The 115,343-nt window shown below is 43.7% G+C and carries 99 protein-coding genes (2 of these 99 cut by a window edge); 64 read left to right on the top strand and 35 right to left on the bottom strand.

The genetic code is table 11. The annotated features are described in order from the left end of the window. The 4 genes in view from artP to artM are tightly spaced (at most 58 nt apart) and all read left to right on the top strand, a layout consistent with a single transcriptional unit that may run on beyond the window. A protein-coding gene (artP, locus tag OCU28_RS06630; RefSeq protein WP_261815431.1) for an arginine ABC transporter ATP-binding protein ArtP crosses the window boundary here: on the top strand, positions 1-596 show its 3' portion. 133 nt of this gene lie to the left of the window's left edge; the window shows 596 of its 729 coding nt (coding positions 134-729); its start codon lies off the left edge, out of view; its stop codon occupies positions 594-596. Between the two features lie 58 nt (positions 597-654). Continuing rightward, the gene (locus tag OCU28_RS06625; protein ID WP_261815430.1) at positions 655-1,389 is read left to right on the top strand and encodes an arginine ABC transporter substrate-binding protein; all 735 of its coding nucleotides are present in this window, start codon (positions 655-657) and stop codon (positions 1,387-1,389) included. A gap of 1 nt (position 1,390) precedes the next feature. Beyond that, a complete protein-coding gene (gene artQ, locus OCU28_RS06620; RefSeq protein ID WP_261815429.1) occupies positions 1,391-2,080 on the top strand; it encodes an arginine ABC transporter permease ArtQ in 690 nt (229 codons plus the stop codon). After that, positions 2,077-2,748: an arginine ABC transporter permease ArtM gene (artM, locus tag OCU28_RS06615; protein ID WP_261815428.1), complete on the top strand. Its 672-nt coding sequence runs from the start codon at positions 2,077-2,079 to the stop codon at positions 2,746-2,748. Before artQ ends, artM begins: the two co-directional genes overlap by 4 nt. Before the next feature lie 156 nt (positions 2,749-2,904). Here artM and OCU28_RS06610 read toward each other — a convergent pair whose 3' ends face one another. Next, positions 2,905-3,552: an SDR family oxidoreductase gene (locus OCU28_RS06610; protein WP_261815427.1), complete on the bottom strand. Its 648-nt coding sequence runs from the start codon at positions 3,550-3,552 to the stop codon at positions 2,905-2,907. A gap of 112 nt (positions 3,553-3,664) precedes the next feature. On the opposite strand from OCU28_RS06610, the gene OCU28_RS06605 reads away from it, so the two are divergent. The 3 genes from OCU28_RS06605 (at position 3,665) to OCU28_RS06595 (ending at position 7,632) form a co-directional block, all read left to right on the top strand. Beyond that, the gene (locus OCU28_RS06605) at positions 3,665-4,585 is read left to right on the top strand and encodes a LysR family transcriptional regulator (RefSeq protein WP_261815426.1); all 921 of its coding nucleotides are present in this window, start codon (positions 3,665-3,667) and stop codon (positions 4,583-4,585) included. Positions 4,586-4,733: 148 nt separating this feature from the next. Then, a complete protein-coding gene (locus OCU28_RS06600; protein WP_261815425.1) occupies positions 4,734-5,660 on the top strand; it encodes a TAXI family TRAP transporter solute-binding subunit in 927 nt (308 codons plus the stop codon). Positions 5,661-5,736: 76 nt separating this feature from the next. After that, entirely contained in the window at positions 5,737-7,632 is a 1,896-nt protein-coding gene (locus OCU28_RS06595; protein WP_261815424.1) for a TRAP transporter permease, read from the top strand. 92 nt (positions 7,633-7,724) lie between these two features. Here OCU28_RS06595 and OCU28_RS06590 read toward each other — a convergent pair whose 3' ends face one another. Together OCU28_RS06590 and OCU28_RS06585 are read right to left on the bottom strand one after the other, a co-directional pair. Further along, the gene (locus OCU28_RS06590; protein WP_261815423.1) at positions 7,725-8,693 is read right to left on the bottom strand and encodes an AEC family transporter; all 969 of its coding nucleotides are present in this window, start codon (positions 8,691-8,693) and stop codon (positions 7,725-7,727) included. A 137-nt stretch (positions 8,694-8,830) separates the two neighbouring features. Then, positions 8,831-10,096 (bottom strand): NRAMP family divalent metal transporter, encoded by a 1,266-nt coding sequence (locus tag OCU28_RS06585; protein ID WP_261815422.1) that lies wholly within the window; start codon positions 10,094-10,096, stop codon positions 8,831-8,833. A gap of 204 nt (positions 10,097-10,300) precedes the next feature. Between OCU28_RS06585 and OCU28_RS06580 the strand changes: the two genes are divergently transcribed. From OCU28_RS06580 to OCU28_RS06565, 4 genes are all read left to right on the top strand, one after another. Continuing rightward, a complete protein-coding gene (locus OCU28_RS06580) occupies positions 10,301-10,714 on the top strand; it encodes a MerR family transcriptional regulator (RefSeq protein WP_261815421.1) in 414 nt (137 codons plus the stop codon). Continuing rightward, a complete protein-coding gene (locus OCU28_RS06575; protein ID WP_261815420.1) occupies positions 10,714-13,203 on the top strand; it encodes a heavy metal translocating P-type ATPase in 2,490 nt (829 codons plus the stop codon). The genes OCU28_RS06580 and OCU28_RS06575 overlap by 1 nt, the downstream gene beginning before the upstream one ends. Before the next feature lie 192 nt (positions 13,204-13,395). After that, complete coding sequence (locus OCU28_RS06570) at positions 13,396-14,733, top strand: hypothetical protein (RefSeq protein ID WP_261815419.1); 1,338 nt, start codon at positions 13,396-13,398, stop codon at positions 14,731-14,733. Further along, positions 14,734-15,153, top strand: coding sequence for a hypothetical protein (locus OCU28_RS06565; protein ID WP_261815418.1), 420 nt, complete (start codon positions 14,734-14,736; stop codon positions 15,151-15,153). Here the strand turns inward: OCU28_RS06565 and OCU28_RS06560 are convergent. After that, positions 15,141-16,463 (bottom strand): outer membrane protein assembly factor, encoded by a 1,323-nt coding sequence (locus OCU28_RS06560; RefSeq protein WP_261815417.1) that lies wholly within the window; start codon positions 16,461-16,463, stop codon positions 15,141-15,143. The two genes, OCU28_RS06565 and OCU28_RS06560, sit on opposite strands and share 13 nt — an antisense overlap. Positions 16,464-16,695: 232 nt before the next feature. Then, positions 16,696-18,105, bottom strand: coding sequence for a PTS glucose transporter subunit IIBC (ptsG, locus tag OCU28_RS06555; protein WP_261815416.1), 1,410 nt, complete (start codon positions 18,103-18,105; stop codon positions 16,696-16,698). Positions 18,106-18,446: 341 nt separating this feature from the next. On the opposite strand from ptsG, the gene OCU28_RS06550 reads away from it, so the two are divergent. The 13 genes from OCU28_RS06550 to OCU28_RS06490 all read left to right on the top strand — a co-directional run bounded on the left by OCU28_RS06550 (position 18,447) and on the right by OCU28_RS06490 (position 32,438). Then, on the top strand, positions 18,447-19,445 hold the full coding sequence (locus tag OCU28_RS06550) for a succinylglutamate desuccinylase/aspartoacylase family protein (RefSeq protein WP_261815415.1): 999 nt from the start codon (positions 18,447-18,449) through the stop codon (positions 19,443-19,445). A 179-nt stretch (positions 19,446-19,624) separates the two neighbouring features. Continuing rightward, positions 19,625-20,563 carry a phosphate/phosphite/phosphonate ABC transporter substrate-binding protein gene (gene phnD, locus OCU28_RS06545; protein ID WP_261815414.1) on the top strand — a complete coding sequence of 313 codons (939 nt, stop codon included), beginning with the start codon at positions 19,625-19,627 and terminating at the stop codon, positions 20,561-20,563. 8 nt (positions 20,564-20,571) lie between these two features. Further along, positions 20,572-21,372 carry a phosphonate ABC transporter ATP-binding protein gene (gene phnC / locus OCU28_RS06540; protein ID WP_261815413.1) on the top strand — a complete coding sequence of 267 codons (801 nt, stop codon included), beginning with the start codon at positions 20,572-20,574 and terminating at the stop codon, positions 21,370-21,372. Further along, a complete protein-coding gene (gene phnE / locus OCU28_RS06535; protein WP_261815412.1) occupies positions 21,369-22,169 on the top strand; it encodes a phosphonate ABC transporter, permease protein PhnE in 801 nt (266 codons plus the stop codon). Before phnC ends, phnE (OCU28_RS06535) begins: the two co-directional genes overlap by 4 nt. A 9-nt stretch (positions 22,170-22,178) precedes the next feature. Beyond that, positions 22,179-22,979 carry a phosphonate ABC transporter, permease protein PhnE gene (phnE, locus tag OCU28_RS06530; RefSeq protein ID WP_261815411.1) on the top strand — a complete coding sequence of 267 codons (801 nt, stop codon included), beginning with the start codon at positions 22,179-22,181 and terminating at the stop codon, positions 22,977-22,979. A gap of 147 nt (positions 22,980-23,126) precedes the next feature. Further along, positions 23,127-24,332, top strand: a complete 1,206-nt coding sequence (locus OCU28_RS06525; protein ID WP_261815410.1) for a TadE/TadG family type IV pilus assembly protein — start codon at positions 23,127-23,129, stop codon at positions 24,330-24,332. A gap of 1 nt (position 24,333) precedes the next feature. Further along, complete coding sequence (locus tag OCU28_RS06520) at positions 24,334-24,777, top strand: TadE/TadG family type IV pilus assembly protein (protein ID WP_261815409.1); 444 nt, start codon at positions 24,334-24,336, stop codon at positions 24,775-24,777. Then, positions 24,774-25,295, top strand: a complete 522-nt coding sequence (locus tag OCU28_RS06515) for a TadE/TadG family type IV pilus assembly protein (protein WP_261815408.1) — start codon at positions 24,774-24,776, stop codon at positions 25,293-25,295. The genes OCU28_RS06520 and OCU28_RS06515 overlap by 4 nt, the downstream gene beginning before the upstream one ends. Positions 25,296-25,536: 241 nt before the next feature. After that, positions 25,537-25,695, top strand: a complete 159-nt coding sequence (locus OCU28_RS06510) for a hypothetical protein (protein ID WP_261815407.1) — start codon at positions 25,537-25,539, stop codon at positions 25,693-25,695. A gap of 107 nt (positions 25,696-25,802) precedes the next feature. Continuing rightward, positions 25,803-26,486, top strand: coding sequence for a PAQR family membrane homeostasis protein TrhA (trhA, locus tag OCU28_RS06505; protein WP_261815406.1), 684 nt, complete (start codon positions 25,803-25,805; stop codon positions 26,484-26,486). Positions 26,487-26,839: 353 nt separating this feature from the next. Continuing rightward, complete coding sequence (locus tag OCU28_RS06500; RefSeq protein ID WP_261815405.1) at positions 26,840-29,533, top strand: polysaccharide lyase 6 family protein; 2,694 nt, start codon at positions 26,840-26,842, stop codon at positions 29,531-29,533. A gap of 141 nt (positions 29,534-29,674) precedes the next feature. Next, a complete protein-coding gene (locus tag OCU28_RS06495; protein ID WP_261815404.1) occupies positions 29,675-31,894 on the top strand; it encodes a chondroitinase-B domain-containing protein in 2,220 nt (739 codons plus the stop codon). A gap of 139 nt (positions 31,895-32,033) precedes the next feature. Continuing rightward, on the top strand, positions 32,034-32,438 hold the full coding sequence (locus OCU28_RS06490; RefSeq protein WP_261815403.1) for a VF530 family protein: 405 nt from the start codon (positions 32,034-32,036) through the stop codon (positions 32,436-32,438). A 28-nt stretch (positions 32,439-32,466) separates the two neighbouring features. On the opposite strand, the gene arfB is transcribed toward OCU28_RS06490, so the two are convergent. The 5 genes from arfB to OCU28_RS06465 form a co-directional block, all read right to left on the bottom strand. Continuing rightward, positions 32,467-32,877 (bottom strand): alternative ribosome rescue aminoacyl-tRNA hydrolase ArfB, encoded by a 411-nt coding sequence (arfB, locus tag OCU28_RS06485; RefSeq protein WP_261815402.1) that lies wholly within the window; start codon positions 32,875-32,877, stop codon positions 32,467-32,469. A gap of 172 nt (positions 32,878-33,049) precedes the next feature. Then, a complete protein-coding gene (locus OCU28_RS06480; RefSeq protein WP_261815401.1) occupies positions 33,050-33,571 on the bottom strand; it encodes a DUF4823 domain-containing protein in 522 nt (173 codons plus the stop codon). Between the two features lie 147 nt (positions 33,572-33,718). Then, positions 33,719-34,159 (bottom strand): hypothetical protein, encoded by a 441-nt coding sequence (locus tag OCU28_RS06475; RefSeq protein ID WP_261815400.1) that lies wholly within the window; start codon positions 34,157-34,159, stop codon positions 33,719-33,721. Between the two features lie 378 nt (positions 34,160-34,537). Continuing rightward, a complete protein-coding gene (pepT, locus tag OCU28_RS06470) occupies positions 34,538-35,770 on the bottom strand; it encodes a peptidase T (protein ID WP_261815399.1) in 1,233 nt (410 codons plus the stop codon). Between the two features lie 319 nt (positions 35,771-36,089). After that, positions 36,090-36,980, bottom strand: a complete 891-nt coding sequence (locus OCU28_RS06465) for a 1-aminocyclopropane-1-carboxylate deaminase/D-cysteine desulfhydrase (protein WP_261815398.1) — start codon at positions 36,978-36,980, stop codon at positions 36,090-36,092. Between the two features lie 61 nt (positions 36,981-37,041). Between OCU28_RS06465 and OCU28_RS06460 the strand changes: the two genes are divergently transcribed. Beyond that, positions 37,042-37,440, top strand: a complete 399-nt coding sequence (locus OCU28_RS06460; protein WP_261815397.1) for a GtrA family protein — start codon at positions 37,042-37,044, stop codon at positions 37,438-37,440. Between the two features lie 11 nt (positions 37,441-37,451). Here OCU28_RS06460 and OCU28_RS06455 read toward each other — a convergent pair whose 3' ends face one another. The 4 genes from OCU28_RS06455 to OCU28_RS06440 all read right to left on the bottom strand — a co-directional run bounded on the left by OCU28_RS06455 (position 37,452) and on the right by OCU28_RS06440 (position 44,642). Next, entirely contained in the window at positions 37,452-38,831 is a 1,380-nt protein-coding gene (locus OCU28_RS06455) for a peptide MFS transporter (protein WP_261815396.1), read from the bottom strand. Between the two features lie 274 nt (positions 38,832-39,105). Further along, on the bottom strand, positions 39,106-40,320 hold the full coding sequence (sstT, locus tag OCU28_RS06450; RefSeq protein ID WP_261815395.1) for a serine/threonine transporter SstT: 1,215 nt from the start codon (positions 40,318-40,320) through the stop codon (positions 39,106-39,108). Positions 40,321-40,515: 195 nt separating this feature from the next. Continuing rightward, on the bottom strand, positions 40,516-43,593 hold the full coding sequence (locus OCU28_RS06445) for an efflux RND transporter permease subunit (protein WP_261815394.1): 3,078 nt from the start codon (positions 43,591-43,593) through the stop codon (positions 40,516-40,518). After that, positions 43,590-44,642, bottom strand: a complete 1,053-nt coding sequence (locus tag OCU28_RS06440) for an efflux RND transporter periplasmic adaptor subunit (protein WP_261817452.1) — start codon at positions 44,640-44,642, stop codon at positions 43,590-43,592. Before OCU28_RS06440 ends, OCU28_RS06445 begins: the two co-directional genes overlap by 4 nt. Before the next feature lie 157 nt (positions 44,643-44,799). Here OCU28_RS06440 and OCU28_RS06435 point away from each other — a divergent pair, with 157 nt between their 5' ends. From OCU28_RS06435 to OCU28_RS06425, 3 genes are all read left to right on the top strand, one after another. Continuing rightward, entirely contained in the window at positions 44,800-45,402 is a 603-nt protein-coding gene (locus OCU28_RS06435) for a TetR/AcrR family transcriptional regulator (RefSeq protein ID WP_261815393.1), read from the top strand. Between the two features lie 138 nt (positions 45,403-45,540). Further along, positions 45,541-47,103 (top strand): peptide ABC transporter substrate-binding protein, encoded by a 1,563-nt coding sequence (locus OCU28_RS06430; protein WP_261815392.1) that lies wholly within the window; start codon positions 45,541-45,543, stop codon positions 47,101-47,103. Positions 47,104-47,209: 106 nt separating this feature from the next. Further along, positions 47,210-49,651, top strand: a complete 2,442-nt coding sequence (locus OCU28_RS06425) for an MMPL family transporter (protein WP_261815391.1) — start codon at positions 47,210-47,212, stop codon at positions 49,649-49,651. A gap of 68 nt (positions 49,652-49,719) precedes the next feature. On the opposite strand, the gene OCU28_RS06420 is transcribed toward OCU28_RS06425, so the two are convergent. Beyond that, the gene (locus OCU28_RS06420) at positions 49,720-52,005 is read right to left on the bottom strand and encodes a YgiQ family radical SAM protein (protein ID WP_261815390.1); all 2,286 of its coding nucleotides are present in this window, start codon (positions 52,003-52,005) and stop codon (positions 49,720-49,722) included. A 221-nt stretch (positions 52,006-52,226) separates the two neighbouring features. On the opposite strand from OCU28_RS06420, the gene OCU28_RS06415 reads away from it, so the two are divergent. The 4 genes from OCU28_RS06415 (at position 52,227) to OCU28_RS06400 (ending at position 56,215) form a co-directional block, all read left to right on the top strand. After that, positions 52,227-52,922, top strand: coding sequence for a hypothetical protein (locus OCU28_RS06415; RefSeq protein ID WP_261815389.1), 696 nt, complete (start codon positions 52,227-52,229; stop codon positions 52,920-52,922). 191 nt (positions 52,923-53,113) lie between these two features. Further along, entirely contained in the window at positions 53,114-54,289 is a 1,176-nt protein-coding gene (locus tag OCU28_RS06410) for a BamA/TamA family outer membrane protein (protein ID WP_261815388.1), read from the top strand. A gap of 77 nt (positions 54,290-54,366) precedes the next feature. After that, positions 54,367-55,056: a hypothetical protein gene (locus OCU28_RS06405; protein ID WP_261815387.1), complete on the top strand. Its 690-nt coding sequence runs from the start codon at positions 54,367-54,369 to the stop codon at positions 55,054-55,056. Between the two features lie 958 nt (positions 55,057-56,014). Beyond that, entirely contained in the window at positions 56,015-56,215 is a 201-nt protein-coding gene (locus OCU28_RS06400; RefSeq protein ID WP_261815386.1) for a DUF4250 domain-containing protein, read from the top strand. A gap of 73 nt (positions 56,216-56,288) precedes the next feature. Here OCU28_RS06400 and OCU28_RS06395 read toward each other — a convergent pair whose 3' ends face one another. From OCU28_RS06395 to OCU28_RS06385, 3 genes are all read right to left on the bottom strand, one after another. Then, positions 56,289-56,828 carry a hypothetical protein gene (locus OCU28_RS06395; RefSeq protein ID WP_261815385.1) on the bottom strand — a complete coding sequence of 180 codons (540 nt, stop codon included), beginning with the start codon at positions 56,826-56,828 and terminating at the stop codon, positions 56,289-56,291. A gap of 136 nt (positions 56,829-56,964) precedes the next feature. Further along, the gene (locus OCU28_RS06390) at positions 56,965-57,462 is read right to left on the bottom strand and encodes a response regulator (RefSeq protein ID WP_261815384.1); all 498 of its coding nucleotides are present in this window, start codon (positions 57,460-57,462) and stop codon (positions 56,965-56,967) included. Between the two features lie 14 nt (positions 57,463-57,476). Beyond that, positions 57,477-59,378 (bottom strand): ATP-binding protein, encoded by a 1,902-nt coding sequence (locus tag OCU28_RS06385; RefSeq protein WP_261815383.1) that lies wholly within the window; start codon positions 59,376-59,378, stop codon positions 57,477-57,479. A gap of 254 nt (positions 59,379-59,632) precedes the next feature. Here OCU28_RS06385 and OCU28_RS06380 point away from each other — a divergent pair, with 254 nt between their 5' ends. Together OCU28_RS06380 and serC are read left to right on the top strand one after the other, a co-directional pair. Next, the gene (locus tag OCU28_RS06380; RefSeq protein ID WP_261815382.1) at positions 59,633-60,895 is read left to right on the top strand and encodes a YdgA family protein; all 1,263 of its coding nucleotides are present in this window, start codon (positions 59,633-59,635) and stop codon (positions 60,893-60,895) included. Positions 60,896-61,031: 136 nt separating this feature from the next. Further along, on the top strand, positions 61,032-62,114 hold the full coding sequence (gene serC / locus OCU28_RS06375; protein ID WP_261815381.1) for a 3-phosphoserine/phosphohydroxythreonine transaminase: 1,083 nt from the start codon (positions 61,032-61,034) through the stop codon (positions 62,112-62,114). Between the two features lie 27 nt (positions 62,115-62,141). Here the strand turns inward: serC and OCU28_RS06370 are convergent, their stop codons facing one another. Further along, positions 62,142-63,062, bottom strand: a complete 921-nt coding sequence (locus OCU28_RS06370; protein ID WP_261815380.1) for a LysR family transcriptional regulator — start codon at positions 63,060-63,062, stop codon at positions 62,142-62,144. A 117-nt stretch (positions 63,063-63,179) separates the two neighbouring features. On the opposite strand from OCU28_RS06370, the gene OCU28_RS06365 reads away from it, so the two are divergent. Then, positions 63,180-64,169, top strand: coding sequence for a zinc-binding alcohol dehydrogenase family protein (locus tag OCU28_RS06365; protein ID WP_261815379.1), 990 nt, complete (start codon positions 63,180-63,182; stop codon positions 64,167-64,169). A 73-nt stretch (positions 64,170-64,242) separates the two neighbouring features. Here the strand turns inward: OCU28_RS06365 and OCU28_RS06360 are convergent, their stop codons facing one another. From OCU28_RS06360 to OCU28_RS06330, 7 genes are all read right to left on the bottom strand, one after another. Beyond that, on the bottom strand, positions 64,243-64,698 hold the full coding sequence (locus OCU28_RS06360; RefSeq protein ID WP_261815378.1) for a DUF302 domain-containing protein: 456 nt from the start codon (positions 64,696-64,698) through the stop codon (positions 64,243-64,245). Between the two features lie 150 nt (positions 64,699-64,848). Further along, positions 64,849-66,576 (bottom strand): heme ABC transporter ATP-binding protein/permease CydC, encoded by a 1,728-nt coding sequence (cydC, locus tag OCU28_RS06355; protein ID WP_261815377.1) that lies wholly within the window; start codon positions 66,574-66,576, stop codon positions 64,849-64,851. Beyond that, positions 66,569-68,350, bottom strand: a complete 1,782-nt coding sequence (gene cydD / locus OCU28_RS06350; RefSeq protein ID WP_261815376.1) for a heme ABC transporter permease/ATP-binding protein CydD — start codon at positions 68,348-68,350, stop codon at positions 66,569-66,571. Before cydD ends, cydC begins: the two co-directional genes overlap by 8 nt. 79 nt (positions 68,351-68,429) lie before the next feature. Further along, a complete protein-coding gene (gene trxB / locus OCU28_RS06345; protein ID WP_261815375.1) occupies positions 68,430-69,386 on the bottom strand; it encodes a thioredoxin-disulfide reductase in 957 nt (318 codons plus the stop codon). 951 nt (positions 69,387-70,337) lie between these two features. Next, positions 70,338-70,994 (bottom strand): SanA/YdcF family protein, encoded by a 657-nt coding sequence (locus tag OCU28_RS06340; RefSeq protein WP_390623809.1) that lies wholly within the window; start codon positions 70,992-70,994, stop codon positions 70,338-70,340. 136 nt (positions 70,995-71,130) lie between these two features. Continuing rightward, positions 71,131-72,819: an NAD-dependent malic enzyme gene (locus OCU28_RS06335; RefSeq protein ID WP_261815374.1), complete on the bottom strand. Its 1,689-nt coding sequence runs from the start codon at positions 72,817-72,819 to the stop codon at positions 71,131-71,133. Between the two features lie 254 nt (positions 72,820-73,073). Beyond that, positions 73,074-73,544 carry an META domain-containing protein gene (locus tag OCU28_RS06330; RefSeq protein ID WP_261815373.1) on the bottom strand — a complete coding sequence of 157 codons (471 nt, stop codon included), beginning with the start codon at positions 73,542-73,544 and terminating at the stop codon, positions 73,074-73,076. 194 nt (positions 73,545-73,738) lie between these two features. On the opposite strand from OCU28_RS06330, the gene OCU28_RS06325 reads away from it, so the two are divergent. The 13 genes from OCU28_RS06325 to OCU28_RS06265 all read left to right on the top strand — a co-directional run bounded on the left by OCU28_RS06325 (position 73,739) and on the right by OCU28_RS06265 (position 84,213). Beyond that, on the top strand, positions 73,739-73,990 hold the full coding sequence (locus OCU28_RS06325; RefSeq protein WP_261815372.1) for a DUF1289 domain-containing protein: 252 nt from the start codon (positions 73,739-73,741) through the stop codon (positions 73,988-73,990). A gap of 164 nt (positions 73,991-74,154) precedes the next feature. Then, complete coding sequence (locus OCU28_RS06320; protein ID WP_261815371.1) at positions 74,155-75,993, top strand: ABC transporter ATP-binding protein; 1,839 nt, start codon at positions 74,155-74,157, stop codon at positions 75,991-75,993. Between the two features lie 13 nt (positions 75,994-76,006). Further along, entirely contained in the window at positions 76,007-77,512 is a 1,506-nt protein-coding gene (locus OCU28_RS06315; protein ID WP_261815370.1) for an ABC transporter substrate-binding protein, read from the top strand. Between the two features lie 6 nt (positions 77,513-77,518). Then, on the top strand, positions 77,519-78,436 hold the full coding sequence (locus tag OCU28_RS06310) for an ABC transporter permease (RefSeq protein WP_261815369.1): 918 nt from the start codon (positions 77,519-77,521) through the stop codon (positions 78,434-78,436). A 5-nt stretch (positions 78,437-78,441) separates the two neighbouring features. Further along, positions 78,442-79,296, top strand: a complete 855-nt coding sequence (locus tag OCU28_RS06305) for an ABC transporter permease (RefSeq protein WP_261815368.1) — start codon at positions 78,442-78,444, stop codon at positions 79,294-79,296. Positions 79,297-79,305: 9 nt separating this feature from the next. Next, on the top strand, positions 79,306-80,478 hold the full coding sequence (iadA, locus tag OCU28_RS06300) for a beta-aspartyl-peptidase (protein WP_261815367.1): 1,173 nt from the start codon (positions 79,306-79,308) through the stop codon (positions 80,476-80,478). Positions 80,479-80,680: 202 nt separating this feature from the next. Further along, positions 80,681-81,124 carry a YtoQ family protein gene (locus tag OCU28_RS06295; protein WP_261815366.1) on the top strand — a complete coding sequence of 148 codons (444 nt, stop codon included), beginning with the start codon at positions 80,681-80,683 and terminating at the stop codon, positions 81,122-81,124. Between the two features lie 74 nt (positions 81,125-81,198). After that, the gene (locus tag OCU28_RS06290) at positions 81,199-81,630 is read left to right on the top strand and encodes a hypothetical protein (RefSeq protein ID WP_261815365.1); all 432 of its coding nucleotides are present in this window, start codon (positions 81,199-81,201) and stop codon (positions 81,628-81,630) included. After that, positions 81,617-82,099, top strand: coding sequence for a GNAT family N-acetyltransferase (locus tag OCU28_RS06285; protein ID WP_261815364.1), 483 nt, complete (start codon positions 81,617-81,619; stop codon positions 82,097-82,099). The genes OCU28_RS06290 and OCU28_RS06285 overlap by 14 nt, the downstream gene beginning before the upstream one ends. Before the next feature lie 70 nt (positions 82,100-82,169). Continuing rightward, positions 82,170-82,439, top strand: coding sequence for a hypothetical protein (locus OCU28_RS06280; protein ID WP_261815363.1), 270 nt, complete (start codon positions 82,170-82,172; stop codon positions 82,437-82,439). A 62-nt stretch (positions 82,440-82,501) separates the two neighbouring features. Continuing rightward, positions 82,502-82,768, top strand: coding sequence for a dihydrofolate reductase family protein (locus OCU28_RS06275; protein WP_261815362.1), 267 nt, complete (start codon positions 82,502-82,504; stop codon positions 82,766-82,768). Between the two features lie 151 nt (positions 82,769-82,919). Beyond that, positions 82,920-83,168, top strand: a complete 249-nt coding sequence (locus OCU28_RS06270; protein WP_261815361.1) for a DUF3297 family protein — start codon at positions 82,920-82,922, stop codon at positions 83,166-83,168. Positions 83,169-83,445: 277 nt separating this feature from the next. Next, the gene (locus tag OCU28_RS06265) at positions 83,446-84,213 is read left to right on the top strand and encodes a ribonuclease H family protein (protein ID WP_261815360.1); all 768 of its coding nucleotides are present in this window, start codon (positions 83,446-83,448) and stop codon (positions 84,211-84,213) included. Between the two features lie 153 nt (positions 84,214-84,366). Here OCU28_RS06265 and rplY read toward each other — a convergent pair whose 3' ends face one another. Continuing rightward, positions 84,367-84,645 carry a 50S ribosomal protein L25 gene (gene rplY / locus OCU28_RS06260; protein WP_261815359.1) on the bottom strand — a complete coding sequence of 93 codons (279 nt, stop codon included), beginning with the start codon at positions 84,643-84,645 and terminating at the stop codon, positions 84,367-84,369. A gap of 222 nt (positions 84,646-84,867) precedes the next feature. Next, the gene (locus OCU28_RS06255) at positions 84,868-86,616 is read right to left on the bottom strand and encodes a DEAD/DEAH box helicase (protein WP_261815358.1); all 1,749 of its coding nucleotides are present in this window, start codon (positions 86,614-86,616) and stop codon (positions 84,868-84,870) included. A gap of 71 nt (positions 86,617-86,687) precedes the next feature. Between OCU28_RS06255 and rsuA the strand changes: the two genes are divergently transcribed. From rsuA to OCU28_RS06240, 3 genes are read left to right on the top strand one after another with little or no spacing between them, the layout of a single operon-like run. Then, positions 86,688-87,386 (top strand): 16S rRNA pseudouridine(516) synthase RsuA, encoded by a 699-nt coding sequence (gene rsuA / locus OCU28_RS06250; protein ID WP_261815357.1) that lies wholly within the window; start codon positions 86,688-86,690, stop codon positions 87,384-87,386. 12 nt (positions 87,387-87,398) lie between these two features. Further along, complete coding sequence (locus tag OCU28_RS06245; RefSeq protein WP_261815356.1) at positions 87,399-88,604, top strand: Bcr/CflA family multidrug efflux MFS transporter; 1,206 nt, start codon at positions 87,399-87,401, stop codon at positions 88,602-88,604. Next, the gene (locus OCU28_RS06240) at positions 88,588-89,289 is read left to right on the top strand and encodes a DUF2913 family protein (RefSeq protein WP_261815355.1); all 702 of its coding nucleotides are present in this window, start codon (positions 88,588-88,590) and stop codon (positions 89,287-89,289) included. The genes OCU28_RS06245 and OCU28_RS06240 overlap by 17 nt, the downstream gene beginning before the upstream one ends. Here the strand turns inward: OCU28_RS06240 and OCU28_RS06235 are convergent. After that, positions 89,258-90,712: an SDR family oxidoreductase gene (locus OCU28_RS06235; RefSeq protein WP_261817450.1), complete on the bottom strand. Its 1,455-nt coding sequence runs from the start codon at positions 90,710-90,712 to the stop codon at positions 89,258-89,260. The two genes, OCU28_RS06240 and OCU28_RS06235, sit on opposite strands and share 32 nt — an antisense overlap. 160 nt (positions 90,713-90,872) lie before the next feature. Here OCU28_RS06235 and OCU28_RS06230 point away from each other — a divergent pair, with 160 nt between their 5' ends. The 6 genes from OCU28_RS06230 to OCU28_RS06205 all read left to right on the top strand — a co-directional run bounded on the left by OCU28_RS06230 (position 90,873) and on the right by OCU28_RS06205 (position 99,997). Continuing rightward, positions 90,873-91,544, top strand: a complete 672-nt coding sequence (locus tag OCU28_RS06230; RefSeq protein ID WP_261815354.1) for an ABC transporter ATP-binding protein — start codon at positions 90,873-90,875, stop codon at positions 91,542-91,544. After that, entirely contained in the window at positions 91,525-93,978 is a 2,454-nt protein-coding gene (locus OCU28_RS06225; RefSeq protein ID WP_261815353.1) for an ABC transporter permease, read from the top strand. The genes OCU28_RS06230 and OCU28_RS06225 overlap by 20 nt, the downstream gene beginning before the upstream one ends. A 3-nt stretch (positions 93,979-93,981) precedes the next feature. After that, positions 93,982-95,088 (top strand): lipocalin-like domain-containing protein, encoded by a 1,107-nt coding sequence (locus OCU28_RS06220; protein WP_261815352.1) that lies wholly within the window; start codon positions 93,982-93,984, stop codon positions 95,086-95,088. A 357-nt stretch (positions 95,089-95,445) separates the two neighbouring features. Then, on the top strand, positions 95,446-96,618 hold the full coding sequence (nhaA, locus tag OCU28_RS06215; protein ID WP_261815351.1) for a Na+/H+ antiporter NhaA: 1,173 nt from the start codon (positions 95,446-95,448) through the stop codon (positions 96,616-96,618). A gap of 434 nt (positions 96,619-97,052) precedes the next feature. Then, positions 97,053-97,700, top strand: a complete 648-nt coding sequence (locus OCU28_RS06210; protein WP_261815350.1) for a TetR/AcrR family transcriptional regulator — start codon at positions 97,053-97,055, stop codon at positions 97,698-97,700. Positions 97,701-97,705: 5 nt separating this feature from the next. After that, positions 97,706-99,997 carry an acyl-CoA dehydrogenase gene (locus tag OCU28_RS06205; protein ID WP_261817449.1) on the top strand — a complete coding sequence of 764 codons (2,292 nt, stop codon included), beginning with the start codon at positions 97,706-97,708 and terminating at the stop codon, positions 99,995-99,997. Positions 99,998-100,056: 59 nt separating this feature from the next. Here OCU28_RS06205 and OCU28_RS06200 read toward each other — a convergent pair whose 3' ends face one another. Continuing rightward, the gene (locus OCU28_RS06200) at positions 100,057-100,914 is read right to left on the bottom strand and encodes a DUF3943 domain-containing protein (protein ID WP_261817448.1); all 858 of its coding nucleotides are present in this window, start codon (positions 100,912-100,914) and stop codon (positions 100,057-100,059) included. A gap of 191 nt (positions 100,915-101,105) precedes the next feature. Here OCU28_RS06200 and OCU28_RS06195 point away from each other — a divergent pair, with 191 nt between their 5' ends. Beyond that, positions 101,106-102,338 carry a molybdopterin-binding protein gene (locus tag OCU28_RS06195; protein WP_261815349.1) on the top strand — a complete coding sequence of 411 codons (1,233 nt, stop codon included), beginning with the start codon at positions 101,106-101,108 and terminating at the stop codon, positions 102,336-102,338. Between the two features lie 225 nt (positions 102,339-102,563). Continuing rightward, on the top strand, positions 102,564-102,875 hold the full coding sequence (locus OCU28_RS06190; RefSeq protein ID WP_261815348.1) for a hypothetical protein: 312 nt from the start codon (positions 102,564-102,566) through the stop codon (positions 102,873-102,875). A 51-nt stretch (positions 102,876-102,926) separates the two neighbouring features. Here OCU28_RS06190 and yfaE read toward each other — a convergent pair whose 3' ends face one another. From yfaE to ubiG, 4 genes are all read right to left on the bottom strand, one after another. After that, positions 102,927-103,208 carry a class I ribonucleotide reductase maintenance protein YfaE gene (yfaE, locus tag OCU28_RS06185; protein ID WP_261815347.1) on the bottom strand — a complete coding sequence of 94 codons (282 nt, stop codon included), beginning with the start codon at positions 103,206-103,208 and terminating at the stop codon, positions 102,927-102,929. 2 nt (positions 103,209-103,210) lie between these two features. Further along, positions 103,211-104,344, bottom strand: a complete 1,134-nt coding sequence (gene nrdB / locus OCU28_RS06180; protein WP_261815346.1) for a class Ia ribonucleoside-diphosphate reductase subunit beta — start codon at positions 104,342-104,344, stop codon at positions 103,211-103,213. Between the two features lie 65 nt (positions 104,345-104,409). Then, the gene (gene nrdA, locus OCU28_RS06175; protein WP_261815345.1) at positions 104,410-106,689 is read right to left on the bottom strand and encodes a class 1a ribonucleoside-diphosphate reductase subunit alpha; all 2,280 of its coding nucleotides are present in this window, start codon (positions 106,687-106,689) and stop codon (positions 104,410-104,412) included. A gap of 418 nt (positions 106,690-107,107) precedes the next feature. Beyond that, positions 107,108-107,818, bottom strand: coding sequence for a bifunctional 2-polyprenyl-6-hydroxyphenol methylase/3-demethylubiquinol 3-O-methyltransferase UbiG (gene ubiG / locus OCU28_RS06170; RefSeq protein WP_261815344.1), 711 nt, complete (start codon positions 107,816-107,818; stop codon positions 107,108-107,110). A gap of 311 nt (positions 107,819-108,129) precedes the next feature. Here ubiG and gyrA point away from each other — a divergent pair, with 311 nt between their 5' ends. The 5 genes from gyrA (at position 108,130) to OCU28_RS06145 (ending at position 114,714) form a co-directional block, all read left to right on the top strand. Continuing rightward, on the top strand, positions 108,130-110,745 hold the full coding sequence (gene gyrA, locus OCU28_RS06165; RefSeq protein WP_261815343.1) for a DNA topoisomerase (ATP-hydrolyzing) subunit A: 2,616 nt from the start codon (positions 108,130-108,132) through the stop codon (positions 110,743-110,745). A gap of 129 nt (positions 110,746-110,874) precedes the next feature. Further along, the gene (locus tag OCU28_RS06160; RefSeq protein ID WP_261815342.1) at positions 110,875-111,471 is read left to right on the top strand and encodes a GTP cyclohydrolase II; all 597 of its coding nucleotides are present in this window, start codon (positions 110,875-110,877) and stop codon (positions 111,469-111,471) included. A 262-nt stretch (positions 111,472-111,733) separates the two neighbouring features. After that, a complete protein-coding gene (locus OCU28_RS06155; RefSeq protein ID WP_261815341.1) occupies positions 111,734-113,311 on the top strand; it encodes a L,D-transpeptidase family protein in 1,578 nt (525 codons plus the stop codon). Between the two features lie 193 nt (positions 113,312-113,504). Beyond that, a complete protein-coding gene (locus OCU28_RS06150) occupies positions 113,505-113,996 on the top strand; it encodes a DUF882 domain-containing protein (RefSeq protein ID WP_261817447.1) in 492 nt (163 codons plus the stop codon). 64 nt (positions 113,997-114,060) lie between these two features. Then, the gene (locus OCU28_RS06145; RefSeq protein ID WP_261815340.1) at positions 114,061-114,714 is read left to right on the top strand and encodes an MBL fold metallo-hydrolase; all 654 of its coding nucleotides are present in this window, start codon (positions 114,061-114,063) and stop codon (positions 114,712-114,714) included. On the opposite strand, the gene OCU28_RS06140 is transcribed toward OCU28_RS06145, so the two are convergent. Next, positions 114,711-115,343, bottom strand: the 3' portion of a protein-coding gene (locus OCU28_RS06140) for a DUF2982 domain-containing protein (RefSeq protein WP_261815339.1). Its footprint extends 39 nt past the window's final position; only the last 633 of its 672 coding nucleotides appear in the window; its start codon lies beyond the right edge, outside the window — the gene reads right to left on this strand; it ends in the stop codon at positions 114,711-114,713. The genes OCU28_RS06145 and OCU28_RS06140 overlap by 4 nt on opposite strands.

The raw sequence follows: 115,343 nt of genomic DNA, 5'->3' as shown, positions 1-115,343 counted from the left end.
TGAGAATCCTGAATCTTTTAGAAACAGCTGAAGATGGCAATCTCAATGTTGCTGATATGTCGTTTGATTTTTCCAAAGGGTTGACTGAAAAAGAAGGCTTACTTCTGCGTAAGAAAGTCGGGATGGTATTTCAGCAATACAACCTATGGCCACATATGACGGTTATGGAAAATTTAATTGAAGCACCAGTGCGAGTTGCGGGCATGTCTAAGGCATCTGCAAAGCAAGAAGCGATTAAGATCCTTGAGATGTTACAGCTGGCTGATAAAACGGATGCGTGGCCATTGCAACTGTCGGGTGGCCAGCAACAACGCGTGGCCATTGCTCGTGCATTGATGATGAAGCCCGACGTACTGTTGTTTGATGAACCAACAGCTGCGCTAGACCCTGAGATAACCTCTCAAGTAGTGAAGGTTATAAATGATCTTAGCGATACTGGCATCACTCAAGTTGTTGTGACTCACGAAGTCGATTTTGCTCGTAAAATCGCAAGCCATGTTTTGTATCTTGAGCAGGGTAAGGTGGTTGAAAATGGCACTAATGAAGTGTTTACCAAGCCCACGACTCAAGCCTTTGCTGACTATCTTACTCACTAATTTTTACGCCTAAAGACGCTGACATATTTTTAGGCAGCGCAGTTTTGGAGATATACTAATGAAAAAAATCCTATTAGCATCACTTATCGGTCTAACCTCAGCCCACGCTATGGCAGCCCAACAAGAGATTAAATTTGCAATGGAAGCGACTTACGCTCCGTTTGAATATGTTGACGCAAACAATGAAATCCAAGGTTTTGATGTTGATCTAGCGAATGCATTATGTAAGCAAATTGATGCAAAATGTACTTTCCATAATCAGTCATTTGATAGCCTGATTCCTGCACTTAAATTCAAGCGCTATGACGCGGCTATTTCTGGTATCGATATTACTGAATCTCGTCAAGAGCAAGTAAGTTTTACCAATCCTTACTATGATAACTCAGCGGCCTTTGTAGCTATCAAAGGTAAAGTAGCTGATCAAGCTGCGCTTAAAGGCAAACGTGTAGGCGTTCAAAATGGGTCTACTCACCAAGCATATCTATTAGAGCAACTTCCGGGTGTGACTGCTGTACCTTATTCTAGCTACCAAGATGCATTTATTGACATGCAAAATGGTCGTATTGACTCAGTATTTGGTGATACAGCAGTTGTAGCTGAATGGTTCAAGAAGAACGACAAGCTTAGCTATGTTGGTGACGCTGTGACTAACAAAAAATATTTTGGCAATGGCTTCGGTATCGCGGTAAATAAAGACAACCAAGCTCTTGTTGAACAGCTTAATGCTGCTCTAAAAACAGTGAAAGAGAACGGCGAATACAAAGCCATTTTTGAAAAGTACTTTGGTAAGTAATATGGGATTAACGGGTTACTCCGCTTCTCTTGCACAAGCAAGCTGGACTACTGTCCAGCTTGCTTTTGTTAGTTTATGTGTCGGTTTAATTTTAGCAGTATTGTTTGCGTGCGGTGAAATGTCTCGCCAAAAGTGGCTAGCATGGCCAACGGTGTTGTTTGTTACAATCATCCGTGGCTTACCTGAATTATTAGTTGTTCTATTCATCTTCTTTGGGTCTACCCAAGTTATTTTTATGATAACTGGGGACTTTGTAGACATCAGTCCATTTATATCAGGTGTTATAGCGCTAGGCCTTATATTTGCTTCTTATGCTTCGCAAACAATTAGGGGAGCACTCAAAGCTGTACCTAATGGTCAAAGAGAGGCGGCGAACGCCCTTGGTTTGAGTAAAACGCGTACCTTCGTCAGAATTGTATTACCTCAAGCTGTGCGCCATGCAATGCCGGGGTTGATGAATCAGTGGCTGGTATTATTAAAAGATACCGCTTTGGTGTCGTTGATCGGGGTAACGGATTTGATGAAGCAGGCGCAATTGACTTCAGCAAGTACTCACCAAGCCTTTACTTGGTATGCCACTGCCGCTGTTATTTATCTAGTTATTACTATTTTGACCCAAAAGTTAGTAAAAGTGATTGAACGTCGCTTCTCAGTTCAAGAAGCCTCTATGAGTGCAGGAGCGAAAGCATGACCTCACAACATTTTTGGCAGATGTTAGATGGCTTAGGGACAAGCTTACACTTAACGTTTGTCGCCCTTATCGTGGGCTGTATTCTTGCCTTGTTGATGACCTTGACCTTGATCTTAAGAACGCCAATATTGCATTGGGTTAGCCGGGGTGTGATTACGCTTTTCACTGGAACGCCTTTATTAGTCCAGATTTTTTTGATCTATTATGGGCCTGGTCAGTTTGAATCTATACATTCTAGCTTTGTATGGCAATGGTTGAGCCAGCCATGGTTTTGCGCAATGTTAGCCTTAGCGCTTAATACTGCCGCTTATAGTACCCAGCTATTTAAAGGCGCATTTAATGCCATCCCGTCAGGGCAGTGGCAGGCGTGCCGAGCATTAGGCATGAATATGACGGCAAGCCTAAGGGTGTTGCTTCCATTTGCTATTCGTCGTGCTATACCCGCATATTCCAATGAGGTGATCCTAGTATTTAAAGGTACCTCTTTGGCTAGTACCATTACGATTATGGATGTTATGGGCTATGCCCAGCGAATTAATGCACAAACCTATGACACATTGACGGTGTTTGGGGTTGCTGGATTGTTTTATTTGGCGGTCAATGGTTTGTTAACCATATTATTCCGCTACATAGAGCGCAGGGCTTTGGCGTTTGAAAATGCTCGTTAATGCAATGCCAATAGCAGTAAGTAACGAATCATTTACTTAGTGTGATAGGTATAAACTAACAAAGGCCAGCAGATTTAAATGCTGGCCTTTTTTTGCCTAAAATGTCGCAACAGTGTATAGCCAGTCGCGTTGAATAGGGCCATCTTGCTTGTTGGGTTACAGCAGTGCACCACCGTTAATATCAATAACCGAACCGGTAATGACAGGGTTTTCGATTGCGAGAAGGTAACCGGCAACTAAATCCTGCGGCGTTGCAACGCGTCCGACAGGCAGGCTTTTTCCAGCCACAATAAACATATCGCTACGCGCTTGTTCATCCATAGTAGAATACGCCTCTGTTGCAGTTAGCCCCGGACTTACTACGTTGACACGAATAGGAGCAAGTTCTTTGGCAAGTATCTTAGCACTCGCCTCTAGAGCGGCGTTTGCGGCGGTTTTTACTAAGGTACTGGCGACCACCTTTCTTGAGAGCATTCCTGAGGTTAGGGTGATTGACCCCTTAAGGTATGGGACAGCTTGCTGTACCAATCGAATGCTCCCCCAAAACTTAGTATCAAAGGCGTCACTAGCAGCACTAAGATCAAGGTCTTCAACTTTTCCGCTAGGAGCAAATGAGCCCGCGGTTATAACTAGATGGTCAAAGTTACCTACAGTTTTAAAGAATTGAGAGATTGACTGCGGGTCTTGGATATTAAGCCCAGTACGACGACTCGCAACATGAACGGTGTGACCTTGGGTTAATAAGGTGTCTGCTAGTGATTTACCAATGCCTGATGTGCCGCCAACGATTACGAATGTATTCATAGTAAAGATCTTTTCATTATTAAGGTATGCAGTAATTATATTGCTTGAACTAATTTTAATAATTACTCAAAATATTAATTAACTGTTTGGTTTTTACAAATAATGAGAGTTTATGGATAAGCTTCAGGATATGCAGCTGTTTATTTCTATCGTAGACAACCGCTCTTTAGCGGGGGCAGCAAAAGAAATGAGCTTGTCAGCGGCGACCGTAACCATGCGCTTAAAAGCGATAGAAGAACGTTATGGCGTAAAACTGCTACAGCGTACAACCCGCCATATATCTTTAACCGATTCTGGTGCTGAGTACTACCGTCAGTGTCAGCATATACTTGATCAAGTAGTGGAGCTGGAAAACGTATTAACTCATCAATCGGATGAGGTAAGTGGCATCATCAAAATCAGTGCACCTAAGGATGTAGCCAAGCAAATCTTACTGCCCATGTTGTCTGAATTTTGTAATCGCTATCCAAATATTACCCCGCAACTTAATTTTCACGACCACCTGTTTAATGTTACTGAAGCGGGAATGGACCTGATAATTCGTTACGGAGACTTGCCAGACAGTTCACTAATTAGTCGTCGCTTAGCTAAAAACCATCGTTTATTGGTAGCATCCCCTAGCTACTTGAGTAAACACGCTACATTACAAAGCCCTGTAGAATTGTCCGAACATCGCTGTTTGGTGATGATGCGTAATAATGAAGCCCTTAAACATTGGTATTTTCGCAGTACTCAACAACAGCATTCAATAACCGTTGAGCCTGCGATGTTGTCTGATGATGGTGAGGTTATTCGGTATTGGGCGGTTAATGGACAAGGAATCGCTCTTAAATCTAGCCTTGATGTTGCCCACGACTTAAAAGTGGGCAACTTAGTACCGGTACTTGCTGACCACAAGGTGAACTTTAATCACCTAAATCTAGATAGTGCTGACTTAAATCTTATCTACGCCAGTCGACTCCATCAACCAAAGCGTATCAGCTTACTGATTGATTTCTTTGTTTCTGCGTTTGAACACCGCGAAGTACTATAAGGGGAAATGGTCGCGTAGTGCGTTGCATTTCACATATGTGGCTCATTTGTTACAGCTCGTTCACATTTATGATTGAGTGAAATGGACGAATAGTAGTAGAGCAGTATCCTTAACTTGAATAATCATAACTGTGTATATCAAGGAGAAGATGATGCTCAAACGTAAACTACTAGGCGCCATACTGGCTATGCTGCCATTTGTTGCTGGTGCGGCGAATTACTCAATTGGTACTGGTGGCCAAAGTGGTATCTACTATCCATTTGGTGGCGCGTTGGCGAAGGTATGGAGTGAACATGTACCTGATGTTAATGCTAAAGCTGAGGTAACTGCGGCTTCGGTTGAAAATACAATCAAGGTTGTACGTGGTGATATGATTGCGGGTATCGCAATGGGCAATGTAGTGCTTGATGCCTACAAAGGTGAAGGTAAATTCCCGAAGAAAATGCCAGTGAATACCTTGTTTGCCTTATACCCAAACCTTGTTCATACCTTAACTCTTGAGAAGTCGGGAATTAATAGCCTAGATGATCTAAAAGGTAAGCGCATCTCTTTGGGAGCTCCGGGCAGTGGAACAGCGGTAACGTCTGCGGCTTTACTTGAGTCTATTGGTCTGGATGTTAAAAAAGACATTACTGCCGTGTACCTCAATTATTCAGAGACAACCAATGCACTTGCTAACGGTCAGATAGACGCTGGTTTTATTGTTGGCGGCCAGGGGGTTGGCGCGGTGACGCAGGTCGCGTTAACTCATAAAATTAAGGTGCTCTCGATTAGTGATGCACAGAGCCAAGCTTTTATAAAGCAACACCCAGCTTATAGCGCTTTTGATATTCCAGCAGGTGTTTATAACAATGTAGGTGAGGTCTCAACCTTAAGTGTGTGGAATGTATTGGTAGTCAACGCCAGCATGTCCGAGGATATGGCGTACAACTTAACGAAGGCGGCGTATGAAAATATGCCTGAAGTTCGCAAAGTCGTTAAGATGGCTGAAATGACAACGCCAGAGAATGCACAGCGCCTACAAGGCGTTCCTTTGCATCCTGGAGCTAAAAAATATCTAGATTCAATCAAGTAATCTATTAAACCAAGAGCAAGCTACTGATGACGTGGCTTGCTCTTTTGCTTTCTAGGCCCAAAATCAGAGTATCTTTATGGATGTTGTCACTGAAAATAATTCAAACCTGCCTTTTCAAAGGTTAACCAAGCTATTGGGGTATATCGTGCTGATTGTTGCTGTTGCACTGTCGGTATTCCAGATTTGGCAGGGTATCACCTCTACAATCTCCGCTACCTATTTTCGCCCGGTTCATTTGTGTTGGGTTCTAGTGCTGATTTTCATGCATTATCCGTTGGTCAGTAACCTTCATAGCCGATTTTATATAGCAGGTAGAGTTTTTGATTTACTGCTGTGCGTTTTAGTTGTATTGGCTGGGTATCGTATGACGGTATTTGACTACAACGATATTAATTACCTTTTTTATGGCTTATCTAGTTTAGATATGGCGGCAGGAATCGCGCTACTTGTATTGCTTTTGGAAGGATGCCGTCGCACCGTAGGTTTGGTGATGGTGTTAATCGCATTGTTGTTTCTTAGCTATTCAATGTTTGGTGATTTACTACCAAGTGCGTTCGCAATCAAAGCATATAGTTTGCAAGAACTGATTCAATTTCAGATATTTTCCGCCAATGGTGTATTTGGCTCGGCATTGGGAATTGCAGCTACTACGGTATTTATATTTGTGCTGTTTGGCGCCTTTTTAGAGGTGACAGGGGCAGGAAAGTTCTTCATCGATCTTGCATTTTCGATCGCGGGGAAATATCGAGGCGGGCCGGCGAAAGCGGCGGTGCTTGCATCCGCTGGATTAGGATCAATCTCGGGTTCTGCAATCGCAAATACGGTGACTACTGGCTCGATTACAATCCCTATGATGAAAAAGTTGGGCTATAAACCCGAGCAAGCGGCAGGCATAGAAGCTGCGGCGTCAACAGGTGGACAGATAATGCCGCCTATTATGGGGGCAGGCGCGTTTGTTATGGCGCAGTTCACCGGAGTACCCTATAGCGACATCATGTTTGCTTCGATTGCGCCGGCAATCCTTTATTTTTTCTGCACCCTTTTTTATGTCCATCTGATGGCATGTAAGCTTAACTTGCAAGCAGTAAGCCGCACCGAAGCAGTCATTGAGGTGATGAAGCACGGCGCGCATCACCTCATCCCTTTGGTGCTAATTACGACCTTATTGATGATGGCATACTCTCCATTACTGGTTGGCGTTGCAGGTTGCGCCGCCATCTTGGTGGTGGCTATGATGCGTAAACATAGCCGAATCAATTTTTCCCAGTTTTTATTAGGGATGAAGAACGGTGCGCTTTTGGCTCTACCCATTTCAGCTGCTTGTGGCGCGGCGGGGATTATTGTTGGCGTAGTAGGGCAAACAGGGATCGGACTGCAGTTTACTCAGTTTGTCATGGACTTTTCTGGTGGACACATGCTTATCGCATTAGGGCTGATAAGTGTTGTAGCATTAATTCTAGGCATGGGACTTCCGGTTACGGCGGCGTATATCGTATTAGCGGTAATGGCGGTGCCTATGCTCAGTGACTTTGGTTTACCTATCCTTACCGCACACCTGATTGTGTTTTGGTTGTCGCAAACCTCGAATGTGACCCCGCCTATCGCTTTGGCCGCATTTGCTGGGGCTGGCGTGGCGAATGCCAACCCGATGCGCTCGTCTGTTGAGGCATTTAAATTGGCGGGTGGACTGTTTATTATCCCGATTATGATGGCTTATACCAATATAGTGAATAATCAAGATGGGATACTGCTGGTGCTGATCTCTGTTTTGCAGACACTCGCTATCATCATTGCAATAGCAATTGCGATTGAAGGGTACTTTATTAAGGCTTTAAATCGTGTAGAGCGGATAATTGCCTGTATATCAATTCCATTATTACTGCTTAATCCATTTAATCTCGGTTTACTGGGCGGGGCATTGGTACTGGGAATATTTTTGCTGCAATTACGTTCACAAAGAGTGGTGGCTTAACTCATAAAGCAGGCTTAACGCGTTGATATATACGCGCAGTGCTCCTTTAAGCTATCTAGCTATAAGGCATTACTGCGCGTAGTTTTTAGGGGTTAATAAAGCAGGTTTAGGCTGTTTAATATAATCAAACCAATGGTTGTGGTCACAACCGAGGCGAGGGTAGTCAAGGCAATAATATTTGCCGCTAAGGTGGCATTGCCGCCCATCGCTCTTGCCATGATATAGCTTGCGGCTGCGGCAGGTGCACCGCTCATAAAAAAGATTATCCCTAAAGATTGTCCCTTGAATCCTAACAAATACGCGAAAAATACACATATTACTGGCATTAAAACAAGCTTCAAGGTGCTGGCAAGTACGGTTGGAGTGGTATCTTTTCGTAGAGATTTCAAATCAAGGGAGCCGCCGGTGCACAGTAGTGCTAACGGCAGTGTCATATTGGCAAAGTAATGCCCCGCATCAGAGGCGACTTTCGGAATAGGAAGTCCTAGCTTGGAATAAAGGATACCCGCAATAATTGAGATGATAAGCGGGTTCTTGGTAATGCTTTTGGTCATCGATTTTAGTGCACTCGGCGCTTTGCCATTGGGTGAGGCGCCGTTTTTCGGAGTCAGGCAGATAACCGATAGTACGTTATAAAGCAGGGTTGAGGCTGCAACATAGATTGCCGCAGTCGCCAAGCCTTGTGTACCGTACAAGTTTGCTACATAAGCTAATGCAATAATGCCAGTGTTAGAACGAAACCCACCTTGTATAACCACACCCTTATCGGCGTGGTGTTTCATTATTAGCCCTACAACCACAACGCAGAATAGGTAATATAAAATATTACTGGCTACGGCAAAGCTGACGAGTGACAGGCTGGTGGATAAGTCATGCTTAGATTCTACTAGGCTAAGAAACAGCATCGCTGGCAAAGTTACTTTGAATACAAGGTTTGAAGCACTTTGAATAAAGTTATCATTGATAACACCAGTGCGCATTAGAACGACACCCATTATCAGGATCAAGCAAATTGGGCCGGTGACTGATATAGAAAATAACAGTTGATTAAGAAGTTCCATAGTGATCCAGGTTAAGTAATACAATTGGGCGCGGCAATTTTGCCACGACTGGCATTACTTGGCAAAAAAATGTCCATAAAAAGCAAAAGCTCCGCTAATGCGGAGCTAGATATAGGTGTTGTGCTTTTTAGGAGAGGTTACATAAACCATTTCCACCAGATGAATACTGCAAGGAAGCCAAACAAGTAAATCAAACCCACAATAGATAGGGCTTTCAATTTAGGACCAACAGCGAGCTCTTTAGGCAATGATGCCTTGCTGACCAAAATGTAATTTAACAATGCGAAGAACGGCGTGGTAATAAACGCCAGTGTCATTGCGAAATTAAGCATAGGTAGCAATGATTTAGCTAAAAATAGAATAATACCTAGTGCCGCAATCGAAATACCTGCCATCCAAATTCGGGTAGTGGTAGCAGAGGTGGTTTTTTTATGGCTCAGTAGACGTTGAGATTCACTTAACACGCGGGCATAACCATCGATCACTGTGATAGTGCTGCCAAAGATGCAGAAGAATGCGATAACCGCGATTAGGTAGCGAGACCACTCACCGATAGTGCTTGCGTAGAGGTTTACTAATTGATGGGAGAAACCCACCCCAGATGTCTGCAATTTGATCCCAGTTCCATGCATTAGTAACGCGCCCAGAGATAAGAACACAATCGCAAGCAACGCCGTTCCAATATAGCCCACATTAAAGTCAAATAGTGCAGATTTCGCCGTCACTTTTTGGTCTTTACATTGACTCTTTAGCCACATAGAGCTAAAGCTAGATATCTCAATTGGAGCTGGCATCCAGCCCATAGTCACAACAATAAAGCCAATACCAGCAAGCGTCCAAGGAGAGGTGGATACAAAATCCGGTTGCACAGGAGCAGGTTTGCCAATGGCTATTGCAAGTGCGATTAACGTCGCAACTGTTAGCACAGCCATAATGGCTTTCGATAAGTTATTGAGTGCTTTGTAGTGTCCCACAAATAGAATTGCTAAACAGGTGACAAGTACAATAATACTTAACGTGATCATCGAAAGATCGAACGGAATAAAGTATTTGAGTAGGCTTGCACTGAACATTAATAGTGCAGCCGTGCTCACCACTGAGGCGATAACGCTTAAGCCGGTAAATAATCCAAGATATGGTCGACCTAATTTGGCGTAACCTTCAACTAAGCTAGTCTTGGTTCCCATCGTATATTGCACGCCAGCTCTAAAAAATGGATATTTAAAAAGGTTTACTAGCAAGATAAGCACGACCAATTGCCAACCGTAAATCGCACCCGCTTTAGTCGAGGCGACTAAATGAGAGCCACCAACCGCTGCCGCAGCAGATGTTATACCGGGACCCAATGAGTGTAATAAATTCTTTACGCGTGATTGTTGTTGAGGTTCTAAGGTCTGTTCCATGTCTTGCTTATCCATGACTTTTAGTAAGAATATACAAATATCACATATCTCACGCATGTCAACTTAGATGTACATGTTCTGAATGCTTTGTAAAAATTATTCTCTGATTGCTGATTTATGCACCTGATTTTAGATTATGCTTTACCTGTGAGTAGCTCACAGGTTTTATAATGAGTATATTAGTTAGAACATAAGGCTAAATTTATGATCACCTCAGCAGTTGCTAAAAGAGCAGGGGTTAGTGTGGATACCGTACGTTATTACACTAAGCGTGGGCTATTAACCCCGACCCGAAATCCAGATAACGGCTACAAGCAATACAACCTTTCACATCTGCAACGATTGCGTTTTATTCATCAGGCGCGTGAGATCGGCTTTAGTTTAAAAGAGATCGAAGAGATTCTATTGTCTGCGCAAGATGGGGACTCACCTTGTCCTAAAGTTCGCTCTATGATGGTTGAAAAAATAGCAGAATCTGAAGCGCAATTAGTACGTCTGCAAAATCATCTGACTATGCTCAAGAATACCTTTGATACTTGGCAAACCTTACCCGATAGTGAGCCAACGGGAGAGTCAGTCTGTTGTTTGATTGAGTCGTGGACTCAGGAGTGCGACTAATGAACGAGTTTAATTTGCCTGTATCCGGTGTCTCATGCCAAGGGTGTGTGAGTAAGATCCGAAAAGCGGTATGCAGTATTGATGCGCAGTGCCAGCTAGATGTCGATATCGAGTCTCAAAGCATGCAGTATCGCGGTGTATTGTCTCCTGATGAAGTAAGCGCTGTAGTTGATAATCTAGGTTACCTTGAACAAGCTTCAACAGCTGAGGAAAATCTAACCCCTTGCATATCGCCAACGATGGCGTCAATTGAGACCGTGCATCTAAGTTTGGAAGGGGTCAGCTGTGCGGGCTGTGTTAATACCATTCAAAAAGCGGTTGAAAGTGTGGATGGTGTCGACTCTGTATTGATCAATTTTGCTAATCGCACCGCTGAGGTGACAACAACGACGACTGCCCATGAACTCATTTCGGCGATTGAGGGCGCAGGTTATGGCGCACTTGAGATTAATGACCAAGGCATTGCCGAACAAGATCGTCAACGTAAAGAGAGCCAGCAATACCGTTACAAAATGCGTCAATCCTATCTTGGATTAGCGGTTGGCGTTCCGTTAATGCTGTATGGCATGTTGGGTGGCTCAATGAGTGTTGAATCCTCTTTACAGCAATGGATATGGCTGGCTGTTGGTGCTGTGACCCTTATGGTACTGATAGGCTGTGGTAGGCAGTATTTCGTTGGTGCGAGCAAAGCATTTGTGAATCGTAATGCGAATATGGATACCTTGATTGCCTTAGGTACTGGTAGTGCGTGGCTATATTCGATGGCGGTCGTGGTTATGCCTGATTTGTTTCCACAGTCAGCACGACATCTCTATTTTGAGGCCAGCGCTATGATCATAGGCCTAATCAATCTAGGGCAAGCATTAGAGTTAAAGGCGCGTGGCAAAACCTCACAAGCGATTCGTCGCTTGTTGGATCTGCGAGCCAAAACAGCGTTAGTGATCCGAGATGGAAGCACTGTATCGGTTCCAGTCGAACGGGTTCAGGTTGGGGATCATATAGTGATTCGAGCTGGAGAGAGTGTGCCGGTTGATGCCGTAATCATACAAGGCAGCTCTGTGGTGGATGAATCGATGCTCACTGGTGAACCGGTTCCGGTAGAAAAGCAGACTGGAGAAAACGTTAGCGCTGGGACAGTGAACGGCAATTCGAGTATTACGGTAGTGGCAACTAAAGTGGGTAAAGAGACCGCATTGTCACAGATTATAGATATGGTGGTTCGAGCACAAAACTCTAAACCCTCTATCGCGCGCCTTGCTGATACTGTTTCTGGTGTTTTTGTACCAAGCGTGATGATAATTTCGGTGCTAACTGCATTGGCATGGTACAACTTTGGCACCGATCCGGTTTGGGTGCATATGTTGGTTGCAGCGACCTCAGTGCTAATTATCGCATGCCCGTGTGCATTAGGTTTAGCCACTCCTATTTCAACCATGATAGGCATAGGTAAAGCGGCTCAGTTTGGTGGCCTAATCCGTAATGGTGACGCCTTGCAACGTGCCTCTGACATTGACGTAGTCGTATTGGATAAAACGGGAACCATTACCCAAGGGAATCCAAGTGTTGTGGATAGTGAGTTGCTACAAGGTGAGGCAGAAAAAGACGTTCTACCTATTCTAAAGGCATTGGAGTTGGGCTCAACGCATCCTTTGGCAGAGGCGATACTTAGATTTTGTGACCGCTCGGGACATGTAGAACCCTTACGACTAGACCAGGTTGATTCGTTGGCGGGACAGGGCGTAACGGGACGCGACGCCACGCAGCAATATTTGTTAGGTAATGAGCGCTTGATGCACAAGCAGGGCATTTGTTTGGACGCCATTCGTAGCAAAGCAATGTTGTGGGAGCGCGAAGCGAACACTGTGGTGTATCTTTCTGATCACAAGCAGTTATTAGCGGCATTTGCAATTCAAGATCCGATCAAGGCTGAATCCGCTACTGCAATCAACTCGATGCAGAGGTTAGGGCTACAGGTGGTGATGCTTACTGGAGATAATCACGCCACGGCAACAGCGGTAGCACATGCGGCAGGGGTAGAGCAGTATCATGCCCAATTAAGCCCACAAGATAAGCTTGATTGGATTGAAAGATTGCAACAACAAGGCAAGGTGGTTGCTATGGTAGGAGATGGCATCAACGATGCGCCAGCCCTTGCTCGGTCGGATGTTGGCTTTGCCATTGGACAAGGTACTGATGTTGCGATTGAAAGTGCCGATATTACCCTGATGAGTGGTTCATTGTTTGGCGTATCTCAGGTCATTGAAACCAGTAAAGCGACCATGAGAAATATTAAGCAAAACCTGTGGGGTGCCTTTATATACAACGCACTCGGCATTCCGATTGCCGCAGGTATCTTATTCCCTATAACGGGCTGGCTACTTAGTCCGATTATTGCGGGTATTGCGATGTCGTTGTCATCCATTACGGTGGTCAGTAATGCAAACCGTTTGCGCCTATTCACCCCTCGTTCTACAAGGGAGCAACTATGATAGTTAACCTTATTGGCATCACCTTGATTGCCGCGATAATTTGGTGGTTTTGGTTGAAATAACAACAGCTTAAAGCCATTGTTTATGCCGTTAATGAAAAGCCATTCGATCACACATTTATATTTTTGCTAATAATGTTACAATCGTTAGGTTACAAAGTTGTCACATAAATAAAGGAAGCAGTATCAACCTATGTTGGATCTAAAAATAACCGCAAAGAAAAGTATAGAAATCCAACAAACCTTGGCAGCTAACTCCCAATCAGAGACTAAAGTTGAATTCGTGATCCCAAGTAGTATTGATCTTGGTGAAAGCTTTACTGCGGGGGAGTTTTTCGATAAATCCTTTATGCAAACTCATAGGTTTCATAAGGGAAAAAGTATCAGCTTGATGCTGCTATACATCAAGATACTAGAAAAAGAACACCTGCCGTATGAGTCGTATAAGACCTCAATCAGTCTTTTTTCCTATTTATTTATCAATGAGATACGCTCATTTAAAACCAATTTAGAGAAAGAAGAGCAAGCATTAGAAGAGATAGTTGATAAGGCCAAGGGACATTCCAATATTCTGGACTCTTTTCGACGATTTTCGTTAGAAGATGAGCAGAAGTTTGAGCGTTTTCGTAAGGTAGATGCAATTTTATCTTATGAGTTTGAGCAGTATCTATTGCGTCAAACGGCGCACCTTCAGCCAATAAAGGGCTCACAACAAGCCCGTGATTATCTGGCGCAGCTCTCTATGGCTGAGGATGAATATCGCATTTCTCAAATGTATGAGACAACCTATTCAGTTAAGAGCATTGCCTCAGATGATGAAGAAAAACTAACTCGAATATTTAACCAAACTGATCTGCAGAAGAAGCTGCTTGAGCTACCTCTAAAGGTAACCAGTAATAGTACTCGAGTAGGAGAGAAGGAGCGCTATCTTGCGTTAGCCATCGCCACTGGGTTGATTATGTTGGGCTTTACTGTGGTTCTTTTTCAATTCCGATTAATGGGGCTCGATACCGATATGCAGTTTGTATTGGCTTTCGCCGCCCTATATGTTGTACGAGATGTGTTTAAAGAGAGCATTAAGTCCTGGGTGTTTGAAAAGATAATTCGTAAGAAGCCCCGTGTGTTATCGCAATTTAGTATGCCGGATAAAAAAACCATTATTGGCAGTGGAGAAACCTGGTTTAATTCTCAGCCTAACTCCAAGCATGCGATTGCCAATCGAGAAAGTGTATCGCTATTTTTCCGGGAAATTATCAGCCTAAAGAACTTTGAATATAATGGTTTTAAAAAGATAAAAACCAATACTGCAATAGATCTAACCCCTTTAATGCGCTGTTTTCCAAGTGAGAATCGTGACATGTATGTTTATTCATCAACCAATAAACCTCGCAAGGTTAGTATCTCACGCCGTGGACGTATTGAATTGAAAATACATGAAAAGAAAACTGAGCCTAGCGGTGTGAAGGAGCGTACCAAGCGTTATCGTGTCACTTTTGATAGAAGCAAAATCATCAAATTAGAAGTGGTTTGATTGACCTTACAATACTCAACTTGGGCATTTATCGCTGATCTTTATACTCCGCTATTTTTGATAGTGGCCGTATTCCTGTTACGTAAATATTCGCAGGGTCGTGGTGTTCGCCTATGGCGCTGTGCGAGCGCGCTGTTGCTTTCAACCCTATATCTGTATATCGTCCGGTTTGTTGATCTCGGCTTGGGGATTTGGCCATCGTTTAATGCGGATTACAGTACCCATACTGCAGTTGCATTAGTGCTGGTGGTGCAAATTTATACCCTTAATAAAAAGTTGGGAGTGTATTGCGCGTTGCTGTTGGTGAGCTATATGCAGCTCATGAAGTATTTGGGTTATCACACCTATCTCGATATGATAACCACCAGTCTCTTTTTATTGCCCGTTTTTCTGCTTATTTGGAAAAATCAGAAAGGCTGATTGATCATAAACCACATATGGCTACCTTCTTCTGATACGGCATAATCGGCGCGTACCACTAAACCTGCGGTGAGAGCGCGTAATGATACCCCGCCATCGATTTTCATATCAGAGGTAAGCTGTTTTAGGTCATAGCTACTGGCGACTTGCCCAGCTTCTACAAATCCAACCAGCTGAAACCAATCCAAGTTTAAAAACCGTAACCAATCGATGTCTTGAATAGGGTTGTGTTTCAAGGTGTAGCGATATTCCGCGCTGGCGTAAAGGCTTGCTTTGTCGTGAAAGCGGTTGGAATCATACCCGCGCATCCGCTTATATCCGCCAAGGGTTGCCCCCTCGTTGTATGGGGCGGCGTCTTCGACTATGCGCTGGTTATCAGCCAGCTGCTTTACATTCCATGAGGGGGAGTAGGCACTCCATAGATTGAAGGCAAAGATACGCTGTGATGCCCAGTCACTGGCACCAATATTGGTATATTTACTCATATCCAGTTGCCATACGTCCCAATTGTCTTCGGGGGTTAGCCACTTTCCTTCATATGTATAACTTAGGTATTGGCGGCTTCCCATTGAAGGGTTAGGGGCAAAATCCGTGTTGTCGTATTGAATACCTAATTCAAAGGCATTGATATCACCGCTATTTTCGCCCGTTAGCGATTCGTAGGATTGATAGCGATTGAATTGGCGCAAGATAAGTATAGTGGTGCCGTTTTCAAGGGGGTTCCAATAGGTTTGTGGCGCAGGTTCGGTTAGCAATCCGCCGCGCAGGTTGTAATTGATAATGGCGTTATTACGGCGAGAGCCGATAGCAAGTACATATTCCATCTTTAAGTCGAGCCAGTTGTTGAATCCATCCCCTTCAATATATTGCTCTTGGGATGAATCAGAACTGCCTGGTAACGGCTGATCGTTGGGCGTTGGAGTTAGCTTTCCGCCCGCATAGGCGCGCTGTTGCGGGAAGTACGCATACATCCCAGCAATGGAGAGGAAGGTTCGCTTTGAAAAGCTTGGTCGATAGTTCCAGATCCCGGCAGACGTACCGTAGCTTTCAGCTCCGCCCCATGCTGTGGCTCCCATAGCCAACTGCTCTTGTCCTACGCCTTGCACCACGCCACCAATCCCTAGGTTAAAGCCCATGGTTTCAGATGAGAAGAAGTAGGGTAGCACGACAGTGTTACTCTTGTGTTGGGTGTTTTCAGCACGATTAATGGTGTATTTGATACTGACAGGTGTGGCTGCGTGGCACACCCCGGAGGCTAATACCAAGGCAATGCACGCCCGCTTGGTGTGGCGATAAAGTGAATTTTTCATCAAACTACTGTATGCATCCTTGCGTAGAGTTGTTATGCATCATGATACTAAGCTTTTGGTTGCTTAACAGCATGTTTTTTAAAGAAAAGGAATGATTGTGCGCAATGACTGCCTGTAGAGGCAAAGTAGGGTGGGAAGATATGTGAAACCGCAATTAAATTGGGAACAATGGGTACCTTAGAAACAAAAAAAGGAGCCGATTAGGCTCCTTAGGGATTAATAACTCAATGCATTAATTATTTTTCATATAATCGAGCATTTGAGTCTTATATACATCACTATTGCCACCGAAGATAGCTTGAACGCCAGTACCGACTCGTACAACGCCCGCAGCACCAAGTGCTTTTAGCTTAGCTTCGTCAACTTTGTCTTGGTCTTCAATCTGAATACGTAGACGCGTGATACAGGCATCAGTAGATTTGATGTTCGTTTTACCACCAAATGCGGCAACCAATTCTTTGGTGAATTCATCACCCGTAAGCTCAGGTGCTTGCTCTTCTGTAGTGTCTTCACGGCCTGGCGTTTTTAGGTCGAATTTGCGGATTACTACTGAGAAAATCACGTAGTAAAGGGCAGCATATACCAAACCTAAAGGAATGATCATCCATCCTTTGGTAGAAATACCGTAGAAGGTAACATAGTCAATCAGACCAGCACTGAAGCTGTAGCCATGTTTCACACCTAGGATGATACATAGCGGATATGCAAGACCTGCAATGATTGCATGTAACGCATATAACGCAGGAGAGATAAACAAGAATGCAAACTCTACTGGTTCAGTGATACCGGTTAGGAATGAGGTTAGCGCAGCAGAAGCCATGATACCCATTACCTTAACGCGGTTTTCTGGCTTAGAAGCACGACCAATAGCAATGGCAGCGGCTGGTAGACCAAACATCTTAAATAGATAGCCACCTGCTAGGTTTCCAGAGTTTGGGTCACCTGCAAAGAAACGAGGGATCTCGCCGTGGAATACTTGACCCGCAGCGTTAGTGAAATCACCCGCTTGCAGCTGCATGATAACGTTAATTACATGGTGTAGGCCGAATGGAATTAACGCACGCTCAGCGGTGCCATATGCCCAGAACGCAATGACCGGATTTTGCTCTGTTGCCCAGTGACCAAATGCGTCGATAGCGCCACCGATTGGTTGCCAGATGAACGCTAACGCAATACCAAGGAAAAGCATTGCAAAAGACGTCACGATAGGAACAAATCGCTTACCAGCAAAGAAGCCAAGATATGCTGGCATCTTAATGGTATAGAAGCGGTTGAACATATACGCACCAACCGCACCAGAAATGATACCGCCAAGTACGCCCATATCGATATGGTCAACGCCCAATACGCCCGCCATAACTTTCAGCGTCGCAACCAGAACGTAATAACCGATACCTGCGGCAACAGCACCTACACCATCATTTTCAGTAAATGAAATGGCAACGCCAAGTGCAAAGATGAGTGGAAGATTACCAAAAACAGCCCCACCTGCTTCTGCCATCAATTGTGATACTACTGGAGGTATAATAGCGAAATTGGCTGAACCAATACCCAATAAAATACCCGCAGCTGGCATAGATGCTATTGGCAGCATTAATGCCTTGCCAACCTTAGAAAGGCTAGCGAAGAACTTACTAAACATGTGATTACCCCGTATTACATATATTATTTTTATAGCTTCGGCAAGCTACATGTTTAGCTGATATTGTTCAAAGCCTAAAAATGGTATGTAATTGTTTATAAAATATGAGCAATCAAATGCATAGCTCAGTGTAAAGTGGAAATTTCCCTACTAAAATTAATAGCTAAAAGTTGCTTTCTAATTATTATGACAAGTATTTTGCGTCGACTGTTATTTTGAACCATCATATATGTCCACTGTTTATTAATCGCAATTACAGCGCTTTCAAAGCCAATTACATGATGCGGCAATGTCTGCGTGGTACAAGTCAGACGCAACAATTTTGGTTGGAACCATAAAGCATGAATACAGAAATACTAAAAGACATCATTGATGGATACCCGGTGATATCTCAGCTCAATGTTGATGACCTGAAATCAGGCAAGCATACCTTCTGGTTTCGAGTTAGCACCAATGCATTGGGTCAGTGGCATCATTTACCTGTTATTGTATTTAAAGGCCACAAAGCAGGTAAGCGGTTCGTGATTACCGCAGGAGTTCACGGCGATGAATACAATGGCATGCTTGCATCACATCAAATCGCAAACGCCCTAAGTGACCTCAAGATATCGGGTAGCGTGGTGATCGTGCCGACCGTCAATTTATCGGGCACCTTAAACCACAATCGTGATTACATATCAAATGATCCGGACCATTCAACTGCCAACTTAAATCGTTTTTTCCCCGGAGACGAGCAGGGTAATGAAGCGCAACGCTATGTCTACCATGTGTGGGAGCATCTACTAAAACCGAATGCCGATCTGGCGATAGATCTCCATACTCAAACAACGGGCACGACTTATCCACTGTATGCGTTTGCTGATTATCGTCTTCCAGATTGCATCAAAATGGCGAGGCTTATTGGGCCTGATGTTATCTTGAATGACCCTGGTGACCCGGGAATTTTAGAGACAGTGTGGAATCGAAATGGTATTCCATCGACCACATTGGAGATTGGTATGGGACGCTACAGTGACTACCCATTGGTTGAGCGCGCCGTTAGTGGAGTGTTAAATGTGTTGACCGACTATGGCGTTATGGAGTCGCATGGTGCATCTATAAACACAAACATATATGAGGGTAAGGATGTGGTCTCTATCCGCGCGCTAACAGGTGGGTTTTATCAGCCTCAAGTCTCGCTTTTGCAATCGGTGAAAGAAGGCGACCTGCTTTCTATTGGGCAGGATATTTTTGGTGCGGAAGTACGTCGCTATTATGCGCCTCGTGATGGGGTAGTGCTTAGCTTAAACGTCGAACCGATGCGCGCCACGGGGGCGTTAATTGTACGTTTAATCTACTAATTACATGAATTGCTACTGCTAGATTATTGTAAATGTTTCAATAAAATTAATAACTTACAAATATGAGATATGCCTCATCCTTGGTGTGAGGTACATATTTGTGTCACAAAGCTTCAACCTTTTTGAAATAAAAGTTCCTTATCCTGCGTCTCGAACTTAACTTATTGAAAGGTATACAAATGAAGCTTATCAAAACTGCAGTTGCGGCTGCTTTAATGTTCTCTGCTGCGGCGTCAGCGATGGATGCACGTTATCAAGACCGCTCTGGCAATTTGGTGGCAGATTTACCGCAAAATGAAGCCGAGTGGTCAAACCCTGGTACTCTTATTTTTGCTTACACTCCAGTAGAAGACCCAGCCGTTTATGCGGATGTGTGGAGTGAGTTTCTAGCGCACATGGAGCAATCGACAGGTAAAAAAGTTCGCTTTTTCCCAGTACAGAATAACGCAGCTCAAATAGAAGCTATGCGCTCTGGTCGATTACATGTAGCTGGATTTAATACCGGTTCAACCCCGTTAGCGGTTAACTGTGCCGGCTTTAAGCCATTTACTATGATGGCAGCTGAAGATGGCTCATTTGGCTATGAGATGGAGATCATTACTTATCCTGGTTCAGGCATTGAAAAGGTAGAGGATCTTAAGGGCAAAAGCTTAGCATTCACCTCTCAAACGTCTAACTCTGGCTTTAAGGCGCCTTCTGCTATTCTAGCCGCAGAATATAACCTAGCACCAAATCAAGACTTCAAACCCGCTTTCTCTGGTGCTCACGACAACTCAATCTTGGGTGTTGCGCATAAAGATTATGACGCGGCAGCTATTGCCAACTCAGTATTAAATCGCATGTATTCACGTGATGTGATTAAACAAGATCAGATAAAAACTATCTATAAGTCTCAAACCTTCCCAACTACATCATATGGTGTAGCACATAACCTGCATCCAGAATTACAAGATAAGATCAAACAAGCATTTTTTAGCTTCAACTGGGAAGGCACAAAGTTACAGCAAGAGTTTGGACGCAATGGCGAAGCGCAGTTTGTACCGATTACTTATCAAGAGCATTGGGAAGTGATCCGTACTATCGATAACGCCAATAACGTCTCTTACACTTGTAGCTAAGGAAACCCATGTCAGCACTTACTCTAAATAAGCTCACTAAGCATTATTCCGCAGATGATAAAGCACTAACGGATGTGAGCTTCTCAGTCGAATCTGGGGAAGTTGTTGGACTTATCGGCCCTTCTGGGGCCGGTAAATCGACACTGATTCGCTGTATTAACCGCTTAACAGAGCCGACACGTGGTGAGGTGATGTTCTGTGAGCAAGATCTGGTTTCCCTTTCTAAAGGTAAGCTTGGTGCTGCGCGTCGTGAAATTGGGATGATCTTCCAAGAGTATGCGCTTATCGAGCGGCTAACCGTAATGGAAAATGTATTGTCGGGTCGTCTTGGCTATGTAGGATTCTGGCGCAGTTTTACTCGTCGTTATAGTGCCCAAGATATTCAAACAGCCTATGCATTGTTAGACCGCGTTGGATTATTGGAGCACGCCAACAAGCGAGCAGATGCATTATCCGGTGGTCAACGTCAGCGCGTAGGTATTGCCAGAGCACTGGCTCAAAATCCAAAGCTGCTGCTTATTGATGAACCTACTGCGGCCCTTGATCCGCGTACTGCGCGTCAAATTATGCGTTTGATTAGCGAGATTTGCGCCGAGAAGGGACTGCCTGCGATCATTAATATTCATGATGTCCAGTTAGCTAAGCAGTTTGTTGATCGAATTGTAGGCTTGAAGGCGGGAGAAGTGGTGTTTGATGGTAAACCGCAACAATTGGATGAATCGGTATTAACCACAATTTATGGAGAAGAAGACTGGAGCCTTGCGGAGCAAGAGCCTCAGTCTTTGACGTTAGTTGAGGCAGTAGCATGAATGGCGAGTATTCAAGCAGTTGGAAAAAGCCACCTCTGATTGCCAGTGCCCCTGTAAGGTGGGGCATAGTGGCCTTTGCTTTGATTTATCTAACCTTTGCATTTCAGTCGGTAGAGATCAATTGGGCACGAATCTATGAAGGCTCAGAGCGCGGGCTGACCTTTATCCTTGCATTCATGTCACCGGATTTTAGTGGTCGCTGGGATAATATCTATCAAGGCTTGATAGAAAGCTTAACCATGACGGTGACATCGACAGTGGCAGGAGTATTGCTTTCCATACCGTTTGGACTAGGAGCTGCGAAGAATATTGCACCTAAACCTGTGTACATGTTCTGCCGTGGGTTTGTGGCAATAGCGCGCAGCTTTCAAGAGATCATCATCGCGATATTATGCGTTGCACTATTTGGCTTTGGCACCTTTGCTGGCTTTGTAACCTTGACCTTTGCCACTATCGGCTTTTTGGCAAAGCTGTTTGCAGATGAAATTGAAGCGATTGATCCGGCGCCGCTAACGGCCATGCGCTCCACAGGTGCCAGCTGGCTACAGCAGGTGAACTATGCAATACAAGCACAGGTAATGCCGCGTTTTATTGGCCTTTCTATGTATCGACTAGATATCAACTTTAGAGAGTCAGCAGTGATAGGCATTGTTGGGGCTGGAGGCATTGGAGCAACACTAAATACCGCAATGGATAGGTACGAATACAGTACCGCTGCCGGCATATTGCTGATCATTATAGGGATAGTAATGGCGTGTGAATATGTATCTACCTTAATTCGTCAGCGTGTACAGTAGGTAAAATAAATGACAGATTTAACGAGTTGGCATCGATATAGTCAAAAAGAGAGTATGGTGCGTTGGCTGGTATGGTTTACCTTTATTAGCCTGTGTGTGTTTTGTTGGCAGGTCATGAACCGCGAGACTATCTGGTTTTTTGTGACCGATGCACCCAACCAAATGGCGGATATCTCTTCGCGCATGTGGCCGCCAAGATGGAGCTATCTAGAGCAGTTATGGCAACCGCTGTGGGACACAATTAATATCGCGACGCTCGGCACTTTGCTTGGCATTGTACTTGCGCTTCCAGTGGCATTTTTAGCCGCTAACAATACTACTCCAAGTACCGTATTTGTAAGACCTGTAGCGCTGTTTATTATCGCGGCGAGTCGCTCAATTAACTCTCTGATTTGGGCACTGTTATTAGTTGCTATCTTAGGGCCGGGTTTATTAGCGGGTATTATAGCGATTGCACTGCGCTCTATTGGTTTTGTCGCTAAGCTTATGTATGAAGCGATTGAAGAAGTGAACAAGACTCAGGTCTCTGCGATTAAGGCGACAGGGGCTTCACCACTACAGGTTTTAGATTACGGCATTGTGCCACAGGTGATGCCAAGCTTTGTAGGAACCAGTCTATTTCGTTGGGATATTAATATTCGTGAGTCGACGGTTCTGGGATTGGTTGGCGCAGGAGGTATTGGTCTTAAGCTTCAAGAATCAATGTCGATATTGGCATGGCCTCAGGTCACGGTTATCTTCTTGTCTATTCTAATGACAGTGGTTATTTCTGAGTGGATCTCCGCCAAGGCACGACATGCACTTATTTAATAGGCATCGAGTCTGCTATTAGTTAACGACCCTAAGCTCTGTAATATTATGCGCCGATACGCATAATATTAAGATAATCCTCTCTGACTTGCTATACTTAAACACGAGTGTAATTTAGACACTTGATAGCTGTTAAGAGAGGGAATTATGAGAGTTATCAGAGTGGGACGCCGCGGTGCAAGGAAGCAAAGCGGTTTGGTGGTGATTCTATTTACCGTCAGTTTATTGGTGCTTATCGGTTTTGCAGCCCTTGCAATCGATATTAACCATATGATTTTAAATAAATCACGCGTGCAAAATGCTGTGGATTCAGCCGCGCTATCAGCCTCTATGGCTATCGAAAATGGCGCAGGTGTGTCTCAAGCAGCCGATGCTGCAATTGAGACTATTAAAGCCATGGCATCTGGGGCTGGAAATGACGAACTGGATTTTGCCGTAGTAGGCGTTACTGAAAACTCGACTGCTACTAAAGAGTATAAATTTCAATCCAATGACGGTACGCAAGTTACCATTCAATTTAGTAATAATCCTATTACATTTCCCGCTGTAAATTCATTAAGTACCGCTCGTGATATCTATACACGGGTTTCGGTCGATAGCCATGATTTAGACAGTTTTCTAGTGCAGGTGTTCGGTCTTAGTAAGGCCGTTGCTGCAAGCGCGGTATCTGGACGCAGCTCTGGCATTGAAAATAGCTCAGTGATCGCTCCAATTGGTGTCTGCGAACAAGGCAGCACTAATTATGGCTATGACGTTGGAACCGAATATCAATTGGCAGGTAAAACAACAGGTAATAGCAATTGTACGGAAAATTGCTATGACCCGAGCTCGGGTGATATTGGGTCTGGGAACTACAATTACCTGCGCCTAGATGGTTATGGTAATGGTGCCGATGGGTTAGGAGATGCGATTGGCGGAAAAGCGCCGGGCGATTTTTCCGATGGTGAGTCTGGCATTTATTTTATCGATGGTTCGGTGGACACCAAGCCTGGGGTAAATAATGGACCTGTTACGGGCTTTAATTCTCGCTGGGTTCAAGAAGACGGCTTTCCTGAGCCTGATACTGATACTATGTCGGAGCGTTATGCTGATTATAATGGTAATGGACGACGAACCTTTGTGGTTCCGGTTGTGGATTGCTCGGGCGGAACCAATGGTGCATCAGCGGTAACAATTGAAGGTTTTGCCTGCTTCTTCTTAACTCAGCAATACGACAAACAAGATAAAATAATATATGGCGAGTTTTATACCAGTGGATGCACTGTGCCAAATGGGGGCGGGGGACAAACGCCTACCGATACTGGTCCGTATAAGATCCAGCTTTATCGAGATCTGACTACAGGGGAGTCTTAACATGGATGTACATAATCGAAAGCAAAAGGGAATTGCTGCGGTAGAAATGCTATTTGTTCTACCAATATTACTTATATTAATGGTGGGTATCTTTGAAATTAGCCGTATCTTCATTCAATACACAACCTTAAATAAAGCGGTACAAGCTGGTGCGCGTTACGCGTTACTCGACATTTATGGCGCGCAACCACAAGGGACTATTGCTCCTGAATCGCAAATCAAAAATGTAGTGGTGTACGGTATGAGAGGCTCAGGAACTGAATCACAAAAGGTCTTAACAGGGATCTCAACTGCAAATATATCCATAGATACCTCAAGCTCAGAGCATATAACGGTATCAGCGGTTTACCCATATAGTCCGGTATTTTCCAAGATCCCATTTACCAACACGTCGTTATCTATGAACTTATCCGCATCTGCTTCAATGCGTAGGAGCGGCATATGAGGTCAACCAAAACACGCAAACAGGGTGGTTTGGCGATTGTTGAGTTTACTATTGTAAGTTCTGTGTTGTTACTACTGCTATTTGGGATTATCGAAATAGGGCGTTTTCTGTTTTCATTACAAATGCTCAATGAAGTAACGCGCAAGGCCGCACGCTTGGCGACAGTGTGTTATATCGTTGATGATAGTAAGCTCAATACCAGTGATTTTGGCTCGACCTATAACTCACCCATTGATTTGAGTACCTTAACCCTAGAGATAGACTATCTCGACGAAGCGGGGAGTAAGATTGCGAGTCCAACATCAAGCACAGGATTTGGCTCTATCCGTTATGTCACTGCTCGCATCTCAGGTTTTAGCTATTCATTCTCAATATTAGGGGGGATATTTGGCACTCTAACCAATATAGATGCATTTGAAACAACCTTACCTTCCGAAAGTCTGGGTGTATATCGTCCATATTATGATGATTTGGGAGTATATGAAGCCTCACCTACCAGTGTAGATTGTCAGAGTTAAGGGGGCGGTGAGTTGGTGTATCTATGTAGCGGTGAATCGATGTTACCTCCCTAGCAAACCTCGACATGCCGGTAGTGTTTTAAGCGGCATCTGTGGGCACCCAAGATTTGCTATGCTGTTAGGCTCTAGTTCCCAGTTCCCAACACCTCTTCACCATTAAACCTATGTTTTCATAGTCCATGGGTTGGTTTTCCTGGTCTATGCTTAGTGAATCACTCGAATGTAACTTAGAGAGCAAAATATGAACAAACTGGTAATTGCGGTAATCGTCGTTTTAGGTGCGGTTTTCATCTGGAATAATAATACAGCAATGTCAGCGGTATGCTCTTCGGCTAGCGTGGTACAAAATCAATTCCCAATGCATTGCACCAAAGCAAGAGCTGCCTCACTTTTTAACTAAAAGTGAGCCTAAAAAACAGGCTATAAAATAGGTCAATAAGCGTGTGTTTGTTGGCCTTTTTCTTATTTTAAAAGAGCCATTTTTCAGCTTACACTTGTTCGCTAAACATGCCATACTGTCGGTATAATCGTGTAGAGGATAATAATGTGTCGCAATCTCAGTATTCTGTAAATGAAGAATTAGCCAACTCTATTAGCCATGGCATAGGCATGTTATTTGGCGTTTTCGCGTTAGTTCTACTTCTACAAAAATCATTTGCGTATTCAGCGGATACCTTAACGATTGTGAGCATGGCGCTATATGGAACCAGCATTATTGTGCTATTTATGGCCTCTACGCTATACCATTCCATTCGTTCTCCCAAAGCCAAGCGTTGGTTAAAGACATTCGATCATAGCGCTATCTACTTTTTAATCGCCGGCAGTTATACGCCATTTCTACTGGTAAGTTTACGTACTCCCTTAGCAATAGGATTGATGATAGTGATCTGGGGTATTGCAGTATTGGGTATCGTTATGAAGTTGGTTTTTGTATATCGATTTAAGCGCTTTTCACTATTTTCTTATATCGCAATGGGGTGGCTATCACTGATAGTGATTTATCAACTGTCAATCCACTTAGCAGCAGGGGGACTTATTCTGCTGGCAGTTGGTGGTTTAATCTACACCTTAGGTGTGGTGTTCTACGTAGCCAAACGTATTCCTTATAACCATGCTATCTGGCACTGTTTTGTACTTGCTGGCTGTGTGTGTCATTTTTTTGCGATTTACTTGTTTGTTAAACCTATCTAATTGGCTGATAAAATAGGCTTTTTTAAGTCATATCTATCTGTTGCTCCTTATGAAAATGACTTGTTACCATTTATTTAGTGACTTAACTCACTAAATATTTTGTGGCTAGATTTTCGACTCACGAAAACTAGCAACTATGAATGAGATCGCATTCACACTTGTTATAAAATAATACAAGAGAGTGAGGTGTGAATATGCATGCTTAAGTCTATGTTTTAAATTGGATAATTAAGAATAATGTTGTGCACTACTCAAGTGTATGCATAAAATACCCATAAATAACGAACAGATATCGCAATTATTGCCTGAAATATTTTGTAGTATTTTTCTAAAATAACTACAGGAGAAGCAATATGAGCAAACACATTCTTGCTATCTTAATCGGCCTAGCACTTGTTGGGTGTAACGATGGAAAAGATAGCAATAACTCACCATCAGATATTCCAGATAACCCAGATTCGAGTATTCCAGCTGACCCTGATAGCCCCGAGTCTGAAACACCTTTGCCGCCAATTTCTGAGGATCTGACCTTTTATTCTTCTGGTATTCCAGAGGCAGTGATCGAGGTTCCTGAGGTTGTGTGTAGCGAGGTGTTTGATTCTACTAGTGACCTTCAAAAAGCGGTATCAACGGAAATGGCTCCAGGTACCACGCTATGTCTTGCAGACGGTGAATATGATGACGGTCTGTATGTGAAGTTCGGTGGACAAGGTACGGCACAAGCACCAATTAAGGTTGCAGCAGAGCATCCAGGTAAGGCGATTATAACGGGAGGCGACTCTAAGGTTGCTATGGCCGGTAGCCATGTACAGGTACAAGGCTTTGTATTTAATGATGTAACATACAGCAGTAGCCTAATTGAAACTCGCCATGGCACCCACAATCTATGTACTGATTGCCGTATTACTGAGATCTCCGTGGTTGATGCAAAGCCAAGTGGCATTTCAGGTATCCTTGTGCACATCTACGGACAGGGCATTTGGTTAGATCACAGCATTCTAAGTGGCAAGAACGTTAAAAACCCTATGGTCTCGTTTAACCGTTGGGTAGACTCAAGCTGGGATGAAGAAACAAAACTCAATGAGTTAGCCCGCGATGTTGTGGTATATAAAAACTATATTGCCAACCGTCCACCAACGGATGGAAAACTCTATGCAGACTCTAGTGATAATGATTATGAAGCAATTCGTACTGGCTTGAGTGACACTCACCACTACCCAGGGGATTCGTTCATTGTTGGTAACTTATTTGAGAATATCCAAGGTGAAGCTGAGGTTATTTCAAACAAGGGTACAAATAATGTTATTAGCCACAATACTATACGTCATAGTTACGGCTCTTTGACAACTCGCCATGGTGGTCAAGCTAAGATAAACAATAACTTTATCTTCGGCGATGGTCATCCGTTTGCTGGTGGTATTCGCATCGTTGATGGCGATCATGAAGTGACCAACAACTATATTGAAGGCGCGCGTTATCTAAGCACGACCCACCACGGTGGCATCGTACTGTTAGGTTCAGATGGCTCTGGTGATTCAGATAACGGATACCAACAAGTAGAAAACGTTCACCTAGCACACAACACCATTGTTGATAGTGTAAATAGTTTGAACCTTGATGGCGGTGGTAAAAAGACCCAGCCTGACAGCGTCTATATGGCAAATAACCTAGTAGATAAGGCCATCGGTCCAATCTTTACCAGTTCAGATCGTGGCGTTCCTACCAACTCAAATATTGCAGGAAACATCGTTTCTGGTCAGTCTGTATCTGATAGTAGCGGCATTACCGCTAGCGAGTCTGGTTTTGAATTTAGCGCAGCTGAACTAAAACGCCATAGTGAAGATGGTTTATACCGCATCTCAAGTAATACACCAAATATTGATGCAGTAGAGTATGCTCGAGGTGATTTCTCTAAAGTAACTATTGATATGGACGGCCAGCAGCGCTCTGATACTACACTGGTTGGCGCAGATGACAATAACCTTACTGACGACCGCCAGTACCGACCATTAGATTTTGCCGATGTGGGCCCTACTCACTACCGTATTGCAAAACCAGAACCAACAGTGGTTGTGGCACAAATAGAAAACTTTGATTTTGCTAACGGTTTAGATGCTTGGTCTGGATTTGGCTCAGAGAAAGTGACTGGTGATGATGCTTTCGCACATACCGGCAGCGCTTTGATTAGTGAAAATGGATACCTGTCTCAGTCAGTAGGTTTACTCCCAAATCATAATTACGAGCTAAGTGCCTTTGTAAAAGGGGGTTATCGTTTATCTATAGACGGACTTGCTCAACTTCAGGATGTAGTCTCAAGTGAAGAGTATCAATGGGTTCGCATTCCATTTAACTCAGGCGTATCTACTACAGCCAATATTACCCTAGGTATCCCAACCGAGGTTACTATGCTACTGGCTCTGCAAGATCCTAACTTTGTTGATTTCCGTAATAATGGCGGCAGTAGCGATGTATGGGTAACACAAGAAAACAGTAATGCAGGCTATGGAGACGTAGGCAGCTCAGGTGATACGGCATTTGGAGATGGCGGCTCTGCGCGAATTCGCTTTAGGAAGGATGTAACGGAGCATCATTTTGACTCGCAGCCAGGCGTTAGCCAAGTAGTAAGTGGTTTACCCCACAATACTGACGTAAGTTACTCACTCTATTATTGTGACAATAAAAAAGATGAGTCGTTATCAACCCTGTACTTTGGTATTAAAGATTCACACGGTGAGGTTATCAAAGGGCAGTACGCTCATGTTAAAGATTTAGGTGATGCGCCTCAAGGTAGCAGTAAGACCTGCTTTAAGAAGGTATCAACCACATTCAATACTGGATCAAATGATAGCGTAGAGGTCTTTGCTAACATGGCAATCGATATCGATAACACCATGACAGACGAAGAAATTTATGCCAACAGTCAGTTTACGAGCAATGAGCTAGAAGTGCGTTTGGATGCGTTCTCTCTATCTTATCAAGGTGAGCCTTCTGATGATTTAATGGGCTACTTCGATGAAATCCGCCTAGTAACGCGTAACGACCAATAATACAAACACATAAAATGGGTATATTTATATACCCATAATCAAAAAGCTGCCTTTTAAACTGGATTTGTTCCATGTTTAATTTAAAGGCAGCTTTTTTTATAGGCCTAAATAAAATATAGAGTGAAAGTACTATTTATATACATGAAAATAGGGAAGTGCTTCAGATTTGAATATTTTAATCTATATGATAGCGCATTAATAAATACTCGCCTAAGTGGAGATTACTGCCAAGACTGTCGTATTACAGAAGTGTCAGTATTAAATGCAGAGGGTCAAAATGAATACGGATATTTATTTAAGATCTATGGCGACGGCACTTGGTTAGACCATAGCATCATCAGCGGTAAAACCATTAAGAACCCGATGATTTCTCTAGTTCGAGAAAAAGGTCTGATTAACGACGATGGCACTAATAATTTAGCAAACAACATAGTTGTGTATAAAAACTATATCGCTAACCGCGTTCCCGCAGATGGTAAAATTTATGCAGGGGCAAAAGATAACGATTATGAAGCTATCCGTACTGGTTTGAGTGAAACCCATGAGATCCCAAGCCATTCTTTTGTGGTGGGTAACCTGTTTGAAAATATTCAGGGTGAAGCTGAAGTCATCTCAAACAAAGCCAGTGAAAATACCATTAGTTTTAACACCATTCGCAACAGTAACGGTTCACTGACTAACCGTCATGGCCATGGTAGCAAAATTCAAAATAACTTTATTTTAGGGGACGGTTACCCATTGGCGGGTGGTATACGCATTGTGGATAACGGACATGATGTTAGTAATAACTATATTGACGGTGTGCGTTATCTAAATACGACTCACCACGGCGGTATCGTGTTACTTGGATCTGATGGTTCTGGTGATGGTGGCAATGGCTATCAACAAGTTGAAGATGTACATGTTGAGCACAATACCATTGTTGATAGTGTAAACAGCCTTAACCTAGATGGGGGAGGTAAGAAAACACAACCTCGCCATGTTTATATAGAAAATAATATTGTTGACCACGCTATTGGCCCAGTATTTACAAGCTCTAAGCGCGGAGTGCCAACCGACTCAGAGATTGTAGGTAACATCGTATCTGGTCAAAGCGTTGCGGACAGTTCAGCTATCACTCAAAATGAGTCAGGGTTTGAATTTTATTCAGCTGAGCTACAACGTGGTGGAGATGATAACCTATATCGTCCATCAGTTGATTCTCCAAGCTTAGATGCGACGGCGCATACGAGTAATCCAAAGACACCTATGTATGACATGGATGGTCAGAAACGAAGCGAAATGACGTCTATCGGTGCTGATGAAGTAAACCCAGCTTCACGCACGATTAAGCCATTAACCTATGCAGATGTTGGTCCAGTTAATTATAAGTTGACCAAGCCTGAGCCTATCGTTGTAACAGCTCCGATTAAAAACAGTAACTTTGAAAATTGGTTGAATGATTGGCACGGAACTGGTGGTTATTATACCGTGACAGGTCAGGATGCGTTCTCTGGCCAAACCTTAGTACTTGATAACCACGGTTCGCTGAACCAACAAGTGGCGATACTTCCACACCATCATTACGAACTGAGTGCCTTTGTTAAGGGTAATTATGAGCTGATGATTAATGGTATAGAAAGTGCCAAGGGTGAGGTATCAGGTGATGAGTATAAATGGGTGCGTGTTCCATTTGATTCAGGAGACAAGGATAGTGTGATCGTATCTTTGAATATCCCTGAAACAATCACAGCTACAGCTAATATTGCAAACCCAGACTTTACTGATAAAAAACTAGATAATTGGACAACCCATGAGAATAGCGCGAAAGGACTTGGGGATGTAGACAGTTCAAGTGATAGTGCATTTAGTGGAGAGGGCTCTATACGTTTCCGCTTTAAAAATGACGAAGATGCTAATGATTTCACCGCAACCCCTGGTGCGAGCCAGGTAATTAGTGGTCTTCCGCAAAATACGGATATGACTTACTCATTCTACTATTGCGACAAAATGGGCAATAATTCGTTGGCGGGTGTGGAGTTTGGAGCGAAATCATTACAAGGTGCGTTGATATCGAGTCAATATACTCATAATAAAGACCTTGGAAATGCAGAAAAAGGCACAAACAAAGACTGCTTTAAGAAAGTAAGTACGACGTTTAACACAGGAGATAATGATAGCGTAGAGATCTTTGCTCAGATGGTGGTTGATCAAAATGCAACCCCAGAAGAGGTTAAAGCGAATAGCTATTATGGTAGTAATAAGTTCGAGGTTCGTTTAGACCACTTCGCTCTGTCTTACAATGCTAAAGCACCTGATGATCTAACTGGTTACTTTGATGAAGTGCGCGTTGCAACCCGTACTGACCAAGCAAATAACTAAGCAGGAATATAATCGCTGGCGTCTCATTTGAGGCGCCTTTTTTATGGGTATAATAAATTGGAATATGGCGATATTTTGCTAACATCTTGCGCAAAGTCGTTGCTATACTCCGCTTAAATCAACAAAAGTAAGCGCAATAATGAGCATTAACAGAGAAGAGCTACAAAACAACCCACTACACGGCTTGAAGTTGGAAGATATGGTGAAAGAACTTGTCGACCATTATGGTTGGGATATTCTGGATACTGCAATGCGTTTCAACTGTTTTCACACTAACCCATCTATTGCGAGTAGCGTTAAGTATTTACGTAAAAGTGAATGGGCAAGAGAGAAGCTAGAAGCATTTTATCTGTCTCGTTTCAAGCGTATGCCGCGCCCTACAGAAGAAGAAAAAGAGATGCCGCCAAGAATGCGAACCTTTGCTAATGGCATAGAACCTAAAGAACCTATGGTATTGACCATAGACTCTATTTTGGCCTCTCAAGCAAAAGCGGCATCGGCATTTAAAGCTAAAAAGGCCCAAGAGCGCCGTTCTCGTAAATAAGTTCCCTATAACCTAAGTTCTAGAGAGCTTATACAACCTTGCCTCGCATTGATTTGGTTTGCCCTTTACGCTTCTTAGCGTCGATCCGGCGTCTTTGAGAGGCCTTGGTTGGCTTGGTTGCTCTGCGTTTCTTTTGTACTACAGTGGCTTGCTTAATAAACTCGAGTAAGCGATTGAGCGCATCTTGCCGATTCTGCTCTTGAGTACGAAAGCTTTGGGCTTTGATGATAAATACCCCGTCACTACTAATCCGAGTGTCAGAAAGGGCAAGTAGTCGCTCTTTATAGACCGATGGCAGCGAAGAACGATTAATATCAAACCGTAAATGTATAGCGCTACTGGTTTTATTTACATTTTGACCACCCGCACCCATGGCACGAATCGCTGTCATTTCAATTTCCCAGTCAGCTAGGATTACGGTGTTTGAGATTCTGAGCATGTTTGGGCTTATTGGTTCATGATTGGGTAGGGTACTTGGATTAGAACTATTTATCTAGCCGGAAGTGGAACAACTTATTTACCATGCCACTGGGTACGGTAGGCTTAGATGTGATGGTTTGCTATATTCGGGAAGTGAAGGGCAAATCGAATATTGCCCTTTACGGTGTGTACTACTCAAATAATTGCTTAGCAAAGGCTTCAATCGGTTCAGGTAATAGGTCCTGAGGATGGTCACCGCCGAAGGTCATCAGGCCACTGGTACCCTCTATCACTGCTGATTTGATATCACTTTCATTATGAGTGTTAATCACAGACACCTTTACCGAGACCTTATCGGGTATTCCAGACCACTCTGTAGCGCGATCTTCCCAGTGTAAAATGGTCGGGTAAACTAAATAGTTGTAGCCTCCCTCTTTAGCTGAGGCTATGGCATCAGAGTACGACTGAACCTGAGTTGCCATCTCAACATTATTAAGTCTAACCATTAATCGACTATTAATGACTTGGCTTAGCATCATTCCAGAGCCAGTATAGTGACGTTTTCCATAAGAGCCATCTTTAGAGAGTGCGATATAGACTGAATCGCTGGCTTTGATTTTGGGGGTATTGGTCGTGCTATTCACATTTAAGTTATGCGAGTCAGCGCAACCAAATAATGTCGCTAAACTGACGACTAATAATAATTTTTTCATTTCTCTGCCACTAAATCCTATGTACTATTCAGCTTAATCTATTGCACATTTTACATGCAACATCTCCGGCTCGATTTGCGACAATGGCTATGACATTTATCATTTTATGCAATAAAAAACCCAAGCGTTTGCTTGGGTTTTAACTGGTTATGCGTGAGTTTGTTCGACAATGGTCAGCGGCACGGGCGTTGTTTTGTGATGAAGAAATTCTTCCACAATCGCGCGATTGTGCGCCTTGATGTTAATACCCCAGTTGGAGAATACCGTTTCTTGAAACCCCATTTCTGCGAGGCTAGAAATATGGTGGCAACATGGCATTTCAATTGTGACTTGATCGGCAGTTTTCGCGGCAAGTTTGCGATTAAATTGCATTAAGTCTTCCGTTTGCATCGTGTGCAATTGGGCGCAATGTGGGCATACAAATTCTTTGTTTGCTCTTAACTTTCCGCTTTGAGTCAGAAGATTGGATTCCCAAAACGAGACTTCATGTTCGTTGAAATAATCTTGTAGAGTCTCTACCAGATTTGTTTTTAATGCAGGCGATAGAGCTGCGTTGTGGTCACTAGGACAAAGATTTACCGAATACATAATTAGCCACCTGTTTGAATTTTTTGAAACAAGCAACAGACCGCCCATTCCTTGAAGAGATACTGCTGTGTATAGGCTCATTATATGTAAATCAGAAATGGCTTTCTTACCATGCCGCGCCATTTTTGAATAAAAAGTGATTTGGTTTAGAAATATTTGAGACGCTTCACACTATATTGAGGCGGGATAAATAAAACGGATTATTATTCACGCAACATGATGCATGTGGGGTGCTCGTTTTTTGATCTATACAAACTAGTGCGGTCAGTTTACAGGCAGGCTAAACCACTATTTTGTCGCTTTAATGGGGATTACGAAATAAAAAAAGCACCTAGCAAAAGCTAGGTGCTGAGTGTGGTTTTAATTGCGGCTGGTCGCTTATGAATCCACGTTGCTTGCATTAAGCTGTGCGATCTTCACTATCACGTTAACGGCTTGCTGCATGCCATCTATGCTAGCGAATTCATGGATGCCATGGAAATTGTAGCCACCCGTGAATATGTTAGGGCAAGGTAGCCCTTTAAATGAAAGGCGAGCACCATCAGTGCCGCCACGGATTGGCTTGATTTCTGGCTCTACATCACATGCAATCATGGCTTGTTTAGCCAGCTCAATAATATGTGGGTGAGGCTCAACCATTTCACGCATATTGTAATAGGCATCGGTGAGTATCAGTTCAACGTGACCTTTCTCTAGCTTGCTGTTTAAGGCATCAACTTGAGTCTGCATAAACGCTTTGCGGCGCTCAAGGTTATCGCGATCAAAATCGCGAATGATATACCCAAGCTCGGTACGCGCGACAGACGGTTTCATGGATTTGAGGTGATAGAAGCCTTCATAGCCCTGCGTAGACTGTGGGGTTTCGCTTTCTGGCATCATCAACTGAAATTGCGCTGCGATGTTCATTGAATTGATCATTTTACCCTTGGCAGTGCCAGGGTGTACGTTGACACCGTGACAGATCACATCGGCTGAAGTCGCATTGAAATTTTCATATTCAAGTTCACCAACTGGGCCGCCATCAATGGTGTATGCCCACTTTGCTCCAAATCTCTGTACATCAAACAGATTTGCACCGCGACCAATTTCTTCATCTGGTGTAAAACCAATGCAGATATCGCCATGTTTTATCTGAGGATTGGCCTTTAAATAGGCAATCGCGGTGATGATTTCTGCAATACCAGCCTTATTGTCGCCACCTAGTAAGGTTGTACCATCGGTAGTAATAAGGCTCTGACCGATAACTGTGTTTAAATCTGGATATTGCTGTGGTGATAATACTTCGCCGCTGTTACCAAGTACGATTTCGCCACCTTGGTAATTCTCTATGATCTGCGGCTTTACATCTTTACCTGACGCGTCAGGAGCGGTGTCCATATGTGCGACAAAACCGATAGCGGGTACGTCTTGCTCAATGTTTGCAGGTAGGCGAGCGGTTAGGTAACTATTTTGATCAAGTACTACGTCCGACAGCTCAAGTTCGATAAGTTCTTTTTCAAGTTGCTGCGCGAGTACGCGTTGCCCTTCAGTACTTGGGCACTGTGAATGCGCTGAATCTGATTGAGTCTCAAAGCTCACGTAGCGCAGAAAGCGCGATACTAGGTTATCCATCTATTACTCACTTATTTTGTATGACGTACGCGCAGTATTACTGGATGTAGAGGCAAATGAAATGCGATCAATCATTTTTTTGTGCATTAAAATTTGGGCTATTGCTGCGCGGTGAATTTTGGTAACGCTAGTGTGATTGAGCTCAGGGTTTCGGCTTGCCGATATTAGCCTTTACTCTTGATTGCCGGCAGTTTCGTTGTAATTAGTTGATTTATAGCGTTTTGGGCGAGAAAAGCCAGTGATCAGCTCTGCTGTCGCTGAGTAGTTCACTAACCGCTTACTTTACGCAAAACATTCGTAGTAGCGCGTCATCATATCTCTAACTAGCGTCGAATTTGCGTTGATAACGAGGTTGCATGGTCTCGTTTCCAAGCAGCCCACCTTGATGCAAATAGATTAGCTCCTTGTTTGGATTGTTTTTTATCCATGGTAATAAGCATTGCCACATATATGGGTCATATAACAGGTCAAATTCGACCATAGTTTGCTTAAGCAGCGCTTGCCAAAGTACGTATTCATTTTTGTAGAGCTTGCCAAAATGATGCTTGTATTGTGATTGTAAAATGGTGGGGGTATCGGCTTCGCCAAGTTCTTGCCACTGTTTTTTTAGGTAGGCGTTTCCGCCAACACAAGCACAGGTGATAACGGGAATGTTGTGTCGTTTAAGGTATTTGTGAAGGTATAGCGCAGTTGTACCTGTACCTGATGGTAGGGCGAGCACAAACTGCTTATTAGCTCTAAAGCGCGACCAACTAATAATCTCTTGTGCTAATCCCTTAATGCCAGATTCTGCCAACTGAGAGCGACCGCCTTCGGGTACAACCAGACAGTTGGCTTGGGGTTGGCGAACATTCTCTATGTAATACTGTGGATGAATATCTTTGCATTCGATGATTTGTGCGCCTAATTCAAGTGCCCCGCGATAATTTCCAGTTGGTTTTTGTTTTAGCCAATCGGGAATATTATGGGTGTAGAACTCCAGTTTCCATTTTTTTATGCGACACAATGCAGCTAGAGAGTACAAAGAATTAGCCTGAATAGAGCCGGTACCTATAATGGTATCAATGCCTTGTGGAGGATTCTTTAATAACTGCATGAATTTACGTGCTTTATTTCCAGAAAAATGTTGATGTAATTGATCATCACGCTTTAAATAGAAGGTGAAGTTTTGGAAATCATGCTGGGTAATTGGACTGGATTCGAGTTTCATAACGGTCACAGATATAGGTAAGCCGGCACATAGTAGTGCGTAAAGTAGGGAGATGCAAAGGGTGAAATATCAATTTCTACGATTTGCAGTTGTTGGTGTAGTTGGCTTTGTGGTGGATATTACAGTATTTGCTCTATGTATATATTGGATACAGATGCCGACCCTGTTGTCACGAGTTACTGCGTTTTCGGTGGCTGTATGTGTCACTTGGCTGGGAAATCGAATCTACACCTTTGGCAATAAATCACCAATTTGGCCACAACTAAAACGCTTTGCCGTTTCTGCAACTGCGTCAGTGATACCTAATATTGGCATATTTCATTTGGTGTTGAGCTACCTAGGAGAAAGTGTCGTGACACATTTATTGGCGTTTGTGATGGGGGTATTAGCAGGGCTGTGTAGCAATTATTTGCTCAATACGTTATGGGTGTTTAAAAAAGATCCCCCAGCGCAAGGCTAGGGGATATACGATTATGCGACTTGCGTTTCTGCAGCCTGTTGTACTGGCGTTGCTTTGGCTTCTGCGCCGTGCATCCAGTGTACAAGTTTGTTAGACAAGAGCAGTAAGATAAGCCCTGAAATTGCGGCGGCAACTGCAATCCCACCGAAGATAGGCATAGCGCCAAGCTCTCCAACGTGAGAGCCAATTAGCCCTGCGACGTAATTTGCAATGGCATTAAAACCAAACCATGCGCCCATTAGCAATGAAGCTAAGCGAAGAGGAGCAAGCTTGGTTACCAATGAAAGACCGATTGGAGATAGGCAAAGCTCACCAAGGGTATGGAACAGATACGCGCCAACTAGCCAGAACATAGAGGTTTTAACTGTCATATCACCACCTTGTTCCAATACTGCACCGACCATAAATAGGAATCCGACCGCGAGGAAGAATAAACCAAAGGCAAATTTTACTGGTGAGGTTGGCTCTTTAGGCCCAAGTTTCACCCAAATTGCCGCCAGTAGTGGTGCTAGCAGCATGATAAAGAATGGGTTTAAAGACTGGAACCACGCGGAAGGAACCTCGAAGCTTCCAATCATACGGTTAGTGTAATCTTGAGTGTAGATGTTCATTAGGCCACCAGCTTGCTCGAAGCCAGCCCAGAAGATAACCACAAATAGACCCATAATCATGATTACTTTAAGGCGATCAATCTCTTGTGCAGTTAATGGTGCCTTTGTTTTTGCTTTAGTGCGTAGGTCGCGTTTAGCAGCTGGTTCAACCCCAACATTACCCAACCAAGCTTTGCCTAAGGTCAGTTGCAGTATGATACTTAAAACCATACCAATACCTGCGGTTAGGAACCCTGCATTCCATCCAAAAGAGTCAGAAACACTGCCTGCTACGATACCCGCAAGTAAAGCACCTAAGTTGATACCCATATAGAAGATAGTGAACGCACCGTCGCGACGGTTGTCTCCTTCTTCATATAAGTCGCCAACCATGGTTGAAACGTTAGGTTTAAATAGACCGTTACCTAAAATAAGCAAGCTAAGCCCAAAGTAAAAAGAGCTGTGTACGTCAATGCCAAATGAACCATTTGGTAGTGCGAGAGAGAACTGACCGATGGCCATTAATACGCCACCAATAATTACTGACTTGCGTTGACCTAGGTAGTTATCTGCAATCCAGCCACCAATAATTGGGGTTACATAAACTAAACCGGTATAGATACCGTAAAGGTCTAGAGCGTCTTTGGTACTCCATCCAAGACCGCCATTAATAGTGGTATCTGTAAGGTATAACACCAAGATAGCGCGCATTGCGTAATAAGAGAAACGCTCCCATAGCTCAGTGCTAAAAAGTAAGAACAGACCGCGAGGGTGTCCTAGAATTGTTTTTTGATTTGTCATAGTTGTGTTTGTATTCGATATATTTATTAGAATTGAGAATAGATATACCGTTTAAGTGCATGGTTATCAATTGACAGAAAATAACCTAATAGGAAGGGTTGACGCAGTTAAGTCCTTGTTATGTAGGGTATGAATAGGGTTTAGTAACTACAATATCGCACACTGGAAACTAACATTTCAGATTTGAAGTGGGTATTTTGTGAGCAATAAAAGAGAAAAATCCCGAAATCTATGCTGATAAATTTCGGGATTTAGGTCTGACTAAATAATGATGTTATGCGTTATCTAGCTGTTTAGCGTGTTCTGAGCGACAAACTGCAGCGGTAAATACCACGTCAGTTGAGCTGTTTAGCGCAGTTTCTGCAGAATCTTGGAGCACCCCGATAATGAAACCAACACCAACCACTTGCATCGCAACTTCGTTTGGAATACCAAATAGGCTACATGCTAGAGGAATAAGAAGCAGAGAGCCGCCAGCAACACCAGAGGCGCCACATGCTGATACTGCCGCTACTACACTTAGTAGAACAGCGGTTAAGAAATCAACCTGAATACCTAGGGTATGTACAGCAGCAAGAGTAAGCACAGTAATAGTGATAGCCGCACCACCCATATTTACAGTTGCCCCAAGCGGAATCGATACAGAGTAGGTATCTTCGTCTAGTTTTAGCTTCTCACATAATGCCATATTTACTGGAATGTTAGCCGCACTAGAACGGGTGAAGAATGCCGTTACGCCACTTTCACGTAAGCATTGCAGTACCAATGGGTAAGGATTTTGTCGAGTTTTGTAATACACAATAATAGGGTTTACCACCAAGGCGATGATAAGCATTGCGCTTAGCAGTACGAACAGTAAGTTGGCATAACCAAATAGTGCTTCAAAACCGGTTGTTGCAAATGTAGATGCTACTAAACCGAAGATACCAAATGGAGCTAGACGGATAATAAAGCGAACGATAGTTGATACGCCGTGGCTAAGGTCTTCAAACATCGCTTTGGTTGTTGCTGATGCGTGGTGAAGGGCCAAACCAAGTCCGATACCCCATGCTAGGATACCAATATAGTTACCTGTCATTAGGGCGTTAACTGGATTATCAACAACCTTAAATAGTAGGGTATGTAAAACCTCAGTGATGCCTTGAGGCGGTGTTGCACTTTCAACAAGGGTTAATGTGGTTGGGAATAGAAAGCTTAAACCAACGGCGGTTAGAGCAGCTAAAAAAGTACCAACTAAATAAAGAACCACAATTGGGCGCATGTATGTGTGTTGGTTTTTTTTCTGGTTGGCAATAGAGGCTGCGACAAGAATGAAGACCAAAATAGGAGCTACAGCTTTTAACGCACCAACAAAAAGGCCACCAAGTAGGCCAACTTTAATTGCCGCTGACGGAGCGAAAGTGGCAAGTACGGCACCAGCTAGGATACCGATAAGGATTTGCATGACTAGGTTACCCCTAGTCAAGCGAGCAAGAAATGTATTTTGCATGTTGTCTGTCCATGAATTCGAGAATCGTTATGGTGTTCTCGTTGTTCGTATTAGAAGTTTAATGTGTGTTGTGTCACGCTGTTAGATTACGATTCTCAGCGAGAATGTCTATAGCTAATCTGCGGATGATGCATAAAACCGCTCTAATACCTAGCATTTGATGGTGCTATCGAGGCAGGCCATCGGATAAACACCTTATTTACTGGCTATATTCTGTTGGTTGCGTGGTCTCATTAATATGCAAAAGGCAGCCGGTACAAAGTAAAATGAGATTAAGGTTGTGAGGGTTGTCCCTCCTGCAATTGCAACCGCGAATGGCGGCCAAAATCCGCCACCTGCGACGATGAGCGGCACAAACCCACCCACAGTGGTAATCGTGGTTGAGGTGATATGCCGAGTACAACTCATTACGGATTCAAGGATGGCATCTTTATTACCTTGCATTGCCAGCGGATTGGCTTTTAGCTCGGCTAGAATCACGATGGCAGCGTTAATCGCTAAACCGATGATACCTAGCATGGCAATGATCACGGTAAAGCCAAATGGATAGCCAAATAGCCATACTGATAGCAATCCCAACCCCGAAGCCAGCCCGGCAACTGCAAAGATGATATTGCTCAGACGAAATGAATTAAAAGAGACCACCACTACCAGAATCATTAGCACCACAACCATGGCCATATTGCCGACTAAGCTGTTAACTGATTCATCTCTTTCCGCTGATTCTCCTCCAAATTCAATATGATAGCCGCTAGGTAATTGATAGGATTTAAGGGCAAGCTGAAACTCATCCAGCGCGGTTTGGGGTAACACACCCGCTTGAATGTACCCCTCAATGGTATTAACTCGTGAGCCGTTCCGGCGTGGAATGGCTCCACGGCTAGGCGTGAGTTCCAACTGGGCAAGGGTTGAAATGTTAACCCCAGTTGTATAGGTGTCAGAGATAATCGGTAGCCTTAGATTACTAAGGTGATCAAGGTTTTCTCGTTGACTGTCTTGGACTCGAACTCGCACCGGAATAGATTCACTGCCTTCGATAATAGAACCACTTTCACGTCCGACTAATGTCGCTTGCAATAGGTCTGCAAATTGACTGAGCGTAATACCGCTAAGCTGTGCGGTATCTTCATCAACCTTCAACCAAACCTTAGGCGTCCCTGATTGAAGGGTTTCTCGGGTATGGGTGACGTAGCGAGTATTTGCCATAATCAAACGTACGTCTTCACCGATAGTTTTCAGTTGATCTAGATTTTCGCCATAGACTCGAAGTTCAATAGGTGCGTTAAACGGAGGTCCTTGCTCGAGTCTACGCACTAAGATTTGTGCGTTTGGCATGGCTTGATTAAGTTGCTGCTGCAGTTTTGGGATTATCTGATTGGCACTAGCGAAATGGTCTGTTTTTACCATCGCCTGTGCAAAGTATGGAGCACGATTGTCGGTTGCTGTCAGGTTGTAGTAAAACGAGGGGAAATTAGAACCAATTAGCCAATCTATTCTTTCAACCCCTTGGTATTCGCGCAGTAATTGGTCGATCTGTAGCGCCGTTTGCTGAGACGCATAAATGCTAGATTGAGGAGGCATATATACGCGTATCTCGAACATATCTCTATCTGATGGCGGAAAGAATTGTTCGGTTAATTGAGACGCGCTCCAAAAGCCTGTCATCGGGACGACCATCACCAGCAAAATAGCCAATATTGGCCTAGTGATTGCAGCTCTTACGGTGGATGAAAAGGCTTCGGTTAACCAGGGTATAGAGAGACCTGTCTGATACCATGCATTTGAACTGGTATGGCGTGGAAGAAAATGTGCTGAAAACCCCGCAATAACCGTATGTGAGATAAGGTAAGAGCCAGCCAAAGAGAATGAGACGGTAATCGCGATGGCACCAACAAACTCCCCAGTCGCGCCTGGGGATAGAAAGATAGGGGCAAAGGCTAATATAGTGGTCAAGGTTGAACCGGCTAGAGGAACCCATAAATGGCGAACGGCTTTAATAGCGGACTCTAGCTTTTGCATGCCTTTGAGGCGGTAGCTCTGAATTGTATCTACCATGACCACGGCATTATCAACCATGATACCAAGTGCCACGATAAGGCCAGTTACCGACATCTGGTTGATAGGCACACCCGTAAACTTCATCAGCAATAGCGTGAGTAGTGAGGTCAACGGCAGGGCGATTGCTACCATAATTGCAGCACGGATACCAAGGGTTACTAGGAGTACGATGAGAATGATACAAAAGCCGAGAATTAGGCTTTTACTAAGATCCGCTAGGCGTGATTGAGTATAGTGTTGCTGATTGAATAGAACATTGACTTTGATATTGCTTGGCAATTCATTCTGATAACGATTAATTAGCTGTTCGGCGCGCATTGTCCAACTGCTAACTCTAAGGGTTGGTAGCATGCGCGCAGCTACAATCACGCCCGGCTCACCATTTATTATTGCCATTTGTTGCGCAGGGTGTTTGGCTATTCGTTCCACGGTTGCAATATCATCGAGACGCAACCTATGACCTTGTTGGTCAATTGAGATCGGCACCTGACGAATGCGTTCCAAAGAATCGAGATCCGATGCCACTTCAAGGCCAAATCGCGAGTAGCCATTAACCAACTCTCCAGCTGAATTTTTGGCATCAGCGCCTTCTACTGCCAAAGCGATATTCTGGCTAGAGCGCCCTAAGGCGACCGCACTAGAGGTATCTAGGTTAACCAGAATCTCCTCTTCAGGCATCCCATACTCGTCCACAAACTCGGTACCCGATAAGGCTCGCAGGCGTGAAGCTAATTCTTTTGCATAGCGCCCTAGAGTCAATATATCGGCATGTGTATCGCCTTGCCATGTTAAGGCTGTGAGCAAAGTAAAGGCGTAGGTGTGGTCGCTATCTAGTTCAGGTGGTTGGGCACCATTTGGTAGTTGAGGTGCAAGGTCAGCGAGCTTGTCTCTTGCTTTAGACCATATAGGTTCAGGCTCGGTAATATTATCATTGAGTTCTAGGGTGACAATCGATACCCCCGGTCTTGAGCTAGAGGTAATCAGCTTAACTTCACTCAGCTCTCTAAGTTTATTTTCCACCACCTCAGTAATTAAAGACTCGACGCGCTCAGCGCTAGCGCCGGGGAGGGAAGTGGTTATATTGGCAAAGCGGTTGCTTATTATCGGATCTTCGGCTTGAGGTAAGGTGGTGAATGCCGATAGTCCACTGACAATTATCAATGCAGTGATGAGGATTAAAAGGCGGGTGTTGCCTACCACACTTTCAATCTTCATTGGGCTTGCTCCGCAGCTTGAAGCAAGGCGACCTGTTGCCCCGGAACCACACGATGTAATCCCTTAGCGATGATCTGTTCGCCTGAGTTGATAGCACCTTGCACAAAGGCGTGCTGCTCATCGGCATATAAAACTTGCACGCTACGTCGTTCAACCTGCTCCTGGTTATTGATAACAAAGACGTTCCATACTCCGCGCAATCCATCGGTTAAGGCGCTATTGGGGATCCAAAACCCAGATTCTGGGATAGATTGTGGGTAGGTTAGATATGCTAGTTGTCCATCGAGCACCTTGGCGGTGTTGGGTAATAGATAACGCAGTCCTACGCTGCGAGTAGTGAGGTCCACTTGTGCGCCAGGGTTAAGCAGCGTGACAGGGTATGTGTTGTGTCCAATGAGAACCTGCGGTTTTTTTAGTTGCTGTATTACGCTTAACTGCGCACTAGGAATGCCAATAAAGGCTTCTTTATTATCTTTTTCAAGCAACACCAGAGTAGGAGTGCCCATAGCGACAACGTCACCTAAGGAAACCAGTCGTTGACTAATCGTACCTGAGTAGGGCGCTTTTATTGTCGACTTTTCGATGCGCAGTTGATTGGCTTTAAGGCTTGCATCTAAACGCAATGCGTTGGCTTGAAGAACGCCCTGTTGGCTAGTTAATGCATCAATCTCTGCTTCAGCGCTAAACCCTTTTGCTTTAAGTGAGTTTTGACGCTTTAGGTTAGCAGCAACTAGCTTGAGGTGGGCGCGGATCTCATTTTTCTGGGCTTTTAGCTGCGCGGCCTCAGTTTCTAATAATTGGGTGTCTAAAGTAATTAAAGGGGCACCGGCAGCTACGTTTTGCCCCACATCTGCCATTAAGTTTGAGATCTTTCCACCAAGTTCAAATCCCAGTTTTGCTTGTTGTCCCGCCTTAACGGTTCCTACGTATTCGCGGGTAACATCATAAGATTTACTCAGTGTAAGGGTATGAGTGGCGACGGTGAGTAGAGGCTTAGGAATGTCAGGGGTCGTTGTTGCATCGTTGCAGGCACAAACCCCCAATGTCATCATAAATATTGTGCTAATGCGAACCACTGACATGTTACCTTCCTTGAGGTGCTTGATGCATATATCAGAGTAAAAACCAATCAAACTAGACTGTCCAGTTTGATTATGTTAATTATTGGTTACATCACACATTTAGCCGTTAACAACAGGGTGCACGATGAGTTCTCGAAGTGAAAAGAAAAGAGCGCAGATATTGGAGGCGGCGGCAACCCTTTTTACCGAACAAGGGTATGGGGTAAGTATGGATAGTATTGCTCGACTTGCAGGTGTATCCAAACAGACGGTGTATGCGCACTTTAAAACCAAAGACCTGCTATTTGAAACCTGTATTCAATCAAAGTGTGTGAATCACCAAATTGATCAAACGGCACTTGATCTGAATATGCCGATCGCGGAGGCTTTGGTGCGCTTTGGGATGCGTTTTCATACTATGCTATGGCAACCCGAGGTTCAACAGACGTTCCGTCATGCCGTGAGTCAGCTTGAAACACACCCCACATTAGCACAGATCTACCTTCAATCAGGGCCAGTGAAAACCACTCAAGTGTTGAGTGATTATCTGCAAATTAAGCATAATCAAGGGGATATTACGCTTACTCTGAATGCGCAAGATAGTGCAATGCAGCTACTATTGATGTTTCATGGTAAAGCGGTTTATTGGGGTTTTTTAGGCCATAATTGTGATCTAACACAAGACGAGCGCTTAAAATACATACAAGACTGTGTAGCGCTATTTTTAAGTCGTGCATTATCTAATTAGAAATGTGACAGACCGCTAATATTGAATTTCGAAATCTTGTGTCTGTATGTAACAATATTTGTATAGAACATATTAGGGATGAAGATGAAGCGCTTAGGAAGGAAGTTACTGGTATTGCTCGGTTGTTTAGGGATAGTTATGCCAGCTGTCGCACATCACTTTGATGATGATTTTCTGGCGAAAGACCAAGAGTTGGTTCGAGGTAACGATGCCGAAGCGGCGACTTTAAACCCATTGCAAGCGGAAGGTATGCCAGAGATCCATATCATTCGTGACCTGTTTGAAGGCTTGGTTATTCAAGACCGTAATGGGAATGTTATTCCAGGTACAGCACAACGTTGGGAAAATACAGACAATAAGGTCTATACCTTCTATTTACGCAGAGATGCCAAATGGTCAAATGGTGACCCTGTCACCTCGTCGGATTTTGTGTATAGCTTAAGACGAGCCGTTGACCCAAAAACGGCCTCACCGAATGCGTGGTATCTTGCGCTAGCGGAAATTAAAAACGCACAACAGGTGATAGAGGGAAAACTGCCTCCTAGTGCCCTTGGTGTTGAAGCATTAGATGCCCATACCTTACGCTTTACCCTTAATAAGCCAGTGCCTTATTTTCTTGCCATGACTGGGCACACAGTGATGATGCCCATTCACCGTCAAAGTGTTGAGGCACATCCCCATGATTGGGCGCAATCTAAGCATCTGGTCTCTAATGGCGCTTTTCAATTGAGTCACTGGGTGGTAAATGAATCGATTAATTTGGTTCGCAATCCTTATTACTGGGATGCAAAATCAACTCACCTTACAAAAGTGACCTATATACCTTTTGAAAACCAAATGGCAGCCGTAAATCGCTATCGTACAGGTGAGGTTGATATTACCTCGGATGTTCCAGCGCAAATGGGAGCGAAGCTTAAAAAAGAACTGCCTGAGGCCTATCAAGTCACGCCATTGCTGTGTACCTATTACTACGCATTTAACACTAAGCGTCCACCTTTGGATGACCCAAGGGTACGTACTGCGCTTTCGTATAGCATTATGCGCAATGTGTTAACGCAAGGCATAACCACCACCGGAAATATTCCAGCATATACCTTTGCACACCGCGATGTAGCGGGGTTTAGTGCTACTCAGCCTTCCTATCAACAATTAAGCCAACAAGAGCGAGATGCAAAGGCGCAACAAATAATTAAATCTGCTGGGATCTCGACCACCACCCCATTAACGCTTCTTTATAATACCAGTGAAAGTAATAAGGCGATTGCGACAGGGATTGCGTCTATGTGGCATAAAACGTTAGGTTTGAATATTGAACTGGAGAACCAAGAATGGAAGGCGTATCTTGATTCGCGAAAAAATGGGGATTTTGATATTTTGCGCGCTTCATGGTGTGGAGACTACAATGAAGCTTCGACGTTTTTGTCGCTATTTACTTCCGATAATCATAGGAATTACGCCTTCTATTCCAACCCTGATTACGATGCCATTATAAACCAAGCGCTGTTGGAGACTGATGTGAATAAGCGCAGTCGATTATATGATAAGGCCGAACAAATGCTGTCTCGAGACATGCCTATCGCACCTATTTACTATTATATGCAGGCTCGATTAGTCAGGCCAAATATTGGTGGAGTGCCACAACACAACGCCGAAGGGCGCATCTATTCCAAAGATCTCTATATTATGGATCTAGCAAAGTAAGTTATTAACAAAAAGGTCACTATGATGTGGCCTTTTTGTATGATATTGGAAACTATTAAGGTTTTAATCCTATGTTTAATGATGAGCAAACTTAGGAACTACATCAGTGCAAGAATTCATTAACGCTATCATTCGCTTTCCTAAAACCATTGCAGCATTGCTGTTAATTGTTACCTTAGGCGCGGCCTATTACGGGCAGATGCACTTTGCTATGAATGCTGACTTGAGTCATCTGGTAAAGCAAGAAGGTGCTTGGCGAGATAATTTGAATGCGCTAGACGACGCTTTTCCGCAATCAGCCAATGTGCTGGTGGTTGTGTCAGGAGCAGAGCAACAGCAAACGCGAAAAGTTGCCACTGAGTTAGCCAATGCCTTTGAGAAACAAGCGTTGTTTGGGTCGGTGTTTGCGCCGGTTACCTATACTTGGTTTGATAAATACGCACTGGGGTTTTTATCTGAACCAGAGTTTGCCGCCTTGGCAGATAATGCAGCTTTGTTAGTGCCTGGTCTAGTGACGGCTTCAAAGGCTAGCTCTTTGAATAGATACTTAGGTGCACTTGATAGCAAGCTTAGTGCTAACGAGCTCGACGCTGAACAGGTTAAAACCTTACTTACCCCTTTAGTTTCCAGCCTTAATGGGCAAAATGTTACCCTCGATAAGCTGATTCAGCGAAATCCCTCTCAGCCTAAAGGCTATGTGATTGCCTTAAGCGCTAATGAGGACTTTTCACAAACCACGCCAAACAAAATCATCATTGAAACTGTTCGCTCTGTGATTGATGCCAGCGATATACCGCAACACATAAACGTAAATATAACCGGACAAGCCGCTCTTGATTACGATGAAATTCAGGATGCAAGCCAAAGTGTTGCTGTGGCGGGCGCAGTGTCATTATTTAGTTTGGTGTGTATTTTAGCAGTCGGGATCCGCTCTTTACGTATTATATTGGCCAGTTATATTGCGGTTATGGTTGGTTTAATATGGACCTTTGCCGCTGGGTTGCTGCTTATTGGCAGCTTTAACACCATTTCAATTGTGTTTATGGTGATATTTATTGGCTTAGGGGTCGATTTTGCAGTTCACCTTAGTCTGCATATCTATGAGCAGCGTCTGAGAGGGTATGATAATCAAAAAAGTTTGGTGCAGGCATTATCACATTGCATTTCCCCCCTTGGGTTATGTGCGCTGTCTTCGGCAATCGGCTTTCTTAGTTTTTACCCCACAGCTTATACTGGGTTGGGGGAGTTAGGCGTTATCTCGGCATCTGGAATGGCGCTAGGCTTGATAGCCACCTTCATTGTTATTCCTTTGTTTTTTCAGCTATTTGGTTATCCAAAAGTTAAGTTACAAAATGCAAAGCGCAGTAAGTTTGCTCTTGCATTGGGGGATATGTTAGCTCGATATGAAATGAGGATTATCGTATTAACTGTATTTGCAGCGCTGGTCACTGGTGTTGTTGCGACTAAATTTCGATTTGATTTTTCAACCTTAGTACTGAAAAATCCAGATTCTGAATCGGTACAGACCTTACAATGGCTTCAAGATAATCAATTAGGCTCTAGCTATCAGCTATATATGTTGGCTAAGGATGAGCAGCAAGCGCAACAATGGCAGCAACAATTCAATCAAATGCCAGAGGTATCAACTGCGGTTACCGCGCATAATTTTATACCTAGCCAATATCAAGCGCGTGTTCAAACCTTACATAAACTGATGTCGATGCCTCAATCGAATGCCTCCTCTATGCCATTAGAGGATTTCGTTACTAAGTACGGGTCATACCTTAAAGTTTTAGGGTTGAATGCTATGGATGAAGTGAACCATCAAGCAGTGCTTGAACGACTGACTTACTCATTGCCTTTACTAGAACAAGCTAGCCGTGTTGTGCCACCTACGATGAGCCAATTACCTAGGTCGATTTACAATCGTTATATTTCGAAAAGTGGCGAATGGCTAGTGTCGGTGTCACCGTCTGGAGATATGCGCAATGTTGTTGAACTAGACGCGTTTATTGAGGCTGTACAAAGCGTTGTGCCAAAGGCAACCGGAAGGGCAGTCGCAGAGCAGCAGGTAGGGCGAATCATTGTAAAGGCATTTTATACAGCGATTGCTCTTTCTATCGCTGGCATAAGCGTAATTTTGCTATTTACGGTACGCTATAAGCTAGATATTTTATTTATATTTATACCACTACTTTTAACCACCACCACAACGTTATCCATCACACATTGGTTTGGACAGTCCTTGAATATGGCCAATATTATCGTGGTCCCTTTGATATTTGGTTTAGGGGTGGATAATGGCATTCATATAGTCAAACGATATCGCCACGAACAGACCATGACCCGCTTTTTCTCATCATCAACGCCCAAGGCAACCTTAATTAGTTGCTTCACCACAATTGCCACATTTGGGGCGTTAATGTTAACCGATCACCAAGGGATGTACTCCATTGGGCTTTTGCTAACGATTGCGCTGACGGCAGTATTGTGTTTTAGCTTGCTCATTCTGCCGGCGTTTTTACATCGTTTCGAGCCAAGCCGATAGTAGGTTGGAAGTAAGGCACAAATACCCAGTGCGTATTTGTGCCTTACTAGTAAGTTAGCGCACGTAACTTATCTTCTGCGTTTTGGCTTTGCAGGCTTACCTTGATATGAGCCTTTTGCAGCTGGCTTATTATTACCCTGAGTATTGCCTGAGTTTTTTTGTCCTTGCTTATCGCTGTTTTGACTGGTGCCATTGGGCTTGTTTTTATTCGGTCGCGGATTGGATTTCGGATTGCGAATATCAGGTTGGTTTTTGGTGTGCTTGGTTGCAAAGCGATTAGCACCATGACGCCCTGATTTACGGCGTTGAGCTGGGGTTGATTTATCTTGATCTTCTTCAGGTACAAGACAACCGGGCTTATCCCCGATAAGGTATTTTTTGCCCATTGCAATCAGTGCTTCACGAATTAAAGGCCAGTTTGCCGGATCGTGATAACGAAGTAGTGCTTTGTGTAAGCGGCGCTGACGCTCACCTTTAGCAACCGGTACATCTTCACGTTGTTTATATTTAACGCGTTTTAGTGGATTGGTTTCTGAGTAATACATCGCGGTAGCGTTACACATTGGCGATGGATAAAAGTTCTGTACCTGATCACACTCAAAATCATTCGACTTGAGCCACATTGCTAGGTTAAGCATGTCTTCATCTTCAGTCCCTGGATGGGCCGAGATAAAATATGGGATAAGATATTGTTTTTTACCCGCTTCTTTGGAGAATTTTTCAAACATCTCTTTAAAGCGGTCATAGGTGCCCATACCGGGCTTCATCATCTTATCTAGAGGGCCTTTTTCAGTATGCTCTGGTGCAATCTTTAGATAGCCACCTACGTGATGGGTAACGAGCTCTTTAACATACTCCGGAGATTCAATCGCTAAATCATAACGAACACCGGAGGCTATCAATACTTTTTTGATGCCTTTAACTTTACGCGCTGCGCGGTAAAGATCGATAGTATGTCTATGGTCAGTATTGAGTTTGCTACAGATCCCAGGAAATACACAAGATGGTCGGCGGCAGGTTTCTTCGGCTTTTGGAACGCTACAGCCAAGGCGATACATGTTGGCACTAGGCCCTCCGAGATCAGAGATTGTGCCTGTAAAACCAGGCACTTTACGCTTAATATCTTCTAGCTCTTCTAAGATGGATTCTTGAGAACGATTCTGAATAATACGCCCTTCGTGCTCTGTAATTGAACAGAATGAACAACCACCAAAACAGCCACGCATGATGTTAACTGAGGTCTTAATCATTTCGTATGCGGGTATTTTGGCTTTGCCATAACCAGGATGCGGTACGCGAGCAAAAGGAAGCCCAAATACATAATCCATCTCTTCTGTAGACAGAGGAATAGGGGGCTGATTGACCCACAACTCACGGTCACCATGTTTTTGTATCAATGCTCTTCCCGAATAAGGATTGGTTTCGAGATGCATAATACGGCTGGCGTGAGCGTAAAGAATACGGTCATTTCTTAATTTTTCGAACGATGGCAGTCGCACCACGGAGTTTTCTGCATCGTGGCGCGTAGTACGAGCAATTGCGGGTTTAATTTCCACAACTTCTGCTTGATCGCTTGCTTTATCGGTACATGAATCATCGACTATATACGGATTGATAGGAACAAAGGCTTTACCTGGTTTTTCAATTCGGCTGGAATCGATTACCTTGTAGCGCTGTGGAACCTCAATAAGGTTGACCGCAGTACCACGAATGTTGGTTAGATCGGCCATTTGTTCACCGTCTGCCAAACGATGAGCAACTTCAATCAATGCACGTTCGGCGTTACCAAATAACAGTAAGTCGGCTTTAGCATCGAATAATACTGAGCGTCTTACTTTATCTGACCAGTAATCATAGTGCGCGATTCGGCGTAGGCTGCCTTCAATACCACCTAATACAATAGGCACTTCTTTATAGGCTTCTTTACAACGCTGAGAATAGACGAGAGTAGCACGGTCTGGTCGCTTGCCACCTTCGTTATTTGGGGTATAGGCGTCATCGTGGCGCAATTTACGATCAGAGGTATAACGGTTGATCATTGAGTCCATGTTGCCTGCGGTAATACCAAAGAATAGGTTTGGTTTACCGAGTGTCATAAAGTCGTCTTTATTGTTCCATTTAGGCTGGGCAATGATCCCAACTCGAAATCCTTGTGCCTCAAGAAGGCGACCAATAATAGCCATTCCAAAGCTTGGATGGTCAACGTAAGCATCGCCGGTAACAATAATAATGTCACAACTGTCCCAACCTAATGCGTCCATCTCCTTACGAGTTGTCGGTAGAAATGGTGCGATGCCGAAGCACTCAGCCCAATATTTTTTGTGCTGATGGATTGGAGTAATAGTGTTGTGCATTTTTTGACCTCTATAAGCAAGCGGGGCATTATACCGATTTGTGCGTATCACTGCTAGCCATTCTATCTCTAGGTCATGATTGCTTTTCCTATGTAGCCAATAAAATAAGCAAAGATAGATTGCATTGCTCAATTATGCCTATTGATGCAGTAACATAATTGAAGTTGTGACAAATATCACGTTTATTGCCGTGCAGCAGTGCGCCAATTAGGGGAATAATTATGAAAAAATTAGGTATCGTAGCGGTATTAGTAGCAGGGACTCTTCTTGCAGGTTGTGATGCAGATGGCACCAAAGATGCGACTAAAGATATCAGCGTGTTTGCCAATAAGGTTTCGGTTGGTGCACAAATTGATGCAATAAAGCCGAATGGTCGTGATGCTTCTGCGAAGTTTGAAAGTAGCACTTGTTACGTATTCCCTGATGCAGCTAAGCGTGCAGTAGTAGTGGGTATTACAGACGCTGATAAATTAAGTACTACCAATAAGCTGGTTGATACAGGTGCTGACTGTAATGCGTTTAAAAACGATACAAATTTAGAAGAATACACTATTGGTTTTAACCAAGATGATTCCGTTCAATTTTTCACTCGTATTTACTCAAATATGAAGATTGCTCAGGAGTACACCTCGTCACAAGGCATTGAAGGCGGATATGGCGTTATTGCTATCCGTCAAAATATTCCTGATGATGCGACTCATCAAGTGGAATATATTATCCGTCAGGTTGATAAAAAAATTGAGGTTGGGAAAAGTACCGTATTAACTAAGTCTGAACCAAACTTCACACGTTCAGCAGACAGTACTCGTACCTTTGATAACCTGAAAGATCTTAAAGATCACAACGCCTTGCCAGCTCTTGCTATTCAGAGAGTTAAGATCAGTAGTGATTTCACAGATAGAGTGTCAGATATCTAATTGTTATTTTTCTATAAAGCAGCGATATATTCGCTGCTTTTTTTTTGGATTTAATTTGACGATTTCTCTATAAAGCAGGCCATGCACAGAAATCTGACTTTTCTATTTAACTCAAAGGTTTAACACAATCTAAGAATAGGTATACTGATAAGTAATTACGCTCATATGATAAGGAAAGGAGTGCCTTAATTATGAACACCACTTGTTGTAAATCCTTTGCTATTGCCTGTTCTATTGTTTCTTTTGATAGCATAGCCACCACATTTACCGATCCTATTGATGGGATGCTGGATATGGGGGAATACTTAGCCGAAAACGCGTATGGATTTTTGCCTATCCCCATTATTATCACTGAACCTGCGATTGGCTATGGCGGTGGGTTTGCGGGTATGTTTTTACACGAAACAGAAACTCAACGAGAAAACCGTAAGCAGCTTGCGCTGCAATCATTGGAAGGTGGTGCGCAACTTATTCCACCGGCGGTTACCATTGCAGGAGGCGCGGCAACCGAGAATGGAACCTGGTTTGCGCTCATAGGGCATCGACGCGTTTGGAAAGAAGACAGTATTCGCTATCTCGGCGGAATAGGGGCTGGTAAGGCAGTCATGGACTTTTATCCCTTCGCCAACGCTGCTGGTGATATAAAGAACCTTGGCTTACAGATAGAGACTGAAGGCGTAGGGGGTATACAGAAGCTGCAATTTCGGATACCGGATACCTCATTATTTCTTGGGGTTCAGCAATTCTACGCTAATAGTGAGGTGCATGTGGGCAGCATTGTCCCTGAGCCGATTAAGGTTAATAAATCAACGACGTCAGGCTTGGGTGTCAATCTTGAATATGATGCAAAAAACAGCTTTTTTTTCCCCACTTCTGGTTGGGACCTAAACCTAGAATATCTATGGTTTAGAGATGGTATCGGTAGTGACAATGATTACGATACCCTTTTGCTTGAGAGTTCAGCGTATATCCCTTTAGCCGATAACTGGACCCTGGCCTTCGGTGTTGAGTATAACTCCTTAACCACAGACGAAGTGCGCTTGCCGCCATTAGCATACCCCGATATCTCTTTAAGGGGCATCCCAGTTAACCGCTATCAAGGTAATTATACGAGTGCCTATCAATCACAGGTTATGTGGCAGGTTACACCGCGTTGGAATGTATCGCTATTTGCTGGGGTTGGTGGAGCGAGCGGGATAGGTCGTGCCAGTGAGGGAGCATCACAAATGTTCGATAATCTGCACTATGCCTATGGAGCTGGCTTTCGTTACATGATTGCTCGTCGTTATGGTCTGCATTACGGAATGGATTTCGGTTTCAGCGAAAGTGACAGTGCCTTTTATTTTAATGTCGGATCAGGCTTGTAATCCATACAGTCAAAGGTTGAGCTTAAAGTGGGCTATAGGTAAACTGCCGAGCTCACCATTTGAGGGTATTTAAAGCAATGGATTTTTATATAAGCGTTAGTCACTACATCTTGTCTCCGGCAATTGCCGTATGTTTGGCTTTGTTTATTGTGGTTCTTACTAAGGGTGAGATCTGCCCTGGACAGAGAGGGCGCTTACATAAACAGCTGATTAGTGTATTGGTTTTGCTGTTAGCCTTAGTTTTGAGTAACCCTTTGCTACTAGTGCCTGCCCTTTGTTTAGGCTGGTTTGTTTCTCAGACTAAGCGCGGAAAAACAAGAGTCGAAGGCCCTATTTGGGCACTGTGTATGGCATCAGCAACAGCGATAATTACCTCAATCATAGCGGTAGAATTCACCTCAACTATTCAATTGTCGTTCGAGTTACTCGTTTCAGTATTACTTGGCGCTGGGATAACACATCTATTAATGACCCTGGCACGAACTCGTTTACAAGCCTTCCACAGCATACTTCCTATTGCAGGTGTGATAAGTGTGATGCTATTGGTCTTAATAGTGCTATTGCAGTCATATTCGTATTTACAAGGACAAACTGAGCAGGTAGTGAGCGTCATAGTTCAGGCATTTCCGGTGTTGCTGATAGGTAGCGTGATTAGCTGTTGGCACCTGTTTCGTAGTATTAAACCCACCTCTATACAGTTGTTGATATCATCGCTAGCGCATTTAACCGCATGCTATTTATTGTTGCCGATTATTTACCCAATATAGAGCGATAAACTCATAAACGCGTGCACTCCGAGACCTTAATCTAGTTCACCGCCCCTCCACAGACCCCGGCCTAAAAGACTACCGGGGTGACGAAGTGTTGGGTTCAGAGATATTGAGCTGACGGAGGGATTGGCTTCCCACCGATACATCGCTACACCGACTCATTGACTCATCGATTCACCGATTCACCGATTCACAACTACACCCCAACCCCGTCCTCCCCGCGCAGGCGGGGATCTGTAGTCTCTCAAACCTAAATCAAGCACACAGCATTCATTGATTTCCGCGCCCCCACAGACCCCGGCCTAAAAGACTACCGGGGTGACGAAGTGTTGGCTTTCGAGATATTGAGCCGACGAGGGATTGGCTTCCCACCGCTACACCGATACATCGCTACACCGATACATCGCTACACCGATTCATCGATTCACAACTACACCCCAACTCCGTCCTCCCCGCGCAGGCGGGGATCTGTAGTCTCTCAAACCTAAATCAAGCACACAGCATTCATTGATTACCGCGCCCCCACAGACCCCGGCCTAAAAGACTACCGGGGTGACGAAGTGTTGGGTTTCGAGATACTGAGCCGACGAGGGATTGGCTTCCCACCGATACATCGCTACATCGCTACACCGATTCATCGATTCACAACTACACCCCAACCCCGTCCTCCCCGCGCAGGCGGGGATCTGTAGTCTCTCAAACCCTAAATCAAGCACACAGCATTCATTGATATCCGCGCCCCCACAGACCCCGGCCTAAAAGACTACCGGGGTGACGAAGTGTTGGCTTTCGAGATATTGAGCCGACGAGGGATTGGCTTCCCACCGATACATAGATTCACCGCTACACCGCTACACAGACTCACCATTTCATCCCCACAATCCTCCCCAAAACATGCAAACTTCCACGTTTCAAACTACTCTTTTAAAAGAGTCAGTGATAAAAGAGGTAGGCAATGGATTTGAGTAATTTAAAAAACTGGGATGGCAATATTTTGCTGGGTATTGTTAATGAAAAGCTTAGGCTTGAGTGTGACAGTGTAGAAGAACTGGCTAGCGTGTATGACTTAGACGTGACGGTTTTAGCAGATAAGTTGGGGCATGTGGGCTTTACCTATGACCCGTTGACTAATCAGTTTAAGTCGCATCAATTTTAACGTTAACAATGCATTTAAAGAGTAAAATGCCCGCAATAAGCGGGCATTTTTAATATTAGATAGCTAAATCTTATTAGAACAAGAAGCGGGTAGTTAGCATGAACTGATCACCATAAAAGTCATTCAGTTTCCCTGCTAAGCCAATGGAGAATAGCTCGGTTGCGTGGAATCGACCATAGGCGCTACCAATCCAGTCATCACGGCCATCCATAGTCACGTAACCTACGTCACCACCGACTTCGAACTGTGGACCTAACCATTGACGCCAACCTAGGTTTACTTCCATACCTACTTTGGTGTCCATTCTACGGTTATCGGCAACGCGAGCTAGCATTTGTCCGGTGATGTCCGCCCAGTTAGTTACTGGTGCATGGAAACCTAGACCGGTACGAAGTAAGAAATCGCTATCGAATTCTGAATCAGCTGTGGCAACAAAGTGGGCATTGGGGTGTATAGATTTATTAAAACCTGCACCAAAGGTTAGTGGCGCCATGCCAATTCGAGCTTCAAAATAATCGTAGTTAAAGTTGCTCATTACGTTTGGATTTTCGGCAAACGCTGTCCCTGAAAAAGTGGCTGCAACGGCAAGAGCAGCACAAGTTAGTTTACGCATAGTCGTTAAAAAACCTTCGGTGAATCTTATGGTTAGTGCTCAATATTAAAGGAACGCAATCGATAGCTCCACTAAAACAGACCTGTAGAAAAGACAATTTTTCGTTAATTTACGCTACCGCACATTATATGCTGAATTATTCGCCAAACTGAGTGCGTTTTTCCGCCATCGCTTGTAGGATCTGCCGACTATCAAGGTAGGTCACCCACTGCATTGGATTATTTGTATGTGCAATAACGTAGTCCGTTAGGTGTTGTTTTACCGTTTGTTGTAGTAGCTCAACCTGCCAAGGCTTGGCGATATAGAAATCTAAGCAGTGGTTGTTTACGGCTTGAATAGTATCTTCAAGATCGGCTTGTCCCGTGACTAAGATTTTTTTTGAATTGCGAGTGTCTGGGTTCTGATTTAGCTCAATTAGAAAGGGAATTCCAGACTCTTCAGGCATGATGTGATCACATAAAATCAAAGCCAGTGGTGTAGATTCACTTAGATACTCATCGATAACGTCTCGTGCCTCTGCAACCGATTCTGCTGCTTCAATTTCACAAAATGGAGAAAATGGCTCAAGATCTCGGATTACGCTGTCTAACACATCGCGTTCGTCATCGACACAAAGTAGTAGTAGTTTTTGCATAATATCTCTCGTATTTATTGCATTTGGTAGGGGATGATTACACTCATCGTCGTGCCACTGTTTTTAGCTGAGCGCACAGTAATTTCTCCTTGATGCCGATGGATAATCTGTTGGCAGACAGATAGACCAATTCCTAATCCAAAATCGCCCTCAGTTTTCGTGGTGTAATTGAGATCGAAGATTCGCTGTTGTAAATCAGAATCGATACCACAACCAGAGTCTGCAAACGAAACCGCTATATGGCTATTTTTAATCAACCGCGTCGAGACAACCAGTTTCCCTTTTTCTGGCATTGCATCTAAGGCATTGGCAACAAGGTTGGTCCAAACTTGCTGCAAGGCAATAGGTTGACAGGATATGGCTGGAATATCTTGGTAGTCTCTGACCACGGTAAGTTTTTTTAGCCGATTTTCAAATATAACTAAGGTGTCTTCTATGCCCTCGTGGATGTCGACCGTTTGTATTGATTCTTCATCGGAGCGAGCGTAGCTCTTTAAGCTTTTTACCATGTTTGCAATACGTCGCGAGCAAACATCTATTGAACGCAATGTTGTGCCACAGGTATGAAAATGCTCCAATTCAGAGATGAGTTTAGGTAAAGGATATTCCGTATTGCTGAGTGTTTGCAGCTGTTGTTGCAACCCCATAGCAACGACTTGTTTTGCTATTTTTTTGTCTGGAATAGTCTCAGAGAGCGCCTTGGCTTGGCGCCGTATTTCTGCAGTTGGAATAGGGTTAGATTGCAGAGCACGGTGCAGTACTTGATTGCCTAACGCCAGACTGATGGGGTTGAATGTGTTGGTTTGTCGAGAAAACTCCTGCTTTAAAGTATCAGAGCTACGCAAAATGGCTGCAATCGGATTGTTGAGTTCGTGAGCGACACCGGCAACCAACTGGCCTAAAACCACCATTTTTTCATTTTCAACCAGTTGAGCTTGGGCAGCTGCTAAGGATTCATAGGTATGCTCTAGGCGCATTTTAGTATTGATGCTTCTTTGCAGGCGTCGATTAGCATGTCGAAGCAAAAGATTGGTAAACAAAGGTAGGATAGCGCTGTTTGAATGCATCACCTTAGTAAAGGTTTGTTTGCTTAGCTTTATTACACGAGTTGCTGAGTAGGTAATGGCCGTTGAAAAAGACTTTTCACCGGTTACAAATGACATTCCGCCTATGATCCCGCCTTTACCGTGGCGGGTTACCTCGCGGCTCTTATTGTGTTCATCTTTTTTATAAAGTGCTATCTCGCCGTCAATAATAAACCATAAAAATTCATTGCTTTCCCCTTCTTTAGTCAACAGGTGGGAGGGGGAGTATTGGCGCAGTGCTCGGGTTTCGTCGCCCTTAGAAAAGAAATCTTGTAATGCAGAGCATACTTTTTCTGATAGTTCTTCATCGCTGATTGAGTGGTAATCTTTAATGAAATTCTGTCGATAATCATGAATTCGCCTATCAATATGGGCGCGTATGATTCGTTGGCTATCAAGCACTGACCCGAAAGATAACCAGTCTAGTTTAGGTATATCTAAGATGTAATGGGTAAGCTCTTTGCGAACGATAGTGATAGCTTCGTCGATATCAATTGGTTTGGTAAAGCAGTGATCAAGTCGCCCTTGGTTTACTGCAGTAAGGATAGTGGCGAGTTGAGTGGGTTCACATAGCAACAGTTTTCTGGCTTTGGATTGATGCTGCTCAAGCTCAACTAGCAGTTCTGCAGCTTGGGTTGATTTTGACTGGGATGCAATGATAAGGGCAAGGTGATCACCATTTTGCTGGATTTTTGTCAGCTCTTGGGTTGCCGATGTTTGGTCTTTAACAAAGCGGAGCGAGAACTTTTTAGCAAAGCCATTAAGTACCCATTGCAGTGCTTGCAATGATTTTGGGTCACTTTCAATACAAAGTATGCAATGTTGAGCCATAATTACCCCAATATTTTTAGATACCCTAGCAATTTAATAGCACACTGTATGAGAGGTGGTTAGTGTTCCTTTAAACTACTCAAAAAAATGGTAAAAAGACTGATTTATCTCAATATTTTGAGTTGGTTTCTGTACAATGTTCATAGAAGTTAGTGACGGATTCTAGAGTTCAAATCTCAAGTTAACCTTTTAATCATCCATTATCGGGCACAGCTTAATGCTGAGGTCGATTACCAAAAATTAGAAAGAGAACTATGCGACAAATTAAATCGATTGCCGCGGTAGGTGGTGCAGTAGCACTTATCGGTATCTGGCCTCTTGCAGTTGGCCAAATTGGTCAAACCGTATTTACTGATGCGATTCAACATGCAGCTAACCCTGACATTAAAGTAGAGCTAGTGCAATACGATAGAGGCTACCTAACCTCAAAGGCGACTACCCGCATGGTGGTGGTTGACCCTCAGCTTAAGGCTGAACTGACTGCCAATAAATTACCAACTAGTATAGTTCTAAAGCATGATATATCTCATGGGATATTTAGCCTAACCGGACAAACTCACCTTGAAGGTCACCCGCAGTTGATGCTAACCACGCAAACTCAACTCAATGGGAACACTGAATTTCACTCGGATATTCCGGCTCAACAGTTTGACTTTACAGATAATGGACTTGACGCCCTTGTGGTGGGAAATTCCAAGCTTAACGGCTCAATTTCGGTACTTGGTAAACTAGATTATGAAATAAGTGTCGCCAATATAGAGTTGGATTATAAAGATGGCATGGTTATGTCATTCAATGGCTTATCTAGTCAAGGGGAAGGTGCCTTTGAACAAGGTATGTGGCTTGGCGAGCAGACTTCTGGTATCGATGGATTTCTTCTAAGTGACTCTGAGCGCGTTAGTATTGCAGAATTGTCGGGTATGAAGTATCACTTACAAACGACAGAAGATAAACAAAGCAACACGTTACAAGGCCAATATCACCTTACATTTGATGAATTACACAATGCAGACGGTGAAGCAAAGAACCTTGATTTGCAATTTGATGCCACTGGCTTTAATAAAGACGCGTTCGTTGCACTATCCGATATGTATAAGAACAGCCCTGTATGGACTGATCAAGATACGGTGCAAGCGTTACCTCACCTCGATGATTTTTTAAAAACGGGCTTCAAATTATCCTTGAAAAACTTTAGTGTGGATATTGATATGGGCCACTTTAAGTCAAGCTGGGATCTTAACTTACCCGCAAATAAAGATTCATCGACACAAGATGTGTTGAAGCTGATTGATCATCTCGATGGAGATATGCATGCATTTGTATCGAGCGACTTAGTACTTGCATATCCATACATCCAGCAGAACCTTGACGAATTGATGATTATGGAAATCGCGACTAAGACTGATGAAGGCTATGAGTTAAACATCCAGCTTAAAGATGGCAAGCTGATGTTTTCAAATGGAAAAGCGGTACCAGTCATGTCAGCTGTATTGCCAATATTCATGCAAAAACATTAATTTGAAAAATATTGCATATCAACAAACGGTCCAATAGGGCCGTTTTTTATGTTTGTTAGAAATGATACTTATATCTTGTTTCTAGCTGAGTTATAGTCAAAATAGTAGCTAAGTAATTCAGGAGTAGAGAGAACAAATGGAAGCGGTCTACAATTTTAGTGCAGGGCCAGCAGCCCTACCAAAAGCAGTTATGGAATTAGCTCAGCAGGAGTTTGTTGATTGGAATGGGCTTGGGCGTTCGGTTATGGAAATCAGCCATCGCAGCAAAGAGTTTATTGCCGTTGCAAATCAGGCTGAACAAGACCTTCGCGATTTATTGGCTATCCCTGATAATTATAAGGTTCTATTTTGCCAAGGCGGAGCGCGAGCTCAATTTTCGGCTATTCCGTTAAATCTATTGGGTGATAAGAACAAAGCAAGCTATATCGATGCAGGTTATTGGGCAGTGAGTGCTATTGATGAAGCGAACAAATACTGTGACGTACAGGTATTTCAAGCAACCACCGAAATCGATGGGAAACTCGCTGTAGTACCCGCATCAGAGTGGGAAATTGATCCCCAAGCCGCTTATGTACACTATTGCCCTAATGAGACTATCGATGGCATTGAGATCAATGACATACCACAGACTACGCTTCCAATCGTAGCGGATATGTCATCTACGGTTTTATCGCGCAAGATTGATGTGAGCAAATTCGGTGTGATTTATGCGGGGGCTCAAAAAAATGTTGGGCCTGCTGGTATCACAATTGCGATTGTACGCGATGATTTATTAGGACTTGCAAGCAAGGTTTTACCAAGCACGCTGAGCTATAAGCTGTTAGCTGACAAAGACTCTATGTATAACACGCCGCCCACTTATGCTTGGTATCTATCTGGTTTAGTCTTTAAGTGGTTAAAGTCTATCGGTGGCGTTGAAGAGATAGAGAAACGTAACCGTCGTAAAGCAGCTGCGTTATACAAAGCAATCGACGACTCAAGTTTTTATAAAAACAATGTGCATGCGGACAACCGTTCATTAATGAATGTACCTTTTCAACTGGCTAAACCTGAGCTTGATTCCCTGTTTCTTGAACAGGCTGAAGCTAAGGGCTTAAAGGCTTTAAAGGGGCACAGAGCTGTAGGTGGTATGCGTGCATCCATTTATAATGCAATGCCTGAGGAAGGTGTTCAAGCCTTGATTAAATTTATGCATGAGTTTGAAAGCAAACACGCATAGACTTTGTATTTAAGGTTATAGGGCTCATTAGAGCCCTTTTTTTATGGGGTAGTTTTTAATTAATGCTTGCTGTAAAAACTGTTTAAGTTGTTTAAATATGGTGCTGTATTGCGACTTATCGGTGAACACGAGATATAACGGCGCGTCTTCTCCTACCCAGTCCGGTGCGACCTTAACTAAACGTCCACTTTGTAGGTCTTGATAAATATCGATTATCGATTTGTACGCAATTCCATAGCCATCAATTGCCCATTGATGAACTAAGTGCCCATCACTAGATTTACGCCTGCCTTTAACCTTAACTGATTGTGTTTGCTTGCTTTTATGGTGTGTAAATTGCCATTGATCATGCCATTTGTCGTGTAAAGTGAAGCAGAGACACTGATGCTCTACAAGCTGCTCAGGGGTGGTAATGGACGAATGTTGCTTGAGATATGCAGGTGAAGCGCACAATGTTCGGTAGTTATTTCTAAATAGTGGCATGGCAACCATGCTTGAGTCTTCTGGCTCGCCGATTCGAATGGCGAGATCTACGTTTTGCCGATATAGGTCAGCATGCCCGTCGGTAAGGTGTAATTGAATACTAACCTTGGGATGCAATTGCATAAATTGATCAATTAACCGAACCAATACTCCTCTACCAGTATCAGAGGGCATAGAGAGGCTAATCGTCCCTCGCAATTCGGTGTCATCTTGCTTGAGCTCATCAATACCTTGTTCAAATATACTTAGGCCCAATTGGCAACGCGGAAGAAATTGCTCTCCTTGGGGCGAGAGTCGCAGCTTGCGAGTAGAGCGAATAAATAGCGGCACACCTAATTCAGTTTCTAAGCGCTGTATTGTTCGACTCACTGCGGCTGGGGTCTGATTTAAACTTCTTGCCGCAGCTGACAGGCTGCCAAGTTTGGCGGTTTCTAAAAACACGCGAACGTCATGCAAAGATTTCATTATTAACCATTTGTAATAAGTGTTTTGTTATAGATGCTGTTTTTAAACTTTTATTCACTAATTACAATGATACTCGTATTTTACAACCTTGTAACCTTACAACCTTGGAGAGACCGGATGAAAGCGATTGGATACCTAACAAATTTACCGATTAATGACGCTCAATCTCTTATGGATATTGAGATTGATAAACCTAGCGCCAGTGGGCGTGATGTATTGGTGCAAGTGGAGTCAATTTCAGTAAACCCTGTAGATACTAAAATACGTGCCAATGTTGCCCCACAGAGCGGCTATAAAGTCATTGGTTGGGATGCCGTCGGTAGTGTGGTAGAAGTCGGTGATGCAAGTTCACTATTTAAGGTTGGAGATAAGGTATGGTATGCCGGCGATTTAACCCGCTCAGGTAGCAATGCTGAATTTCAATTAGTCGATGAAAGAATTGTCAGTCACGCGCCAAATTCATTGAGTAATGCAGAGGCTGCCGCGTTGCCACTTACGACCTTAACCGCGTGGGAAATGTTGTTTGACCGCTTACAGGTTAGTGGAGATAAACGCATTCTAATTATCGGCGCTGCTGGTGGAGTAGGGTCAATTATGGTTCAGCTTGCCAAGAAACTAACCAAGCTGCATGTGATAGCAACCGCCAGTCGTCCAGAATCTGTACAGTGGTTAAAAGAGCTTGGAGCGGACCAAGTGATTGACCACCACCAATCATTGTCTGAGCAGCTTGGCGGTGAGAATTGCGTGGATTATATCGTTAGCCTAAATAATACCCAGCAGCATTTAGCCCAGGTGTACAAGATTATTAAACCTCAAGGTAAATTTGGTCTAATTGATGACCCATCTAGCTTTGATATCATGCCGTTTAAGCGCAAAAGTGTGTCGGTGCATTGGGAGTTCATGTATACCCGTTCCATGTTCGAAACGTCAGATATGCAGCAGCAGCACGTTATCTTGGATAAGGTTGCTAACATGATAGACGCGGGACAAATTAAGACGACCCTCGGTGAACATTTTGGAACCATTAATGCGCAGAATTTAAAGCGCGCACACGGCTTGCTTGAGTCTATGCAGGCACGTGGAAAGATTGTTTTAGAAGGGTTCTAGCTTAGTTTGTGGTGAGCCTTGATTAAATGAAAGGGCTTCCTTTGAGGTAGCCCCTTTTGTTTACGCTTTAAGCTTAATTTCCGGTAGCTAACTTAGCAAATGCCGCTAAGGCGTTAGATACCTTGCCTATAACTTTATCGCACCCCTGAATGTTGTGACGCTCTACTAAGTAGCTAGGGTCGTTATAGCTCAGCCATACATCGCCTTGTGCGTCTTGATAGATAAGCGCTTTCTGAGGCAGGTCAATCGCGACTGTCTGCTCACATTTCATCAAAGGCGAGCCCACTTTTGGGTTACCAAAGATAAACAGCTGCGTAGGACGCAATGCAATATCGACCCCTTGCGCGCCTTTAGCGTGATCAATACGCGCAAATATATTCATGCCTTTATCGGTAAGTACATTTTGCAAATTGTTAGCGGTGGTAGCCACATCGTACTGGCTTTTTACCTGTATCAGGCCTGAGACATCAGCAAATGCAAGCGTGGTAAAGCTTAGAGATAAAAGCGCCCCTGCGATGAGTTTTATCATAATTTACTCCATATTTAACTGTTATATATTGTTATTTGGTCATGCATGGTCGGCTTGTAGAAATTGTTACAAGCTATAGAGGCAGAGTATAAGTCAGCGAATACAATAACGCCGAGCTAAAGCTCGGCGTTATTCATAGGTGCTTACATATTAGGTAAGGGATTGATGTAATTGATAGTAGCGCTGCTTTTGTTGTAAAAGTTTGCGGTGATTTCCCTGCTCGGCAATCTCACCTTGCTCTAGAACCACAATATGATCCATCTTTTCTAACCCAACTAAGCGATGAGTGACAAACAACACCGTTTTATGCTGATAATGGGCCTCTAAAAGCTCAATAATTTGCGCCTCGGTATTCTTGTCTAGTCCTTCAGTTGGCTCATCGAGCAGTAGGATAGGGGCATTGTGTAATAAGCCTCTTGCAATACCAATCCTACGGCGTTCCCCCCCAGAGAGCTGACGACCACCTTCACCGAGCCACTGATCGAGTGCTTGTTTTTCAAGTAGATGTCCAAGACCTACATTGACAAGAGTCGTGCTTAGTTGCTTATCATCAGCAGTGTCATCCGCAATTAGCAGGTTGTCGCGTAAGGTACCATTTAAGATATCAACTCGCTGACTAACCACAGAAATAAGGGTGCGAAGTTGCGCCTCATCAAAGCTTGCAATTGGTCTACCACCAATCAATACCTCACCGTTGAGGGTATCCCAAAAGCGATTCAACAATTGTAATAGAGTCGATTTTCCGCTACCCGTTTTGCCCAGTATTGCAACCTTGCTGCCTCCTGAGATATTGAGTGACAGCTGAGTGATAACTCGCTTTTTACCATCGTAGGCGAAATCAACCTGCTTGAAGTCGATGGCAGGGGCGGGATCAATAGCCAGCGGTTGGCTGCGCTGTGGAAAAGTAACTTCAGGCTCGGCGGCAATGATCTCATTTAATCGTCTGGCTGAAGAGAGCGTCTGTCCAAGGTATTGAAATGCACCTGCAATAGGCATTAATAACTCGACACTTGCTAATGTTGCAAATACGACAAGCGCAATCATAGGGCTTGGCTGTGAGCCACCAATTCCGTCTGCTGAAAGCCATAAGATGAGGAGTAATGTAAATCCGTTAGCGAGTAATAGTAAGCTATTGGCTAATCCGCTGATGTGAGCATTAACGGCTTGGTTTTTCATTAACGCAAATTGGGCATCATAGATTTTTTGTCGGTAGCGATTTTCAGCCCCAAATAATAACAGTTCACTATGACCCGATATCCAGTCTAGCGCACGAATACGTAGCTGTGCGCGGTGGACGGTTAAACGCTCGCCGTTATGTTTACCCAATTTATAAAAGATAATTGGCCAGCTTAACACCAAAAATAGCAGTATGCCGGCTAGGGTTAGACCCACTGTTGGGTCAAACAACGCAATAAAACCGCCGAGGCAGAGAATCCCCAATACGCTTAAAATAACCGGACTAATTAGGCGAAGGTAGACGTGATCCATTGCTGAAACGTCGGCCACTAAGCGGTTAAGCAGGTCTGCATCTCTGAGATTTGCTACTCGCCCTGGCATTAAAGGGGTTAGTTTTTCAAAGAAGAATACGCGTAAGTCGGTTAATAGCTTAAAGGTCGCATTGTGTGAAACAACGCGTTCACCCCAGCGTCCAGCGGTACGCCCCATTGCCAGTCCGCGTACACCACCACCTGGCAGCATATAGTTAAAGGTTTCTCGCGCTATGGTTAAGCCTGCTACGGCTGCAGCAGAAAGAAACCAACCGGAGAGTGTCAACAGTCCGATTGAAGCAAATAGGGTGAGGAACCCAAGTAACATCCCAAGAGATAACCCAAACCAATGCTTTTTATACAGTTTTAGATAAGGCAATAAATCACGCATCGAGGTCACCTCCAGTTGAGCCTTGGTGTTGTAACATGGAGTGGAAGGTTCCATGGTCCTTGATTTGGTTAAAGTGCCCTTGCTGGGTAATTTGACCACTTTCTAATACTAGGATCTGATCCACTTGTTGCAGGTTATGCAGTTGATGGGTAACCATCAATGTGGTTTGTGAGGCGAGTACTTTTTCAAGGCTTTGATTAATAAGCTTTTCACTTTCAGCATCTAGGCTTGCAGTAGGTTCGTCTAAAATCCACAAGCGACCTTGTTGCAATATTGCCCTAGCTAAAGCGACGCGCTGCGCCTGACCTACGGACAAACCACCAGAGCGGTCAGAGATAGGGTAGTCTAGGCCAAGGTGCTGAATAAATTCATCAGCGTGGGCTTCGGAAATAGCGGTATCAATCTGCTGTTGAGTCAGTGCCTGTTGAGAGAGATTCAGGTTATCTAAAATCGAGCCATGTACCAGCAATGGGTTTTGCCCAACCCAGCTAATGCAGCGTCGATAACTGTCCATTTGCAACTGCTTTAATTCAATGCCATTGACGGTTAGTTGTCCCTGATAGGGAAGAAACCCCAACAAGGCATTTACGAGTGAGGTTTTACCAGCGCCACTTGGACCCACTAATGCAGTCTTGGTATTTGAATTTAAGGCAAAGCTGATAGGTCCGACCAATACAGTGCCATCAGGGGTGCTAACGATAAGGTCTTTAGCGACGATATTGAATGCCTTATCAGTATTTAGGGTTTTAACCTCTGAGGTTGTGCTTTTCTGTTCTATTTCAGGCGTATTTAGAAAATCAACAATGCTTTCGGCAGCGCCAACTGCTTGCTGCTTAGCATGGTAGAAGGTACCGAGGTCACGTAACGGTTGATAGAATTCAGGTGCCAGAATCAGAATAAATAAGCCGGTAAACAGAGTGACAGGCACGCCATAATGGCCAAAATTCAGCTCTCCAATAAAGCTAAACCCAAAGTAGACAGCCGTTAAAGCAATCGAAATAGAGGTGAAAAACTCAAGGATTGCTGATGATAAAAATGCAATCTTCAATACTCCCATAGTTCGTTCACGAAACACTTCAGACGCCACATGCATATGTTCTTTCTCAGCTTTAGCGCGGTCAAATAAACGAATGGTAGTCATTGCTTGCAGGCGATCGTAAAAATGGCCAGAAAGTCTTTGCAGTGCCTTAAAGTTTTTGCGGTTTGCTTCGGCTGCTTTTTTACCAACCAATGCCATAAAAAATGGGATCAGTGGCGCAGTTACTAAGAAGATGATGCCGCTGACCCAGTTTAACGGGAACACCACTACTAAAATGATCAGAGGCACAATGGCTGAGAGTGACATCTGCGGCAGATACTTGGCGTAAAAGTCCTGCATTTCCTCTACTTGCTCAATCAGCATAGTGCCCCATGCACCGGCCGATTTCCCCTTAATATGGGCAGGCCCTAAACGGTGCATCTTGTCGACAATCAGAGCTCTAATATAGGTTCTGATCTGTTCGCCACTGCGGTAGCCACAAATTTCCCGAGCCCAAGCTAAAGCACTGCGCAGTATAATTGTGATGCCTAACCCGACAAAGCAAGGGATCAATACCTCTTTATTTTGATGCTCTATAATCAAGCTATGCAATGTGTGAGCGATAAGCCAAGCCTGTGCAATTAACACTACTGCTGACGCCACACCGGCAAGGATTGATAGGGTCAACCAACGTTTTGCTAGTTTACTTTGCGACTTTAGCCACTTGCCTAAGTCTCTCTGGGTTTGCTTATCCATGAAAGTTGGGTTCTTTTGGGAATGAAACGATGAAAAGAGGCTCAGTATATAACGATTCTGAGCCTTTAAAGGTGAGAAGTTAGTTCTCTAATTCGTCAAGAAAGCGTTCAGCGTCTAATGCGGCCATACAACCAGTACCCGCAGAGGTGATTGCTTGGCGGTATTGATTATCCATAACATCGCCTGCTGCGAACACTCCGGCGACGCTCGTTTGGGTGGCATTACCATTTAAGCCTGAATTCACCACAATATAGTCGTGGTTCATTTCAAGTTGTTGTTTGAAGATTGCAGTATTTGGCTGATGCCCAATCGCAATAAATGCACCCATAACGTCAATGGTTTCAACTTGATTGCTGTCGGTGTGTTGTAATTTTACACCGGTAACACCCATTTCATCGCCTACAACCTCTTGTAAGGTACGGTCGGTATGTAAGATGATATTGCCACTTTCAACCTTGTCCATCAGACGTTTAATGAGTATTTTTTCGGCGCGAAAACTATCACGACGGTGAACAAGGTGCACTTTAGAGGCGATATTTGATAGGTATAGTGCTTCTTCAACGGCGGTATTTCCTCCGCCAACAACAGCAACCTCTTGATTACGGTAGAAAAATCCATCGCAGGTTGCACAGGCTGATACACCACGCCCTTTAAACGCTTCTTCTGATTCTAGACCAAGGTACTTTGCCGAAGCGCCAGTGGCGATAATGAGCGCGTCACAGGTAAACTCTTGGCTATCACCAATAAGGCGATAAGGACGAGAAGAAAGATCCACTTCATTTATGTGGTCAAAGATGATCTCTGTTTCAAATTTCTCGGCATGGGCTTGCATGCGTTCCATCAAAGATGGACCCGTAAGGTCATTGGCGTCACCCGGCCAGTTTTCAACCTCTGTAGTCGTGGTTAATTGGCCGCCTTGTTGCATCCCCGTTACGATAACAGGGTTAAGATTGGCGCGCGCTGCGTAGATAGCTGCTGTATAGCCTGCAGGCCCCGAACCCAATATCAAAAGTTTACAGTGTTTCACAGTAGTCATAGTTATCTATCAATAGTTGTTGAGAAAAAGTGTGCCTTGAACGAGAAAGAAGAGCACAGGAATAGTCATCGATTGTAAGTAATTTAACCTCTAAATTAAAGTCATGTAGGGAAGATGGTTAAATTATCGTTAAAACAAAGAGTTAGTGAGGTGGGTGACAAAGCAACCTGCCTCTATCTAGTTGATTACATCAACAGCATCACGATGATAACGCTTCTCATTTTATATGTTAAGTCCATGACCAGAAATAGTTGCTCTAACGCTACCATCTTGGCATGTCAGCCCCATAATCGTCATCTCCGCGCAGGCGGGGATCTGTAGTCTCTCGAATTCAATATCAAGCAGTTACATTCATTAAAACCCGCGCCACCACAGACCCCGGCTCAAAAGACTACCGGGGTGACTGGTGTTGGATTCAGGGATATTGAGCCTACGGAGAAATGGGCTACCCACCGAACCACCGCTACATCGATACATCGAATCACAGATTCACCGATACATCGCCACGCCCCAACCCCGTCGCCCCCGCGAAGGCGGGGATCTGTAGTCTCTCGAATTCAATATCAAGCAGTTACACACATTAAAACCCGCGCCACCACAGACCCCGGCTCAAAAGACTACCGAGGTGACGGGTGTTGAGAGTGAAGGGATATTGAGCCTACGGAGAAATGGGCTACCCACCGAACCACCGCTACATCGATACATCGATACATCGATACATCGAATCACAGATTCACCGATACACCCCCACGCCCCAACCCCGTCGTCCCCGCGCAGGCGGGGATCTGTAGTCTCTCGAATTCAATATCAAGCAGTTACATTCATTAAAATCCGCGCCACCACAGACCCCGGCTTAAAAGACTACCGGGGTGACTGGTGTTGGATTCAGGGATATTGAGCCTACGGAGAAATGGGCTACCCACCGAATCACCGCTACATCGATACATCGATTCACCGATTCACCGATTCATCATCACGCCCCTTCACTTCACCCTTACTCTTTGGGAAAACATGCTCAGGCATAATTGGTCCGTAGTTGTATGGTAAGAGTTCAAGGATCGGAACTTGAGGACCCATAAATTTGGGTTGGGTGTTGGTGATATAGAGATCCAACAAGGCTTTTATGCGGGCAAAGACTTCACGTACTCGAACGTTGAACCATGAGGTTGGAGCGGGTGAGGGGACACCTAGGCAGATCGCATCGGTATCGTAGAATTTGGCAATGAATAATGCGCGATCACAGTGGAAGGTTTGGGTGACAATGACAAAATCATCTAAATTAAAGATTTGTTTGGCTCGCACAACCGAATCCAAGGTTCTAAATCCGGCATAATCTAGAAAAATAAGATTGTCTGGGATGCCCGCATTTAACAGGTCGCGCTTCATGGTCCAAGGTTCATTGTAACTGCGATGTGCATTATCACCGCTCAATAGAAACGCTTTTACTTTGCCCTGTTTATATAACTTGATTGCGGCATCTATTCGATAGGTATAGTAAGGGTTGCGAGTGCGGCCTATGTATTTACTCGTACCTAGAACTAACGCAACATCACGAGGTGGGGTGGACTCTACTTGCTGATGGATACGTCCGTGAGCACTGATGCTCATCCAGATATCTACCGAGCTCAGAAAGATGGTAATAGAAAGGAAAATGCCAGTGACTGTGAGTAACAGCCATAGGCAGATCCGATAAATTGAGCGCCAAGCCAACACTTGACGCCATTGGATAGTAAAACGTTTCAAATTAAAATGATGTGCGTTTGTAGCGGCGATAAACCGGTTGCCAGAAATGGCTATCAATCGCTTTCTCAATCGCTTGATCGGTAATTTCTAGCGCCACGCCTTGTTTGATAGCTTGTTTTGCAACAGCGAATGCAATTCTTTTTGATACGCCGTGAATTTCTTCAAGTGGTGGCAGTAGTGGTCCATTCTCACGTTGTGTTAATGGAGAGCACTCTGCTAAAGCGCGACTTGATACCATGAGCATTTCATCAGTAATGCGAGAGGCTGATACAGCTAACACGCCAAGACCGATACCAGGGAATATGTAGCTGTTATTACATTGTGCAATTTCAATACGTTTACCTTGATACACGACAGGTGCAAATGGGCTCCCGGTAGCAACCAGTGCCTGTCCCTTTGTCCATTCAATAATGTCTTTGGGTTCCCCTTCCACGCGACTGGTTGGATTTGATAGCGGGAACACGATTGGGCGATCACAATGCTTATGCATGGTCTCAATAACCTGTTGACTAAAGGTACCGGGTGCACCAGAAACACCAATCAGTACGGTTGGTTTGGCATTTTCGACGACATCAAGTAGTGAATAATCCGCAGAATCAGATTGCCATTCACTCAGGTTATGCAGGGTTTGGGCAAGAGGTTTTTGAAAATCGAGTAGGTTGGACATACCGTCTTGTAGTAGTCCCCAACGATCAACCATATACACCTGAGAGCGAGCTTGTTGTTCGCTCAAACCCTCGGCTTGCATTTGAGCCACAATCGCTTCTGCAATCCCACAACCGGCTGAGCCTGCACCAACAAAGGTAACGCGCTGCTCGGAAAGTTTGCTATTCGCTGCGTGACATGCCGCCATTAAAGAGCCGACCGTTACCGCAGCTGTGCCCTGGATATCGTCATTGAAACAGCAAATACGATCTTTGTAGCGTTGTAAAAGAGGCATTGCATTTTTCTGCGCAAAGTCTTCAAACTGCACCAGAGCATCAGGCCAGCGACGCTGTACCGCTTGAATAAATTCTTCTACAAAATCGTCGTACTCTGCGCCCGTAATACGAGGGTGACGCCACCCCATATACATTGGGTCTGCCAAGCGTTGCGGATTATTAGTGCCGACATCAAGTACGATAGGGAGTGTATAAGCTGGGCTGATACCACCACATGCAGTGTACAGTGATAGTTTACCGATTGGGATCCCCATACCACCAATGCCTTGGTCACCCAAGCCTAAGATTCGTTCACCATCGGTAACAACAATAACCTTAACATTGTGAGTAGAGGCATTATTTAATAGGTCATCAATACGGTCACGGTTTTGATAAGAGATAAATAGACCGCGCCCACGACGGTATATATTAGAGAATTTTTCACATGCCGCGCCGACTGTCGGAGTGTAGATGATTGGCATCATTTCGGTGATGTGATTCTGCACTAAGCGATAAAACAGGGTTTCGTTGGTATCTTGAATATTGCGCAAATAGATATGGCGGTCTAAATCATTATCAAAATTCTGATACTGCTGATAAGCACGTTCAACTTGTTCGGCTATGGTTTCAGTACTTTCAGGAAGTAAGCCCTCAAGGTTAAAACTGGCACGTTCAGCTGCAGTAAATGCGCTTCCTTTATTAAGAAGGGGCGTACTTAATAGCGCAGGGCCTGCGTGAGGGATATACAACGGTCGCTTATCATTTTTCATGGGATCTGATCGTGGGCAGTTTTTATAGTGAGAATGCTGAGCATTGTACGAGAAATACGTAGCAAAATGAATTGGCAAACTCGCATTATTACAGCATATAGACACTAGTGTGTAATTTATAAGCAAAGTGTCAGGGGGATTAAGGAAATGGTATATCGCAATGAAATTAACCATCCTTGGATTGAGCAGGTATAAATGAGTTGGTGAAGCTTAGCTATGCGCCAGCATAGCTAAGTTGATATACGTGAAGGGGCTTAACCTTTCCAATCTGAAAGGGTGAAAGTCAGATTGTGTTGTGAGTTTTGTAACTCTAAGGTTGTAGAGGTTAGAACAACCGTATTCCACTCAGTTAATGCTTTAGAAAATGCCATTTCAGTATCCATTACCTCTGGCGGGCACATTTTCATTGTCATTCCCATCTGTTCTATACGTAATTTGCCATCTTCGAGCTCCGCTTGGCCAAAGAAATTGTTACAGCCTGCCGAACCATTAGCGGTTAGGTTTTCGCCTATTTCTAGAGTAGGAGCGTTGAAGTGTTCCATTACGGTAATGGGTTGACCGTCAATAGCGGTGAGTTGCCAGTGATGGTGTTGCAGATTAACTGGGGTTGCATCCAGTATCTCGGGGCTCGTCTGTTGGGTCAATTGATTACTATTTGAATTATCTTTGCTAGTACAAGCGCTAAGTAGGGCAGCCAAACTTAAAACCACAAATGCTTTATTCATTATTAAACTCCAATATATGCATGTAGGTGCATGGTGATTATTTGAATATAAGCGACTTTTATATGCCTTTTGTCAAAACAGGGTAAATAGATGGCAGATAACACACTTTCATTGTTAAAAGTTAAGATATATTAGCGAGTATAGCTGTGATGAATTAATCTTATATATAGACACCTAACTATAGTGATGTAAACGTGGAGCAACTGGATTTTTTTGATGTACCTAGCCCTTGCATCGGTGTATGTAGCTTAAATGAGCGAGGATACTGTAAGGGATGCATGCGCAAGCGTGAAGAGCGCTTCAATTGGCAGACATTAACCTCAGCTCAGAAACAGCACATTATTCGTCTATGTCGCCAACGATATCGTCGTTATCATGCAAAAAACACAACTCAATCAACTAATGACAAAAAAAGTTCTGAGAACCCTCAATCGTCACTTTTCTAAGCAATAGCATTTTCCCCGAAACACCCTTGAATTAACTTGCATAAATCGTGTCAATATTTTCCTTTCAGCCGCATGAAAAGTAAGTTTGCACGAATCTATATTCAACTTTGTGACGAACTTCTTTATTTTGATGTCATCGATAGAAGAAGTTTGGGCAAAGGAATATGAGTCAATTACTGGAAATAAACGGCCTCAACGTCGCTTTTAACACCATGCAAGGTGAGAAAAAGGTGCTTCATAATGTGAGCATTGACGTCAGCAAAAATGAAATTTTGGCTGTTGTCGGTGAATCCGGCTCAGGTAAATCCGTGATGAGTAAGGCTATTATGGGCCTACTTGGAAATAAAGCTTCAAAATCTGGCCAGATATTTTTGCATGACAGTAAGCTAAGTTCGGATGCCTTAGAGATGGTGTCTTTAAGCCGTCAGCAAGCTCAACAAATCCGTGGCGATGAAATATCAATGATATTCCAAGACCCAATGACTTCTCTCAATCCATTAATGACCGTGGGCATGCAGATTGCTGAAGCGGTTCAAATCCACCAAAAAACAACCAAAGCTGAAGCGTTAGAAGAAGCAGGCCGTATGTTAGATTTGGTGCGAGTACCTTCTGGTCGCCAAGTTCTTAATGTTTACCCGCACCAGTTATCGGGTGGTATGCGTCAGCGCGTCATGATTGCAATGGCACTCGCATGTAAACCAAAATTACTCATTGCTGATGAACCTACCACCGCGCTAGATGTAACCATACAAGCTCAAATTCTTGGCCTTATCCGAGAGCTACAAGCCGAGCTTGGCATGGGCGTGATTTTCATTACCCATGATATGGGTGTGGTACATGAGGTCGCGGATCGCGTGGCAGTGATGTATCACGGTGATATCGTGGAAACTGGGGATTTGAATCAAATCTTCCACTCTCCAGCACACCCTTATACCAAGGCGCTATTAAAGGCTGCGCCTAAATTAGGGTCAATGCGTGGTAAAGATGTGCCCCACAGCTTCCCTGTGCTGAGCATGGAAGAGGAATTAAAGGGAAATACAACTGAGGTTGAGATCCCAGGCAAGCCTGTCGAGTACTCTCAAGAGCCCTTGATTACGGTTGAAAACCTGCATGTGATATTCCCGCGTAAGCACAATTTCTTTGGTCGCGTTACTCATCAGGTACATGCGGTTAATGATGTGAGCTTCAAGTTATGGCACGGCGAAACATTAGGTATTGTTGGCGAATCTGGCTCAGGTAAATCAACCATAGGTAATGCGATATTGGGGCTTCTTTCTGAGGCGTCAGGTGATATTCGCTATAAGAATATTGACCTGTTGAACCCTACTTCAGCGCAGAGAAAACTGGTTAAACGAGAGATTTCTTTTATTTTTCAAGACCCTTTAGCGTCACTAAACCCGCAGATGACTATTGGTGAAAGCGTTGAAGAACCGTTCATCATACATGCTCCAGAAATGACCAAGCAACAGCGTGAAGAACAAGCCAAGGCGTTATTGCAAAAAGTGGGTATCCAGCCAGATCTTTACTCTCATTATCCACATGAATTTTCAGGCGGCATGCTACAACGGGTGAATATCGCTCGCGCATTAACTACCCAGCCAAAGGTCATCGTAGCCGATGAATCTGTTTCAGCACTCGATGTATCGGTTCAAGCGACAGTGCTAAACCTTATGTTAGAGCTACAGAAAGAATTTGGTATTGCATTTATCTTTATTTCTCATGATATGGCCGTTATTGAACGAGTCTGTCATCGGGTTGCGGTATTGACTAAGGGGCAGTTGGTTGAAATTGGTCATCGTGCCGAGGTATTTGAAAATACCCAACACGACTATACAAGAAAGCTGCTTGCTGCCATCCCATCGATTGATGCACAGCGAGATGCCCCTAAGCAATTTCAATTGCTTACCGACGATATTCCAGATCCAGTTTACCCAGTAGGGCAGAAACCAAAACCTGTTCAATTGGTAAAACACTCACCAACTCATTTTTCAGCACATGAATAACAAAGGAATGAAAATGAACACAACTAAGAAGACCTTAGTGCTAGCCGTAGCACTTGGTTTGAGTGCGAATGTTTATGCAGCTCAAGATAAAGTAGTCGTTGCATCATATTCAACGGTACAAACACTAAACCCACATAATGCCGGCGTGACGCTTGATATGAGCATCGCAAACGCCATTTATGATGGCTTATTCAAGTTTGACCAAAATATGCAGGTTCAGCCTAATTTGGCGACAGGTTACGAAGTTCGTGATAACGGTAAAACCTACATCATTAATCTTCATCAAGGTGTTAAGTTCACCGATGGTACTGCATTTAACGCAGAAGCTGTGAAATTCAACTTTGAAAACGAAATTGACAAAAAACAACGTCGTTCTTCTTTGTTGTCTAATGTTGAGAGCTTTAAAGTTCTGTCAGAATACTCTTTGGAAGTGAAGCTTAAATCACCTTCAAACACCTTTATTAACAATATTACTCACCCAAGCCAAGGCATGATCAGTCCTACGGCAATTAAAAAGTATGGCGATGATATTAAAGCGCACCCAGTGGGTACGGGTCGTTTTGTACTTAATAAATGGATTCGTGGCTCAAAAATTACAATGGATGCCAACCCGAACTACTGGGGCACGCCAGTGAAAGTTGCACACCTAGAGTTCCGTGCTGTACCAGAAGCGGGTTCTCGCCTAGCTATGCTTAAGAGTGGTCAAGCTCAAGTAATGCTACAACTTCCAAATACAATGAAACCTGCGGTAATGGGCGATAAGAAGCTAGATGCAGTTGCGTCACCTTCAATCATTGCACGTTACTATGCACTAAACACCCAGAACAAGATTCTAGCTAACGCCGACGTTCGTCGTGCATTGAACTATGCAATCAATAAGTCTGCACTGAAAAAGGTTGTTTACGGTGGCGATGCAGGAACTCTAGAGTCAGTAGTACCTTCGAAAATTGAGACCTTTAAGGCTCAAACCCCTTACAAATACAACGTTGCAAAAGCAAAAGAGTTGCTAGCTAAAGCGGGTTATCCAAATGGCTTTGAAGCCACTATTTGGGCGAAAAACTCGACTACCAGCATGCGCTCAGCTGAATTTGTTCAGCAACAACTGCACGAAATTGGTGTAAAAACAACTATCGTGCCTCGTGATGTTGCGAGCCACTACTCTGCGGGTGACGGCATCAATAATGATGGTAACCCACCAGTTATCTTTGATTCAGGCTGGTCTTCTTCATCAGGTACTGTTGACTGGGCTATTCGTCCACTATTCGGTTCAGAAGGTACTTCTAACTACAGTGCTTACCACAACGCTAAGGTTGATCAATGGTTAGTTGATGGTCAGAAAACCCTTGACCCTGTAGAGAAAGCAACTATCTACCAAAACGTACAGTCTACCATTTGGAATGATGCTGCCGGTCTATGGACTACAGTTGATACCCAACTTTGGGCTAAGTCTAAAAATCTTGAGGGTATCACTATGCTACCTGATGGTTCACTGTCTGTTACTGACGTTCGTTACGAGTAATAAAAAATGTCGCAGTATATTGTAAAACGACTCCTAGGCATGATTGGCGTGATGTTTGTCATCGCGATCATTGCATTTTTGTTCGTTCACATGTTACCTGGCGACCCTGCGAAAATGATTGCTGGCTTAGATGCCAGCAGTCAAGACGTTGCAGCGGTACGTCACCAGTTAGGTTTAGACCTACCACTAATAGTTCAGTTTCAACACTTTGTGGTTCACCTAGTTCATCTAGATCTTGGTAAATCAATGGTCAATGGCGATTCGGTATTTGACCTTATTGTTGGCCGTTACAAGGTCACTGCTACTTTAGCCTTGGTCTCTTTATGGTTTATTCCTGTAGGTATTATCCTAGGTGTTATTGCCGCTGTATATCAATCTAAACTACCAGATCGCTTAAGCATGATCCTTGCTGTATCGGGGATTTCTGTACCGGACTTCTGGTTGGGTTTGATTTTGATTCAAATCTTTGCGGTTAAGCTTGGTTGGTTTAACCCTACAGGGTTTGAAGGGCTGAGAGACCTCGTTCTACCATCTTTGACTTTGGGTATGGTAGGGACCGCAATTATTGCTCGTTTCTCTCGCTCAGCGTTCTTAGATGTTTTGTCAGAAAACTACATTCAAACCGCACGAGCAAAAGGCTTGATGGAAACCCGTGTTTTATTTAGGCACGCTTTTCGTAATGCGATGCTGCCAATTATTACGGTAATTGGTTTGCAGATTGGTTTTGTATTGAGCGGCTCTATTGTTGTTGAAAGCATCTTTGGTTTACCAGCACTTGGCTCATTTTTAATCGACAGCGTAAACGCGCGTGATTATCCCGTAGTACAGGCGCTGTTAATTCTGTATTCGTTCCACTTTGTACTTATTAACTTTATCGTTGATGTATTGTACTCGGTGGTGAACCCTCAAATTAAGATGAAGTAGGTCATATGAGCTCAAAAACTCTATCTCCAATGGCGATGTTTCTGATTCGCTTTAAACGAGAGAAAACAGCGATTGCGGCGCTTTGTATCCTACTTATTATGGTAGCGATGGCTATCTTAGCCCCACTGTTTTTGCATTACACGGCAACGGATGTAGATTACAACAATATCTTGTCGACGCCTTCATGGTCGCATTGGGCTGGGACCGATCTTTATGGTCGAGATAACTTTGCTCGCCTTGTATATGGTGCGCGCATTTCACTATCGGTTGGCTTTGTGTCAGTGACTATCGGTGTTATTGCAGGGTCATTCTTTGGGGTGATTGCGGGTTACTATGGCGGTATTTTAGATGCCATCATCATGCGCGTTGCGGATGTGTTATTCGCGTTTCCGAGCTTTTTGCTAGCGATTGGTATTGTTGCTGTGTTAGGTGGCGGTATTATCAATGTAATCATCGCTATCGCTATATTTAGTACTCCGATGTTTGCTCGTATTGTTCGTTCACAAACGCTATCAGTGTTGAACTCTCAATATGTAAGAGCAGCTAAAACTATGGGGGCAAGTAATGCCCGTATTATGTTTAAACATATTATTCCGTCTACGGTTAGTAGTGTTTTGGTTTACTTTACGATGCGTGTTGGTACCTCGGTATTGACGGCAGCAAGCTTAAGTTTCTTAGGCCTTGGTGCGCAACCACCCTCACCAGAATGGGGGGCAATGCTAGCTTCTAGCCGTGATTTTATGGCAGTAGATGGCTATATGTACCTGACATTATTCCCAGGTTTGTGCATCTTCTTAACTGTGCTTTCATGCAACATCCTAGGCGATGGCATTCGTTCGGCACTCGATCCAAAGAATTAAGGGAAACCCATGCAAGTATTAATAAAAAACGGTGATGTTTTCGCTCCGCAATCTCTTGGCAAAAAAGATGTGCTGTGCGCTGGTGGCAAAATTATTGCCATTCAAGACAATATCGATGCTGCATCTTTGGTTGGTGAATATCAAGTTATTGACGCGACCGGTAAAAACGTCGTGCCAGGCTTTGTGGACACCCATCAGCACTTTATTGGCGGCGGCGGTGAGGGTGGTTTTGCTACTCGAACTCCAGAGCTGAAGCTGACCGATCAAACCCTAAACGGCGTAACAACCGCATTAGGTTTATTGGGGACGGACGATTTATCTCGCCACGTTGAGAGCCTGTTAGCTAAAGCGATTGGCTTTCGTGACGAGGGTATCAGCACCTATATCATTACTGGTTCGTACTTCCTGCCTTCACCAACTATTACCGACTCGGTAATGAAAGACATTGCGTTTATTGAGCCGGTGATCGGTGTAAAACTTGCAGTTTCTGACCATCGTGGTCCTTACGTGACTAATGAAAACCTAGCGCATTTGGTTTCTCAGGTACGTAATTCCGCATTGGTATCCGGTAAAGCGGGTATTATTACTGTTCATGCTGGCGCGGGTAAAAAAGGTTTGTCTCAGCTTCTAGAAGTGCTTGATGATAGCGACTATCAAGCTGAACGCTTTGTTCCGACGCACATTAACCGTGAAGATGTATGGGGACAGGCAGTAGAGCTTGCTAAGCGTGGCGCCACTATTGACGGTACCGCAGTTTCTGAAGAGGCTCTTCAGTCAGGCCGTAAACAGCTGTCATGTGCAGAAGCGACCAAGCTTTCTATCGAGCTAGGCATTAAAGATAACTTTACCTTTAGTTCCGACGCTGGCGGCTCATTGCCGAAGTGGAATGCTGACCGTACTCGTATCGTTGGTATGGGAGTCGGTACACCAAGCTCACTACTTGAGGAAATCAAACGTGGTGTGAACCAGTTTGAGCTTAGCTTAAGCGATATCCTTGCTCCAGTTACAAAAAATGCAGCTAAACAATTAGGTTTAGAGACATTTAAAGGGCAGGTGGCTGTTGGTTTTGATGCTGATATTGTATTGCTAGGTTCTCAAGACCTTGACCTAACACACACCATAGCGAAAGGGCGTGTAATGGTTGCTGACGGCGAAGCTATCGTTAAAGGCACCTTTGAGTAACGGCATTTAGAACGTTTCAAATGAAAAAACTCGATACCGCTAATTAGCGGCATCGAGTTTTTTTTTGGGTATTGGATCATGATATGTTAGCTCATCTTGTGTAATGTTAGCATAAACCCCTTTAATTATCATTAACTTAGATATTAATCGCTGGAAGGCTTTCGATTAATATGGGGTAATAATCGAGAATAAGTAGGTAAGCATGAAGCTAAAAATATACTTGTCAGGCGAAATCCATTCAGACTGGCGTGAGCAGATAGTTAAAGGCTGTGAAGAGAAAAACATTAATGCTTGTTTTACCTCAGCGGTTACCGATCACGAGAAAAGTGATGCCGCAGGCGATTGTCTTGGGAGTGAGCAACAACAATATTGGCGCGACCATAAATCAGCCAAGGTAAATTCCATTCGAATTCAAACTGCCATTAAGGCATGTGACTTAGCTATCATTCGCTTTGGAGACAAATATAAACAGTGGAATGCTGCTTTTGATGCTGGATTCTGCGCAGCTCTTGGTAAACCTTACATCACACTCCATGATGAAAACTTGGTTCACGCACTAAAAGAGGTTGATGCATCTGCGCAAGCTTGGGCAACTACACCACAGCAAATTGTTGAGTTAATAGCCTATACAATCTCCGGCGAATAGGTAAAGAGGCATGTGAAATATCCCCCTAAGGTACTAGTATTTAGACATCTAACTAACGCCAAAGGATGAGATAGATGCTAGCAAGAACCAATGAGTATTTTCTGCGAGGTGTCGCGGTAGCGTTTCTGGTAAAAATTGTAGCGACCAGCTGGATTATGTCAGAGAAAGAAAACGTCATTACCATATTGCTTGTGGCTTCGATTATTTTGGCTTGCCAGTGTGTGGCCGCTGTGTTTTTTCATTCGCTAGCGATCAAAGTAGGCGGTAATGGCTTTGATTTAGATAAAAAATGGCTTACTGGCGCTGCGGGAGTTCTCTCAGTGCATAGTGCAACCTTCTTTGATGAGTTAGAGATTATTCAGAGCTTAAATCCAGTGCTACACATTCTAGTTGGAATAGGATTCGTATCATCTATCGCTTTTTTGGTAACTTATAATGGGTCAGGCTCTAAACATTCAAATAAGGCGCCATGTGAAAAACATAAGGAAGTAGATGATAGTAATTGAAAAGCTTAACAAATCGCATCACAAAGCAGTGTTAGCGATTCAGCTTTCTGAGCAAGATGTGAGATTTGCTTCCACGCCCCATGCCTTTGTCACCGATACCACACGCTCGATTGAGAAGTTTGTAATTAGAGTCAGCAGTGACATTGTCGGATTTTTTAAGTTAGATCTGGGGTATGCGCAGCACTACAACTTTTGTTCTAAAGCGAGTTGTGGCTTAAGGACACTGGCATTAGATACTCGACACCAAGCAAAGGGCTTGGGTGCTCAGTTCATGAAAACCCTACCTAGCTACTTAGCTGAGCATTACTCAGGGTTTGAATTTATTTACTTAACTGTAAATTGTAAAAACCTTGCCGCTAAGGTTTGTTATCAAAAAGGAGGCTTTGATGATACAGGTAAATTGTATCTAGGAGGCCCTTCTGGCCCACAACATATCATGCGCATAAACATACCATTGCGGCCAGCGTAGCCGTTGGGCATGATGAATAGATGCTGTGAGAAGAGCCTCTAATGCGCAAAAACTTCTTCATGTAGTGCTTTTGAATCATCAACGACAAGAGATAATATCCAAGTATATGAAATGCTCAGTATTTATTGCAACGAGTGCCGATGGTTACATTGCGGACCAAAGTGGTGGTTTAGATTGGCTTCATACGTCAGGTAACCATAGTGCTGATATGAGTGAAAACCCTGACATGGGATTTGCTGAGTATATAAACTCGGTCGATTGTATGATCATGGGTCGTAAATGTATGGAAACCATTGCTAGTTTAATCTTACGCCAGAGCAGTGACCCTATGGTGATATAAAGATATATATCTTAAGTCACAGCGTTAAAACGGTGCCAGAAAGCCTTTTGGGACGAGTTGATATGTATGCGGGGAATGTGTCAGATTTAGTTGCTCAACTTGCACTAGGTGGTTATAGACATGCCTATATCGATGGTGGCTCTACAATTACCTCATTTCTAAATCAACAGCTCGTCAATGAAATCACCATAACAAGAGTCCCTGTTATTTTAGGTGGGGGAGTCCCCTTATTTGGTGAACTACGAAAGAGGGTCTCTTTACGACACGCTTTTACGAGTGTCTTTCCCAACGATTATATTCAAACCAAGTATGTTATAGGGTATGCATAACCCGTTTTTATAAAAAACTTGAAACCTCCTCTGCTTGCACTTTGCTTGCCGAGCTCGGCCAAATCGAAGGGGTTAGGGTGGCGAGAATGGTTGAGGTTAGGTGGTTAGTTGTCTAAAATGCGTTACTCAATATCTATTTCAGGCTAAAACTATGAGCGACACCAAATCAAGACCAGAATTACCCGATCATCTATCTGGTAACCCACGTAGCCCACATCATGTTGCTGAGTGTTTTGAGCACCATATTGGTATTCGTCTTAACGGCAAAGAGCGCACAGATGTTGAAGAATATTGCATCAGCGAAAAATGGGTTAAAATACCATCTCCAAAAGCAAAAGACCGCTGGGGACAGCCAATACTAATCACCTTAAAGGGTGAAGTGGAAGCTTACTATAAGTAATTAGCTATAAAGGCTAATTACCGTTAATGCATAGAGTGAGAGCCTTTACTTTATGCATTTTCTCTTTCCAATACAGATTCCCTTCATACTAAATCTCGTTATCGAACATTATTAGAATCCTCCCAGCGTGGTTAGGATTAACCTTAATATATGTCACCTTGACCTTACTAACCCCGCAATAAAGTGGATAGCTATGCATTGCAATTTGGCACAATAGGTAAGGTAATAGCGTTATAGCGCGTTATGTGTATTTGGATAAATCAGCTTAGGAGGTTGTGTGGCTAAAAAGTATTATGTCGTCTGGAAAGGGCGTGAAACGGGTGTTTTCACCACCTGGCCAAAATGTAAGTCATTAGTCGATGGCTTCGCCGGCGCTCGATATAAATCATTCCCAACCCTTGCAGAAGCCGAGTCTGCCTTTGGGGGTAAATCGACGGGCGCTCACTCAGCTGAAGTTAAACCAATTTCCAAAAATGCCCGTAAAGTAAAACCAGCCCCTCTTTCCCAAGCGCAAATTGATGCGATGGAATTTGAGATGAAGATCTTCACAGACGGAGCGTGTGACCCCAATCCAGGTGAAGCCGGAACAGGTTTAGCTCTCTATGAAAATAATGAGCTAACGGAACTTTGGTATGGTTTATATCAAGGGCTCGGTACGAATAATACTGCTGAACTCAATGGCTTATATCAGTCCCTTATATTAGCCAAACAAAAAATCGCGTTAGGGCATTCTGTTGCTATTTTCTGTGACTCCAAGTACTCAATCGACTGTATTACCAAATGGGCTGCAGGTTGGGAGAAAAAAGGTTGGGTTAAATCTGGTGGTGAAATCAAGAACCTAGATATTATCAAGCCTGCATATGCTTTGTATCAGCAAATAGCGTCGAAAATCACCGTGTATCATGTTAATGGGCACGTAGGTATCGAGGGTAATGAATTAGCAGATAGGATGTCTATTGTGGCTATTGAATCCGCAGAACAGAATCTATCGCGCTATTTAGATATTACGGATATCCCTGCAATATTAGCTTTGCGCACAGGTTGAGGAACATATAATTAACAACAAGCAGAAACGGTGAAAGCCCGATTGTTGGTAGCAATCGGGCTTTCTAATTTTTAAGAATCTACAGTTGGTAAGACTGAGTTCTTTATATGCAAAAGATCTGGATATAATCCGAATTAATTCCTTGGTAGGGAATTAGATGCGGATGAAGTCCATGTGTTCAACTTTTGGCTTGAACGCGTGACGTTGAACGTCTTGTGGCTTAACCTTAACTTCTGCGCCATCGATCACTAGAGTGATGCCTTCGTAGAATTCTGGTTTGTCCATTTGGTTAATCACGTCAGAGTGAACTAGCGCGATAGATACTGGTGCAGCTTCGCCACCGTAAATGATTGCAGGGAATTGACCAGTAAGACGTAGGCGGCGGCTCGCACCCTTACCTAGCTCAGTACGTACTATTGCTTCAAATTTCATAGTATTTACTCTCAAATTAGTAAAAAAAGAATTATCGTGGCTTAGCGACCTAGCCATCGATATTAAATCACCTTATATAAACAATAAAGTGAGCGCGGATACTATCATTGAATAACACTATGAGCAATAGAGATAAGGGGCTGTGGGCAAATTATGTTAGCTTTTAATCCATGTTTACTGAAATAATAACTATCGCCACTGTTTTGTGTGTTAATGAACGCTTTATAACGTAATTGGCTGTATGAATTCGTTGTCAAAAATCACATCCCGAAGCGCCCAAAAGCGTCCTTGTTTACGTGCTATTACAAACTTAGGTAACCGAAACCTGTGCTGGTTTTTAACCGCTTTGGTTGGGCTATAGGCATCAAATTGATTGTGTTTGTCGGCAAGGTGAGCACGAACAAACTCGGCTTTAAAGCGTTTCTTTTGCGCCGCTGAAGCAAGATAAAACTGTTTATTTACCTTTTCTCCATTGCCTCCAACGTAGGCGACTCGTAAATAGGGCTTTCCTTTGCTGTCTTTTTGCGCCGATAACTCCATGTTTACGCATTCATACACCATAGCATCTTTTAAATTTAGCGCTTCTTTTAGCTTTTTATCTGGGTCGACTAAGGTTGCTTCGCACTCACAACAAATGCGTGCGGCGATGTCATTATCGGCTCCGCACTCACGGCAAAACTTGGAGCGAAATCGATAATCACAATGTTCTCGGCTGCCATCTTCTTGTTCAAAGTAACCCTGACACTTACGTCCAAAATGTTCTAACACGAACCCATTATCGGCAGTTTTTCCCCAGAAGTTATTGTTAAAACCGCAAGCAGGGCAAGGAATGGTCACAATCTCACTATCGGCATCCGGTTGTGGTGAGCCAACTTCTGGCTGGTAAAGGTCATAGCAGTTGCCTGCATACTCTAATACCAAGCACTCATGTTTTCCTTCGCTAAGTCTAAGGCCTCTTCCAACGATTTGTTGATAGAGGCTGATGGATTCAGTGGGACGTAAGATAGCAATAAGGTCAACGTGCGGCGCATCAAAGCCAGTGGTCAGCACGGAAACGTTCACTAGATACTTGATCTTCTGCTGCTTAAATTCATTTATGATGCGATCGCGCTCATTGGTATGGGTATCACCAATGACAATGGCAGACTCATCACTTGGTAATAGGCTCATTATTTCTTGCGCGTGCCTAACTGTGGCGGCAAAAACCATTACCCCTTTACGGGATTTTGCCGCTTCAAGTATCTGTTTAATGATCTGTGGCGTTGCGCGTTTCGATTGCTCGATAACCATATCCATATCTGATTCTCGATAACGTCCCATCGCGGTTGGAGCTATCTGTGAGAAGTCATAACTAAATAGTGGCGCATCTATTATCTTAGCCGGGGTTAAAAATTCCTGATCGAGTAGGTATCGTATTGGTAATTCGAACACGCAATCGCGAAAGAAGCGTGCCTCATCTTGGCGTACTTGGCCACGAGTATGATATTGATATAGCCACCCCATACCCAGTCGATAAGGGGTAGCGGTTAGCCCAAGGATCTTGGTATTCGGGTTGAGTTGTTTAAGGTGGCTAATTACTTTTTGATAGCTGCTGTTGGGGTCTTCTGGTACTCGATGGCATTCATCTATTACTACTAAGGAAAATGGAGTATTAAACTCATTGAGGTTACGCGACATTGATTGAACCGAGGCGAAGACAACCTGTTCGGTGGTTTCCTTTCGTCCCAAGCCCGCGGCAAAGATAGAGCCTTTTAGGTCATAGCTTTCATATTTGGCATGATTTTGTTCAACTAATTCTTTTACATGGGCAAGCACCAATACCTTACCACGCGCCAGGCGTGCTAATTCCGCTATCACTAAGCTTTTGCCTGCACCAGTAGGCAGAACAATCACTGCTGGCTGGGTTTGCTTGCGAAAATAATGGACGACGGCTTTCACCGCATCTGATTGATATGGCCTTAGTTGATACATCTTTAATGAAATTTTCTGATTGAAACTAATGTTATGTATATACTACCTGACTTCAGCTCTAAGGAGTAAAAATGAGACTAGATAAATATTTGTGTGACGGCTTGGGCATTACCCGCAAGCAAGCCACTAAATTACTGAAAAGTGGTGACGTTACCCTAGATGGTGCCAAGGTAAAAAGTGGGGCAGTTAAGGTATCATCACAAAGTGAGGTGATGTGGGAGGACAGAGCAATCGTACTGAGAGGGCCTCGCTATTTAATGATGAACAAGCCGACAGGTTTTGTTTGCTCCCATGAAGATGGCTTTAATCATACTGTGTTTGTGCTTCTCGATGAGGTGCGCTACGACGATTTACACTTTGCTGGTCGCTTAGATGTGGATACGACCGGATTGTTGTTAATCACTGATGATGGCAAATGGTCACACCGTATTACCTCCCCAAAACATAAGTGCGATAAGACCTACCGTGTGTGGCTAGCAGATCCAGTACAGGAAGAATATGCTAATGCTTTTCAACAAGGTATCTTACTACGGAATGAAAAAGAACCGACCTTGCCTGCTGAGCTTGAAATTATCTCGGATAACGAGGTGCTACTTACTATTCACGAAGGCAAATATCACCAAGTGAAGCGTATGTTTGCAGCGCTTGGAAATCGCGTCGAGGCACTGCATCGTGAGCGCATCGGTCAGATTGTTCTCGATGAAACACTAGAGCCGGGTGAGTATCGTGACCTGTCACCCCAAGAGATTGAATCTATATTCTCTAAGTAGGATTATTTATTAATGAGTAAAAGCTCAGTCACTCAATTGAGTGTGATGATGTTCATTATATTAGGGGCGATAAGTGCGCTTACCCCCCTAGCTATTGATATGTACCTGCCCGCTATGCCTGCGATAGCTGACGATTTTGGCGTTGCTGCTGGTGATGTACAAATAACCTTAACTATTTATACGTTAGGGTTTGCTCTTGGTCAGTTATTTTATGGTCCATTATCAGACTCAATAGGTCGACGCCCTGTACTACTTGGTGGGGTCGCTTTATTCTTGGTCGGGGCGATAGGTTGTGCTTTTAGTCACAGCGTAGAAGCTTTGATCTGGGTGCGAATGGCCCAAGGCTTTGCCGGGGCTGCTGCGGCAGTTGTGATTCAGGCTGTTGTCAGAGACTTGTACGAAAGTGAAGACTTTGCGCGTACTATGTCGTTTATTACCCTTGTTATGACGGTTGCACCTTTGGCCGCGCCTATGATTGGCGGGCATATTTCGGTATGGGCGGGATGGAGAGCCGTATTTGCTTTGTTGGCGATATTTGCCGCGATAATGTTAGTTACTATCTATTTTCGTATACCCGAAACATTGGATGATAAGAATAAGCAACCGTTCCATCTGCGCAACAGCTTAAGAAACTTTCAGGTATTGTTAAATAACCCACAAGCATTGGGTTATATTATGTGCGGTGCATTCTCCTTTTCAGGGATGTTTGTATTTCTGACCGCAGGTTCGTTTGTTTATATTGACTACTTTGGAGTAGAACCTCAAAATTTTGGTTATCTATTCGCGCTCAATATAGTAACGATGATTTTCTTTACCACATTGAATGGCCGGGTTGTAAAGCGTTTTGGCTCTCGTAATATGTTGTTGTTTGGCTTGAGTATACAGCTGATTGCTGGAATAGGGTTGTTCTTGTGTTGGGTGTTTGATCTTGGCCTTATAGCTATTGTTCCGTGCGTTATGTTATATGTTGGCACCATATCTACTGTCGGCAGTAACTCGATGGCATTGCTATTAAATCAGTACCCGAATATGGCAGGCACTACCTCGTCATTAGCTGGAACGCTACGCTTTGGGTTGGGCTCTATAATGGGGTTTATCGTTGCACAACTTCCCGGTGATCAAAGCTGGCCTATGCTAATTATGATGGGTGCATGTTCTATTGCCGCATTTTTGATGTTTAAGATTTTTGGAGAAAGAAACCGTGAAAAGTTACGCTGAGCAGTTGTTGCATCTTGTTTCAAGTGCATTAGATGAGATAGCTTGCGAGCATCAAAAAGGAAAGTTGGCTAACACGCCAGTGAGCAATACCAATTTTTTATTACGTTGGATAACCAAGAGTATCAAACAGCAACGCTTTTCGACTCTAATGGCAAAAGATTTATTGGCATGGCAAAAGCAAGGCCGCAGTAAAGGCAGTAATACTGAAATTTACAGTCGATTCGTGACTATTCGTGAATTTTATAGCCACTTTTTTCATGACTTTGATTACGACCAGCCAATTCTAGATACCCAAATTAATCAATGGATTGATTTTATGGAGACAGTTAATTGGAGTGTGTGCACTGAGTATGACCTAAGTGGTGACGGTCGAGGACAACTGTTCACACAAGGGGATAGTTCACTGGTGTTGTGTGCACATCAATGTGATGATTGCTTTGAAGGCGGTACTAATGACGATGGTACAGAGCGCTTGATGAAGCCGATGAGCTTTTATGTGCGTGGTAATCATGCGCAATTTATTGAGTTAGCAACCCGAGCTGGCTTTATGTTGCATAAGCAAACTGATTACAAATCCAAGGTGAAATACCATGGAGAGTACCTTATTTATCCAAATAATTTAGGTACTCAATTGGCGGAAATACCGATAGGTTTTAACCCTGAGAATTATCAGAATCAAGATTAGATTTATTGCAAATTGCCCTTACCATACCCTTGAAAATAAATAGGTGGGCTGGAAACATCGCCCACCAATAAAGTAGACCGAAAAACCCTTTAGGGTGCCACCATGCTCGGACATCGAGCTCTCTATAGTCACCATGGTCTACTATGCTGCATTCGAGTCGTCCCAATCCAGGACCTTTCATACCAAACAGTAGTGATAGGAATTTCTGGTCTTCTATTCGGATAACCTTCCAAGAATCAATATGGTCACCGACCTTAAGCTTCGGTCCGGCAGGGACTCTTCGCTTGGGGCGTCCCCCGCCAACAAATAGGTCGAGCCATTCTCGGGTGCGCCATAGAAAATTCGCAAAGAAGTAACCCTGCTTAGGGCTACCAAGCTGTATTACTGTATCCCACAGTTGTTGGGTTGTTTTTGATGTTTTGTAGCTTGCGCCCGCATTTTTGGCATAGTAGCCAAACCCTGATTGCCAGCGCGATAGGGCACTTGAGTCAAATCCCCATACTTTTGAACGAACGTATTGATCCTCATGGGATATCGCCTCGTCAACCATTGCTTTATAACCCATCAATTGCTGAGGGAATCGTTGACGAATTTCAGCAGAATCAGCAATAAAGTCATGGCTTAATCCAGCTAGTAGTGCCCGTCCAATACTGCTAGGTACAGAGGTAACAATGCCCAACCAAGCGGCGGCCATTGATGGGGTTAGAAGTTTGGTGGCAAATAGGCTGTATCGGTTGTTTGTTGCGTGGCAAATTGTTTTAAATTGGTCGCGATAACTTAGAATGTCAGGGCCGCCAACCTCGTATACTTTACTGCTGTTATTCGACTCACAAGCAAGGCTAAGTAAATAATGATTGAGGTTTTTAAGCGCAATAGGGTTGGCCTTGGAATCCACCCATTTAGGAGTAATGAGTATAGGGAGGTTATAAACAAAGTCACGCATGATTTCAAACGCAGCTGAACCTGGGCCTATAATAACGCCAGCGCGTAATTCAATTATCGGAACCGGCGTGTTACGTAAAATTTCGCCCGTTTTTCTGCGAGCGGCTAGGTGCTCTGAATGTCCAGTCTGTGGCTGCAGCGAACTTAAATAGATAACCTGACCGATACTATTTTGCTGTAATGCTTGTGCGAAATTTTGCGCGAGATCCAGTTCATAATCGAGAAAATCATGCCCATGGTTCATTCCGTGGACTAAGAAATATACCAGATCAAAATTATCGACAATCTGGAGGGTTCGTTTATTGTCGCTAAGGTCGAGTTGTTCAAAGCTGAGGTTTTCGGCAACCTCGATTCGTGATTTAAGTAAAGGTAGATTGCGAGCCGTGGCGGTAACCTTGTGACCAGCATCCAGTAGCAGAGGGATTAATTGTGAACCAACATAGCCTGACGCTCCCAGTATTAATACCTTTTTTGTTTCCATCATCAATCCTTGTTGGTTCTATCTTAAAGTTAAGAGTATACTAACCTAATAAATATCCCACTTTTTCAGTATCTTGCTCGTAAATTCATCGTTTTGTCGTATACGACACCTTTTTGATGGAGCGCAGTGGGAGTTTAAAAAATCATAGGTACAAATTGTAATGTTAAAGCTGGTCAGTGTTAGCAAAGGATATGTTGACGGTGGTGAGTTTCACCCAGTTCTACAAGGTGCAGACTTAAGAATTCAAAGTGGTGAACATATCGCATTGATGGGGGAGTCAGGTTCAGGTAAAAGTACGTTACTTAACCTAATCGCCGGACTCGATTCTTTAGATTCGGGTGAAATCTGGTTTGATGATTATGCGATGCATAACTTTAAAGAAGGTAACCGCACCGAATATCGCCGCAATTATATCGGCCATGTATTTCAACAATACAACCTACTAACGACCCTAAATATTGCGGATAACATTCGATTTTGTCGCCAACTTAAAGGTTTACCTGAGAACCCTCAACTTTGGCGTCAAATACTCTCAGCATTAGACCTTATGCCTTTATTGGGGCGTTACCCAGAAGAGATCTCGGGTGGCCAACAGCAACGCGCCGCAATAGCACGGGCGCTATATATGGAGCCTTCAATCTTACTTGCTGATGAACCTACCGGTAGCCTAGACGAAAAAAACGCTAAGGCCGTGATGCGCCTATTATCTTCGCTCATCCGTGACTTTAACTGTACATTGCTTTTGGTCACACACAGTGAAGCGGTCGCGGCATATATGGATCGTACTATACGTATTCAAGGAGGGCAGTTGCATGATATGGCCAATAGCTAAAGCGCTACTTGGTCACTATAAGCGACACCCGCTGCAGATCTTTCTGGTTTGGTTAGGTCTCTCTCTAGGCATCTCTGTGCTTGTTGGTGTGCTTGCTATCAATCAGCACGCAGAATTATCTTATACCAATGGTGAGAGACTTTTCTCAAACCCTTTGCCGTATCGTATTCAATCTAAAAATACCGCTAATACTATCCCTCAGGCATTCTATATTCAGCTACGCCGTGAAGGGTTTGACCAATGTATTCCCTTTGATATTCATCGAGCCCGCACAAAAAATAATATCGATATCCAAGTGCTAGGAATGGACAGTCTAGCGACGGCTGAGATATTTCTTACTGGTAATGTACTTGAAAACCCGATACTGAATATGATGCAAGAACCATATCCTGTATTGGTAAACCAAGTATTTATGAAGTTTATGGGCTGGAAAGAAGGACAGTCTATTACCTTACAAAGCGGCGAAACCATCGGTCCGCTGATTGTAGATACAGAAGGTCTCGTCAACGGCTCTAACCTTGTCGTGGATATGGCTTTGAGCCGTCAACTACGTCGTGGTACGGGCTTCTCAGTGATTGGCTGCACCGATATGTCCAAGCAGAAGCTGACTGAAATTAGGCAGATGCTACCTAAAGGAATGACACTACGAAAAAATACGCGTGGTGAATTGGTTTCGTTGACTAAGGCATTTCACCTTAATCTTACAGCATTAGGGATGCTGTCATTCTTGATAGGCTTGTTCATATTCTATCAAGCGATGTCTTTGTCGTTCATTCAACGTCAACCGGTAACGGGTGTTTTAAGGCAAATGGGAGTGTCGGTTAAGCAGTTGATTGCCGCGCTCACTTTAGAACTGATTTTGTTGGTGGTGATAAGTTGGCTTTCTGGAAATGTTCTTGGATTAATGCTTGCCAACAAACTTGTTCCTGCTGTTTCTATGAGTTTAGGTGCAATCTATAACGTTCAGATAGATATGGTGGTGAACTGGAGTTGGTCTTGGAGCTTGAAGAGCTTACTGATGGCGATTGTCGGTGTGGGACTTTCATGTACTTGGCCATTAGTGCGTTTAATTAGAACCCAACCTATACGCCTAACCGCTCGCCTATCAATGGTACGTTTTGCAGGTAAAGAGTTCTTCTGGCAAGCCATCTTAGCCGCGATATGCTTATTTATTGCAGTTTTTGCGTTGCAGTTTGGTAGTGGTATCTACGCAGGCTTTGTCATTATTGCGTGTATGCTGATCGGGGTAGCTCTGGTGGTACCCTTTATTATATTTGAGCTATTTACCTATCTTTCATATCGCCTACGCTGGGTAAAGGCGCGATGGTTCTTTGCCGACGCAGCGGCATCCATGAGTTATCGTGGGGTTGCGTTAATGGCATTTATGTTGGCAATTACGGCTAATGTCGGCGTTGAAACTATGGTGGGGAGCTTTAGAGTAACCACAGATCAATGGTTGTCACAGCGCTTGGCGGCAGATGTTTACGTTTACCCAACTATGCACTCGGCGCCTCGAATGAGTAGTTGGTTGAAAAAGCAACCCGAGGTTGACCAAGTATGGACTCGTAAAGAGACTGAGCTTATTTCTAATAATGAAAATATCAGCTTAGTTAGTACTGGAGGAAGTGACGGCGAAAAGGATGCATTATCTGTGAAAGTAACGGTTCTCGATTACTGGTATCACTTGCATCATTCTCGTAGTGTTATGATCTCCGAGTCAATGTCGAATAGACAAAAAATTCGCGTTGGTGACTACATATCACTGCCAGCACCTCTGGGACCCCAGTGGAGAGTGGTAGGGGTGTATTATGATTATGGTAATCCATATGACCAAGTTCTGATGTCACAAAAAAACTGGGATTTACTGCTGCCAGATAAAGGGGCAATTGGTCTTGGGGTTTTATTACACGATAAGCAAACATCGAACGATGTAATCTCTAAATTGATTTCCATTTACCATACACCAGCCGAGCGGGTGGTAAATAACAGCCGTATCTACGACCAAGCGATGACAGTGTTTGATAGAACGTTTGGTATTACCGATACCCTTGGCAATATAACCTTGATAGTGGCCGTACTTGGGATATTTTTTGCTACGTTAGCGGGGGAAGCCACTCGCCTGCGTAATGTCGCCTTACTGCGCTGTTTAGGTATGTCAGGTAAGGAACTGGTTTTTGTTGGTGGTGCACAGTTGTTTGCGTTTGGCTTAGTGGCCGCTTTCGTCGCGATTCCACTAGGAATGGCAATGGCGAATAACGTGGTAGAGCTTATCCTCAAAAAATCGTTCGGTTGGAGCATGCAGGTACAAATTGTGCCTTGGGATTACCTAGGAACACTCGGTTGGACTATTGCTTCGTTGATTATCGCAGGTGCGATACCAGTGCTGCAAGTAATTAGACGAACCCCAATGAAATCACTTAGAGATGCATTGTAATAGATGACTAGACGAATATTGAATCGAACCCTCTGGACATTGGCATGCCTCATCATTTTGATAGTGGTGATCAGTAGCAGCCTGTACATCTATGATTTTTCGAAGTCCGATACTAATCTGACCATAGAAAATATAAAAGCCAAACAAACCCACGTTTTTGAGCCAGTACTACCAAATAAAGCGGTACAGTTTCCTAATGATTTTAAGATCCACTCTGAATATCGTTTTGAGATCTGGAGTTTTGTCGCGATGCTCAATGATACAAAAGGTAATGAATACCTAGCCCAATGGTACCTTTACCGCAGAGCGACCTCGGAAAATAAAAAATCTGGTTGGGAATCTCCGCAAATCTACGCGTCACAAGTTGCCCTTACTACTCCAGATAATATCTATTCGGCGGAGCGTTTTGCTCGAGGTGGAATAGGGCTAGTGGGGATGCGTTCGCGACCATATCGACTATCAATTGATAACTGGGTGTGGCGCTCATTTAGTAGTTATCCCGTACCGGGCCGTTTACTGTTAAAGACTGATGATTTTAAGCTTGACCTTAAGCTTCAACAAAATGGTTCCTATATACCAATGGGAGACCGTGGATATCAGGTGACCAATAAACTGCAATCGCAAGCTATTTACGGTTATCAAGCTCCCTATATAGGCGCTAGCGGTACCGTAAACATCGGGGAGAGGAAATATGCTCTTTCTGGAAATGTATGGCTAAATCAAATATGGGGCTCTACTGAGCCTAAGCCAGAACAAAGCCATATTCGTTTTTTATATCGCTTGAACAATGGCAAGGTGCTGTTTCTAACTCAAGTCATATCACCTTCTGGCTTGCCTCATATTTACGGCTCTATTATGGATCATACGGGGCAAGTTCACACTTTGGATAATTCAAATGTTGAGTTAACGTCCTCAGGTACCAGTACATTGAGTAATGGGAAGGTGTTACCACTGCAATGGACTATAAATATACCCAAATTTAAAATATTCTTAACATCCGATGCGACTCGACGAGAGCAGTGGCTGGATTTGTCAATTCCATCATGGTCTGGCACTGTGCGTGCTTCAGGCAGTGAAAATGCACGTGGTTTCATGCAGGTAATAGAGTAATTCACATTAATCGATCTGTGTTATCTTGTTGATTTCAAATGATTTTAGTCTATTTATTGATGTTTCAAATCGACTCGGACGCCCCCCCTTACAAGCGATCTGTCTATCTATATCACCGATGCTAATCAGCTGGCCTCTGATTATTGATTTAATACAAAAGTCGTAACAATTTCATCTATCTTTGTTATAGTTTTGTGATGACTGCGGTATTAGCTATGCGTTTTTTTATGTTTTAATTGCTTATCTTCGGTTTTACCGAACTTATACGACTAAACAATCGAATTTTGTAAATTTTCGTATTGGGTACACTGTTGCCACTTGGTTGTGTGATGTAAATCACAAGTAATGGATGTAACAATGAGTCAAATATTAAAAGATTTTTTTAAGTTAGAATCAGCCGGTGGCATTATCTTAGTTATTGCTGCTGCACTTGCTATGCTAGTGGCTAATTCTCCCCTTAATGAAACCTATCAAGGTGCTTTGCACTCTTATATTGCAGGTATGTCTGTCGAGCATTGGGTTAATGATGGCCTAATGGCGGTATTCTTCCTATTAATTGGTTTAGAAGTAAAACGTGAGCTCCTTGAAGGCGCGCTAAAATCTCGTGAAACTGCAATTTTCCCAGCTATTGCAGCGGTTGGTGGCATGGTTGCTCCAGCTTTAGTTTACGTTCTATTTAACTTCTCTAACCCTGAAGCACTGCAAGGTTGGGCAATACCAGCAGCAACAGATATTGCATTTGCTCTAGGGATCATGGCCTTACTAGGTAACCGCGTACCAGTAAGCCTCAAAGTGTTCTTGTTAGCTCTTGCGATTATCGATGATCTGGGTGTAGTGGTTATCATTGCACTGTTCTATACCAGCGATTTATCAACCCTTGCACTTGCGATCGGGTTTGCGATGACCGGATTACTCTTTTATCTCAATCATAAAAAAGTAACCTCTCTCAAATTGTACCTATTTGTTGGTGCGATACTATGGTTTGCAGTTCTGCAATCTGGGGTTCACGCAACGCTTGCTGGTGTCGTAATCGGTTTTGCAATTCCATTGCAAGGCAAGAAAGGTGAGCGTTCACCGCTTAAACACCTAGAGCACGCTTTGCACCCTTATTCGTCATTCCTAATTTTACCAATATTCGCGTTCGCTAATGCAGGTGTCTCCTTAGAAGGTATTTCTTTTGCAACCCTAGGAACTGCGTTACCGTTGGGTATTGCACTTGGTTTGTTAGTAGGTAAACCATTGGGTATCTTTACGTTTAGTTATGTAGCAGTGAAAGCTGGCGTGGCTAAGCTTCCTGAGGGGATTAACTTTAAGCACATCTTCGCTGTGTCGATTCTATGTGGTATTGGTTTTACAATGTCGATGTTTATTGCTTCCCTTGCCTTTACTGGAACGGCAGCAGATCTCAATACTCATGCGAGATTGGGGATCCTAATGGGCTCGACAGTGGCTGCAATACTTGGCTATACGATGCTACGGTTGTCATTGCCAAAAAAGCAGGCTAGCCACAAAGTGGCGCCCAACCATTAGATTGACTCACAAATCATTAAAGGCCAGCATTTTTGCTGGCCTTTTTTTATGCGTTTAACTTGAGTTCAGGTTCGGAATTTTAGATAAAAAAAAGCCTAATCAAATGTGATTAGGCTTATACAAATCATAGGAGTTAAATGAAAAAAACAGTGTGCAGACAATAGAAAAAATTCAGTACATACCTTCAATTTCTTACCGCGTTATTGCCTACACATAGTAAGACTAGGGATTTTACCTTTAGTTCAAAAAAAAACGGTTTAAATTTAACTATTTTCAGGCTCATTAATAAGCTGTTGATTAATAGAGAGTTTAATTCGCGCTCGAACAAACACTCCCATCTGGTCGGATCTCTTGCTATATTTTTATTGCGTATTTGTAATCGTTTTGTTAATTTCAAACGGTCGTTTGATAATTTTGTTTGCAATGAGGTGCTAATGGGCTCTGCGTTACATACCAAAGAGAAAATTATCTCAGTCGCCGAAGTACTGTTTTCTGAAAAGGGGTTTAAAGAAACCTCTCTAAGAAATATCACAGGGCAAGCTAACGTGAATCTCGCTTCAGTAAACTACCATTTTGGTGATAAGAAAAGCCTTATTCGAGCGGTACTGGGCAAATATCTTGATAGCTTAATGCCATCAATAGCGGAAACCCTACACAACATAGAGCGCAGTGAACATGTGACTATGTTGCAGGTTTTTTCGATATTGAAGCAACCCTTGCTTCAACTAGCACAAATTACGCCAAACGGTACCGAGCGATTCTTGCTACTAATTGGACGGGGCTATGCAGAAGAGCAGGGACACCTCAGATGGTTTATAACAACTCGTTACGGTGAGGTGCTAGATAGGTTTGTAGCCCAAGTAATAAGAGTAAATCCAACTATGGATAGAGAAACGCTCTTTTGGCGGCTGCATTTCACGTTAGGGAGTTGCGTTTTTACAATGGCTTCTAGTGAAGCACTTATGAACATTGCACGCAGTGAATTTGATACTAATCAGCGTGTCGAACGTATTTTTGATCAGATCGTGCCTTATCTTGCATCAGGCATGAATGCGAACTTAAACAATCAGGGAATAGAATAATGGATATGAATTCTTATCGTAGAAAGTGGTTAAGTGATCCAGCATTTAAGCTTTTTAAAAAGGTACTACCTCCTCTATCAACCACTGAAAAAGAGGCTATGGAAGCGGGTAGTGTGTGGTGGGAGGGAGAATTATTCTCCGGCAACCCTGATTGGTCAAAACTTCACAGTTACGACAAGCCTGAGTTAACCGCAGAAGAGCAGAGCTTTGTTGATAATCAGGTAGAGACTCTATTAGAGATGCTCGATGATTTTGAGGTGGTTAAGCACCAACGAGACCTGCCACCACAGGTGTGGGAATACCTTAAACAAGAGCGTTTTTTCTCTCTTATAATCTCTAAAGAATACGGTGGTCGTGACTTTTCTTCTCTTGCTAATTCGACCATAGTAACCAAGATTGCAACCCGAAGCTTGAGTGCGGCAGTAACCGTAATGGTGCCAAATTCATTAGGTCCTGGTGAACTGTTATCTCATTATGGAACGGAGCAGCAAAGGCAATACTGGCTTCCTCGCTTATCTCAAGGTCTTGATATACCGTGTTTTGCGCTAACGGGTCCAGAAGCAGGCTCTGATGCTGGTGCTATACCAGATGCGGGCAAAGTATGCTTTGGCGAGCACGATGGCAAACAGGTTCTGGGGATCAGGCTCAATTGGAACAAACGCTATATAACCTTAGCGCCTGTTTCAACGGTGTTGGGCTTAGCGTTTAAGCTTTACGATCCAGATAATCACCTAGGACGAGGCGAAGAGCTTGGTATTACTTGCGCGCTTATCCCAACCGATCATCCGGGCGTGATTGTCGGTGAACGACATGATCCTCTCGGGCTAGCGTTTATGAATGGGCCAACCCGTGGTGAAGATGTTTTTATTCCCATGGATTGGCTGATCGGGGGTGAAGAATATGCAGGTAAGGGCTGGCGAATGCTGGTTGAATGCCTGTCAGCAGGACGTGGTATCTCGCTGCCAGCACTAGGGGCTGCCGTCGGGCAACTTACCGCTAAAACTACCGGTGCTTATTCACTGGTGAGAAAGCAATTTGGCCTGTCTATAGGTAAGTTTGAAGGTGTGGCAGAGGGCGTAGCGCGCATTGGTGGATTTAACTACTTGTTAGAGGCCAGCCGTACATTGACCACAACTGCCCTTGATAGCGGGGAGAAACCAGGCATTGTTACCGCTATCGCGAAATACCATATGACGGAGATGGCGAGGACCATCCTTGATGATTCTATGGATATCCACTCTGGGCGCGCAATTCAACAAGGCCCAATGAATTATCTATCTCACCACTATTATGGGATCCCTGTGGCGATTACTGTAGAAGGTGCCAATATTTTAACTCGCAACTTAATGATATTCGGACAGGGCGCAACTCGATGTCACCCTTATGTGTTAAAAGAGATGGCTCTGGCTTCGCAAGAAGATCAAAAGCAAGCTGCACAAGATTTCGATCAACTGCTATTTAAACATATAGGCCATGCGACTAAGAACAGTTTTGGTTCTCTGTTTGGAGCACTAACGGGTTCACAATTTATGTCAGCTCCGGTTTCTGGTGCAACCAAACGATATTATCAACAGATGACACGCTTAAGTAAGGCACTGGCGGTAAGTTCTGATTTTGCAATGCTAACCTTAGGTGGTGACCTTAAACGTAAAGAGCTGATCTCAGCGCGTCTAGGCGATGTACTTTCGTATCTGTACCTTGCATCAGCAGCGCTTAAAAAATATCAGGATGAAGGCTCGATTGAGGCCGATCTTCCTTATGTTCGCTATGCGGTAGAGCACTGTTTACATCAAGGGGCGAAGGCGTTGCAGCAGGCTCTAAGCAATTATCCTGTGTTATGGGCAAAATATGTGATGAAACTACTAGTATTCCCAATAGGAAATCACTTTAAAGCGCCCAGCGATAAGTTGGTAATGCAGGTCGCTCACTTAACGATGGAACCTGGTGAGCAAAGAGATCGACTGACGCAACTGTGCTACGTAGGAGAAAAAGACGGCGATTCGGTTGGCATTATGGAGCGTGCTTTTGTTGCGATGCATTCAGTTGCAGAGCTTGAGAAAAAGGTCGCAGTCGCTATTCGAGAAGGCAAGGTTGAAAAGAAAGCGAGTTTAGTTGATAAGCTCAGTACCTGTAAACAGCTTAAGATCCTCTCTCAAGAAGAAGTAAACCGTGTACTTGAAGCCGATAAACTGAGATATCGTGCGATACAGGTCGATCACTTTAGCCATGATTTTAGTGAAGTGTTGACAGGTACGCCGACTAAAATGGAGTCAGTAAAGAGCGACAACGCGGCGTGATTGTATAAATAGACCGAAATTAGAAGCCTATTGAGAAATCAATAGGCTTTTTTAATCCTTTAGAATCTGAGTGTAAATTGCATACCAATAAATTGCTTGTCATAACTTGCGCCAGAATCAAGGGCAAATGTGGCTGCATCTTGATAGCCAAACCAAGGCGTACTAACTAAGCTTGCCTGTGCGTCGGCTCCCCATGAGTCTGTTATCCAATAATGAATATGACCAACTGGATTTAACAAGAACAGCGACACATCACCAAGGGTCGTTGAACCCCAGACCTTGCCTCCACTGCTCAAGACTTCCTGTTCACCTTGCAGCATGAGTTCACCCACCACAGCACCAAAGACTGGAGTTACAAAAAGATCTTGCCATGATGGAACTTCTGCAAATGCTTCAACGCCGTATTCCCAAAAAAAGGTCGACATTGCAAAAGAGTAGCCAAAGGATTCGAACTCGTTAAATCCTGCATGTCGGGCGGCGGTGTAATACACACCACCAAAATAAGGGTGCATGATATAGTTTAGAAAATGTTCATCTCTATCCCAAACAGGGCCAGCTTTAACGTTTTCGACCCATTTATCACCTAGCTTGCTGAGGTCACGGTCATCATCTTCCCATTTAGTGATACTTTCGGGTAGGAAGGTCATTAGGCCAACGGTCACCACACTCAAGCCTAGAATAGTATAGGTTTGTTCGAGTAGATAATCCCAATCCTTGCCGTCTGAAACACGCAGGTGCAGGGGGAGTTTATTGGCTTCTAGATCCAGTGCAGTTTTGTTGTCATCTAGCGAAAATGTATGCTGAGCAATATTGGTTTTGGCACAATATTGATATGCGATATCGCATTGTGGATTATAAGAAAACTCAATGTGCTTGTTGGTATCATAATTGGCATAGCTATTAGCACTTGCCAACATCGCTAGGGTAGTAGCAATTTTTTTGAATTGCACTGACGGCTCCCTTAAATATCATCCTTGATTGTCGTTACAATTATGTATCATTTCTTCACTAATTAAAACAATCGCTTAGTCTGAAAAATAATCGGTTAGTTGTATTTATGTTAATCAACACTTAATATCCCTGTCATCCGCTCTTTTACGGGCTATAAATGAGTATAGAAACGATTATGGGGAATATTTTGTCACACAATAATCCGCCGAAAATTGCCATGTTGAGTACCGGAGAAGAGGTACTGTTTGGTGATATTACAGATACCAACGCCAGTTGGCTCTCAGCTAGCTTGTTTGAGGCTGGCTTTCAAATGACCACTCGAATGACAGTTGGAGACAGCTTAGACGCGATATCAACTGCATTGAAAATTCTGTCTAAAGACCATGATGTTGTCATTATAAATGGTGGGTTAGGTCCCACTAGTGATGACCTTACAGCGGAAGCGGCTTCCCTATGTGCTGCTAAAGATCTTGAGCTGTTTCCACAATGGGTTGAGCGCATTGAACAGATGTTTGCTCAGTGGGGGCGTGAGATGCCACCATCGAATATTAAGCAGGCGATGCTGCCGTCAACGAGCGTTATTCTAGATAATCCGAGAGGAACAGCTTGTGGGTTTAGACTCGATATTGACGGCGCACAGTGTTATTTCACGCCAGGTGTACCTCACGAATTCAAGAGCATGCTAAACAACGAGATCCTGCCGCATATGCAGGCTTGTTTTACTGAGATAGTGCAGAAAAATGTGCATAGGATCTATTGCTACGGCTTGTCAGAGTCTGGGATTGCCACTTTACTAGAGCCACTTGAGCATCCTAAGCAGATGGTCTTAGGTTATCGCTCTGCACTTCCTTATATTGAGGTTAAGCTGTTTTATAGCGAGTGCTCTGATGAGGTGCAAGCTTATATTAACCAAGTTGAAGCATTATTGGATAGCAATAGCGTGGCTATAAATTGCCCGCCAGTTAATGCGGTATTTGATAAACTCGGTGGGAGACGCGTTGCGATTATCGACGGTATTACCCAAGGGCATTTCCACAGTTGGATAGCCAAGCAATTACCAGAGCAGGATAAACTGTCTTCATTTAATGTACCCATTGATCATCAGCAAGCGCAGGGCTTACAACTTGCCAAACAAGTGGGCTTAGATGCTCATGATTATTGCTTTGTATTACAGGGGCTTTCCAATAATCAATGGCAGTTTACCCTTAAAACACCAAAGCAGATATTGAAGCAGGTGGTTGAGTTCAAAAGGGATTATAACTTTTCAGCGCGTTGTATCGTTGTCTCAGCCATCGCCTTAGATATGTTGCGTCGTAATGTAAATGAGTGTGACCCATGGGGTGAATATGGCTCTGTGGTGAGGGTAAGCTCAAATATCCAATCGCGATAAGGGCTAATCATAAAGGTTATGAGTGTGTAAAAATCGAGCAACTCTTATAACTAAATAATCTATCTGTTAAGTCATTGCCTAGAAAAGAGATTATTAAAATATTTCAATTGGCGCTATTTAACGTCTTTAATCTGCCCGATGCGTGATTATAATGAGGGTTCCTTGAAAATCTTCCCGCGGCATTTATATGAGATTTTCAAACTGTCTAATACTGGAGGGACTCATATGCGAAATTATGCCAGGGTAGAGGTATGGTTCCAAGTTGGAACTGAACAGGTATTATTAGGAGAAGTAGGGCATAAGGGGCAAGCTAACCTGCTCGCGTTATGGCGTGGCGTTCGAGAGGTGTTAGCGGGTATTAGTGCATCACAGCAAGTCGTTAATCCTCACTATACCCTAGCTTTATTTGACGATGATGGGCATATGATAGGACGCAAGTGTGTATCCGAAAAAGATGCAGAAAAGCTATTAGAAAATAATCACTGGATGTTATGTCACAGCCCCAATGCCTTTAATCGTCAGCAATTAAGATACTAATCAGTGATTTTCTCAATCAAAAACGCTCTGCCTTTGGCAGAGCGTTTTTATTTAAGAGACATGTTCTACCCGATTGTGCAGATTTACTTGCTCTAGATTCACGTCACCTTTAGCGCGACAGATACAGGGAAGTATCTCACCTTGTTTAAGGTAGGCCATGGCAAAGCCAATGTATTCGACTTCACCGCGTTCTAACGTACAACGACAAGCGCCACAGTGCCCATCTCGACAGTTATATTCCGGTTTTAAACCAGATAACTCCATCGATTCTAAAAGTGTAGAGTTTTTAGAATTTACCAGATGGGTTGCTTTATTAATGGTGACTTTATGCATTGTTACAGCTCGAAATCCTCAAAGTCATCAGCCGATATTTCATTGTCAATTTGACCTACGAGATAAGAGCTGATTTCTGCCTCTTGAGGTGCTACTTGTACGTTGTCAGAAGAGAGCCATGCATTGATCCATGGGATCGGGTTGTTGGTTGCTTCTGGATATACAGAAGGAAGTCCAACTGCTTGCATTCGAATATTGGTAATATACTCAACATACTGGCACAGAATATCTTTGTTTAGACCGATCATTGAGCCATCTTTAAACAGGTATTCCGCCCATTCTTTTTCTTGTTCCGCTGCATCTTTGAAGATAGCAATGCTTTGTTCTTTTAGCTCTTCAGCAATCTGCAGGAAAGCAAAGTCATCTTGACCATTACGTAATAGATTAATCATATGCTGCGTACCAGAAAGGTGTAGCGCTTCATCACGAGCGATAAGCTTAATGATTTTGGCATTGCCTTCCATTAGTTCGCGTTCTGCAAATGCAAAAGAACAAGCGAAGCTAACGTAGAAACGAATGGCTTCAAGGGCATTTACGGACATCAAACATAGATAAAGCTGCTTTTTCAATCCGTATAAGCTGACATCTACACTCTCACCATTAATGTCGTGCTGACCTTCACCGTAGCGATGATAATCGTTGCTCATTTCAATCAGTTTGTCGTAATAATGTGCGATATCTTTGGCACGCTTAAGAATATGTTCGTTCTCAACGATATCATCAAATACAACCGAGGGCTCGTTCACAATATTACGTATGATATGGGTATAAGAACGAGAGTGAATCGTCTCTGAGAAAGACCATGTTTCAATCCAAGTTTCTAATTCTGGCAATGAAACTAGCGGAAGTAGTGCCACATTCGGGCTGCGCCCTTGAATTGAGTCGAGTAGCGTTTGATATTTTAAGTTACTGATAAAGATGTGTTTTTCATGGTCTGGAAGCTTGTTATAGTCGATTCTATCACTGGACACATCCACTTCTTCAGGACGCCAGAAAAACGACAATTGCTTTTCAATAAGCTTCTCAAATATTTCAAACTTTTGTTGGTCATAACGAGCAACGTTAACCGGCTGACCCAGAAACATTGGCTCTTTAAGCTGGTCGTTTTTATTTTGGGTAAAAGTGCTATAGGCCATCTGAACCTCGAATTATCCTTTAAATGTCACGTTAATAGGGGAGCTGTTGCTCCCACAGCTTAAATCTAGATCTTGCAACCGCCGCCAGCGCAATCGTCTTCTTCAACAACAACGCTGTTTTGGTCATCTTTAGCACCATCACGAGTATTGTGGTAGTAGAGTGTCTTTACACCATACTTATACGCAGTTAATAGGTCACGAAGCAGTTGCTTCATAGGAACCTTACCGCTTTCATAGTTGTTTGGATCGTAGTTGGTGTTTGCTGAAATCGATTGATCGACAAATTTCTGCATGATACCAACTAGGTTTATATAACCGTTATTATTCGGAATATTCCACAACAGTTCGTAGTTCTGTTTGTACTTAGTAAACTCAGGCACAACTTGCTTGAGAATGCCATCTTTTGATGCCTTAACCGAAACGTAACCTCGTGGCGGTTCAATGCCGTTGGTTGCGTTAGATATCTGAGATGAGGTCTCAGAAGGCATTAGCGCAGTTAGCGTCGAGTTGCGTAAACCATGCTGCTTGATTTCACTACGTAGTGATTCCCAGTCGTACTGTAACTCTTGTTCAACGATACTATCGATAGAGCTCTTGTAGGTGTCTATAGGCAAGATACCTTGCGAGTATGTCGTTTCGTGGAACGAAGGACATGCCCCTTGTTCTTTGGCTAATTTTACAGACGCTTTTAACAGGTGATACTGGATCGCTTCGAAGGTGCGATGGGTCAAGGCATTTGCACTACCGTCAGAATATTTAACGCCGTTCTTAGCGAGATAGTAAGCGTAGTTAATAACACCGACACCCAAGGTGCGACGATTCATAGTCGAGATACGCGCCGCTGGTAGAGGGTAGTCTTGATAATCGAGTAGGGCGTCAAGGGCACGAACCACGAGATCAGACAGTTCTGCGAGATCATCTAACTCATTAATAGCACCGAGGTTAAATGCAGATAGCGTACATAGGGCTATTTCGCCGTTCTCGTCATCTACATTGTTCAGTGGTTTAGTTGGAAGTGCAATCTCTAAACAGAGATTTGATTGGCGCACGGGCGCAACGCTCGCGTCAAACGGGCTATGCGTATTGCAGTGGTCTACGTTCTGGATATAGATACGACCTGTTGATGCGCGCTCTTGCATCAAGATGCTGAACAATTCCAGCGCTTTAACTTGCTCTTTTTTAATGCTTGGGTCAGCTTCGTATTGAGCGTATAGACGTTCAAATTCGTCTTGATCCTGGAAGAAAGCATCATATAGGCCAGGTACATCCGATGGAGAAAACAGGCTGATGTTGCCACCTTCAATTAATCGGCTGTACATTAGCTTATTAAGTTGAACGCCGTAGTCCATATGACGAACGCGGTTCTCTTCGACGCCACGGTTGTTTTTCAGCACCAATAGGTTTTGAACTTCGCCATGCCACAATGGATAGAACACAGTAGCTGCACCGCCACGTACGCCGCCTTGAGAGCAACATTTTACTGAAGTCTGGAAGTATTTATAAAACGGGATACAACCAGTATGGAAGGCTTCGCCGCCACGGATTTCAGAGCCTAAAGCGCGGATACGCCCGGCATTGATACCGATACCAGCGCGCTGAGAGACATAGCGTACGATAGAACTTGCGGTGGCATTGATAGAATCTAGGCTATCTCCACATTCAATCAATACACATGAGCTAAATTGACGAGTAGGGGTACGAACGCCCGCCATAATTGGTGTTGGCAGAGATATCTTGAAGGTTGATACTGCATCGTAGAAACGACGAATATAGTCTAAACGGGTATCACGTGGATACTTAGAGAATAGACAAGCAGCAACTAAGATGTATAGAAACTGAGCACTTTCATAGATTTCTTTAGATACTCGGTTTTGTACAAAGTACTTTCCTTCTAACTGCTTGACGGCTGCGTATGAGAAATCAAGGTCACGCTTGTGGTCGATGTAAGAGTTCAGTACCTCAAACTCTTCACGAGAATAATCTTCCATCAAGTGTTTATCATATTTGCCCATGTCTACGAGTTTAGAGACATGATCAAATAATGTTGGCGGCTCATATTGGCCGTAGGCTTTCTTACGCAAATGGAACACAGCAAGTCGCGCAGCGAGATATTGATAATCAGGGGTTTCTTCTGAGATAAGGTCAGCAGATGCCTTAATCATGGTCTCATGAATATCTGACGTAGTGATACCGTCATAGAATTGGATTTGAGACTTAAGTTCTACCTGAGAAACAGAGACGTTATTGAGTCCTTCGGCAGCCCACGTGATCACGCGGTGGATCTTCTCAAGATCGATAGGTTCTGTGCGTCCCTGACGCTTGGTGACGGTAAGATTTTGGTTCATTCTGTTAGATATCCATAACATCAACGATGAAAGCCACATTTATCAATATTAGCTATGATTTTTACGTGACTTTGTGATCCAAGTCTAGCTTAGGTTTAAGCTAAAAACACTACATGTAGGGGGTTAACCTCTAATGCGTTACAAGATAGTGCGGTTGTTGGTTGTTTTCAAGTTTTTGCTGGGATGATATGTTGTGGATAACAGGTGCATTAAATATTTCAGTTAGCGATCACTTACCTTGCGATTTAACCCCTATTTGACTTGTACTTTTTCGAGGCTAGTCAATGAATCAAATTTGTACTTGCTAAAAAATAAATTACTTGATCTTTATCAAGGAATTTGAGCGAGGTGAGGGAAAGTTACGTGCTGCAGCAGGCTGAAAAAAGCCCCAATAAAAGGGGCTGATATGTTGTTGAGATTAAGCCGGTTTGTGAGTGTGTACTATATAGTTCACATCCACATTTTTACATAATCGGTAACTGTCGCTTAACAGTTGGTATCCGATGCCGGTAATTCCTTGTTCTTGCAAAGTGGTATTATCAATGAACTTTATTAGTTCAGACGGTTTGAGAAACTTATCATAGTCGTGAGTGCCCTCAGGCAGTAGACGTAGTATTTTTTCTGCACCGACTATCGCAAACAAATACGACTTAGGATTACGATTGAGGGTAGAGAAGAACACATGGCCACCGGGTTTGACCAAGGCTGCGCAAGATGCAATGACCGACATCGGATCTGGTACATGTTCAATCATTTCCATACAGGTAACGACATCATAGGATTCAGGGTTTTGGTGTGCATGCTCCTCAACAGTGGTGCGGATATACTTTACATCGGCTCCAGACTCTAATGCATGCAGTCTTGCGACTTCTAAGGGTTCTTTTCCCATATCCAACCCAGTGACTTTGGCACCTTCAAGGGCCATACTCTCAGCCAATATCCCGCCACCACAACCAACGTCGAGGATTGTTTTACCAAATATTCCCTGAGCGTTGTCTTGTACATACTGTAAGCGAAGAGGGTTTATCTGGTGGAGAGGTTTGAATTCACCATGCTTGTCCCACCAGCGAGAGGCCAGGTCTTCAAATTTTTTGATTTCGGCGAGGTCTACGTTTTTTCCCTGAGTCATATCTACGATTGAGTTAGCAATTTTGTTGCATTATAACCCCATTCAAGAATGGCCTGCAGTAACAAAAGGTTTAACTTGTCGCTTGGCTTGCAAGTTTGTCCAATATTATCGATAAATCAATACTAGAAAGATGGTTGTTTTTCATACCAATAATGGTGATTAGTTTAATTTATGTGCATCTGAACTCAATGAGAGGTCACAGCCTAGGTTATCACCAAGGAAAGTAATGCCAGAGTGGGTAAAATTGTGTTATATTTTTTAGATTCTTATAGGATTTTAAAGACGATCTAACAGTCGAGGGATAATGCTCTATGAGCGATCTAGCAAAAGAGATCACACCGGTTAATATAGAAGATGAGCTTCGAGGGTCATACCTTGACTATGCTATGTCAGTTATTGTTGGCCGTGCACTGCCGGATGTAAGAGACGGCTTAAAGCCTGTGCACCGTCGCGTTTTGTTCGCGATGAATGTATTAGGTAATGATTGGAATAAACCGTATAAAAAATCTGCCCGTGTAGTAGGGGACGTAATCGGTAAATATCACCCACATGGTGATAGTGCTGTATACGATACTATCGTACGTATGGCTCAACCGTTCGCACTTCGCTATATGCTTGCTGATGGCCAAGGTAACTTTGGTTCTATCGATGGTGACTCCGCCGCGGCAATGCGTTACACCGAAGTACGCATGTCTAAGATTGCTCATGAACTGTTAGCAGACCTTGAAAAAGACACCGTTGATTATGTACCAAACTACGATGGTACTGAGCAGATCCCTGCTGTACTACCGACACGAGTTCCTAACTTATTAGTTAATGGTTCGTCGGGTATCGCTGTAGGTATGGCAACCAACATTCCACCGCATAACCTGACAGAGGTTATCGATGGTTGCCTTGCGTTTATAGAAAACGAAGAGATTACCATCGACCAGTTGATGGAATATATCCCAGGACCTGACTTCCCTACCGCAGCACTTATTAATGGTCGCAAAGGCATCATCGATGCTTATAAAACTGGCCGTGGTAAGGTTTATATGCGTGCTAAAGGCAGTGTAGAAGTTGCAAAGAATGGTCGTGAAACCATCATTGTTACTGAGCTCCCTTACCAGGTAAACAAGGCTCGCTTGATTGAAAAAATTGCAGAGCTGGTAAAAGATAAGAAAGTTGAAGGCATTAGTGCACTGCGTGATGAGTCGGATAAAGATGGCATGCGTATTGTTATTGAATGCAAGCGTGATGCAGTGGGTGAGGTTGTTCTAAATAACCTGTATGCACATACGCAGCTGCAGACTACGTTTGGTATCAATATGGTTGCGCTAGATAAAGGCCAACCTAAACACTTCAACCTTAAAGAAATGCTAAAAGCATTTGTTGATCACCGCCGTGAAGTGGTTACTCGTCGTACTATCTTTGAATTACGCAAAGCGCGTGATCGTGCTCATATCCTTGAAGGCTTAGCGCTTGCTCTAGCCAATATAGATGAGATTATCGAGCTTATCCGTAAGGCGCCAACGCCTGCGGAAGCGAAGCAAGGTTTGATTGCGAGAGGCTGGGATCTAGGTCTAGTTTCGACCATGCTTGAGCGCGCCGGTACTGATGCTGCACGTCCAGAATGGCTTGAAGAGCAATTCGGTATCCGTGACGGCCAGTACTATCTAACCGAGCAACAAGCGCAAGCTATTCTAGATTTGCGTCTACAAAAGTTAACCGGTCTAGAACATGAAAAAATCCTTGATGAATATCGAGGACTATTAGAAGAAATCGCAGAATTAATGCACATCCTTGCAAGCACAGAGCGCTTGATGGAAGTGATCGTAGAAGAGCTTCATGCTATTCGCGAAGGGTATGGTGATGCTCGTCGTACTGAAATTACTGCCGCTTCTCATGATATCGATCTGGAAGAGCTGATTGCACAAGAAGATGTTGTTGTTACCCTTTCTCACGAAGGCTACGTTAAGTATCAAATCCTAAGTGACTACGAAGCGCAGCGCCGTGGTGGTAAAGGTAAGAGCGCGACTAAGATGAAAGATGAAGATTACATCGAGCGTCTATTAGTTGCCAATACTCACGATAATATCCTGTGCTTCTCAACTCGCGGTAAGACCTATCGCTTGAAAGTGTACCAATTGCCATTAGCTAGCCGTACAGCTCGTGGTAAGCCAATCGTGAATATCCTTCCGTTAGAAGATAATGAGCGTATTACGGCTATCTTACCGGTGTCAGAGTTTACTGATGATAAATTCATCTTTATGGCAACAGCCGATGGTACCGTTAAGAAAACGTCTCTGGATCAATTTGCCAACGTACGCAGCAATGGCTTGATTGCAGTTAATCTGCGCGATGAAGATAGCCTAATTGGCGTTGATATCACTAACAGTGACAACGACATTATGCTGTTCTCTAAAGCGGGCAAAGTGGTTCGCTTCAACGAATCTCAAGTTCGTGGTATGGGTCGTACAGCAGCAGGTGTTCGCGGTATTAAGCTAGTTAATGATGATAAGGTTGTATCGCTAATTGTTCCACACAACGATGGCGACATTCTTACTATCACTGAAAATGGCTATGGTAAGCGTACTGTACTTGATGAATACCCAGCTAAGAGTCGTGCAACACAAGGTGTTGTATCTATCAAAGTCTCTGATCGAAATGGCAGTGTAGTCGGTGCGGTTCAAACGGAAGATGGTGACGAGTTTATGGTCATCACTGACGGCGGAACTCTAGTACGTAGCCGTGTTGCTGAGGTTAGCCAAGTGGGGCGTAATACCCAAGGTGTTACCATTATCCGCACCTCGGAAGACGAAAACGTTGTTGCACTGCAACGTATCGATGAAGTCGAAGAAGCCGAGATGTTGGAAGATGTTGAACAAGAAAGCCCAGTAGAGGGTTCTTCGGAACAACAATCAAACCCAGATACTGATGGCGAGTAATATTACGCAATAAACTGATTAAAAGCCGAGCATTTAGCTCGGCTTTTTTAATTGATATGGATCAAGGTCTTGAATTTGCGTATCATCGCCCCTATTTGAGAATAAGACGCATAAGACTAGAGAGCAGTAATGGCAGAGATTAGAGCGCGAGTTAATCTAAAGGTTGGTATCAAGAGCAATATAGATACAGAATTGCTTTCATTTCATGGGCTTAAAACAGATAAAGAGCATGTTGCCCTGATATTCAACTCGGCAGACAGTCAACAAGCTACCCCTATCGTTAGGATGCACTCGGAGTGCCTAACCGGCGATGTGTTTCATTCTTCACGTTGTGATTGTGGCGAACAGCTCGATGAGACCATCAACAAGATGGCAGTAGAGGGTGGAATACTGCTCTATCTTCGCCAAGAAGGGCGTGGTATTGGCTTATACAATAAAATAGATGCGTACCGCTTGCAGAGCGAAGGGATGAATACCTACGAAGCGAATAATCATCTAGGATTTGCTGATGATCTGCGTGATTTTGAAGAAGCGGCTCAAATGCTAAAAGCCTTGGATGTACAACAGATTCGCTTAGTGACCAATAACCCCAAGAAAATCCGAGATCTCAAAGACTTTGGGATAGAAATAGTAGAAGTTATAAATACCATGGCGCATGTGAAACACGGCAACGAAAGTTACCTTAAAGCTAAGGCGGCGCATGGGAAGCACGATCTGGATCTGTAGGTTTGTCGGTTGTCGCTATCAGTATCAAACAAGGAAGCTCGGCTTCCTTTTTTTGTGGTTTAATTTGCTAACAAAATCAGATTAAATAGCGCGAAACCCCGCTTTTGTATCGTGTAGCCACACAAAAATGAGCCGAGTGTTAACAAGAATTAGCCCTAAGTTGGTCGTATAATTGAAAAGTGTAAGATCGTTATTGTAATTCGTTAAATCTGATTATGTTTGCCATACTTGATGTACTTTCTCAGTACTTCAAGTAGGTGATATGGGGTTATATAAACTGCCGCTGATAGCTCTACTGTTGGTCATGCTTAGTGTGACAGTATCTGCTGCGCCTGAGAAAACTATGCTACATAGATTGGGATGGGTAACACCGGAGCAAGATCTGGGGCAGTTATTGCAATATCCTCAACTGGTTCAAAATATTTATAACCAACAAAATCATAAGCTTATTTGGCTGCAACTGGAAGATCAGTTACTGATAACCGGCACCATAGAAATACTGTCACTTGCACAGATCTCTCCGATATTTGAACGTCGTTTTAGGCAGTTGAATAGACTGCGACAGCAACAAGATTATTTTAAGTTTGATCTGGTAGCGACAGATACCTTACTGATTATTTTGAGCTATCGTTCTCGATTGTTGGAAAATAAAGATACATGGCTGTTTGGCCAAGGGATACCTCAATATTGGCCGCAGCCAACGCTTGATGACCAAGCTCGACTGATTAGCGCCATGCGCAATAATAAGCTCACACCTTTTTTAGGGGCGCTGGGTCTAGATAATGAGCCCTATCAGGCGTATAGCTTAGCGATTAAACACCTGCAAATGGCACAACAAGATGGAAGCGACTACTCAGCCAACTCTCTAGTTAGGGTTGGGGATGTATTACACGATAGAGCGCTATTGCTACGTAAGCTTGCGCTGGCTGGATTAGTGGTCTCTAAAGTGGATACAAGTAAGGACTGGTATAGCCGTGATCTGGAATTGATAGTTAAGCAATTTCAAAAACAACATGGCTTATCCAGTGATGGTGTTATTGGACCAAATACCATTGCTTGGTTGAATTATCCTATCGAAGAGCGGATTCGCAGATTAGCTCTAAATGCAGAGCGAACTATGTTGTGGCCAACCCAAAGAGACTCGGTGGTATTGGTTAATCTACCGAGCTTCGAACTAGATTATTTCTTCAGGGGCAATAAGGCATTTTCTTCGAGAGTCATCATTGGTAAGCAATCTCGTAAAACGCCAATGTTATCTATAAAAATGGACTCTGTGGTTCTCAACCCTACATGGAACATACCGCCTAAGATTATGCGTGAAGATATTATTCCATCCCTTCGTTATAACCCCAAATATTTGAGTAGCCGCGGTATTCAGGTGATAAAGGGGTGGAGCAATCCTAAGGTTATCGATCATAATGTGATTGATTGGAGAAGGGTAAATCCAAAAACGTTTCCATATCGAATGCGACAGCAGTCGGGTTCAAAAAACGCGTTAGGAGTGTATAAATTTAACACCCCAAATCGCCGTGCTATTTATCTTCACGACACTCCATCAAAACATCTTTTTGATAAGCCCTCTAGGGCATTTAGTTCTGGCTGTATCCGCGTGCAGCATGCGGCAAAATTTGCCTCGACACTGTCTAAAACACAAGGGTTTAGACAGTCAAATATCACACCCTCAAAGCGTTCGTCTAATTCAAGAGTGCCCCTTAAACGCAGAATTCCAGTCCATCTTATCTATCAAACATCATGGGTTGATGATGGGAAGATTCACTTTAGGGATGATGTGTATGGATACGATAAAAATCCAAATTCGAAGCAGCTTGTCAAACAATGAGTTTGAGTTTGCTAATCAAGAGGGGTGAAATATAAGCTTGTACAAAAAATACACAATATTATTTGCCTAAAAATTATACATCCAGTAAAGTGCGTGGCTGTTTTATTCAGTTTGATGCATAAGATTGAGGCAAGTAGTGGTAGATAGAAGACAATTTTTAAAACTGGCAGCAGGTGCGTCTGCGCTAGTCGCAATGCCAAGCCTGGCGAACATGTCCCCGAAAATACAACAACAAAACAGAACGTTGCAGTTTAATAATCTGCATACGGGCGAATCGCTAAATACTTGTTATTTTAATGCGGGTCATTTTGTGAATACGGAGCTACAAAGAGTTAATCATATCTGCCGTGACTTCCGCCGCAATGAAATCCATCCAATGGATAAACGCTTGCTTACTCAACTTAGCGCAATTCAACAGGTGCTGGAAACCGATGCAGAGGTGCAGATCATCTCTGGATATCGTTCACCAAAAACCAATGCGATGCTAAGAGCCCATTCTCATGGTGGTGTTGCCAAGCGCAGTTTACATATGCAAGGGCGTGCCATTGATTTTAGGATTGCTGGAGTGGATATCTCCGATGTTCATGACGCTGCGTTATCGATTAAGGCTGGTGGTGTCGGGTACTATCCGGGCAGTCGATTTGTACACATCGACACCGGTCGTGTTCGTTTTTGGCACGGATAACCTTGAGTTTAAAAGGCATTACTGTCATAGTCGATGCTAGTTAAAATAGTCGTTTAGGTAAGTTATGACCCTTCAATATCAAGTAGTTCCTGTAACCAGTTTTTCTCAAAATTGCTCTATCGTATGGTGTGATGAAACCATGAAAGGTGTCGTGATCGATCCCGGTGGTGATGTGAAACAGTTGGCGGCTCTGATCAAGGAGATGGGGGTTGATATTGAAAAGCTGGTTCTGACCCACGGACACCTTGACCATGTTGGTGGAAGTGAAGAGTTATCTGAGGTATTAAACGTACCTATTGTTGGTCCACACAAAGAAGATAACTTTTGGTTGCAAAGCCTTGAAGGGCAAAGTCAGATGTTTGGCTTTCCATTAACCGAAGCATTTGAACCCAGTGTCTGGCTCGATGAAGGTGACACTGTGATTTTTGGCAATCAAAGCCTAAACGTTCTTCATACTCCAGGCCATACCCCAGGCCACGTTGTTCTATATAATGTCGATGCTAAGCTGGCTTTTGTAGGTGATGTGCTGTTCAAGGGGGGAGTTGGGCGTACTGATTTTCCAAAAGGTGACTTCAATACCTTGATTGCATCCATTAAACAAAAGCTTTGGCCATTAGGCAATGAAACACGTTTTGTTCCTGGCCATGGACCTGAATCTACCTTTGGTAGTGAACGCGCATCAAATCCATTTGTTGCTGATGAAATGCCGCTGTATTAAAGCGTTAGTTGGTCATCTTTCGCGGCAGCCCAGTACTGCCGCATTAACCCAATAAAGTCATCTGCATCTCTATCTAGATCGGCGATTGCGATAAATAGATCGTAGTTCCAAAATCCTCTTTGATACTCCATTCGTCTATATAAGCTCGCTTGAAGCCCTTTAAACTCCCCTTTACTGTAGATCACGTTTCTGGAGTCTAAAACCAGATCTTGAAACTCTTCCTGGCGATCCGCCTCATTGGCTCCAAGATACAACAATGCCCTTTGACTTAGCAGTATCTCGCTGGTGACTCGTGGTGAAATACCACTGATAAAACGGCTGGGATCGATCAGCCGTATACCTATCCAAGGTAGTGGGGCAGCTGTAGGGTCTTTACTAATACAACGACCAAGGCTATGGATATTATTCCACTGTACGACCCAGCCTCCTTTATAGGTGTGCTGCTGAAAGTGGGTATCGGTAATGGTGTACTTGATAATGCTGCGCTGATAAAAATGGATGACCGCAATAGCTACCACGCTACACACAAATAAGATCCCTAGTGTGCCCTGTAATGAGTCTGCGTAATTACTTAGCCAGATAGAAGCTAATAAATAGCTTACCGCGACGATACTGCGACTCTTTTTACC

Origin of the sequence: Vibrio gallicus (assembly GCF_024346875.1) — a bacterium.
Lineage (GTDB): Bacteria > Pseudomonadota > Gammaproteobacteria > Enterobacterales > Vibrionaceae > Vibrio > Vibrio gallicus.
Note: the sequence above shows the minus strand (reverse complement) of the source record. Positions and strands in the feature narration are given on the sequence as shown.

What these genes read in the sequence shown, in the direction of transcription:
- OCU28_RS06625 (WP_261815430.1), top strand. Translation starts at nt 655, where the DNA reads ATGAAAAAAATCCTATTAGCATCACTTATCGGTCTAACCTCAGCCCAC.
- artQ (WP_261815429.1), top strand. Translation starts at nt 1,391, where the DNA reads ATGGGATTAACGGGTTACTCCGCTTCTCTTGCACAAGCAAGCTGGACT.
- artM (WP_261815428.1), top strand. Translation starts at nt 2,077, where the DNA reads ATGACCTCACAACATTTTTGGCAGATGTTAGATGGCTTAGGGACAAGC.
- OCU28_RS06610 (WP_261815427.1), bottom strand. Translation starts at nt 3,552, where the DNA reads ATGAATACATTCGTAATCGTTGGCGGCACATCAGGCATTGGTAAATCA.
- OCU28_RS06605 (WP_261815426.1), top strand. Translation starts at nt 3,665, where the DNA reads ATGGATAAGCTTCAGGATATGCAGCTGTTTATTTCTATCGTAGACAAC.
- OCU28_RS06600 (WP_261815425.1), top strand. Translation starts at nt 4,734, where the DNA reads ATGATGCTCAAACGTAAACTACTAGGCGCCATACTGGCTATGCTGCCA.
- OCU28_RS06595 (WP_261815424.1), top strand. Translation starts at nt 5,737, where the DNA reads ATGGATGTTGTCACTGAAAATAATTCAAACCTGCCTTTTCAAAGGTTA.
- OCU28_RS06590 (WP_261815423.1), bottom strand. Translation starts at nt 8,693, where the DNA reads ATGGAACTTCTTAATCAACTGTTATTTTCTATATCAGTCACCGGCCCA.
- OCU28_RS06585 (WP_261815422.1), bottom strand. Translation starts at nt 10,096, where the DNA reads ATGGAACAGACCTTAGAACCTCAACAACAATCACGCGTAAAGAATTTA.
- OCU28_RS06580 (WP_261815421.1), top strand. Translation starts at nt 10,301, where the DNA reads ATGATCACCTCAGCAGTTGCTAAAAGAGCAGGGGTTAGTGTGGATACC.
- OCU28_RS06575 (WP_261815420.1), top strand. Translation starts at nt 10,714, where the DNA reads ATGAACGAGTTTAATTTGCCTGTATCCGGTGTCTCATGCCAAGGGTGT.
- OCU28_RS06570 (WP_261815419.1), top strand. Translation starts at nt 13,396, where the DNA reads ATGTTGGATCTAAAAATAACCGCAAAGAAAAGTATAGAAATCCAACAA.
- OCU28_RS06560 (WP_261815417.1), bottom strand. Translation starts at nt 16,463, where the DNA reads ATGAAAAATTCACTTTATCGCCACACCAAGCGGGCGTGCATTGCCTTG.
- ptsG (WP_261815416.1), bottom strand. Translation starts at nt 18,105, where the DNA reads ATGTTTAGTAAGTTCTTCGCTAGCCTTTCTAAGGTTGGCAAGGCATTA.
- OCU28_RS06550 (WP_261815415.1), top strand. Translation starts at nt 18,447, where the DNA reads ATGAATACAGAAATACTAAAAGACATCATTGATGGATACCCGGTGATA.
- phnD (WP_261815414.1), top strand. Translation starts at nt 19,625, where the DNA reads ATGAAGCTTATCAAAACTGCAGTTGCGGCTGCTTTAATGTTCTCTGCT.
- phnC (WP_261815413.1), top strand. Translation starts at nt 20,572, where the DNA reads ATGTCAGCACTTACTCTAAATAAGCTCACTAAGCATTATTCCGCAGAT.
- phnE (WP_261815412.1), top strand. Translation starts at nt 21,369, where the DNA reads ATGAATGGCGAGTATTCAAGCAGTTGGAAAAAGCCACCTCTGATTGCC.
- phnE (WP_261815411.1), top strand. Translation starts at nt 22,179, where the DNA reads ATGACAGATTTAACGAGTTGGCATCGATATAGTCAAAAAGAGAGTATG.
- OCU28_RS06525 (WP_261815410.1), top strand. Translation starts at nt 23,127, where the DNA reads ATGAGAGTTATCAGAGTGGGACGCCGCGGTGCAAGGAAGCAAAGCGGT.
- OCU28_RS06520 (WP_261815409.1), top strand. Translation starts at nt 24,334, where the DNA reads ATGGATGTACATAATCGAAAGCAAAAGGGAATTGCTGCGGTAGAAATG.
- OCU28_RS06515 (WP_261815408.1), top strand. Translation starts at nt 24,774, where the DNA reads ATGAGGTCAACCAAAACACGCAAACAGGGTGGTTTGGCGATTGTTGAG.
- OCU28_RS06510 (WP_261815407.1), top strand. Translation starts at nt 25,537, where the DNA reads ATGAACAAACTGGTAATTGCGGTAATCGTCGTTTTAGGTGCGGTTTTC.
- trhA (WP_261815406.1), top strand. Translation starts at nt 25,803, where the DNA reads ATGCCATACTGTCGGTATAATCGTGTAGAGGATAATAATGTGTCGCAA.
- OCU28_RS06500 (WP_261815405.1), top strand. Translation starts at nt 26,840, where the DNA reads ATGAGCAAACACATTCTTGCTATCTTAATCGGCCTAGCACTTGTTGGG.
- OCU28_RS06495 (WP_261815404.1), top strand. Translation starts at nt 29,675, where the DNA reads ATGAAAATAGGGAAGTGCTTCAGATTTGAATATTTTAATCTATATGAT.
- OCU28_RS06490 (WP_261815403.1), top strand. Translation starts at nt 32,034, where the DNA reads ATGAGCATTAACAGAGAAGAGCTACAAAACAACCCACTACACGGCTTG.
- arfB (WP_261815402.1), bottom strand. Translation starts at nt 32,877, where the DNA reads ATGCTCAGAATCTCAAACACCGTAATCCTAGCTGACTGGGAAATTGAA.
- OCU28_RS06480 (WP_261815401.1), bottom strand. Translation starts at nt 33,571, where the DNA reads ATGAAAAAATTATTATTAGTCGTCAGTTTAGCGACATTATTTGGTTGC.
- OCU28_RS06475 (WP_261815400.1), bottom strand. Translation starts at nt 34,159, where the DNA reads ATGTATTCGGTAAATCTTTGTCCTAGTGACCACAACGCAGCTCTATCG.
- pepT (WP_261815399.1), bottom strand. Translation starts at nt 35,770, where the DNA reads ATGGATAACCTAGTATCGCGCTTTCTGCGCTACGTGAGCTTTGAGACT.
- OCU28_RS06465 (WP_261815398.1), bottom strand. Translation starts at nt 36,980, where the DNA reads ATGAAACTCGAATCCAGTCCAATTACCCAGCATGATTTCCAAAACTTC.
- OCU28_RS06455 (WP_261815396.1), bottom strand. Translation starts at nt 38,831, where the DNA reads ATGACAAATCAAAAAACAATTCTAGGACACCCTCGCGGTCTGTTCTTA.
- sstT (WP_261815395.1), bottom strand. Translation starts at nt 40,320, where the DNA reads ATGCAAAATACATTTCTTGCTCGCTTGACTAGGGGTAACCTAGTCATG.
- OCU28_RS06445 (WP_261815394.1), bottom strand. Translation starts at nt 43,593, where the DNA reads ATGAAGATTGAAAGTGTGGTAGGCAACACCCGCCTTTTAATCCTCATC.
- OCU28_RS06440 (WP_261817452.1), bottom strand. Translation starts at nt 44,642, where the DNA reads ATGACATTGGGGGTTTGTGCCTGCAACGATGCAACAACGACCCCTGAC.
- OCU28_RS06435 (WP_261815393.1), top strand. Translation starts at nt 44,800, where the DNA reads ATGAGTTCTCGAAGTGAAAAGAAAAGAGCGCAGATATTGGAGGCGGCG.
- OCU28_RS06430 (WP_261815392.1), top strand. Translation starts at nt 45,541, where the DNA reads ATGCCAGCTGTCGCACATCACTTTGATGATGATTTTCTGGCGAAAGAC.
- OCU28_RS06420 (WP_261815390.1), bottom strand. Translation starts at nt 52,005, where the DNA reads ATGCACAACACTATTACTCCAATCCATCAGCACAAAAAATATTGGGCT.
- OCU28_RS06415 (WP_261815389.1), top strand. Translation starts at nt 52,227, where the DNA reads ATGAAAAAATTAGGTATCGTAGCGGTATTAGTAGCAGGGACTCTTCTT.
- OCU28_RS06410 (WP_261815388.1), top strand. Translation starts at nt 53,114, where the DNA reads ATGAACACCACTTGTTGTAAATCCTTTGCTATTGCCTGTTCTATTGTT.
- OCU28_RS06405 (WP_261815387.1), top strand. Translation starts at nt 54,367, where the DNA reads ATGGATTTTTATATAAGCGTTAGTCACTACATCTTGTCTCCGGCAATT.
- OCU28_RS06400 (WP_261815386.1), top strand. Translation starts at nt 56,015, where the DNA reads ATGGATTTGAGTAATTTAAAAAACTGGGATGGCAATATTTTGCTGGGT.
- OCU28_RS06395 (WP_261815385.1), bottom strand. Translation starts at nt 56,828, where the DNA reads ATGCGTAAACTAACTTGTGCTGCTCTTGCCGTTGCAGCCACTTTTTCA.
- OCU28_RS06390 (WP_261815384.1), bottom strand. Translation starts at nt 57,462, where the DNA reads ATGCAAAAACTACTACTACTTTGTGTCGATGACGAACGCGATGTGTTA.
- OCU28_RS06385 (WP_261815383.1), bottom strand. Translation starts at nt 59,378, where the DNA reads ATGGCTCAACATTGCATACTTTGTATTGAAAGTGACCCAAAATCATTG.
- OCU28_RS06380 (WP_261815382.1), top strand. Translation starts at nt 59,633, where the DNA reads ATGCGACAAATTAAATCGATTGCCGCGGTAGGTGGTGCAGTAGCACTT.
- serC (WP_261815381.1), top strand. Translation starts at nt 61,032, where the DNA reads ATGGAAGCGGTCTACAATTTTAGTGCAGGGCCAGCAGCCCTACCAAAA.
- OCU28_RS06370 (WP_261815380.1), bottom strand. Translation starts at nt 63,062, where the DNA reads ATGAAATCTTTGCATGACGTTCGCGTGTTTTTAGAAACCGCCAAACTT.
- OCU28_RS06365 (WP_261815379.1), top strand. Translation starts at nt 63,180, where the DNA reads ATGAAAGCGATTGGATACCTAACAAATTTACCGATTAATGACGCTCAA.
- OCU28_RS06360 (WP_261815378.1), bottom strand. Translation starts at nt 64,698, where the DNA reads ATGATAAAACTCATCGCAGGGGCGCTTTTATCTCTAAGCTTTACCACG.
- cydC (WP_261815377.1), bottom strand. Translation starts at nt 66,576, where the DNA reads ATGCGTGATTTATTGCCTTATCTAAAACTGTATAAAAAGCATTGGTTT.
- cydD (WP_261815376.1), bottom strand. Translation starts at nt 68,350, where the DNA reads ATGGATAAGCAAACCCAGAGAGACTTAGGCAAGTGGCTAAAGTCGCAA.
- trxB (WP_261815375.1), bottom strand. Translation starts at nt 69,386, where the DNA reads ATGACTACTGTGAAACACTGTAAACTTTTGATATTGGGTTCGGGGCCT.
- OCU28_RS06340 (WP_390623809.1), bottom strand. Translation starts at nt 70,994, where the DNA reads ATGAGCATCAGTGCTCACGGACGTATCCATCAGCAAGTAGAGTCCACC.
- OCU28_RS06335 (WP_261815374.1), bottom strand. Translation starts at nt 72,819, where the DNA reads ATGAAAAATGATAAGCGACCGTTGTATATCCCTCACGCAGGCCCTGCG.
- OCU28_RS06330 (WP_261815373.1), bottom strand. Translation starts at nt 73,544, where the DNA reads ATGAATAAAGCATTTGTGGTTTTAAGTTTGGCTGCCCTACTTAGCGCT.
- OCU28_RS06320 (WP_261815371.1), top strand. Translation starts at nt 74,155, where the DNA reads ATGAGTCAATTACTGGAAATAAACGGCCTCAACGTCGCTTTTAACACC.
- OCU28_RS06315 (WP_261815370.1), top strand. Translation starts at nt 76,007, where the DNA reads ATGAACACAACTAAGAAGACCTTAGTGCTAGCCGTAGCACTTGGTTTG.
- OCU28_RS06310 (WP_261815369.1), top strand. Translation starts at nt 77,519, where the DNA reads ATGTCGCAGTATATTGTAAAACGACTCCTAGGCATGATTGGCGTGATG.
- OCU28_RS06305 (WP_261815368.1), top strand. Translation starts at nt 78,442, where the DNA reads ATGAGCTCAAAAACTCTATCTCCAATGGCGATGTTTCTGATTCGCTTT.
- iadA (WP_261815367.1), top strand. Translation starts at nt 79,306, where the DNA reads ATGCAAGTATTAATAAAAAACGGTGATGTTTTCGCTCCGCAATCTCTT.
- OCU28_RS06295 (WP_261815366.1), top strand. Translation starts at nt 80,681, where the DNA reads ATGAAGCTAAAAATATACTTGTCAGGCGAAATCCATTCAGACTGGCGT.
- OCU28_RS06290 (WP_261815365.1), top strand. Translation starts at nt 81,199, where the DNA reads ATGCTAGCAAGAACCAATGAGTATTTTCTGCGAGGTGTCGCGGTAGCG.
- OCU28_RS06285 (WP_261815364.1), top strand. Translation starts at nt 81,617, where the DNA reads ATGATAGTAATTGAAAAGCTTAACAAATCGCATCACAAAGCAGTGTTA.
- OCU28_RS06275 (WP_261815362.1), top strand. Translation starts at nt 82,502, where the DNA reads ATGTATGCGGGGAATGTGTCAGATTTAGTTGCTCAACTTGCACTAGGT.
- OCU28_RS06270 (WP_261815361.1), top strand. Translation starts at nt 82,920, where the DNA reads ATGAGCGACACCAAATCAAGACCAGAATTACCCGATCATCTATCTGGT.
- rplY (WP_261815359.1), bottom strand. Translation starts at nt 84,645, where the DNA reads ATGAAATTTGAAGCAATAGTACGTACTGAGCTAGGTAAGGGTGCGAGC.
- OCU28_RS06255 (WP_261815358.1), bottom strand. Translation starts at nt 86,616, where the DNA reads ATGTATCAACTAAGGCCATATCAATCAGATGCGGTGAAAGCCGTCGTC.
- rsuA (WP_261815357.1), top strand. Translation starts at nt 86,688, where the DNA reads ATGAGACTAGATAAATATTTGTGTGACGGCTTGGGCATTACCCGCAAG.
- OCU28_RS06245 (WP_261815356.1), top strand. Translation starts at nt 87,399, where the DNA reads ATGAGTAAAAGCTCAGTCACTCAATTGAGTGTGATGATGTTCATTATA.
- OCU28_RS06235 (WP_261817450.1), bottom strand. Translation starts at nt 90,712, where the DNA reads ATGGAAACAAAAAAGGTATTAATACTGGGAGCGTCAGGCTATGTTGGT.
- OCU28_RS06230 (WP_261815354.1), top strand. Translation starts at nt 90,873, where the DNA reads ATGTTAAAGCTGGTCAGTGTTAGCAAAGGATATGTTGACGGTGGTGAG.
- OCU28_RS06225 (WP_261815353.1), top strand. Translation starts at nt 91,525, where the DNA reads ATGATATGGCCAATAGCTAAAGCGCTACTTGGTCACTATAAGCGACAC.
- OCU28_RS06220 (WP_261815352.1), top strand. Translation starts at nt 93,982, where the DNA reads ATGACTAGACGAATATTGAATCGAACCCTCTGGACATTGGCATGCCTC.
- nhaA (WP_261815351.1), top strand. Translation starts at nt 95,446, where the DNA reads ATGAGTCAAATATTAAAAGATTTTTTTAAGTTAGAATCAGCCGGTGGC.
- OCU28_RS06210 (WP_261815350.1), top strand. Translation starts at nt 97,053, where the DNA reads ATGGGCTCTGCGTTACATACCAAAGAGAAAATTATCTCAGTCGCCGAA.
- OCU28_RS06205 (WP_261817449.1), top strand. Translation starts at nt 97,706, where the DNA reads ATGAATTCTTATCGTAGAAAGTGGTTAAGTGATCCAGCATTTAAGCTT.
- OCU28_RS06200 (WP_261817448.1), bottom strand. Translation starts at nt 100,914, where the DNA reads ATGTTGGCAAGTGCTAATAGCTATGCCAATTATGATACCAACAAGCAC.
- OCU28_RS06195 (WP_261815349.1), top strand. Translation starts at nt 101,106, where the DNA reads ATGAGTATAGAAACGATTATGGGGAATATTTTGTCACACAATAATCCG.
- OCU28_RS06190 (WP_261815348.1), top strand. Translation starts at nt 102,564, where the DNA reads ATGCGAAATTATGCCAGGGTAGAGGTATGGTTCCAAGTTGGAACTGAA.
- yfaE (WP_261815347.1), bottom strand. Translation starts at nt 103,208, where the DNA reads ATGCATAAAGTCACCATTAATAAAGCAACCCATCTGGTAAATTCTAAA.
- nrdB (WP_261815346.1), bottom strand. Translation starts at nt 104,344, where the DNA reads ATGGCCTATAGCACTTTTACCCAAAATAAAAACGACCAGCTTAAAGAG.
- nrdA (WP_261815345.1), bottom strand. Translation starts at nt 106,689, where the DNA reads ATGAACCAAAATCTTACCGTCACCAAGCGTCAGGGACGCACAGAACCT.
- ubiG (WP_261815344.1), bottom strand. Translation starts at nt 107,818, where the DNA reads ATGACTCAGGGAAAAAACGTAGACCTCGCCGAAATCAAAAAATTTGAA.
- gyrA (WP_261815343.1), top strand. Translation starts at nt 108,130, where the DNA reads ATGAGCGATCTAGCAAAAGAGATCACACCGGTTAATATAGAAGATGAG.
- OCU28_RS06160 (WP_261815342.1), top strand. Translation starts at nt 110,875, where the DNA reads ATGGCAGAGATTAGAGCGCGAGTTAATCTAAAGGTTGGTATCAAGAGC.
- OCU28_RS06155 (WP_261815341.1), top strand. Translation starts at nt 111,734, where the DNA reads ATGGGGTTATATAAACTGCCGCTGATAGCTCTACTGTTGGTCATGCTT.
- OCU28_RS06150 (WP_261817447.1), top strand. Translation starts at nt 113,505, where the DNA reads ATGCCAAGCCTGGCGAACATGTCCCCGAAAATACAACAACAAAACAGA.
- OCU28_RS06145 (WP_261815340.1), top strand. Translation starts at nt 114,061, where the DNA reads ATGACCCTTCAATATCAAGTAGTTCCTGTAACCAGTTTTTCTCAAAAT.